The sequence below is a fragment of the Paraburkholderia sediminicola genome, assembly GCF_046027355.1.
Classification (GTDB): Bacteria; Pseudomonadota; Gammaproteobacteria; order Burkholderiales; family Burkholderiaceae; genus Paraburkholderia; species Paraburkholderia sediminicola_B.
This window is the reverse complement of the sequence record NZ_JAQQEK010000013.1, coordinates 105,703-220,453: the sequence shown is the minus strand read 5'-3', so window position 1 is coordinate 220,453 and position 114,751 is coordinate 105,703. Positions and strand designations below refer to the sequence as shown.

At 63.3% G+C, this 114,751-nt stretch carries 100 protein-coding genes, 1 tRNA gene, 1 other RNA gene and 2 pseudogenes (1 of these 104 cut by a window edge); 39 read left to right on the top strand and 65 right to left on the bottom strand.

Annotated features, from left to right (window positions below):
* The first annotated feature begins 7 nt into the window (after positions 1-7).
* From PQR42_RS23245 to PQR42_RS23230, 4 genes are all read left to right on the top strand, one after another.
* On the top strand, positions 8-622 hold the full coding sequence (locus tag PQR42_RS23245; RefSeq protein WP_408206391.1) for a TetR/AcrR family transcriptional regulator: 615 nt from the start codon (positions 8-10) through the stop codon (positions 620-622).
* 96 nt (positions 623-718) lie between these two features.
* Positions 719-1,405 carry an ureidoglycolate lyase gene (locus PQR42_RS23240; protein ID WP_408387442.1) on the top strand — a complete coding sequence of 229 codons (687 nt, stop codon included), beginning with the start codon at positions 719-721 and terminating at the stop codon, positions 1,403-1,405.
* 198 nt (positions 1,406-1,603) lie between these two features.
* A complete protein-coding gene (locus tag PQR42_RS23235) occupies positions 1,604-2,860 on the top strand; it encodes an aconitase X (protein WP_408387443.1) in 1,257 nt (418 codons plus the stop codon).
* A gap of 10 nt (positions 2,861-2,870) precedes the next feature.
* Entirely contained in the window at positions 2,871-3,341 is a 471-nt protein-coding gene (locus tag PQR42_RS23230) for an aconitase X swivel domain-containing protein (protein ID WP_408387444.1), read from the top strand.
* A 34-nt stretch (positions 3,342-3,375) separates the two neighbouring features.
* Here PQR42_RS23230 and PQR42_RS23225 read toward each other — a convergent pair whose 3' ends face one another.
* The 11 genes from PQR42_RS23225 to PQR42_RS23175 form a co-directional block, all read right to left on the bottom strand.
* Entirely contained in the window at positions 3,376-3,927 is a 552-nt protein-coding gene (locus PQR42_RS23225) for a cupin domain-containing protein (RefSeq protein ID WP_408387445.1), read from the bottom strand.
* Between the two features lie 48 nt (positions 3,928-3,975).
* Positions 3,976-4,653, bottom strand: a complete 678-nt coding sequence (locus tag PQR42_RS23220; protein ID WP_408387446.1) for a GntR family transcriptional regulator — start codon at positions 4,651-4,653, stop codon at positions 3,976-3,978.
* A gap of 133 nt (positions 4,654-4,786) precedes the next feature.
* Positions 4,787-6,022, bottom strand: a complete 1,236-nt coding sequence (locus tag PQR42_RS23215; protein WP_408387447.1) for a metal-dependent hydrolase family protein — start codon at positions 6,020-6,022, stop codon at positions 4,787-4,789.
* A 46-nt stretch (positions 6,023-6,068) separates the two neighbouring features.
* Entirely contained in the window at positions 6,069-7,067 is a 999-nt protein-coding gene (locus PQR42_RS23210) for a 4-hydroxyproline epimerase (RefSeq protein WP_408387448.1), read from the bottom strand.
* Between the two features lie 57 nt (positions 7,068-7,124).
* Positions 7,125-8,027: a dihydrodipicolinate synthase family protein gene (locus PQR42_RS23205; protein ID WP_408206375.1), complete on the bottom strand. Its 903-nt coding sequence runs from the start codon at positions 8,025-8,027 to the stop codon at positions 7,125-7,127.
* A 74-nt stretch (positions 8,028-8,101) separates the two neighbouring features.
* Positions 8,102-9,376, bottom strand: a complete 1,275-nt coding sequence (locus PQR42_RS23200) for an NAD(P)/FAD-dependent oxidoreductase (protein WP_408387449.1) — start codon at positions 9,374-9,376, stop codon at positions 8,102-8,104.
* Positions 9,377-9,445: 69 nt separating this feature from the next.
* The gene (locus PQR42_RS23195) at positions 9,446-10,594 is read right to left on the bottom strand and encodes a branched-chain amino acid ABC transporter substrate-binding protein (protein ID WP_408206371.1); all 1,149 of its coding nucleotides are present in this window, start codon (positions 10,592-10,594) and stop codon (positions 9,446-9,448) included.
* A gap of 165 nt (positions 10,595-10,759) precedes the next feature.
* On the bottom strand, positions 10,760-11,305 hold the full coding sequence (locus tag PQR42_RS23190) for a GAF domain-containing protein (protein WP_408387450.1): 546 nt from the start codon (positions 11,303-11,305) through the stop codon (positions 10,760-10,762).
* Positions 11,306-11,314: 9 nt separating this feature from the next.
* Entirely contained in the window at positions 11,315-12,724 is a 1,410-nt protein-coding gene (locus PQR42_RS23185) for an MFS transporter (protein ID WP_408387451.1), read from the bottom strand.
* Positions 12,725-12,883: 159 nt separating this feature from the next.
* A complete protein-coding gene (locus PQR42_RS23180; RefSeq protein ID WP_408206365.1) occupies positions 12,884-14,005 on the bottom strand; it encodes a porin in 1,122 nt (373 codons plus the stop codon).
* 692 nt (positions 14,006-14,697) lie between these two features.
* Positions 14,698-14,784: transfer RNA gene (locus PQR42_RS23175), tRNA-Leu, on the bottom strand.
* A gap of 410 nt (positions 14,785-15,194) precedes the next feature.
* On the opposite strand from PQR42_RS23175, the gene PQR42_RS23170 reads away from it, so the two are divergent.
* The gene (locus PQR42_RS23170) at positions 15,195-16,019 is read left to right on the top strand and encodes a squalene/phytoene synthase family protein (RefSeq protein WP_408206363.1); all 825 of its coding nucleotides are present in this window, start codon (positions 15,195-15,197) and stop codon (positions 16,017-16,019) included.
* 44 nt (positions 16,020-16,063) lie between these two features.
* On the opposite strand, the gene PQR42_RS23165 is transcribed toward PQR42_RS23170, so the two are convergent.
* The 3 genes from PQR42_RS23165 to PQR42_RS23155 all read right to left on the bottom strand — a co-directional run bounded on the left by PQR42_RS23165 (position 16,064) and on the right by PQR42_RS23155 (position 19,541).
* Positions 16,064-17,308: a DUF1501 domain-containing protein gene (locus PQR42_RS23165; RefSeq protein ID WP_408387452.1), complete on the bottom strand. Its 1,245-nt coding sequence runs from the start codon at positions 17,306-17,308 to the stop codon at positions 16,064-16,066.
* A gap of 92 nt (positions 17,309-17,400) precedes the next feature.
* Entirely contained in the window at positions 17,401-19,038 is a 1,638-nt protein-coding gene (locus PQR42_RS23160) for a DUF1800 domain-containing protein (protein ID WP_408493793.1), read from the bottom strand.
* Between the two features lie 182 nt (positions 19,039-19,220).
* A complete protein-coding gene (locus PQR42_RS23155; RefSeq protein WP_408387454.1) occupies positions 19,221-19,541 on the bottom strand; it encodes a hypothetical protein in 321 nt (106 codons plus the stop codon).
* A 229-nt stretch (positions 19,542-19,770) separates the two neighbouring features.
* Between PQR42_RS23155 and ompR the strand changes: the two genes are divergently transcribed.
* The 4 genes and pseudogenes from ompR to PQR42_RS23135 all read left to right on the top strand — a co-directional run.
* On the top strand, positions 19,771-20,505 hold the full coding sequence (ompR, locus tag PQR42_RS23150; RefSeq protein WP_006048917.1) for an osmolarity response regulator transcription factor OmpR: 735 nt from the start codon (positions 19,771-19,773) through the stop codon (positions 20,503-20,505).
* Between the two features lie 44 nt (positions 20,506-20,549).
* Positions 20,550-21,899, top strand: a complete 1,350-nt coding sequence (locus PQR42_RS23145) for an ATP-binding protein (RefSeq protein ID WP_054039512.1) — start codon at positions 20,550-20,552, stop codon at positions 21,897-21,899.
* 186 nt (positions 21,900-22,085) lie between these two features.
* Complete coding sequence (locus tag PQR42_RS23140) at positions 22,086-22,634, top strand: peroxiredoxin (RefSeq protein WP_408387455.1); 549 nt, start codon at positions 22,086-22,088, stop codon at positions 22,632-22,634.
* Between the two features lie 3 nt (positions 22,635-22,637).
* A pseudogene (locus tag PQR42_RS23135) lies at positions 22,638-22,760 on the top strand (carboxymuconolactone decarboxylase family protein); the annotation flags it as partial.
* A 58-nt stretch (positions 22,761-22,818) separates the two neighbouring features.
* Here PQR42_RS23135 and ispF read toward each other — a convergent pair.
* Positions 22,819-23,298, bottom strand: coding sequence for a 2-C-methyl-D-erythritol 2,4-cyclodiphosphate synthase (gene ispF / locus PQR42_RS23130; protein ID WP_408387456.1), 480 nt, complete (start codon positions 23,296-23,298; stop codon positions 22,819-22,821).
* A 38-nt stretch (positions 23,299-23,336) separates the two neighbouring features.
* Positions 23,337-24,050 (bottom strand): 2-C-methyl-D-erythritol 4-phosphate cytidylyltransferase, encoded by a 714-nt coding sequence (gene ispD / locus PQR42_RS23125; RefSeq protein ID WP_408387457.1) that lies wholly within the window; start codon positions 24,048-24,050, stop codon positions 23,337-23,339.
* Between the two features lie 121 nt (positions 24,051-24,171).
* Here ispD and mfd point away from each other — a divergent pair, with 121 nt between their 5' ends.
* The 4 genes from mfd (at position 24,172) to mscL (ending at position 30,749) form a co-directional block, all read left to right on the top strand.
* Positions 24,172-27,654, top strand: coding sequence for a transcription-repair coupling factor (gene mfd / locus PQR42_RS23120; RefSeq protein WP_408387458.1), 3,483 nt, complete (start codon positions 24,172-24,174; stop codon positions 27,652-27,654).
* Between the two features lie 152 nt (positions 27,655-27,806).
* On the top strand, positions 27,807-29,045 hold the full coding sequence (gene argE, locus PQR42_RS23115; RefSeq protein ID WP_408387459.1) for an acetylornithine deacetylase: 1,239 nt from the start codon (positions 27,807-27,809) through the stop codon (positions 29,043-29,045).
* A 54-nt stretch (positions 29,046-29,099) separates the two neighbouring features.
* Positions 29,100-30,122 (top strand): threonine/serine dehydratase family protein, encoded by a 1,023-nt coding sequence (locus PQR42_RS23110; RefSeq protein ID WP_408493792.1) that lies wholly within the window; start codon positions 29,100-29,102, stop codon positions 30,120-30,122.
* Between the two features lie 180 nt (positions 30,123-30,302).
* Positions 30,303-30,749 carry a large conductance mechanosensitive channel protein MscL gene (gene mscL / locus PQR42_RS23105; RefSeq protein WP_095419493.1) on the top strand — a complete coding sequence of 149 codons (447 nt, stop codon included), beginning with the start codon at positions 30,303-30,305 and terminating at the stop codon, positions 30,747-30,749.
* 107 nt (positions 30,750-30,856) lie between these two features.
* On the opposite strand, the gene PQR42_RS23100 is transcribed toward mscL, so the two are convergent.
* The 3 genes from PQR42_RS23100 to PQR42_RS23090 all read right to left on the bottom strand — a co-directional run bounded on the left by PQR42_RS23100 (position 30,857) and on the right by PQR42_RS23090 (position 35,120).
* The gene (locus PQR42_RS23100; protein WP_408387461.1) at positions 30,857-32,830 is read right to left on the bottom strand and encodes a hybrid sensor histidine kinase/response regulator; all 1,974 of its coding nucleotides are present in this window, start codon (positions 32,828-32,830) and stop codon (positions 30,857-30,859) included.
* An 81-nt stretch (positions 32,831-32,911) separates the two neighbouring features.
* The gene (locus PQR42_RS23095) at positions 32,912-33,421 is read right to left on the bottom strand and encodes a response regulator (RefSeq protein WP_408387462.1); all 510 of its coding nucleotides are present in this window, start codon (positions 33,419-33,421) and stop codon (positions 32,912-32,914) included.
* A gap of 79 nt (positions 33,422-33,500) precedes the next feature.
* Positions 33,501-35,120 carry a sensor histidine kinase gene (locus tag PQR42_RS23090; protein ID WP_408387463.1) on the bottom strand — a complete coding sequence of 540 codons (1,620 nt, stop codon included), beginning with the start codon at positions 35,118-35,120 and terminating at the stop codon, positions 33,501-33,503.
* 414 nt (positions 35,121-35,534) lie between these two features.
* Between PQR42_RS23090 and PQR42_RS23085 the strand changes: the two genes are divergently transcribed.
* The gene (locus tag PQR42_RS23085) at positions 35,535-36,029 is read left to right on the top strand and encodes a hypothetical protein (protein ID WP_091794435.1); all 495 of its coding nucleotides are present in this window, start codon (positions 35,535-35,537) and stop codon (positions 36,027-36,029) included.
* Positions 36,030-36,104: 75 nt separating this feature from the next.
* Here the strand turns inward: PQR42_RS23085 and PQR42_RS23080 are convergent, their stop codons facing one another.
* Positions 36,105-36,299 carry a hypothetical protein gene (locus PQR42_RS23080; RefSeq protein ID WP_408387464.1) on the bottom strand — a complete coding sequence of 65 codons (195 nt, stop codon included), beginning with the start codon at positions 36,297-36,299 and terminating at the stop codon, positions 36,105-36,107.
* 2 nt (positions 36,300-36,301) lie between these two features.
* Positions 36,302-38,803 (bottom strand): AsmA family protein, encoded by a 2,502-nt coding sequence (locus PQR42_RS23075; protein ID WP_408387465.1) that lies wholly within the window; start codon positions 38,801-38,803, stop codon positions 36,302-36,304.
* A gap of 168 nt (positions 38,804-38,971) precedes the next feature.
* Here PQR42_RS23075 and PQR42_RS23070 point away from each other — a divergent pair, with 168 nt between their 5' ends.
* Both PQR42_RS23070 and PQR42_RS23065 read left to right on the top strand, forming a co-directional pair.
* Entirely contained in the window at positions 38,972-39,700 is a 729-nt protein-coding gene (locus PQR42_RS23070; protein WP_408206334.1) for an ABC transporter ATP-binding protein, read from the top strand.
* Positions 39,697-40,503, top strand: a complete 807-nt coding sequence (locus tag PQR42_RS23065; protein ID WP_408387466.1) for an ABC transporter permease — start codon at positions 39,697-39,699, stop codon at positions 40,501-40,503. The genes PQR42_RS23070 and PQR42_RS23065 overlap by 4 nt, the downstream gene beginning before the upstream one ends.
* 43 nt (positions 40,504-40,546) lie before the next feature.
* On the opposite strand, the gene PQR42_RS23060 is transcribed toward PQR42_RS23065, so the two are convergent.
* Both PQR42_RS23060 and PQR42_RS23055 read right to left on the bottom strand, forming a co-directional pair.
* A complete protein-coding gene (locus PQR42_RS23060; protein ID WP_408387467.1) occupies positions 40,547-41,104 on the bottom strand; it encodes a DUF6013 family protein in 558 nt (185 codons plus the stop codon).
* A 362-nt stretch (positions 41,105-41,466) separates the two neighbouring features.
* Positions 41,467-42,489, bottom strand: a complete 1,023-nt coding sequence (locus PQR42_RS23055; protein ID WP_408387468.1) for a zinc-binding alcohol dehydrogenase family protein — start codon at positions 42,487-42,489, stop codon at positions 41,467-41,469.
* A gap of 162 nt (positions 42,490-42,651) precedes the next feature.
* Here PQR42_RS23055 and PQR42_RS23050 point away from each other — a divergent pair, with 162 nt between their 5' ends.
* The gene (locus PQR42_RS23050) at positions 42,652-43,605 is read left to right on the top strand and encodes a LysR family transcriptional regulator (RefSeq protein ID WP_408387469.1); all 954 of its coding nucleotides are present in this window, start codon (positions 42,652-42,654) and stop codon (positions 43,603-43,605) included.
* A gap of 37 nt (positions 43,606-43,642) precedes the next feature.
* On the opposite strand, the gene PQR42_RS23045 is transcribed toward PQR42_RS23050, so the two are convergent.
* The 4 genes from PQR42_RS23045 to PQR42_RS23030 all read right to left on the bottom strand — a co-directional run bounded on the left by PQR42_RS23045 (position 43,643) and on the right by PQR42_RS23030 (position 49,375).
* Entirely contained in the window at positions 43,643-43,945 is a 303-nt protein-coding gene (locus PQR42_RS23045) for a hypothetical protein (RefSeq protein WP_408387470.1), read from the bottom strand.
* Positions 43,946-43,984: 39 nt separating this feature from the next.
* On the bottom strand, positions 43,985-46,933 hold the full coding sequence (gene ligD, locus PQR42_RS23040) for a DNA ligase D (protein ID WP_408387471.1): 2,949 nt from the start codon (positions 46,931-46,933) through the stop codon (positions 43,985-43,987).
* 42 nt (positions 46,934-46,975) lie between these two features.
* Positions 46,976-47,989: a non-homologous end joining protein Ku gene (gene ku, locus PQR42_RS23035; protein ID WP_408387472.1), complete on the bottom strand. Its 1,014-nt coding sequence runs from the start codon at positions 47,987-47,989 to the stop codon at positions 46,976-46,978.
* Between the two features lie 132 nt (positions 47,990-48,121).
* Positions 48,122-49,375 carry a cytochrome P450 gene (locus PQR42_RS23030; RefSeq protein WP_408387473.1) on the bottom strand — a complete coding sequence of 418 codons (1,254 nt, stop codon included), beginning with the start codon at positions 49,373-49,375 and terminating at the stop codon, positions 48,122-48,124.
* A 297-nt stretch (positions 49,376-49,672) separates the two neighbouring features.
* Between PQR42_RS23030 and serB the strand changes: the two genes are divergently transcribed.
* Positions 49,673-50,512 carry a phosphoserine phosphatase SerB gene (gene serB, locus PQR42_RS23025; RefSeq protein ID WP_408206316.1) on the top strand — a complete coding sequence of 280 codons (840 nt, stop codon included), beginning with the start codon at positions 49,673-49,675 and terminating at the stop codon, positions 50,510-50,512.
* A 51-nt stretch (positions 50,513-50,563) separates the two neighbouring features.
* Here serB and PQR42_RS23020 read toward each other — a convergent pair whose 3' ends face one another.
* The 14 genes from PQR42_RS23020 to PQR42_RS22955 form a co-directional block, all read right to left on the bottom strand.
* Positions 50,564-50,695, bottom strand: a complete 132-nt coding sequence (locus PQR42_RS23020; protein WP_408288062.1) for a hypothetical protein — start codon at positions 50,693-50,695, stop codon at positions 50,564-50,566.
* 49 nt (positions 50,696-50,744) lie between these two features.
* On the bottom strand, positions 50,745-51,194 hold the full coding sequence (locus PQR42_RS23015; RefSeq protein WP_408387474.1) for a hypothetical protein: 450 nt from the start codon (positions 51,192-51,194) through the stop codon (positions 50,745-50,747).
* A 192-nt stretch (positions 51,195-51,386) separates the two neighbouring features.
* Positions 51,387-52,571, bottom strand: coding sequence for a cystathionine beta-lyase (locus PQR42_RS23010; protein ID WP_408206312.1), 1,185 nt, complete (start codon positions 52,569-52,571; stop codon positions 51,387-51,389).
* Between the two features lie 139 nt (positions 52,572-52,710).
* On the bottom strand, positions 52,711-53,382 hold the full coding sequence (locus PQR42_RS23005; RefSeq protein WP_408387475.1) for a hypothetical protein: 672 nt from the start codon (positions 53,380-53,382) through the stop codon (positions 52,711-52,713).
* A 49-nt stretch (positions 53,383-53,431) separates the two neighbouring features.
* Positions 53,432-54,616: a beta-ketothiolase BktB gene (bktB, locus tag PQR42_RS23000; protein ID WP_408206308.1), complete on the bottom strand. Its 1,185-nt coding sequence runs from the start codon at positions 54,614-54,616 to the stop codon at positions 53,432-53,434.
* Between the two features lie 68 nt (positions 54,617-54,684).
* A complete protein-coding gene (locus PQR42_RS22995; RefSeq protein ID WP_408387476.1) occupies positions 54,685-55,635 on the bottom strand; it encodes a sugar kinase in 951 nt (316 codons plus the stop codon).
* A 3-nt stretch (positions 55,636-55,638) separates the two neighbouring features.
* Positions 55,639-57,024: a 30S ribosomal protein S12 methylthiotransferase RimO gene (gene rimO / locus PQR42_RS22990; RefSeq protein WP_408387477.1), complete on the bottom strand. Its 1,386-nt coding sequence runs from the start codon at positions 57,022-57,024 to the stop codon at positions 55,639-55,641.
* Between the two features lie 81 nt (positions 57,025-57,105).
* Positions 57,106-58,128: a tRNA dihydrouridine synthase gene (locus tag PQR42_RS22985; RefSeq protein ID WP_408387478.1), complete on the bottom strand. Its 1,023-nt coding sequence runs from the start codon at positions 58,126-58,128 to the stop codon at positions 57,106-57,108.
* 289 nt (positions 58,129-58,417) lie between these two features.
* Complete coding sequence (phaR, locus tag PQR42_RS22980) at positions 58,418-59,047, bottom strand: polyhydroxyalkanoate synthesis repressor PhaR (RefSeq protein WP_408387479.1); 630 nt, start codon at positions 59,045-59,047, stop codon at positions 58,418-58,420.
* Between the two features lie 131 nt (positions 59,048-59,178).
* Positions 59,179-59,919: a 3-ketoacyl-ACP reductase gene (locus PQR42_RS22975; protein WP_408206298.1), complete on the bottom strand. Its 741-nt coding sequence runs from the start codon at positions 59,917-59,919 to the stop codon at positions 59,179-59,181.
* 183 nt (positions 59,920-60,102) lie between these two features.
* Positions 60,103-61,284, bottom strand: a complete 1,182-nt coding sequence (locus PQR42_RS22970) for an acetyl-CoA C-acetyltransferase (protein WP_408387480.1) — start codon at positions 61,282-61,284, stop codon at positions 60,103-60,105.
* A 136-nt stretch (positions 61,285-61,420) separates the two neighbouring features.
* Positions 61,421-63,250, bottom strand: a complete 1,830-nt coding sequence (phaC, locus tag PQR42_RS22965) for a class I poly(R)-hydroxyalkanoic acid synthase (protein ID WP_408206570.1) — start codon at positions 63,248-63,250, stop codon at positions 61,421-61,423.
* Positions 63,251-63,889: 639 nt separating this feature from the next.
* Positions 63,890-64,747, bottom strand: a complete 858-nt coding sequence (pgeF, locus tag PQR42_RS22960) for a peptidoglycan editing factor PgeF (protein WP_408387481.1) — start codon at positions 64,745-64,747, stop codon at positions 63,890-63,892.
* Positions 64,744-66,021: an RluA family pseudouridine synthase gene (locus PQR42_RS22955; protein WP_408206292.1), complete on the bottom strand. Its 1,278-nt coding sequence runs from the start codon at positions 66,019-66,021 to the stop codon at positions 64,744-64,746. Before PQR42_RS22955 ends, pgeF begins: the two co-directional genes overlap by 4 nt.
* Positions 66,022-66,059: 38 nt before the next feature.
* Between PQR42_RS22955 and PQR42_RS22950 the strand changes: the two genes are divergently transcribed.
* The gene (locus PQR42_RS22950; RefSeq protein WP_408206290.1) at positions 66,060-66,920 is read left to right on the top strand and encodes an outer membrane protein assembly factor BamD; all 861 of its coding nucleotides are present in this window, start codon (positions 66,060-66,062) and stop codon (positions 66,918-66,920) included.
* Between the two features lie 133 nt (positions 66,921-67,053).
* Here PQR42_RS22950 and rlmD read toward each other — a convergent pair whose 3' ends face one another.
* From rlmD to surE, 6 genes are all read right to left on the bottom strand, one after another.
* Positions 67,054-68,472, bottom strand: a complete 1,419-nt coding sequence (rlmD, locus tag PQR42_RS22945) for a 23S rRNA (uracil(1939)-C(5))-methyltransferase RlmD (RefSeq protein ID WP_408493791.1) — start codon at positions 68,470-68,472, stop codon at positions 67,054-67,056.
* 134 nt (positions 68,473-68,606) lie between these two features.
* A complete protein-coding gene (locus PQR42_RS22940; RefSeq protein ID WP_408206286.1) occupies positions 68,607-69,383 on the bottom strand; it encodes a 3'-5' exonuclease in 777 nt (258 codons plus the stop codon).
* 4 nt (positions 69,384-69,387) lie between these two features.
* Positions 69,388-70,470, bottom strand: a complete 1,083-nt coding sequence (gene rpoS, locus PQR42_RS22935) for an RNA polymerase sigma factor RpoS (protein ID WP_408206284.1) — start codon at positions 70,468-70,470, stop codon at positions 69,388-69,390.
* Between the two features lie 16 nt (positions 70,471-70,486).
* Complete coding sequence (locus PQR42_RS22930; RefSeq protein ID WP_408206282.1) at positions 70,487-71,422, bottom strand: peptidoglycan DD-metalloendopeptidase family protein; 936 nt, start codon at positions 71,420-71,422, stop codon at positions 70,487-70,489.
* Positions 71,423-71,427: 5 nt separating this feature from the next.
* Entirely contained in the window at positions 71,428-72,486 is a 1,059-nt protein-coding gene (locus tag PQR42_RS22925) for a protein-L-isoaspartate(D-aspartate) O-methyltransferase (RefSeq protein WP_408387482.1), read from the bottom strand.
* Positions 72,483-73,241, bottom strand: a complete 759-nt coding sequence (surE, locus tag PQR42_RS22920; RefSeq protein ID WP_310812063.1) for a 5'/3'-nucleotidase SurE — start codon at positions 73,239-73,241, stop codon at positions 72,483-72,485. The genes PQR42_RS22925 and surE overlap by 4 nt, the downstream gene beginning before the upstream one ends.
* Positions 73,242-73,465: 224 nt before the next feature.
* Here surE and PQR42_RS22915 point away from each other — a divergent pair, with 224 nt between their 5' ends.
* Positions 73,466-74,440: an NADPH:quinone oxidoreductase family protein gene (locus PQR42_RS22915; RefSeq protein WP_408387483.1), complete on the top strand. Its 975-nt coding sequence runs from the start codon at positions 73,466-73,468 to the stop codon at positions 74,438-74,440.
* Between the two features lie 117 nt (positions 74,441-74,557).
* On the opposite strand, the gene PQR42_RS22910 is transcribed toward PQR42_RS22915, so the two are convergent.
* From PQR42_RS22910 to ffs, 8 genes are all read right to left on the bottom strand, one after another.
* On the bottom strand, positions 74,558-75,382 hold the full coding sequence (locus tag PQR42_RS22910) for an ABC transporter permease (RefSeq protein WP_132374771.1): 825 nt from the start codon (positions 75,380-75,382) through the stop codon (positions 74,558-74,560).
* Between the two features lie 58 nt (positions 75,383-75,440).
* On the bottom strand, positions 75,441-76,253 hold the full coding sequence (locus PQR42_RS22905; RefSeq protein WP_408387484.1) for an ABC transporter ATP-binding protein: 813 nt from the start codon (positions 76,251-76,253) through the stop codon (positions 75,441-75,443).
* Positions 76,254-76,374: 121 nt separating this feature from the next.
* Positions 76,375-77,412 (bottom strand): ABC transporter substrate-binding protein, encoded by a 1,038-nt coding sequence (locus PQR42_RS22900; protein WP_408206272.1) that lies wholly within the window; start codon positions 77,410-77,412, stop codon positions 76,375-76,377.
* A gap of 75 nt (positions 77,413-77,487) precedes the next feature.
* Complete coding sequence (locus tag PQR42_RS22895; RefSeq protein WP_408206270.1) at positions 77,488-78,720, bottom strand: CaiB/BaiF CoA transferase family protein; 1,233 nt, start codon at positions 78,718-78,720, stop codon at positions 77,488-77,490.
* Between the two features lie 212 nt (positions 78,721-78,932).
* Positions 78,933-79,529 (bottom strand): recombination mediator RecR, encoded by a 597-nt coding sequence (recR, locus tag PQR42_RS22890; RefSeq protein ID WP_011488245.1) that lies wholly within the window; start codon positions 79,527-79,529, stop codon positions 78,933-78,935.
* 258 nt (positions 79,530-79,787) lie between these two features.
* A complete protein-coding gene (locus PQR42_RS22885; RefSeq protein ID WP_007182071.1) occupies positions 79,788-80,114 on the bottom strand; it encodes a YbaB/EbfC family nucleoid-associated protein in 327 nt (108 codons plus the stop codon).
* 67 nt (positions 80,115-80,181) lie between these two features.
* Positions 80,182-82,887, bottom strand: a complete 2,706-nt coding sequence (locus PQR42_RS22880; RefSeq protein WP_408387485.1) for a DNA polymerase III subunit gamma/tau — start codon at positions 82,885-82,887, stop codon at positions 80,182-80,184.
* 230 nt (positions 82,888-83,117) lie between these two features.
* Positions 83,118-83,216, bottom strand: an RNA gene (gene ffs, locus PQR42_RS22875) — signal recognition particle sRNA small type.
* A 442-nt stretch (positions 83,217-83,658) separates the two neighbouring features.
* On the opposite strand from ffs, the gene trxA reads away from it, so the two are divergent.
* From trxA to PQR42_RS22835, 8 genes are all read left to right on the top strand, one after another.
* The gene (trxA, locus tag PQR42_RS22870) at positions 83,659-83,985 is read left to right on the top strand and encodes a thioredoxin TrxA (protein ID WP_006048864.1); all 327 of its coding nucleotides are present in this window, start codon (positions 83,659-83,661) and stop codon (positions 83,983-83,985) included.
* A gap of 238 nt (positions 83,986-84,223) precedes the next feature.
* A complete protein-coding gene (gene rho / locus PQR42_RS22865) occupies positions 84,224-85,492 on the top strand; it encodes a transcription termination factor Rho (protein ID WP_006048863.1) in 1,269 nt (422 codons plus the stop codon).
* A 224-nt stretch (positions 85,493-85,716) separates the two neighbouring features.
* Positions 85,717-86,253 (top strand): MerR family transcriptional regulator, encoded by a 537-nt coding sequence (locus PQR42_RS22860; RefSeq protein WP_408387486.1) that lies wholly within the window; start codon positions 85,717-85,719, stop codon positions 86,251-86,253.
* Positions 86,250-87,806, top strand: a complete 1,557-nt coding sequence (locus PQR42_RS22855; RefSeq protein WP_408387487.1) for an MFS transporter — start codon at positions 86,250-86,252, stop codon at positions 87,804-87,806. Before PQR42_RS22860 ends, PQR42_RS22855 begins: the two co-directional genes overlap by 4 nt.
* A 15-nt stretch (positions 87,807-87,821) precedes the next feature.
* On the top strand, positions 87,822-88,655 hold the full coding sequence (locus PQR42_RS22850; protein WP_408387488.1) for a M90 family metallopeptidase: 834 nt from the start codon (positions 87,822-87,824) through the stop codon (positions 88,653-88,655).
* Between the two features lie 226 nt (positions 88,656-88,881).
* Positions 88,882-89,148 carry a type B 50S ribosomal protein L31 gene (locus PQR42_RS22845; RefSeq protein ID WP_064269917.1) on the top strand — a complete coding sequence of 89 codons (267 nt, stop codon included), beginning with the start codon at positions 88,882-88,884 and terminating at the stop codon, positions 89,146-89,148.
* Between the two features lie 295 nt (positions 89,149-89,443).
* Positions 89,444-91,201 (top strand): ArnT family glycosyltransferase, encoded by a 1,758-nt coding sequence (locus PQR42_RS22840; RefSeq protein ID WP_408206259.1) that lies wholly within the window; start codon positions 89,444-89,446, stop codon positions 91,199-91,201.
* A gap of 2 nt (positions 91,202-91,203) precedes the next feature.
* Complete coding sequence (locus PQR42_RS22835; RefSeq protein WP_408387489.1) at positions 91,204-92,583, top strand: MATE family efflux transporter; 1,380 nt, start codon at positions 91,204-91,206, stop codon at positions 92,581-92,583.
* Positions 92,584-92,771: 188 nt separating this feature from the next.
* On the opposite strand, the gene PQR42_RS22830 is transcribed toward PQR42_RS22835, so the two are convergent.
* Both PQR42_RS22830 and PQR42_RS22825 read right to left on the bottom strand, forming a co-directional pair.
* The gene (locus PQR42_RS22830) at positions 92,772-93,227 is read right to left on the bottom strand and encodes a carboxymuconolactone decarboxylase family protein (RefSeq protein ID WP_408387490.1); all 456 of its coding nucleotides are present in this window, start codon (positions 93,225-93,227) and stop codon (positions 92,772-92,774) included.
* Positions 93,179-93,673: a MerR family transcriptional regulator gene (locus tag PQR42_RS22825; protein ID WP_408387491.1), complete on the bottom strand. Its 495-nt coding sequence runs from the start codon at positions 93,671-93,673 to the stop codon at positions 93,179-93,181. Before PQR42_RS22825 ends, PQR42_RS22830 begins: the two co-directional genes overlap by 49 nt.
* Before the next feature lie 301 nt (positions 93,674-93,974).
* Between PQR42_RS22825 and PQR42_RS22820 the strand changes: the two genes are divergently transcribed.
* Together PQR42_RS22820 and PQR42_RS22815 are read left to right on the top strand one after the other, a co-directional pair.
* On the top strand, positions 93,975-94,565 hold the full coding sequence (locus PQR42_RS22820; RefSeq protein ID WP_408387492.1) for a ComEA family DNA-binding protein: 591 nt from the start codon (positions 93,975-93,977) through the stop codon (positions 94,563-94,565).
* A gap of 188 nt (positions 94,566-94,753) precedes the next feature.
* Positions 94,754-95,212: pseudogene (locus tag PQR42_RS22815) on the top strand (YidB family protein); the annotation flags it as partial.
* A 150-nt stretch (positions 95,213-95,362) separates the two neighbouring features.
* On the opposite strand, the gene clpB reads toward PQR42_RS22815, so the two are convergent.
* Both clpB and PQR42_RS22805 read right to left on the bottom strand, forming a co-directional pair.
* A complete protein-coding gene (clpB, locus tag PQR42_RS22810) occupies positions 95,363-97,960 on the bottom strand; it encodes an ATP-dependent chaperone ClpB (protein ID WP_408206250.1) in 2,598 nt (865 codons plus the stop codon).
* A 118-nt stretch (positions 97,961-98,078) separates the two neighbouring features.
* Positions 98,079-98,579 carry an Rrf2 family transcriptional regulator gene (locus PQR42_RS22805; protein WP_408206247.1) on the bottom strand — a complete coding sequence of 167 codons (501 nt, stop codon included), beginning with the start codon at positions 98,577-98,579 and terminating at the stop codon, positions 98,079-98,081.
* 304 nt (positions 98,580-98,883) lie between these two features.
* Here PQR42_RS22805 and PQR42_RS22800 point away from each other — a divergent pair, with 304 nt between their 5' ends.
* The gene (locus PQR42_RS22800; protein ID WP_408206245.1) at positions 98,884-99,429 is read left to right on the top strand and encodes a group III truncated hemoglobin; all 546 of its coding nucleotides are present in this window, start codon (positions 98,884-98,886) and stop codon (positions 99,427-99,429) included.
* Positions 99,430-99,590: 161 nt separating this feature from the next.
* On the opposite strand, the gene PQR42_RS22795 is transcribed toward PQR42_RS22800, so the two are convergent.
* The 6 genes from PQR42_RS22795 to PQR42_RS22770 form a co-directional block, all read right to left on the bottom strand.
* Positions 99,591-100,067 carry a molybdenum cofactor biosynthesis protein MoaE gene (locus PQR42_RS22795; RefSeq protein WP_408387493.1) on the bottom strand — a complete coding sequence of 159 codons (477 nt, stop codon included), beginning with the start codon at positions 100,065-100,067 and terminating at the stop codon, positions 99,591-99,593.
* A gap of 42 nt (positions 100,068-100,109) precedes the next feature.
* Positions 100,110-100,367 (bottom strand): molybdopterin converting factor subunit 1, encoded by a 258-nt coding sequence (gene moaD / locus PQR42_RS22790; protein ID WP_408387494.1) that lies wholly within the window; start codon positions 100,365-100,367, stop codon positions 100,110-100,112.
* Between the two features lie 26 nt (positions 100,368-100,393).
* Complete coding sequence (locus PQR42_RS22785) at positions 100,394-101,632, bottom strand: molybdopterin molybdotransferase MoeA (protein ID WP_408387525.1); 1,239 nt, start codon at positions 101,630-101,632, stop codon at positions 100,394-100,396.
* Positions 101,633-101,869: 237 nt separating this feature from the next.
* On the bottom strand, positions 101,870-103,321 hold the full coding sequence (gene thrC / locus PQR42_RS22780; RefSeq protein WP_408206239.1) for a threonine synthase: 1,452 nt from the start codon (positions 103,319-103,321) through the stop codon (positions 101,870-101,872).
* A gap of 8 nt (positions 103,322-103,329) precedes the next feature.
* Positions 103,330-104,661, bottom strand: a complete 1,332-nt coding sequence (locus PQR42_RS22775) for a homoserine dehydrogenase (RefSeq protein WP_408206237.1) — start codon at positions 104,659-104,661, stop codon at positions 103,330-103,332.
* 97 nt (positions 104,662-104,758) lie between these two features.
* Positions 104,759-106,009 carry a pyridoxal phosphate-dependent aminotransferase gene (locus PQR42_RS22770; RefSeq protein WP_408206235.1) on the bottom strand — a complete coding sequence of 417 codons (1,251 nt, stop codon included), beginning with the start codon at positions 106,007-106,009 and terminating at the stop codon, positions 104,759-104,761.
* A 599-nt stretch (positions 106,010-106,608) separates the two neighbouring features.
* Here PQR42_RS22770 and PQR42_RS22765 point away from each other — a divergent pair.
* The 8 genes from PQR42_RS22765 to PQR42_RS22730 form a co-directional block, all read left to right on the top strand.
* Positions 106,609-106,983, top strand: a complete 375-nt coding sequence (locus tag PQR42_RS22765) for an Mth938-like domain-containing protein (RefSeq protein ID WP_095419547.1) — start codon at positions 106,609-106,611, stop codon at positions 106,981-106,983.
* Positions 106,984-107,381: 398 nt separating this feature from the next.
* Entirely contained in the window at positions 107,382-109,124 is a 1,743-nt protein-coding gene (locus PQR42_RS22760) for a glycosyltransferase family 39 protein (RefSeq protein ID WP_408387495.1), read from the top strand.
* A 25-nt stretch (positions 109,125-109,149) separates the two neighbouring features.
* Positions 109,150-109,521, top strand: a complete 372-nt coding sequence (locus PQR42_RS22755) for an SMR family transporter (protein ID WP_091794552.1) — start codon at positions 109,150-109,152, stop codon at positions 109,519-109,521.
* Positions 109,522-109,778: 257 nt separating this feature from the next.
* Entirely contained in the window at positions 109,779-110,930 is a 1,152-nt protein-coding gene (locus tag PQR42_RS22750; protein WP_408206231.1) for a DegT/DnrJ/EryC1/StrS family aminotransferase, read from the top strand.
* 6 nt (positions 110,931-110,936) lie between these two features.
* Positions 110,937-111,980, top strand: a complete 1,044-nt coding sequence (locus PQR42_RS22745; protein ID WP_408206229.1) for a glycosyltransferase — start codon at positions 110,937-110,939, stop codon at positions 111,978-111,980.
* Positions 111,977-112,912 (top strand): formyltransferase, encoded by a 936-nt coding sequence (locus tag PQR42_RS22740; protein ID WP_408206227.1) that lies wholly within the window; start codon positions 111,977-111,979, stop codon positions 112,910-112,912. The genes PQR42_RS22745 and PQR42_RS22740 overlap by 4 nt, the downstream gene beginning before the upstream one ends.
* Positions 112,909-113,955 carry a bifunctional UDP-4-keto-pentose/UDP-xylose synthase gene (locus PQR42_RS22735; RefSeq protein WP_408206225.1) on the top strand — a complete coding sequence of 349 codons (1,047 nt, stop codon included), beginning with the start codon at positions 112,909-112,911 and terminating at the stop codon, positions 113,953-113,955. Before PQR42_RS22740 ends, PQR42_RS22735 begins: the two co-directional genes overlap by 4 nt.
* A gap of 10 nt (positions 113,956-113,965) precedes the next feature.
* Positions 113,966-114,751, top strand: the 5' portion of a protein-coding gene (locus PQR42_RS22730) for a polysaccharide deacetylase family protein (protein WP_408206223.1). 108 nt of this gene lie beyond the right edge of the window; only the first 786 of its 894 coding nucleotides appear in the window; its start codon is at positions 113,966-113,968; its stop codon lies beyond the right edge, outside the window.

Below are 114,751 nucleotides of genomic sequence, written 5' to 3'. Positions count from 1 at the left end.
TCCGTTCATGGATCCCAGTGCCACCCATCAACGCCTGACTGACCGCAAGCGGGTCGCCATCGTCGGCGCCGCGATCGAGGAATTCCTCGCGGCCGGCTACGACGCGACCAGCATGGACCGTATCGCCGCCCGCGCGAACGTCTCGAAACGTACGGTCTATAACCATTTCCCGAGCAAGGAAGTCCTTTTCGCGGCGATTCTCCATCAGTTGTGGGACGCGAGCCAGAGCGGCGATGCACCCGCCTATCGCGCCGACGAACCGTTGCGCGCGCAGTTGCTCGACCTTTTGGGCCGCAAGCTGCGGCTGCTGAACGACGAGTCCTTTCTGTCGCTTGCACGTGTGGCGATCGCGGCCGGCATCCATTCGCCGGAGCGGGCGCGCGACATGGTCGCTCGCCTGGGTGAACGCGAGGAAGACCTGACCGTGTGGATCCGGGCGGCCGTCGCCGACGGCCGTCTCAAGACCGACAATCCGCTCTTCGCGGCGCTGCAGTTGCAGGCGCTGGTGAAGGCCTTCGCCTTCTGGCCGCAGGTAACGATGGGCCAGGCGCCGCTCGGCGAACAGGAGCAGAAGCGGGTCGCGGAATCGGCCGCTGACATGTTCCTCGCACGCTATGCATGAGCGGACCGCCGGGCCGTTTTCATGGGTATGAGGGTCGGCCAAACGTCTTGTTCGAGCGTCTACAATCGTTATTTTCGATTCGTTTGAACTGCGCCCATGTCCCAAAAGATCGACTACCTCAACCCTGACCTTCCCCCTGGCCTGCGGCGCGTATCGATGCCCGTGGTCGACGCGACCCCAACGACGCTTGACGGATTTGGCAGGCTTGTCGCGGACCCGAGCGAGTGCCCGATCGAGATTGTGCAGTGGCCGGCAATGGGCACACGGCCCATAGACCCTGGAACCGGTGATGAGGCCGGCACAACCGAAGGCACGTTTGTGAGCGAATGGCGCGGGGACATTCTTTACGGTCGAAACGAGGCCGTGGGCGGTGACTACATTCTTGCGTACGCGACGGAACCCGAAGCTGCCCGCGACGACAACGCCCATGCACCGGAACGGATGTTGCTCTGGCACGCGAACTACCACCCGGATGGTGGACAACTGTTTTTTCCTCTCGACCATCGCCCGTTCTACGTTCCATTGGCATTGCCTGGGGATGACATCGCGCCAGAGAAGTTCGTGTGCTTTCGCTTCGATGGACAGCAGGGTCTCTATATCCATCCAAACATCTGGCATGAAGGGGTGTTCGCTCTTGGCGGGACGCAGCGGTTCTTTGATAAACAGGGCGCCGTCCACGCACGCGTCTCTGTCGACTTTGCCCGCGAGTTTGGTTGTCTTCTCGAGGCGCCGATCGGCCGTGACGCGCAACTGTCTGGTCGAGGCGGCGACCTGCAGTTGTAGAGCGCACGCCGCGACGACGGGCAGTAGAATCGCAAGGGTCGCGCGCGTTGACATCGCCAGGACGCAAGGCGCGGCGGTCAACCGTATCAAGGTTTTCCGCAGGAAAGCCCGGCACGCACCGGCAGGTCTCGGATGCGCCCTTTTGCCAAGGAGATCTCATGAAGGTGCTCGCCGTCCATCCACAACGAAGAGGCGCCAGTGCTTGAACTATCGGTTCGTGACAAAGCAATGCTGAGTGGTGAGTTTGGTGATGGTGCAGCGCTCGCGATGCGGATAGTTGCCGCCACGGCGCATGTGATGAACGCCCAGGAACTCGTCGACATTTCGTCCGCCCACATCGACGGGTGTCTGTATCACGGATCCGTCAGTCTCGATTTCGTCGAACGGTTTGTCGCGTCCGGAACGCGGATCGCCGTGCCGACCACACTCAATGTCGGATCGCTCGATCTCATTCATCCGGAGCTGTATCGCGGCAAAGCGGACATTGCGAATGCCGCCAAACGCCTGATGGAAGCGCATCTGGAACTCGGGTGCGAAGCGACCTTCACATGCGCGCCGTACCAGCTGAAGCACCGCCCACGCCTAGGCGATCAGATCGCATGGGCTGAATCGAACGCGATCGTTTTCGCCAACTCCGTGTTGGGCGCCCGTACAAGTCGCTACGGCGATTTTCTTGATCTTGCCGCGGCGATTACCGGCCGCGCGCCAAACGCCGGACTGCATGTCACCGAAAACAGGGCCGCCCGCATCGTGCTCGAAGCGCCCAGCTTCGGTGATTCCCCGCGGCGCGACGCCTGCTTCGCGGCGCTCGGTTTTCTGCTTGGCCTCAATGCCGGCGCAACGGTGGCGGCGATCACGGGACTGCCTCTCGACACAACCGAGGACGAGCTTAAGGCTCTGGGCGCGGCAGCCGCTTCCAGTGGCTCTGTGGCGCTCTTTCACGCGGTAGGCATCACGCCGGAAGCTCCGACACTTGACGCCGCGCTGCAGGGCGGCGAACCGGAGCGGACGATTGTTGTCACCGAGGCGGATCTCGTCGGCATCCATCGAAAGTGGAACGGTGCTCGTGCTTGCGAGCCACTCGCCGCGATCAGTCTGGGAACCCCGCATTTTTCGGTCGATGAGTTCCACAAGCTTGGCAAACTGTTCGAGGGACACAATGGGTCGCCACGATGTGACTTCTATGTCAATACGAGTCGTTTCGTGCTGTGGCAGATCGAAGCGGAAGGGCTCGCCGAGCAACTCGCCGCGCGGGGCGTCCAGATTGTGGTGGACACCTGCACCTACATCACTCCCGTGATGAAACAGATCAGTGGACTGGTGATGACTAACTCGGGGAAGTGGGCCCACTACGCACCTGCGAACATCGGTGTCACCGTTGCGTTTGGAAGCATGGCCGAGTGTGTTCGCTCGGCCTTCGAAGGGAGAGTTTGCATCGATGAACTGGCCGGCTAAAGCGACGACCATGATTTCGCCCACTACCGTGCTTGCCGGGCAAGTACTCGTTCCGGGCCGCGCAAGCGGCCTTGCAATCGCGCTACCTCCCCTGAGCTTCTGGGGCGGCTACGACGCCGAAAGCGGGATGATCATCGACAAGACACATTCCGGCTACGGACAAAGCCTGAAAGGCCGGCTGCTCGTGATGGCGCGAGCGCGCGGGTCGAGTTCCAGCAGCAGCGTACTGGCCGAAGCATTGCGCAACGGGACCGGCCCGAGCGGCATCATACTGGCGGAACGCGACCTGATTCTCGCCATCGGTGTGATTGCCGCCAATGAGCTGTACGCCCTCAACGTGCCAGTGGTGAGCGTCGGCGAGAACGTATTCGCGCAGATTGCATCTTTCACCACAACGCTGGAGATTGACGCGAGCGATGCCGCGCGGCCCGCGAGCATCGTCGCAGCAGACAGCAAACGCGAAGGAAGCCGCAACGCGTAGCGATTTTCCCCTGCGAACGGTCGACGCAAGGCCCCTATTCTGCGCGCTTCGCTTCCAACGGCGCAAACCCTGTGTTCGCTTCGATCTCGCCAACGTTCTCGGGTCTCGCAAACGGGCCGGGCGCCTCTTCGTCAGGATTGCGCCGACGTCCGATAGCCTTGAAAAATGTCTCGAGGCCTGACGGTAGAAAGAACCACATCCAATGCAGGTCTTCGGTCCCGTCGTTGATCAATGTATGCGATTGTCGTGGCCCGAGAAAAACGGTCACGCCAGGCTCGAGCCGATATTCGCGCCCCTCCACTATCGCCGTTCCCTTTCCCCGAATGAAGTGAAGCACCTCTTCAGACTCTGCGTGCGCGTGCAGGCGAACGTAGCCTCCGGCTGGAACTGTCTGCGTCCCAGCCGAAAAGGGCCGCTGCATTGACACAAGGTGGGGCGCAACGTGGACCGCGGCATAGCCATTGGCGGGCACGGGCTGCCAGTAACTCTCTTCCGCGCCCGGATACACGATCAGGAACTGGGATTTGCCGTCGCAGTCGTGAAGATCGACGCCCGAGGGCGGGCTATCGGATGGGTCATCCGTCATTTCACGCCTCACTTGTATGCGGGATGCACAGCGAGCCTACTTGCCGAATCAGCGCATCACCACCGCCTCGACAACCGACATGATCTGCTGCGCGGCGGTCTTGACGTGTTGCTCCAGCAGTTTGGCGCCAAGCTTTGCGTCGCGCTTCCTGCACGCCTCGACCAACGCCATGTGCTCGTCATGCGACTGTTCGCGAATCGGCACCTGCACGGCCTGAAAGCGGAAATACCGATCGCAGCGGTCATGCAGCACCCGCAACAACTGAAGCGTGATATCCCGCTGCGCAGGCAGATAGAGCGTTTCGTGCAAACGCCAGTTCAGTTGCCCCCACACGCCCGAGTCCGCCTTGTCCATTTCCTTGACAAGCCGCTCCGCCTTGCCCATCTCGGCCTCGGTGATGCGCGGGATAGCTTCCGAAAATATCCAGGGTTCAAGACGTAGCCGGATGTCGAACGTCTCCTTCACCTCGCCTATCGACAGTTCGGCGACATAGGCGCCCTTGTGCGGCACATTGATCAGCAGCCCCTCTGCCGTCAGACGGGTGATCGCCTCGCGGATAGGAACACGGCTAACGCCGAGTTCTTCGGCGAGCGCCTCCTGTCGCAATACCTCACCCGGCGCCAAATCACCGCTCAGGATTCGCTGCCGAACCGCCGTGGTGACGAGTTCGACTGTCGTCGGCCGGACGATTTTTCGCGTGCTTTCGTCCGCGAAAACTTCGCTCATCGCGGACGCCTCTTTGGTACGACGTTTGGCGGCTACCGGGGGCATGGTCAGGTTCAGTTAAGGATTCAGGATACAGTGGTCATGCTACCACGCTCCCGGCTTTCGGATACAAGATCCAATGACCGACGCTGCGTCACTGCAACGTGTGCCGGACCCATGCGCCGTTCTTCATCACCCCGGCTATGCGCTCACCTTGCCCGGCAAGGACACTGATGTCCGCTAGCGGATCACCATCCACAACGAGCAGATCAGCGAAGGCTCCCGCGGACACGACACCCAGACGGCCCTGCTGTCCGACGATCTCGGCACCCACGGCGGTGGCCTGACAGATCGTCTCGAAAGCACCGAGAATGGCTGAACGGATCGTCAGTTCATCGCTTTGATACTCGTGCATGTCGCCCAGCAAGTCGGTGCCAAGACCCATTTTCACCCCGTTGCGTTTGAGCAGCTCAAGCGCCTTCAGGCCCTGGACACGAACGTTCTCGTTTTTCGCGAGAGCGCTTTCCGCCACACCGGCTTTTGCACCGACCTTGTTCATCGCGTCATAGGTGACGAGCGTCGGTACAGCAAACGCTCCAAACTCCGCCATGACGGCCGCCGCCTCGTCGTCGATCAGGTTGCCGTGCTCGATCGTGCGCACGCCGAGCTTCACGACGCGAGAAATCGCCTTGCCGGTGTAGGCATGTGCCATGACATAGGTCTGGTGCGACGCGGCTTCCTCGACGATGGCCTTGACCTCGTCGACGGAAAACTGCAGGTTGCCAATCGGATCTGTCGGCGACGCCACGCCACCCGACGCCATGATCTTGATGTGGTGCGCGCCGGCGCGCATCTCTTCCCGCACGGCCTTGCGTACGTCGTCCACGCCGTCGACGATGCGTCCGATCGCCCCGAGATTGCGATGGCAGCCGCAAGGGTCAGGATCGGAGTTGTCGAAGCGCTCGCGAAAGTCGCCGTGACCTCCCGTCTGCGAGAGCGCCTTGCCGGCCACGAATAATCGCGGCCCGGCGATCACGCCTTCCTCGATGGCACGCGAGAGCGCGTAGTCGGCGCCGCCGGCATCCCGCACCGTGGTGAAGCCCCGGTTGAGCATACCGCTCAGGATAGGCACCGCCCGCAAGACGGCAAAGGTATTCGGCAAACGCCCGTTGTTACCCAGGTGCGCCACCGAGGCAATGACGTGCGCATGGCAGTCGATCATGCCGGGCATCACTGTCTTGCCCCCGACGTCAATGACCTGTGCGCCGTTTATCGACACCGGCTCGCGGGTCACTTCCTTGATGAACTCCCCGTCCACGACAATCGAATAGCGGGCCGTGTCGTTTTCGTGATTCACGTCCAGGACACGTGCGTTTTTCAGGATCAACATTTCGATTCCTCAACTGATTGTTGAACGGCCCGCGGGCCGCGGTAGATCACTTCAGCAAAAAGCCTTTAGCGAGCGGATCACGGTCATCGACAAAGATCGTGTTGTGTCCCGTCACCCGCGCCCACCCTTCGATGCTCGGAATAATCGCGTCGAGTTCACCGACCCTGGTCGCATCTTCCGGAACACCATTGAAGAGCGTGCCGATAATGCTTTCGTGAACAAAACGCTCACCGATCTTGAGTTTGCCCTTGCCGACCAGCTGTGCCATACGGGCGGAAGTCCCCGTGCCGCAAGGTGACCGGTCGATGGCCTTGTCACCGTAGAACACCGCATTGCGTGCGCTTGCACCTTCGACCGTCGGTTCGCCTGTCCACATCACGTGGCTTAGACCACGGATTTCCGCCTTTTCGGGGTGAACGAACTGATACTTCTCGTTCGCTTTCTGGCGCAGGATCGGACTCAGACGCTGGATATCCGAAGGCTTGAGTGTGTGGAGGCCACCGAAGTTTTTCTGCGGTTCGACGATCGCGTAGAAATTTCCGCCGTAAGCGACATCGAAGCGGATTTCGCCGAGCCCCTCGACGTCGACCGTCAGGTCCGTCGAGTGAAGGAATGACGGAACATTGATGAGCTGCACGGAGTCGACGTTGTCTCCGTCCATCTTGTAGCGCGCAACCACGAGACCGGCCGGCGTGTCCAGACGCAGCACACCCGGTTCACGCGGACGCACCAGACCATGCTCGATGGCCGTTGTCACCGTCCCGATGGTGCCGTGGCCACACATGGGCAAACAGCCGCTGACCTCGATAAACAGGATGGCGACGTCACAATCGGAACGGGTCGGCGGATAGAGGATACTGCCCGACATCACTTCATGGCCCCGAGGTTCGAACATGAGCGAGGTACGGATCCAGTCGAACTCGCGCTCAAAATGCGCGCGTCGCTCGATCATGTTCGCGCCTTCCAGCCGCGGTGCACCTCCTGCGACGACGCGGACCGGATTGCCGCACGTATGTCCGTCGATGCAAAAGAATGTCGATTTCATAGCCCTGCTCCATCCAGAATGACCTGCAAAAAGTAGCCCGGTCCAGGCCCATCCGCATTACTTCGACAGGGCGCGCACATCGGCGAGCGTCTTCTCCACGATTGCCACGACCCTCTGGCGTTCTTCGCCTTCGAGTTTCAGTCGCGGCGCCTTGACGGCTTCCGAGTAGCCCGCCGTGATGTTCTCCGCCAGCTTGATGTACTGAACGAGTTTCACATGCGTATCCAGGTGGAACAGGTCGATCAGTACACGGTACAGCTTGCGGGCCGATTCATAGTCGCCGGCAATCGCCAGATTCAGCAGTTCAACCGATTCCTTCGGAACCGCGTTCGCCATGCCCGAGACCCAGCACTTCGCGCCCAAGGCAGCCGACTCGAGCACCAGATCGTCGACACCGCACACGACTGCAAGGCGATCGCCGAACCGGCTGATCAGATCCGTGACGCGTGTCGTGTCATACGATTCTTCCTTGATCGCTTCGATCGTCGGCTCTTCCAGCAACTGTGCCACCAGGTCCGGCGTGAGGTCCACACCGTAGCCGCGCGGGTTGTTATAGAGCAGGATCGACAGTGTCGACGCTTGCGCGATCGTCTTGTAGAAGGCGACGGTTTCGCGCGCGTCGGACTTGTACGTCAGTCCCGGGAACACCATCAGGCCCTGAACGCCGAGCGCTTGCGCTTCCTTCGCGTACTGGACCGCGTTTGCCGTATTGGTTTCAGCGAGACCGGCGATCACCGGCACGCGGCCGTTCACGGTCTCAACCGCAAGCTTGATCACCGTGCGCTTCTCCTCCGGCGTGAGTTGAGCGTTCTCACCGACCATCCCCATCATGACGACGCCACCGACGCCGTTCTCGATGAGGCGATTCAGACCTGCCTTGATCGCGTCGTGATCAAGGGAACCGTCGTCCTTCAGCTTCGTGGTGACAGCAGGGAACACACCTTTCCAGTTAACTTGCATGGCTACACCTTTCCAAAAAAATGCTAATCAGAGGCGGGATGTCCCGCGGGTCGATCGAGGTCGCGGGGGCCCCGTTAATTCCGGAAGCGGCTGATCGAGTACGGCTCGAGGCCGATTCCGGGTGTTCGATTGGCAAGCAGGTCCGCAACCAGCGCACCTGTCGTTGCCGATTGCGTCAGCCCAAGATGACCGTGGCCGAACGCATAGATGACGGACGGCGTGCGTGGCGACCGGCCAATGACAGGCAACGAGTCCGGCGTGGCTGGACGGTGCCCCATCCATTTCACGGCACCCTGGTCGTTGATGCCGGGCAGGAAGCGCTTGCCGAGCGCGAGCAACGCGTCACTGCGCTGGTAGTTCGGCGGCGCCTTGAGGCCGGCGAACTCCGCCGCACCGCCAATGCGCACACCGATATCCAGTGGGGTGGCGACAAACTTGCGTTCGGCAAAAATCACTTCGCGTGACAGGCTGATGCCATGCGCGGGAAGCGTCGTGTTGTAACCGCGCTCGCTGTCCAGCAGGACGCGGTCGCCGATCGATCCGGCCAGCGCGGCGGACCATGCGCCCGTCGCCACGACGAGGCGGCGCCCCTTCACCCGTTCACCGGTCTCGGTGAGCGCTGCCGGCGCAAGCGCGTCAGCGAGATCAAGCGACTTCACGGTGCCGACGACAAACGTGGCGCCGAGTTGCTTCACGCGCTCACGCAGTTGGGTCACGAGACGCTTCGGGTCACCGATGTGCGACCAGTCGTCGAGAAATATGCCGTGGCGGAAAACCGGCGCGAGCGACGGCTCGCAAGCGCGAATTTCGTCGGCCGACATAGCATGCCAGCGCACGCCCAGATCGCGCTTGAATTCCCATTCATGCTGATCCGCGGCGAAGGCTTCGTCGCTCTCGTAGACCGTCAATGCGCCGCGGCGATAGAAACTGTCCATCGCGCCGATGTCCTCGAACATCGGGACGATGTCGTCGTAGACACGGTTGTTCAGCTTGGCCAGGGCGAGAGAGATTTCCCGGAAACGGTCCTTGTTGCCGGATCGCCGAAACTCCATGAACCAAGGCAAGGCGGTTGGCGCATGTTTCCAATCGAGCGCCAGCGGCCCCAGCGGATCAAACAGCCACTTCAGCGCCTTCATGTACAACCCGTTCACTGAAATGGGCGTGCTCTCCGTCACGGCGATACCGCCCGCGTTTCCGTGCGACGTACGGTCGCCTTCGAAGTCGCGGTCGATGACGGTGACGCTCGCGCCGTCGCGCAGTGCGGACCACGCGCAGGCGAGACCGACGATTCCGCTGCCGATAACCACGACGTCGGGGGTCGTCCGGGAGTGTTGAGCTTGCTGAGTCATGTCCGTGAGTCGAGGTATTGCATGGGTCGGCGGCAGACTCGCCGCCCGCCGTTGCTTCAGTTACTTCAGTTACTTGGAGCCGAGTACCGTTATCGGCTTCCACTGTCCGTTTTCACACTTGTAGACGGTGATGATTGCGTCGCGCAGATCACCGAACTTGTCGTATGCGAAGTGCTCACTCGTGACACCCTTCATATCAGTCTTCGCGAGCACCGGCAGATAGACGGCCGGGTCCGACGAATTGGCCTTCTGCATCGCCTGCATCATGGCCATCGCGCCGTCGTACGTGTACGGCGCATAGGTTGTCGGTTCGGTGCCGAACTTGCTCTTGTAGCGTTGCGTGAAGCCCGCGCCACCCGGCATCTTGTCCAGCGGCAGCCCCGCGAGCGAGACAATGGCACCGTCCGCAGCCGGCCCGGCGATCTTGATGAAGTCTTCCGTCTTCGACATTTCACCCGAGGCGAACGTTGCCTTCATTGCCAGCGAGCGCGCCTGCTTGACGAGCGGTGCGGACTGCGCATCGGCGCCTGCGTAGTAGATGAAGTCAGGATTCTTCGACTTGATGCCGGTCAGAATCGCCTTGAAGTCGACTGCCTTGTCGGACGTGAACTGATGATCGATGATGTTGCCGCCAGCCGCCTTCACTGCTGTCTCGAACTGCTCCGCCAGACCCTGGCCGTATGCCGTGCGGTCATCGATGATTGCAATGCGCTTCGCATGGAGCGTCTCGACGACGTACTTGCCCATCACACTGCCCTGCTGCGTATCCGATGTCATCATCCGGAAGGTAGTCTTGAAACCCTGACGCGTATAGGCGGGCGCGGTTGCCGTCGAAATCTGCGGAATGCCTGCGCGTGAATAGATCGCTGAAGCGGGGATCGTCACGCCGGAGTTGAAGTGACCGAGCATGCCCTTGATGCCGTCATCGACCAGCTTCTGGGCGACGACCGTGCCCGTCTTCGGATCCGCCTGGTCGTCGAGCGCCTCCAGCACGAACTTCGTTTCCTTGCCGTCGACCTTGGGCTTCGTGGCATTGAAGTCGTCAATGGCGAGCTGCACGCCCGATTCAAAATCCTTGCCGTACTGCGCCTGCGCGCCCGTCATCGGGGCAGCCAGACCCAGCTTCACCGTTTGTGTTTCGGCGGCCTGGGCGGCTCCGAGGGACAGGGCGAGCAATCCCGAAGCAGCGGCTGCAACAGCGGTCGTGCGAACTTTCATACCAGTCTCCTTACCTACCCGTAAAAGCCGCGTTGGGGTTCGCCGAAAAACATTATATTGGATCCAATATACAAGTGTTTTGCGTATGATGCGCCCCTTCAGCGGGTCTGTCAAATGCGTCCGAAGAATTGGCGGAGCGCGGTGACGGCCGCCCCGCCCCACGTCCTACACCTGTTCCATGAAGTCAGGATCCGCGAGCCCGCGCAGCCTTTGAACCTGATCTTCGAGCGGCGAAACCGCCAGTTGTGCGAACACCAGCGCCAGTCCGATATCAGCATGGTCATACAACCCAGCTTCGCCAAGCAGATTCATTGTGCCCAGCGTGACGCCGTTCTTGCGCACGGGGATGTTCAGCACGCTCTCACACCCGATCGACCACAACACCTCGTATTCCGAAAACACCGCCTTGATATCCTCGCGCGTTGAACCGACAAAGATCTCGCCGCGGCGCAGAACCTGGTCCGACCAGCGGCTTTGCGTCACCCGCTTGAGGCCACCTACCGGATTGATATCGAGGCGGTTGCTATGCAGACGTCCCAGACGGCTCGACGCCTCGTCGTACGCCAGCACGGTGAAAAGTCGCTGTCCGAATACCTCCGTGAGGGAGCGCTCGAACTCGGACCACACGATGTCGGCGTTGCCGCCTTTTTGCTGAATCGCGGCCAGACGCTCGATCGCCTGAAAATTGTTCGCGTGGTTTGTGTTCGTCATGAAAACTCCTTATTTCGCGGTTCGAAGTGCGGCGCCTTGCACGTCGGGACGCATTGAGCCGTACTCCTCCTCGGAAATTTGTTCGAGCGTCTTTCCGGTCGTCGAGACGCCCAGGAAAATCACGGCAAGCGCGCCGATCAGCAGGATCACCGTGGTCATGCCAAACACGCCGGCAAAACCCCACAACGGGTAGATGTACCCCACCAACATGGGTGAGCAGATCGCGCCGATACGGCCGAACGCCGAGGCCGTGCCCATCCCTGTCGCACGCAAATGCGTCGGGAACACTTCAGGCGTGTAGGCATATTCGCCCGCGTTGACGCCGTTCATCGCGAAGGACATGAAGATCGAAGCGAGGACGATCGATGTGTCGCTGCCCGCATTGGCCAACCAGATACCCGCGATGCAAGCCAGTCCCATGTACGTGACGATCGTTGCCTTGCGTCCGAGCTTTTCGCAGAAATATGCCGACGAGTAGTAACCCGGAATCTGCGCGAGGTAGATCAGGATCGAGACGGAGAAGCTCTTCGTAATGGTCATGCCATGCTGAACGAGCAGGCCGGGAATCCAGACGAAGAAGGCGTAAGAGCAGAACGTCACTGACAGCCATAGGCACCAGCTCATCAACGTCGTTTTGGCGAGAGGCGGCTTCCACAGCAGCTTCAGGTTTCCGAAGAACGAACCCGAGTGCTCATAGCTGGCGGTAGCGCCTGTCACAGGCACGACCGGAGGCAGCGTTACGCCTGTGCGTTCGATCTGCCGCTCGATATCGGACACCACGGCTTCGGCCTCGGCATGACGGCCACGAATTTCCAGCCATCGCGGCGACTCGTGCAGCGAACGCCGCCACCAGAGCAGCACGACGACAGGTAAGGAAACGATCACCAGCGCGATACGCCAGCCTTCCGGGTTCAGCGGGATCACGAAGTAGCCGATCAGCGCCGCCGCCACGAAACCGAACGAGAAGAAGCCGGCCAGTGCGCCGGTGAAGGCACCCCGATAGCGGTTACTGACGAACTCCACCAGGAACGGCGCAATGATCGCGCCCTCGGCGCCCATCCCGATGCCGGCTATGGCTCGCAGCAGGGCGAACGTGTGCCAGTCGTTCACGAACGCGTTGGCAAACGTCAGCACGCAGAAGAAGGTCAGCGCCCACATCATGACGACACGGCGGCCGAAACGGTCGCCCAGCAGGCCGGCGAATAGCGCGCCGACGAGAAAGCCAACATAGGTGCTGCTGCCGAGGAGCCCGGTTTCGAAACTCGTCAGATGCCATTTGGTACGAACAACGGGCAGGATAAACGCGATGATGGCTGCGTCAACCGCTTCGAACATGAAGCCCAAACCGCCCATGATGAGCAGCTTGAAGTGGAAACGGCTGAACGGAAGGCGTTCGAGCCGGGCTGCAATCGGTGACATGTAGTTGCTCCCGCAAAGAGGGATCGACCAGTCCGGAGCCCCGGACCGAAGTGCGATAACAATATCCTGTATCCAAAATCCAGAGTCAAGGCCGGGTAAACCTCCGCGTGCGCTTCGCGTCGCCCGGCACGCGACAGACCGAATCAGGTCCTCGAACCCTTAAAACGTATGCCGGATGCCCGCGCGGACGGCGACCTGGCTATTCGTGGATGACGGTGTCAGGAAGGACAATGCCGCAACAGCGGACTTGCCCGTCGAATCGACGCCTGTCGCCCGCTCCCAGGAGGTCGTCGCATAGAGCAACGTACGCCTCGACAGGCTGTACTGAGTTCCCACGTTGAGCTGCAAATATTTCGCCGACTCAGCCTTCGTATAGTCGTACGAGGCTCCCAGCAGGAGTGCCGGCGTGACGTTGTACGTTGCCAGCGCTTCGTAGTTATTGAAGGTCGCCGTGCCCGAAAACGGCGTCGACGACGTCCGCACCACGTCTTCAAAGCGGGTATTCGTATAGGTGAACCCCAGCAGTGCCGCGCCGATACGGTAGTTGATGCCGGCGCCCGCAACCTGCAGGGTCTGGGCCGACGTGTACCCGCTGTACGTCGGATTGGTGATTGGGTTCACAAACGTGCCGCCGGCCACGGGGTTTGCCGTCGCATCATAGATGGACGTCGCGGGGTTATTGATTCGCGAAAACACCGCGCTGGCGCTGAGCGCGTTGTTCGCGTAACTGAGGCTGATCGCCTCCTTTTTGCCGTTGGAGAAGTCTCCTGCCACACCGCCCAGGCTGAAAAGCCCCGACAGTTTGAAACCGCCGTATGTAGGCGAGATGTACTTGATCGAATTGCTCAGCGAGTAGTTGCCCCAGACGTTATCGACGTCCGCTGCGTGCGTAGCCAGAATTCCATTGAACCGGCCGGAAGCCGAAAGACCGATCAGCGAATCGAGCACCAGATCGTACTGGCGGCCCATCAGGACGGTACCGAAGGGCGAGCCGAGGCCGACGTAGGCCTGACGGCCAAATAGACGCCCACCGTTATTCATCTTTCCGGTATTGATATCGACGCCGCTTTCCAGACGGGCCACCGTGCTGTATCCGCCACCGAGATCCTCGTTGATGAGAAACCCCCATTTCGTGCTGCCTAATGCACCGTTGGAGGCCTGGACGTTGTAATGGCCACCCTGGTTGTTTGTATACGTGATCCCATCGTCCAGCGCGCCGTACAACGTGACGGAACTCTGCGCGTGACACACGACCGCGGTGGACATGATCGCCGCCGCCATACCTGCCTTCTTCATCTTGCCCCTCTTTAATAAGTGGTGCTACCGATAGCAAATGGAATGTCCTGCCAGATCTCTGTGTATTGCACCGCCCGCGCGGCTTAGGTGACAGCCGGAAGGGAGCCGATTGCACCGCCACGTTCATCAGACGACGTCTTGCGGTCTCCGCACAGCTCTTCAGAAGAGGCTCTCGCGATGAACTACAATATCCTGGATCCAATATAATCGGTCAAGCAGTTCCCGCAGCGTTTGAGTTGATGTTGTGAAGCTCGGGCGTGCGCCTATGGCAGGAACTGCCCAAATATGCTGGATGCGACCACAAACCCGCCGTTAGTCACGGATCAACGCCTTGACGTCGGCGTAGAGTCGGGCATTGACTTCGACGCCATTTGCTTCGCTTCGGACCTCGCACGAGGCCTGGGACGTAACCGACCGACTCGCTTCAAAGGAGCGCCCGACGATACGCCTTGAAATGCTGCTTAACTGGCCTTCTGCGGGAAGACTATTCTCATTCGCCAATCAGTATCTTCGACTGACCGGCAAGCGCTGTGCGCGTCCTCAAACGTGACCTTTCCACAAACGACTTGCATGCGGTGGTGGGGTCCGCGCTTGAACGCGCGACGGATGCGTTTAAGAAACCACACTGCGGACGTAGAAAAGGCCACGTACCTTTTGGGAACGTGGCCTTTTTTCTTTGGTGCGTGAGGCCGGACTCGAACCGGCACGAGATTGCTCCCGTCAGGACCTAAACCTGGTGCGTCTACCAATTTCGCCACTCACGCGAATTTTTATACCTGACAGGCAGGACCGTTGCGACATCGCGAGCGATACAGACCTCTGCGAGACATCGAACGTCTGCGATACCGGCAACAGCCCTTATTCTACGCGGGTTGCCGCGACTTCAGCCCTGCTGCCGTCTGGCGGAGCGCCGGGACCTAAGCCTGGTGCGTCCGCCAACTTCGCCACCCGCGCAGGCGGGCATGGCACGATGCGCCTGCCCGTTGTCCCGCATGCTGTCAGCCGCGTCAAAAACACGCGTCCGAAAGCGTAAGCGCGAGATTCTAACCGATTGATTCGCGCTTGTCTGCATTTGCCCGGCATCTGTCCTGGCGGCGCCGATGCTACAATTTTTGGCTTGATGCACGCACGGCGTGCCCCCTCTTCGCGTGCCCTTCCCCACATTCCCAATCCAGTGAATTTCGACGAATATTGCCAGCAGAAAGCGGTGCCGCCCGGATCGAGCACTTACTATGCGCTTCGGCAGGCGCCCGCAGCCAGCCAGCCGCTGTTGACCGCGCTGTTCGCGCTGCGCCGTGAGTTCGAGGAAACGGTCAAGGAGACCAGCGATCCGGCCATCGGCCGCACGAAGCTCGCGTGGTGGCAAAACGAGCTCGCCACGCTGGCTTCGGGCTCGCCGTCGCATCCGGTGTCCAAGGCGCTGGCCGCCTATCTGCCCGACGTGAAAGCCGAGTACCCGGTGCTGCAGGCGTTGCTCGCCGGCTTCGAAATGGACCTCGACCAGGCGCGTTACCTCGACTACCCGAATCTGCGGCGCTATGTGCAAGGCGTCGGTGGCACCTTCGCGTCGCTGGTCGCGCGCGCCACGGCGAAAGATGCCGCGCAGGCGTCGAACTGGTCCGCACCGCTCGGCGAGGCGCTGCTGCTCGCGCAGTTCGTGGTCGAAACGGGCAATGACGCGCGCCACGGCCGCATCTATATTCCCATCGACGAAATGCAGCGCTTCAATGTGACCGCCGCGGATCTGATCAATCGAAAATATAGCGACGCGTTCACCGAGTTGATGCGCTTCGAGACGAAGCGCGCCCGCGATGCGTTGCAGACCGCGCTCAGTGCCGTGCCCGCCAGCGAGCGCCGCTCGCAGCGCACGCTCGTCGCGCAGGCGGCATTGGCGTTGGCCTTGCTGGATGAAATCGAACGCGACGGCTATCACGTTTTGCATCAGCGCATCGCGTTGACGCCGATTCGCAAGCTTTGGATCGCGTGGCGCGCGAAGTGAACCACCGGCGTGCCTGCTTCACGCGAGGCGCGCTCAACACGTCGTCAGACGCGTAGCAACGGCAGCGGTTCGAACCGCTGCTGCAGGATCGTCGACGCGTCGAGTCCCCACCACGGCCCGAGCACGGTGGCGTAAAGCTGCCGGAAATCGACGCCGACCGGCAAGTTGCCATTGCCGTCGAGCCGCGCCAGCACCGGCGGCACGCCATATAAGCCGCCGCGCACGCGGCCGCCCATGACGAAATGCGGCGCCACGGTGCCGTGATCGGTGCCGTTGCTCTGATTCTCACGAGGACGCCGGCCGAACTCGGCATAGGTCATCACCAGCGTATCGTCCCAGCGGCCGAGTTCGACGAGCGCCGACTTCATCGACATCAATCCTTCCGCGAGCTGCTTGAGCAGCGCCGCTTGCTGACCTGGCTGGTTCTGGTGCGTGTCAAAACCGTTCAACGTGAGGCGGATCACCGCGACGCCCTGGCTACGCTTTGGCTGTTCTTGCGGCGCGTTACCCGAAGAACCTTCCTTCGGAGCTTCACCCGCCGCCAGCACCTGCATCGCCGTTTTGATCGAACTGCCGAACGCGCCGCCTGGAAACACGGTTTTCAACTGAGCCTGCCCTTGCGTGGGACGCAGCCGGTCGGCGGCTTTCACAATATCGTTTTCGACGTCGAGAATATGCGCCAGCTCGGGATTGCGCTCATGCAGCGACACCGGCGTTGCAAGCCGCGAAGCCTTGACGAATTGCGCCGGATTGACCAGCGCGATCGCACGCGCGCCGTTCGCGAGCGGCCCCATCTCGGCGCTGCCGATCACCACGGCGTCGGCGGCAAAACCGGCGGGCACCGGCGTCTGTGCAAACGCACGCGTCAGCCATCCCTCGCGCAGGTACTGGTCGGAACGTGACGCGGTGTCCCAGATTTCGATCGAGCGGAAATGTGACAGGTTCGGTTGCGCATAGCTCACGCCCTGCACGATTGCCAGTTGCTGGCCGCGCCACAGCGGCATCAGCGGCTGCAAGGACGGATGCAGCGCCGTGCGCTCGTCGAGTTGAATCGCCTGCTCGCGTTTGATGCCGATGTTCTTGCGCAACTGGTAGTAGGTGGGATCGGCAAAGGGAATCACCGTATTCAAACCGTCGTTGCCACCCTTCAGTTCGACGAGAATCAACAGGTTGTCGTAGCCGCGTGCCGAAGACGCGCCCGGCGCCGCCATCTGCGCGCCGAACGCGCGGGGCAGCCAGAGTGTTGCGCTCGCGGCCGCGCTCATCGAGAGAAAGCTGCGTCGTTTCATCCTGCACCTCGTTCGATTGTCGCGGCGCGAGCCGTGTCGCCGTCGACAGACAAGTTCTTAATAGCTGCCTGGCGCGTACTTATTTCAGCTGCTCACTTCAATTGATACGCCGGGTCCATCAGCAACGCCTCTAAATACGCACTCGCGGTCAAACCGGTTTCGATCGCATCCACCGGCGTGAGCGGCAGGACCGCATGCTGCAACTGCAACTCGGCCGACAACCCCGGCTTGGCCGTCGGCGCGGTGTTGTAGTGCGCGAGCCATGTCTCGATGTCGAAGCGTACGCCACCTTTACCACCTTGAGCCGCTCGCGCCATCGCGGGTTGCAGCGTTGGAGCCGTCTGCATGCCGGGCATCGTGCCGCTTGCCGCGATCTTTGCGTTCATCGGATTGGTCATACGCCGCGGATCGGCGGCCTCGGTCGCGCGAAACAGCTGCTCGACGAATTGCTTGCGGGCGAGCAGCGTGGAACTGTTGATCCATGTCGTGCCGCCCGGCCATCCTTTGACGTTCGGCGGATAGAACAGGTTCTCGCCGAGCGTGCGGATTTGCGAGGCGAACGGCGCGGTGTTGTCGTAGCCGATGTCGAACGCGCGCAGCGTGCCGACCACGAACTCCGCCGGCGACTTCACGAGGACGCCGCGATTGCCGTCGTCCCAGAACGCGTCGCTCAGGAAGACGCCGCGTAACGCGACCTTGATATCGTAGTGGCTCGCCCGAAACCGCGCCGCGATCGGTTCGATGCGCGACGGCTCCGGCGTATCGGAGACGAACTCGCGCCACAGTTTGGTGGTCACGAAGTTAGCCGTTTCCGGCCGCGCGAGCAGGATATCGAGCACCTGATCGCCGTCGAACGGCCCTGTCTCGCCGAGCACGGTCTTCTCGCCGTCGTCGTGCTGGTTGGCGCGCCACACGTAGGCCTGCGTGTCCGGATCGAGACTCCAGCCGGTGTACGCGCGCGCCGCCTCCGACACGTCACGCTGCGTGTAATGCCCTTCGCCGAACGTGAACAGCTCCATCACTTCACGGGCAAAATTTTCGTTGGGCTTGGCCTTGCGATTGCTCGCGCCGTCGAGGTATTGCAGCATCGCCGGATCTTTGGCGACGTCGTGCAACAGCTCGCCGAAGTTGCCGAGCGCGTCTCGCCGCAAGAGCATGTTCTGCAGCGCCATCTGCTGCGGATACGGCACCTTGTCCTGACCCGAGGTGAAGTGGTTATGCCAGAAGAGCGTCATGCGCTCGGTGAGCGGCGACGGCGTGGTCAGCATCTCACGCACCCACCATGTGCGTAATAATTCGTAACGCTGGCCGCGCAAGCGCTGCGCTTCGCGACGTTGATCATCGCTCCACGCCTTGCGCGTCTCGCGAGTCGGAATCGGCTCGAGGACCCAGTCGGGCAGCGGCGTGACCGCCTCGGTTCGCGCGCTCGCGAGTACTTTGTCGACAGCCTGCGCCCGCGTGAGTCCAACGTATTGCGCGAGTTCGGCGCTGTCCGGCGCGAAGCCGACGCGCGTCAGGAAGAAGCGCGCATCGTCGATATCGAGGATGCTCTGTTCACGCTCTGAAGCTGCATGCTCCTCGGCGGTCGGCGCAGGGTGCTTGACGTGTGGAACATGAGTCGCGCCCGGCTGAACCGCGGCAGCCGGCCCACCACATGTCACCACCGCCAGCGCAATCGCCGATGCAGCGAACCGGGGGCCATGACTACCACGCGTGAGCAATTTCATCATCGGTCATCAAGGTTGGCGCGACGTCATGGAAAAGGCGTTGGCGCGTGCAATGCATGCATGGCGCGCTTCGCTCTGACGACTCGACGGCAGACTGAACGGGGAAGTTGACGGGTGAAGTGCAACGATTTCTTTCACGCGGGGAAGAAGCGTGAGACGCGTGCCGAGGGCTGGCACGATAATAGCTACCGCTTATAGAGTTCGCGGACAGCGTCTTCGATATGCTGCCGTAACAGACGCCGTTCGTCGGGCGTCATATGACCGTCACGACGACGTTGATCAAGATCGGGGGGAACTGCGGTGCGCAACATGACGTCTGATGCGGGGTGGTCGGTGTTCGGGTTGTGGTGGCTGGCCTTGCCCTGCTTGGGCGCGCGCTCGCTCGCAGCTCTGTCGGCGGAAGGCTGGGCATGGGCGAGCGTTGGTCCTAGTGAGCCTGCAAGCGTACCGGCTACCGCCAGTGCAATCACGCTTAGGCGCACATTCGGCCAAACCCCTCCCTTCATGTTGTTCCCTTCGTGGCGCGGCAACCGGCTACCTCAAATGCGTATACGAACCCCGGTAACGAGCCGGGTGCGATAGTTTTAGTCGTGTGAAGTATCCACCGAACAGCCGCATTCAGTAAAGGAGTCTACCTGCCCCCGCTTTACGTCGTGCCACAGTGCGGGTAAATTTTGTAACTGACTGTAACCCGTTAAATGATGCAAACGCGCACCCCTTTCTAATCGCGCTAAGATGCCGACCATGGAAACCAAAAACCCTTCGAAAATCCTCGTCGTCGATGACGATCCGCGCCTGCGCGATCTGCTGCGCCGCTACCTCGGTGAACAGGGCTTCAATGTCTATGTCGCCGAGAACGCGCCTTCCATGAACAAGCTCTGGGTGCGTGAGCGCTTCGACCTGCTGGTGCTCGATCTGATGCTGCCAGGCGAAGACGGTCTGTCGATCTGCCGCCGCCTGCGCGGCAGCAACGACCGTACGCCGATCATCATGCTGACGGCCAAGGGCGAAGACGTCGACCGGATTGTCGGCCTCGAGATGGGCGCCGACGACTATCTGCCCAAGCCGTTCAACCCGCGCGAGCTGGTTGCGCGGATCCATGCGGTGCTGCGCCGCCAGTCGCCTTCGGAGTTGCCGGGCGCGCCGTCCGAAACCACCGAGGTCTTCGAGTTCGGCGAGTTCGCCTTGAATCTCGCCACCCGTACGCTCACCAAGGCCGGCCAGGAAATTCCGCTGACCACGGGCGAGTTCTCGGTGCTCAAGGTGTTCGCGCGTCACCCGCGCCAGCCGCTGTCGCGTGAAAAGCTCATGGAGCTCGCACGCGGCCGTGAGTACGAAGTGTTCGACCGCAGTCTCGACGTGCAGATCTCGCGTCTGCGCAAGCTGATCGAACCCGATCCGGGCAGCCCGCGTTTCATCCAGACCGTCTGGGGTCTGGGCTACGTGTTCATCCCCGACGGTGCAGCCTGAGTTTGTTCTCACCTCCTGTTTTTGATTTCAGATAAGAAGGGCCCATGCGGATCGACCGGCGCCTCCTGACGCTCGCGTTCGGCGGCCTTTTCTGGCGGACCTTTCTGCTGATCGCGCTATTGATCGCAGTCAGTCTCGCTGCGTGGTTCCAGAGCTTCCGGGTGATCGAACGCGAGCCGCGCGCGCAGCGCGTGGCGTTGCAACTCGTCGCCATCGTCAAGCTCACGCGCACCGCACTCCTCTATTCCGATCCCGACCTGCGGCGTGCCTTGCTGCAGGATCTGGAAAGCAATGAAGGGGTGCGCGTGTACCCGCGCGAAACCACCGATAAGTACAAGCTGCAGCCCGACGAATCGCTCAACCGGCTGATTGAACACGACATTCGCGGCCGCCTCGGCGACGACACCGTGATTGCCCAGAGCGTGAACGACATCCCCGGCGTGTGGATCAGCTTCAAGATCGACGACGACGACTACTGGGTCGCGCTCGACCGCGATCAGCTCGACAACGCCACCGGTTTGCAATGGGCCGGCTGGGGCGTGTTCGCGCTGGCGCTGTCGCTGTTCGGCGCGGCCTTCATCACCAGTCTCGTGAACCGTCCGTTCGCGCGCCTCGCCATGGCGGCGCGCAAGGTCGGCTCCGGCCAGTCGCCGGAGCCGCTGCCCGAGCGCGGCATGGGCGTGGCCGCGGAAACCAATCGCAGTTTCAACCAGATGGTGCAGGACCTCGAACAGCTCGAGGCCGACCGCGCGCTGATGCTCGCGGGCATCTCGCACGATCTGCGCACCCCGCTCGCGCGGCTGCGGCTCGAAACCGAAATGAGCCCGTCGGACCAGGCCACCAAAGACGCGATGGTCGACGACATCGAGCAGATGGACATGATCATCGGCCGGTTCCTCGATTACGCGCGCCCGGTGCAGCGCGTGCCGGAACCAGTGGACCTGTCCGTGATCGCGGGAGAACTGGCCGCGCGCATGCAGAGCGAAGACAGCATGCGCCTGATCACGCGACTCGCGCCGTCGGCGGTGATCGAGGCGGACGAAACCGACATGCGGCGGGTGGTCGGCAACCTGCTGGAAAACGCGCGCAAGTATGGTCTGAGCGACGGCGACGGCATTCCGCACGTGATTCTGGAAACGCGGGTGTCGCACTCGCGGGTCGAGCTGTCCGTGGTCGACGAAGGCCCCGGCATTCCGGAAGACCAGTTGGCGCTTGTCACACGGCCGTTCTATCGTGTGAATTCGGCGCGCACTCAGGCGAACGGCACGGGCCTTGGCATGGCAATCGTCCAGCGCCTCGTGGGCCGTTACCGCGGCGCGCTGCGCTTGCGCAATCGCACGCCTGGACCGGGTCTCGAGGTCACCATCGAGTTTCCGCTGGCCAAGGGCGCCTGAGCGGAACGGGCATCATGCGCTCTTCGTGAGGATTTGCCGCGTAAAGTGATAACTAACCGGGTAGCTAGCCAAAAACTATTGGACGAATGATTCAATAGAGATACAGTGGATCATGTATAACGCGCTCATTGCGACGAGCCGGCAGCCTGAACATGCTGTCTTTCCGACACACGAAGGAGCACTTGCATGAGAACTGTTGGCGATAAACTCGAAGCGTTCACCGTCACCGCCGCGAAGCCGGGCTTCAACCACTACGAAGAGAACGGCGCGTCGGCGTTCGAAGAGATCACGGAGCAGTCGTTCCCGGGCAAGTGGAAGATCATCTACTTCTACCCGAAGGATTTCTCGTTCGTGTGTCCGACGGAAATCGTCGAGTTCGGCAAATTGGCCAAGGATTTCGAAGAACGCGACGCGGTGCTGATGGGCGGCAGCGTCGACAATGAATTCGTGAAGCTGGCATGGCGCCGTGAGAACAAGGACCTGGACAGGCTGAACCACTACGCCTTTGGCGACGTGAAGGGCGAGCTGATCGACCAGCTCGGCGTGCGCGACAAGGAGGCCGGCGTCGCGTTGCGCGCCACCTTCATCGTTGATCCGGACAACACGATCCAGCACGTGTCGGTGAACAACCTGAACGTCGGCCGCAACCCGGAAGAAGTGCTGCGTATTCTGGACGGCCTGCAAACGGACGAGCTGTGTGCTTGCAACCGCGCAGTCGGCGGCGCAACGCTCTAGCCCGTGATATCGCACTTCGACACGCTGGTCGCCGAAGGCACGATTTCCACGCAATTACGCGACGTAGACCGCGTCGCGGCAGTGATCAACGCAACAGCACAGCGTAATGCCGCCGAAGGCAAGTAGTTGCCTTAAAACGCGCGGCGCGATGACGCCCTCGCCGCTGCGCGCGTTGTAAAGCCAATCAGTTCTTGATCAGCAGAACCGCAGCCTGAGCTTCGATGCCCTCGCCTCGGCCGAGATAGCCGAGCTTCTCGTTGGTCTTGGCCTTGACGTTGACCCGCTCGATCGGCAGATCAAGATCCGCGGCGATATTGGCGCGCATGCCCTCGATATGCGGCACCAGCTTCGGCGCCTGCGCCACCACGCTGCTATCCACATTGGCGATGGAAAAACCCGCCGCTTTCACACGCGCGAAACATTCACGCAGCAACACGCGGCTATCGGCGCCGGCGAATTTCGCGTCGGTATCGGAGAAATGCCGGCCGATATCGCCCATCGCGGCAGCGCCAAAAATGGCGTCGGTAATGGCGTGCAGCAGCACGTCCGCATCCGAATGGCCGAGCAGGCCGCGCTCATAAGGAATCGTCACGCCGCCGATGATCAACGGACGCCCCGGCACCAGCGCATGCACGTCATACCCTTGCCCAATTCTGAAATCCATATGCGTCAAGTCCGCTAATTAAAATTGAAATCGTCCAGTCAGGAAGCAGAAGGCCGGCTCAGAATCGCCTCGGCCAGATCGAAGTCTTCCGGATACGTCACCTTGAAATTGCGCAAGCTGCCCTGCACCAGCTTCGGCGCATGGCCCAGCCACTCGATCGCGCTCGCTTCGTCCGTCAAATCGTGACCGTCGGCCTGCGCGCGCAGGATCGCCTCACGCAGCATGCCGATGCGGAACATCTGCGGCGTCTGCGCCTGCCACAAGCCGTCGCGCGCCTCGGTGCGGGCGATCCGGCCATCGGACGAGCTCGCGTCGATCCGTTTCAGCGTGTCCGCCACGGGCAAGGCCATGATGCCGCCCACCGGGTCGTCCTTCAGCGCGTTGATCAGCGTGCGGATCAGCGCGGGCGTGATGCCGGGGCGGGCCGCGTCGTGCACCAGCACCCAGTCGTCGTCACGCGCGCCGAACTCGGCGAGCGCATGCAGCCCGTTGAGCACCGACGCCTGGCGCGAGGCCCCGCCGCTGCGGCGCACGGCGAAACGCAAGCCGCCGAAACGGCGGCCGTCGAAGTGCTGGTCGTCGGGAGCGATCACGACAAGGGTTTGCGCAAACTCGCTGCAGGCGTCAAATGCCGCCAGCGAGTAATGCAACATGTCGCGGCCGGCGACAGTGCGATATTGTTTGGGCATCGCGGCGCCGGAACGGCTGCCGGTGCCAGCGCACGGAATCAGGGCAAATAGACGGGAAGTCACGAGTGCGGATGCCGCGAAGTCAAAGTAAAGGACGGATTTTATAATAGGTCCTTCGCATCCACGCTCCGACACGCGTAAACTTGCCGGTCACGTGTGAGCCTGAGGCCGCTTTTTCTCTTCTATGCCAGACATCGCCGCAACATCGCAGTACTCCCCGCCCGTCGCGCTCGTCAAGGCCGGCCAGCGTTTCGCCTTCGACGGCACGCACGGCTCGTCCGACGCGCTGCTGATCGCCCGCTACCATCTCGCCTATCGCGAGAAGGTGCCGCTGCTGGCGGTCGTGTGCGAAAGCGCCGTCGATGCGCAGCGTCTGGCGCAGGAAATCGGCTTTTTCGCGCCCGAGGCGCGCGTGCGCCTGCTGCCGGACTGGGAAACGCTCCCTTACGATACCTTTTCACCGCACCAGGATCTGGTCTCCGAGCGTCTCGCCACGCTGCACGATCTCGGCGAAGGCCGTTGCGACATCCTGCTGGTGCCCGCCACCACGGCGCTGTACCGCATGCCGCCCGCCTCGTTCCTCGCGGCTTACACGTTCTCCTTCTCGCAAGGCGAGCGTCTCGATGAGGCCAAGCTCAAGGCGCAGTTGACGCTGGCCGGCTACGAACACGTGAGCCAGGTGGTGCGTCCGGGCGAATACTGCGTACGCGGCTCGCTGCTCGATCTCTATCCGATGGGTTCACCTTTGCCCTACCGGATCGACCTGTTCGACGACCAGGTCGACTCGATCCGCGCGTTCGACCCGGACACGCAGCGCAGCCTGTACCCGGTGAAAGACGTGCGCCTGCTGCCCGGCCGCGAATTCCCCTTCGATGAACCCGCCCGCACCGCTTTCCGCAGCCGCTGGCGCGAGACCTTCGAGGGCGACCCGAGCCGCGCGTCGATCTACAAGGACATCGGCAACAGCGTGCCGTCCGCGGGCATCGAATATTATCTGCCGCTCTTTTTCGACGACACGGCCACGCTGTTCCATTACCTGCCCGCAGGCGCCCAACTGGCGTTCGTCGGCGATCTCGAGGCGGCGATCCGGCGTTTCACCAACGACACGAAGCAGCGCTACAACTTCCTCTCGCACGACCGCGACCGGCCGATCCTGGAGCCGCAGCGACTGTTCCTGTCGGACGAGGATTTCTTCACGCTCGCCAAACCCTTCGCGCGGCTCTCGCTGCCTGCGAACGCCGGCGGCGGCTGGTCGACACCGTTGCCGAATCTCGCGATCGACCGTCATGCGGAAGATCCTGTCGCGGCCTTGCGCGCTTATCTCGACACCACGCCGAATCGCGTGCTGTTCGCCACCGAATCGGCGGGCCGGCGCGAAACGCTGTTGCAGTTGCTCGCCGACAATCATCTGCGACCCGCATCGAGCGACAGCTTCCAGGACTGGCTCGTCGGCGACGCGCGTTTTTCGCTCGGTGTCTCGCCGCTCGCCAACGGCTTTGCCGTGCCGGTCGACGGCATCGCGATCATCACCGAGACCGAGCTTTATGGTCCGCTCGCGCGTCGCGCGGGGCGCCGCCGTCAGGAACAGGCGAGCAACGTCGATTCGATGGTGCGCGATCTGTCCGAGCTCAAAGTGGGCGATCCGGTCGTGCATTCGCAGCACGGCATCGGCCGCTATATGGGACTCGTCACGATGGATCTCGGCGAAGGCGAGACCGAGTTCCTGCACCTCGAATACGCGGGCGACAGCAAGCTCTACGTGCCGGTCGCGCAGTTGCACGTGATCTCGCGCTATAGCGGCGCCGATCCGGAAAGCGCGCCGCTGCACTCGCTCGGCTCCGGCCAGTGGGAAAAAGCCAAACGCAAGGCCGCGCAGCAGATTCGCGACACCGCCGCCGAACTGCTGAATCTCTACGCGCGCCGCGCCGCGCGTTCAGGCCATGCGTTCGCGCTCGATCCGAAAGACTACGTGAAGTTCGCGGAGAGTTTCGGCTTCGAGGAAACGCCGGACCAGGCCGCCGCGATCGCGGCCGTGATCGGCGACATGACCAGCGGCAAACCGATGGATCGCCTCGTGTGCGGCGACGTCGGCTTCGGCAAGACCGAAGTGGCGCTGCGTGCGGCGTTCATCGCGGTGATGGGCGGCAAACAGGTTGCACTGCTCTCGCCCACCACGCTGCTCGCCGAACAGCACACGCAAACCTTCAGCGACCGCTTCTCCGACTGGCCGGTGCGGATCGCCGAACTGTCGCGTTTCAAGTCGACCAAGGAAGTCAACGCCGCGATCCAGCAGATCAACGAAGGCACCGTCGATATCGTGATCGGCACGCACAAGCTGCTCTCGTCCGACGTGCAATTCAAGCGGCTGGGACTCGTGATCATCGACGAGGAACACCGTTTCGGCGTGCGTCAGAAAGAGGCGTTGAAGGCCTTGCGCGCCGAAGTGGATGTGCTCACGCTCACCGCCACGCCGATTCCGCGTACGCTCGGCATGGCGCTCGAAGGTCTGCGCGATTTCTCCGTGATCGCCACCGCGCCGCAAAAGCGCCTCGCGATCAAGACCTTCGTTCGACGCGAGGAAGACAGCGTGATTCGCGAAGCCATGCTGCGCGAATTGAAACGCGGCGGCCAGGTCTACTTCCTGCACAACGAAGTCGAGACGATCGAGAATCGCCGGCAGATGCTCGAAGCGTTGGTGCCCGAAGCGCGCATCGCGGTCGCGCACGGACAGATGCACGAACGCGAACTCGAACGCGTGATGCGCGACTTCGTTGCGCAGCGCGCCAACGTGTTGCTGTGCACGACGATTATCGAAACCGGTATCGACGTGCCGAGCGCCAATACGATCCTGATTCATCGCTCCGACAAGTTCGGTCTCGCGCAATTGCATCAGTTGCGTGGCCGCGTGGGCCGTTCGCATCACCAGGCGTATTCGTATCTGCTGGTCCACGATCCGCAAGGGCTGACCAAACAGGCGCAACGCCGCCTCGAAGCCATCCAGCAGATGGAGGAACTCGGTTCGGGCTTCTATCTGGCCATGCACGACCTCGAGATTCGCGGCACGGGCGAAGTGCTCGGCGACAAGCAGTCCGGCGAGATTCACGAGATCGGCTTCCAGCTCTATACCGACATGCTGAACGACGCCGTGAAGGCACTCAAGGAAGGCAAGGAGCCGGACCTCACCGCGCCGCTCGCCGCGACCACCGAGATCAACCTGCACGCGCCGGCGATTCTCCCGGCAGACTATTGCGGCGATGTGCAGGAGCGTCTGTCGCTCTACAAGCGGCTGGCTAATTGCGAACACAACGATTCGATCGACGGCATTCAGGAAGAACTGATCGACCGCTTCGGCAAGTTGCCGCCGCAAGCGCATGCGCTGGTGGAGACGCATCGTCTGCGGCTGGCGGCGAAGCCGCTGGGTATTTCGAAGATCGATGCGGGCGAAGCGGTGATCGGCTTGCAGTTCATCCCCAATCCGCCGATCGACGCGATGCGGATCATCGAGATGGTGCAGAAGCACAAGCACATCAAGCTCGCCGGCCAGGACAAGCTGCGTATCGAAACGCGCAGCCCCGATCTCGCGGTGCGTGTCGCGACGGTCAAGGAAACTTTGCGCGCGCTCGGCACGCCTAGCCGCGGCACCGCGGCCAGCGCTGCGGCGCGATGAGTTCGCGGATCGCGCCGCGCTAATGCGGCGTTAAAAAACCGGGGTGCGTCTAGCGTTTTTTCGTTCATGCTGCGGTGCGCAAACGCGCGCCGCAGCATACGGGCGGCTTTTTTTTGGGTATGATCGAAAGACTTAAATGCCGGAGTCTTGTCATGTCTCATGTCGCTGAATCAGCGCAGTCTTCGCAATCGCCCGCCTCTGCTTCGAATTCCTCCTCGCCTGTCTCGCTCCCGTGGGTCACCCGTCTCGTGTCGATGGACACGGTCAGCCGCAATCCGAATCTCGGCCTGATCGAAACCGTGCGCGACGAACTACGCGCCGCCGGTGTCGAAGCCACGCTCACGCACGACAAAAGCGGCAAATGGGCCAATCTGTTCGCGACGATTCCCGCACACGACGGCGAAACGAACGGCGGCGTGGTGCTGTCGGGCCATACCGACGTCGTGCCCGTGGACGGCCAGCAATGGGACAGCGATCCGTTCAAGCCGGAAATTCGCGGCGACAAACTGTACGGCCGCGGCACCTGCGACATGAAAGGCTTCATCGGCGCGGCGCTGACACTCGTGCCGGAGATGCAGCGCACCAAACTCGCCAAACCGATTCACTTTGCCCTGTCGTTCGACGAGGAAGTGGGCTGCGCGGGCGCGCCGCTCCTGATTGCCGATCTGATGAAGCGCGGCGTGAAGCCGGACGGCTGCATCGTCGGCGAGCCGACCAGCATGCGGCCGATCGTGGCGCATAAAGGCATCAATGCCTACCAGTGCTGCGTGCGCGGCCAGGCGGCGCACTCGTCGCTCACGCCGAAGGGCTTGAACGCGATCGAATACGCCGCGCGTCTGATCTGCTATATCCGCGATATGGCCGATCAGTTCCGCGAGCAAGGTCCGTTCGACGAACTGTACGACGTGCCCTTCACCACCGCGCAAACCAGCACGATCGTCGGCGGCAACGCGATCAATACCGTGCCGGCCGAATGCAAGTTCCAGTTCGAATTCCGCAACCTGCCCACGCTCGATCCCGAACCGATCTTCGCGCGCATCGATCAATACGCACGCGAAACGCTGCTGCCGAAAATGTTGCGCGAGCATCCATCGGCGGCGATCGAGATTACGAAGATCGCCGCGGCGCCCGGGCTCGATTCGTCTGAACAAGCCGCCATTACGCAACTGGTGCGCGCGCTGACCGCCGATCAGGACAAGCGCAAGGTCGCCTACGGCACGGAAGCCGGCCTCTTCTCGCTGGCGGGCATTCCGAGCATCGTATGCGGTCCTGGCAACATCGAGCAGGCGCACAAGCCCAACGAATTCGTCGCGCTGGATCAGTTGGTGGCGTGCGAGCGGTTCCTGCACAAATTCATTCACAGCATGTCGGTCGACGCGCACGCGCACTGAAACTGACGCACGTAGAAAGAGTCTTACCCATACCGACCCAAGCACGCCCACGCCATGTCCACCGCCACGCCGCAACACACCGACCATACGATTGACGGCGAGCCGATCCCCTCGCTCGACGACATCGCCGCACAGCACTTTGCGTTGACGCCGTGGGTGACTCGAACGCCGGTGTTCGACAGGGCGGACTTTCCGTCGCTGGAAGGCACGGTGGTGAACTTCAAGTTCGAGCTACTGCAGGCGGGTGGCAGCTTCAAGGCGCGCGGCGCGTTCACCAATCTGCTCGCACTCGACGAAGCGCAACGCAGCGCGGGCGTCACCTGCGTGTCGGGCGGCAATCATGCGGTGGCGGTCGCGTACGCGGCCATGCGCCTGGGCATCAGCGCCAAGGTCGTGCTGTTTCACGCGGCCAATCCGGCGCGCGTGGCGCTGTGCCGGCAATACCGCGCCGAGATCGTGTTCGCGCAAGACATTGCCGAGGCATTCGAACTGGTGCGCCGTATCGAGGCCGAAGAAGGCCGCTATTTCGTGCATCCGTTCAACGGCTATCGGACGGTGCTGGGTTCGGCCACGCTCGGCTACGAATGGGCCACGCAAACGCCGGATCTCGAAGCGGTGATCGTGCCGATCGGCGGCGGCGGCCTCGCGGCGGGTGTCGCGACCGCCATGCGGCTCGCGAATCCGAACGTGCATGTATATGGCGTGGAACCCGAAGGCGCGGACGTCATGGGCAAGAGTTTCGCCGCCAATCACACGGTCAAGATGGGCCACATGCACGGTATTGCCGACTCGCTCATGTCGCCGCATACCGAGGAATACAGCTACGAATTGTGCCGCCGTCATATCGATCAGCTCGTCACGGTATCCGACGACCAGTTGCGAGCGGCCATGCTGACCTTGTTCGGACAACTGAAGCTCGCGGTCGAACCGGCCTGCGCGGCGGCTACCGCCGGCTTGCTCGGCCCGCTGCGCGAACAGTTGCAAGGCAAACGCGTGGGCGTTCTGCTGTGCGGCACCAATACCGACCCGGTCACATTTGCAGCGCATATTGAACGCGCGCGGCATGGCGAGTCATAGTTTCCTCTCAAGAAAACGCCGGGTCGCCGCAAGTTTTCTTGGCCCCCTCGGGGGCCTGGCGCGGAGCGCCAGGTTGGGGGCGCTCGTTATCAGAAACAATCCTCGCGTTCCTGGCCAAAAAGCTAGCCTATCCTTCTCAGGTTGGTATCATTCGAATATCGACTTCTGGGAGGAACCTCTATGAGCATGGTCAAGGAATTCAAGGAATTTGCCCTCAAGGGCAACGTGATGGATCTCGCGGTCGGTGTGATTATCGGCGGCGCGTTCTCCACCATCGTCAATTCAATTGTTAAAGACCTGATCATGCCGGTTGTCGGGCTTGCCACCGGCGGCCTCGATTTCTCCAATAAGTTCGTTCGCCTTGGTGCAATTCCGCCTAGCTTCAAGGGCAGCCCCGAGTCGTATAAAGACTTGCAAACGGCGGGCGTCGCCGTATTCGGTTATGGCTCGTTCATCACCGTGCTGATCAACTTCGTGATTCTCGCGTTCATCATTTTCCTGATGGTCAAGTTCATCAACAATCTGCGCAAGCCGGCTGAAGCCGCGCCGGCAGAACCGCCGCCGACACCGGAAGACGTTCTGCTGCTGCGTGAAATCCGCGATTCGTTGAAGAACTCACCGCGTTAAGCAGGCCGGCGTCTCAGCCGGAACCAGCCACAAGCAAAAGGCCTGTTGCGATTCCCTCGCAACAGGCCTTTTTCCTTACGGTGCATCGATGCCGGCGGCATACGCGCTCAAACGTCCTTCTGCTCCTTCTGACTGATGGCGCCTTCGATCATCGTCTCGAGCTGGCCGAAGTTGACCGGCTTGGTCAGATGCGAAGTGAAGCCGGCGCTCAGGCAGCGACGCACGTCTTCGTCGGTGCCGAAGCCGGTCAACGCGACCGCGGGCGCGTCCGAGTGCTCGCGGAACGCCTTGATGAAGTCGAGGCCGGTGCCGTCGGGCAAACCTACATCGCTGACGATCAGATCGAAGGTCTGCAATTGAGTCGCGGCCAACGCGTCGTCGACCCGGCCCACGGTCGTGACCTCATGGCCGAGGCTGCGAATCAGCTGCTCCATGACTTCGGCGGTGTCCACATGGTCTTCGATCAGCAGGATGTTCAGCAGGCCGGCCGAATGCACTTCGTCCGGCACCGCGACCGGCGAAGCCGCCTCCGGCGCCGCGGCCGTCGGCAAGGTGATCGTGAAGGTCGCGCCGCAGTGCGCGCCGGGGCTCTGCGCGGTCACCGTGCCGCCGTGCACGTCGGTCAATGCTTTCGTGATCGCGAGTCCAAGACCCAGCCCGCCGAACTGCCGCGTCATGTTCTGATTGCCCTGCTCGAACGCGTTGAACAGTTTGCCGATCTGGTCCGGCTCGATGCCGATCCCCGTATCTTCGACCGATATCTGCACGTGCATGCGTTCGTCGCGGGTGCGCACATAAATATGGCCGCCGTCCGGCGTGAACTTGGCGGCATTGCGAATCAGGTTCCACAGCATTTGCTGCAGCCGCGCGCGATCGGCCAGCACGTAATGGTGCTGAGCGTCCTTATGGACATGCACGTCCTGCTGCTTGACCTGAATCTCGCTGCGAAACAGTTCGAGCACGCTGTCTATCACGTCGTTCACGTCGACGGTTTCCAGCGACAGCCGCAGCTTGCCGTTCGCCACGCGCGTGAGATCGAGCAGATCGTCGATCAGCCGCGCTTCGAGTTCAACGTTACGGCGGATCATGTGCACGCTCGCGCGCGCCTGATCGGGCAGATCCGGGATCATCTCCAGCACGCTGGCGCCGGCCAGCACCGGCGTGAGCGGCGTGCGCAATTCGTGCGACAGCATGGCCAGAAAGCGGTCTTTGGCGCGATTGGCCTCTTCGGCGATCTGGCGGGCGGCCTGCTCCGACGCCAGCAGCCGTTCTCGCTCCTCGATCGCCTCGCGCTGCGCATGAATGTCCGTGCAACTGCCGAACCATTTGCTGACGTTGCCTTCGGCGTCGCGCATCGCCACCACGCGCAAGTCGAACCAGCGGTATTCGCCGTCGTGGCGACAGATCCGCAACTCGTGCCGGTAGTCGCCGGCATTGCCCGCCACCGCCTTCAGCCAGCTACGGCGAATCTCTTCGCGATCGTCCGGATGCACGGCGTCGAGCCAGGCAAGACCGTACGAACAGCTTTCAGCGAGGCCCGTGTAGTCGTACCACTGCTTCGACAGAAAATCGCAGTCACCCGCGGCATTGCAGGTCATGACGAGATGCGGCAACGCCTCCGACAAGGTGCGGTAATGCTGCTCGCGATCGCGCAGCAGCAAGGCTTCGTCCGACGCGCGCTGCAGGCGCACTTGCGAGAGCACCCGCTCGACGGCTTCGGGAAGGTAATCGAGGTAATCGCCGGATTTCGGCACCACGTCGGACACACCCGCGCGCAGCGCTTCAATGACACGCGATTCGTCGGTAAATCCGGTCACGAGGATGGCGGGAATCCGCACGCCTTCCATGCGCAAACGGCGAAAGAAGTCCAGGCCGGTCTCGGGCCCGCTCAGTTGATAGTCGAGCACCAGCAAGTCGGGACCGCCGCCCGCGAGCCGCTCACGGGCCGCTTCGACACCGGCGCAGATCGCGACCCGGCAGCCGGCGCGCTCGAGCGACTTGCGCGCGAGCCGCAGGATGCCTTCGTCGTCATCGACGACCAACACGTAGGCGGCGGGCTGCGTGGACACTTCTTCGGTCATGCGGAGTCTTCTCTGGCTAGGGTCTTCAAGTGGTCTATCTTGTCACGAGCGGCTTTCGGCCGGCTTCATGCGAACCTTCCATCACGGCGCCGCGAGACGATGCCCGGAGGGCAGCTTGACCACCTGCAGGAAAAACCCGAGGCGGCGCACGGCTTCGATGAACGCATCGTACTCGACCGGCTTGGTGATGTAGACGTTGCAGCCGAGTTCGTAGCAGCGCGCGATTTCACGCGGGTCGTCGGTCGTGGTCAGGACGATCACCGGCACGGCGGCGGTCTGCGGCGATTCTTTCAGACGGCGCAAGACTTCGAAGCCGTCCACCCGCGGCATTTTCAGATCGAGCAGCACGACGAAATTCATCAAATCTTCGCGCGCGGGTATGGCGCTGTCAGCGGGATCGGCCGTGGAACTCGCGGCGGCGTCGGCCGGTGACGGCGCTGGGCCGAAGAAATAATCGAGTGCCTGCTGGCCGTCGCGAAAGCGCACGAACCCGTTCGAAATGCCGGCACGGCGCAGATTGCGCTCGACGAGCGTGGCGTGGCCGTCGTCATCTTCGATCAGTACGATGCTGACCGTTTCCCCGTGACTCATATGCTCTCCGTGCTGAACGATTGGTTGATGCCTGCCGCTTGTGATGATCCGCGCCGCTGCCGCGTCTGCCCGCTCTCATTCAAAGCCGCGCGGGCTGTTCCGGCAACACCACGAAGAACGTCGAGCCCGCGCCTTCCGCCGACTCGACCCACACGCGGCCCCCATGCCGCTCCACCGTGCGACGCACCACCGCGAGGCCGATGCCGTCGCCATTCGCAACGTCGCCGTGCAGGCGCTGAAACGCCCGGAACACTTTCGACATATACGCGGCCGGAATGCCGAGGCCATTGTCGCGCACATAATAGGTGCGCATGCGCACCGCGCGCGGCTCGCCCGCCTCTCCTGCCTCGACCGGTTCGGGTTCCAGCGCGCCGACTTCAATACGCCCGTTGCGCGCCGGGTCGAGATAATTCAATGCATTGCCGATCAGATTGCTGAAAATCTGCTCGATCGCGCCAGGGTCGCCCCATGCCGGCGGCAAGTCGCGCACGGTCACCACGGCCGCATGCTGCCCGATCGCGCCCTGCAACGCGTCGACCACTCGTCCCACCACGCGACCGACGCTCACCCGCTGCCACTGGTACTCGAGCCGGCCGGCGCGCGAGATGCGCAGCAGCGCGTCGATGATCGCCGCGGCCCGCGTCACGGCGGTACGCAAATATTGCAAGGACTCGCGCACTTCGCCGCCGAGAATATGCGCCATGCGCCGATGCTCGGCCTCCGGCAACTTTGCCGCCTCGACGACGCTGTCCAACTCGTCGCACGAGACCTGCAATTCCTTGGAGAAACCTTGCAGATTCACCAACGGCGAGCGCAGATCGTGCGACACGCTGTAGATGAACATTTCATTATCTTGCGTCTCCTGACGCAGTTCCTCGTTGACGCCCGCCAATTCCCGCGCGCGCGCTTCGAGCCGCGTTTTCAGCATGGCCTGCTCGGCTTCCGCCTCACGCAGGCGCGCGCCCGTCTGGTGCAGCACGGTGTCGAGCGCGGCAATTTCGTCCTTACCCGACAGCGGCGGTGCGAGCGTGCGGCCGCTGCCCAAACGCTCGGCGTTGTCGGTCAACACTTCCAGACGCCGGCCGATGCTGCGCGCAAAGACCGCCGCGGTGGCCGCCCAGATCAACATCGAGCCCAGCACGGCGCCGATCAGCGCGTACTGCTGGCGGTCACGCCGCCGCGCGAGCGCGGCCGAGCGTTCGGCGTCGAGCCGCGACGCCTCGTCGCCGAATGCGGCGAGCTCGTCGCGAAACACTGCGATCTGCTGCGGCAACGCGCCGGTCTCCAGCGCGGCAAACGAATTCGGGCGGTGCCCTGCGTGCAGCGCCTGCGAGATCACGACAGTCTGCGCGCGATACGCGTCGATCGCCCGCTGCATCTTGTGCACACGCTCGACCTGCTGCGGCGTACCGGCGACCAGCACCTCGAGATTCGATAGTCGGTCGCCCAGATCGACCCACACCGTATGGCGGTCGATCAGCGACGCATCGCCGATGACCATACCCGTGCGAACCCGCGCCGCCTGACGCAGCAGCGGATCGACGATGGCCGACGACTGATAGAGGATCTGCTTGCTGTTGGTGACCCACTGCGCGGCCTGCGCTGTCTGCTCCTGGGTATCGAAGACGACGCCGAGAAGCGCCAGCTCGACCACGCTCGGCACTGCAATCAGCAGCAGACCCTTGGTGAATAGTTTCATGTTCGCCCGAAGGGTCGCAATGGGTCACTCAAGCGGTCACTCAAGCCGCGGCGGTTCGCGTGAGCGGCCACGTCGCGCCGCGCTGGCGGGACTTTGCGGTGCCGGATCGGCGAGCTCGGCGCAGTGCAGCCGGACGGGCCATTATCGACGTGAATTCGAGATATTTCAACGTAGCGGCAAGATGCGCTCGTCCACACAAAAATGACTTTTTTATTGGTATGAGATGATTTTTCAGCGCCTCGTGCGTCTATGATGGAGACAGATGTGCTGGGAAGCGAAAGCGCGCGGCGAGGCGGTTCGGCATGATTCGTGCGGGAGGCGGTGGGGCGGCGTAATCGTCGAATCACCGTGAATCCGGCCTTGTCGTATGCTATAAAAGATCGACGTGCGGCGCGCGAAGCCGGGAGTGGTCGCATGAGGACGCTGCGTTTCTTGCAATTCTTTTTCAGGCGAATTTTTATGTCCTTCCCGAAAAAGCGTAGACGCGCGAAGGTGGACGGCGATGAGTCGTTCCTCGCGGTACTACGGCATTTCAAGCCGTTCGGTCAGCTCGATACCAAGATTGCACGCGCTCGCGCGCAAGACGAGCCTGTCCTTTATGCCCATGTGCTGCCAGGGCTCGATGTGCTCCTGTGCAGTGTGCGTGGAGCACAGCCGCCCTATCCGGCACCCGCGGAGTTACGGCGCCGCTGCATCGAATCGATTACCAACGCGCTGGAGCAACCGCTCGACGGTCTCGAGAACGGCGGCTACTGGTACGAGGCGGACGGTTTCGGCTTTCTGGTGTTTGCCAGCCGCGCTCGCGGCAAGATCCTGACGGAATTCGGCGCGACGCGCATCGGCGGCGCCCGTCGCGGGGTGCGTCGGCAGGATGCTGCTGGAGACGCCGCGCCGCGTTCGCTCAGGTAGACCCTTGGCTTTACGGTAGGCCTTCACACTCGCAACACCGTCTGTTCGCAAAGTTCGTCAGGCGGCGTTGCGTCATCACCTTTCCTTGATTCGACTTGTCATCTCAGGTGATCTGCCTGCGCGCGTGCGCAGCGCTCGCCTGTCTCCTTTCATCGTGACTTGATCGATGTCTCCGCGCCCAGGCGGCACGCTGATGATCCACAAGAGAATCAAGGACAGGCCGCCGCCGAAGCTCCAGCTCAGCCAGTCCGCAGGCAGGATGAAAGGCATGATCAACTCCCCTTGTATTCAGCCGCGCTGGCAGGCGACGTCACCGCCGGCTTCTTTCTATCCGTCGTCGCCGGCGACGAAGCGCCGCCGGAAGACTTGTTGACCGGCGCGCCATCCAGAGAAATGGCGGACTTGGGCTGCTGCTTCGTGCCCGGCGGCGGTGCCGTCGGCGCCTGCCGGACCTGGGCCAGCAACTGCGTGCACGGCAACGGCTTGTTGTTGCTCGGCGCGAGCAACGGAATCAGCGCCGCGAACGGATTGATCAAACCGAGGCCGACCGCCGCGCCGCCGCGCAACGCCAGCGCGGCCGCGTTCACGCCCACGTGCGGATCCTTGAAGGTGCCTTTCACATAGAGCGGCGAGCGCAGCGAGAACACCCGGAAGCCCTTGGTATGCGGATGCACGCCGAGATCCATCGACTCGTCGCGCAAGTTCACGTTGCCGTCGATATCGATCACGGCGTCGTCCGTATCGAGCGCGAACACGCGCGATTCGAGCACGCCGTTGGTCGCGACGAAATCGGCGGCCGCGCAGTTGATCTTCACGTCGCGATTGCCGAACAGCTTTTCATACACGACGTTCGCCACGTTCAAGCCGGCCGCTTCCATCAGCAGACGGCTCACCGTGCCGTCCGTCACCAGCGCCTTCACCTCGCCGTTCGATGATGCCGCGAGCGCCGCCGGCGAATTGCCCGTCGCGGTCAGCGCGGCGTCGCCGTTAATTTCACCGAGCGCGTTCTGCATCGTCTTGAAGTTCGGGAACAACTGCTTGAGCTTCAGATGCCGTGCCGACGTCGCGAAGCGGCCCTTGAGCGGCGTCGCGCTGCCGTCCAGATGAATGTCCGAAGCGAGCGTGCCACCGGCCACGCCGAACTTCAGCGGCTCCAGTGAGAGCACGCCGTCGGTCATCACGACGTGCGTGTACACATCCGTGATCGGCAGATTCACGTCCTTGACGATGCGACGGCCGGTGAACTTCACGTCGGCGTCGATGGCCTTCCAGCGGTCGGTGCGGAATTCCTCGACCGGCAGCGCCTTGTTGGACGGCTGCGCCGTCGCATCACCGCGCTTGGCTTTGCTCGCGTTCGAATCCGCGCCGATCACCGGCGCCAGATCGGAGAACTGCAGCAGATGCGAAACCAGTTCGCCCTGCAACAGCGGACGCGGTTCACGCGCCGTGTACGTCAACGAGCCATTGATATCGCTGCCGCCGACCCGGCCTGTAAAATTTTCATACTTGAACACGTTGCCGGTGGACTTGAACTGGCCGACGAGCCGTCCTTCGGTCGCATACGGTGGCGTGTCGGGCAAGGTCACACCCGTCAGCGAATAGAGACGCGCCATGCTGTTGCCTTGCAGCCAGAGGCGCAGATCGACCGCCGCAAGATGCGCCGGATCGGTGATCGTGCCGACGAGGCCGACATGCAGATCGCCCGCCTTCACATCGGCCTGCACCGGGAACGGGCGGTTCGCGTCCTGCAACGCCAGCACGCCGCCGACCTTACCGCTGCCCGACACCGGCGTCTTGTTGTAAGTCCCTTTGACGGTCCAGCCGATGGCGTACGGCGGAATGTCCTGCTTCGCGCCGGCCTGCGCTTGCGCCCCGCTTGCGCCCGAAGCCGATGCCGGCGCGGACGTCACGACCGCGCCGCTAGCGCCCGCGGCGACGGCCTCGCTAGCGCCCTTCGAACCGCCCGCCACCAACCCGCCCGAGGCGCCCGTGGCGGCCGTCGTCCCCGACGCAGTGATATCCGTCGACGACGCACCGGACGCAGCCGCCGCGGACGCCGCCGCTGCCTCTGACGCCGCCTGCGCATTCGCCTGCTGCGTCAGCTTGTTCGCGCCTGACTTGCCGATTGTTTGCGCCGACGAACTGCGCGACGCCGCTTCCTGCTGCTTCATCGCTTCGCCGATCGGAATCGGTTGGCCGAGCGTGTCGATCGCCATCTGCAGATCGACCTTCTTCTGCTGATCGGACAGCGCAATGTTGCCCTTGGCAAAGGCGATATCGTGCAGATCGAGCTTCCATTCGGAAGGCCCGCTCGACGACGCCAGTTTGAAAGTCCAGTTGTTGCGCCCGTCGAGCACGCGCTCGAGGTCAACTGAAGGATTCACGAGGTTGATCGTGGGAATCACGATATCGTGCGCGAGCAGCGGCAGCACCTTGACCTGGAAGTCGATCTCGTCGAGCGTGGCGAACTGCGGCTGTTTCGTCCAGTCCGGATTGCCCACCGTGATATTGGCCGCCGAGAAACGCGGCCACGGCACCCAGCCTCGCCAGCCGGTCTCGCCGACCGGATGCCGCCAGCCGACCTTCAGATCGCCATTGATGGCGAATGGCCTGCCGATGGCTTGCGTGACCTTGTCGTTGATATAGGGTCTTGCCCGGTTCCAGTCGAAGGTCAGCATGAAAATGGTCAGCGCGACAATCAGAATGACGATGATCGCCAGCAGCCATGCGATGATTTTTCCGATCCGCCTTCCGATCGTGCTCGACACTGCCATTGAGACGCTCCGCTATTTTTTCTACGTTGAGCACCGTTCAGCACGTTGCGTGCCCGATCCTTAGTCGGCAAGCGCCATGCCGCTGTCGCTTTATCATGTTGCACGCATGTTGCACACACACGTCGCAGCGAGCTTCGACCTTACGCATCCCCCATTACAAATTCACTCATGACCGATGTTCCCTTCGTCCTCGCCGACGGCATCGCCCGGCGCGATGCCGTGCGCGGCCAGACGCTACTGCAGCCGACCAGCTTCGCGTTGCACGCGGGCGACCGCGTCGCGATCACCGGGCCGTCCGGCTCGGGCAAGAGCGTGTTCCTGCGCGCCCTTGCGCTGCTCGATCCGCTTGATGCGGGACGCATCATGTGGCATGGCGCGCCGGTGGAACGCGCCGCCATTCCGCGCTACCGGCGCAACGTCGCGTATATCCGGCAGCGGCCCGCGCTGCTCGATGGCAGCGTCGAAGACAATCTGCGCTACCCGTTCGAGTTGCACACGTACCGCGACGTGCGTTTCGATCGCGCGCGCGCGGCGAACCTCGCCGCTCAGGCCGGCCGCGGCGACGACTTTCTCGACAAGCGCGCAAGCGAACTGTCCGGCGGCGAGGCGCAGATCGCCGCGCTGATTCGCGTGCTGCAACTCGCGCCCGAGGTTCTGTTGCTCGACGAGCCCACCGCCTCGCTCGACCCGGAGTCGTCGCATGCGATCGAAGGTCTGGTGCACGCATGGTTCGACGCCGATCCCGGCCGTCATGCGTCGATCTGGGTATCCCACGATCCGGCGCAAGCCACGCGCATGAGCGCGCGGCATCTGACCATGCGCGCCGGCGTGCTCGACGAAACCGCGCAGCGCGCGACACCGCCCGCGCATCAGGATCATCAGGAGTTCGGCCAATGACACTGCAAAACCTGAGTCTATGGGATGTCGCGATTGCCGCGCTGCTGATCGTCGTGAACGGTGTCGTCTCGGTGGCGCTCAAGCTCGATCTCGAGCGCAAGCTCGCGTGGGCCGCCGTGCGCACCGTCGTGCAGTTGCTGGCGATCGGCTACGTGCTCGGCTGGGTGTTCCGTTACGACCGCTGGTACGTGGTGCTGCCGCTGATGATCGTGATGACGCTGATCGCCGGCTTCGCGGGCGCGCAGCGCGGCAACCGCACGTATCGCGGACAACGCGCGGACAGCGTGCTGTCGATCTGGGTCAGTTCGTGGCTGGTGGCGGCGGTCGGGCTGTTCGTCGTGATCCGCATTCACCCGTGGTACGAGCCGCAGTATGCGATTCCGATTCTCGGCATGATTCTCGGCAATACGCTGACCGGCGTGTCGCTCGGCATCGAACGGATGACCGAGGAATTGACCGCGCGGCGCGACCGCGTCGACATGGCGCTCGCGCTCGGCGCGACGCGCTGGGAAGCGGCGCAGGCGCCGGCGCGCCAGGCCGTGCGCGCGGGCATGATGCCGACGCTCAATCAGATGGCCGTGGTCGGCGTGGTGAGCCTGCCCGGCATGATGACCGGCCAGGTGCTGGCCGGGCAGTCGCCCTTGCAGGCCGTGCGCTATCAGATCGTGATCATGTTCCTGATCGCCGCGTCGTCGGCCTTGGGGACGGTGGGCGCGGTGCTGCTCACGTACCGGCGGCTCTTTTCGGCGGAGCATCGGTTTCTGTCGGCACGGCTGGTGGAGCGTGTCGCGGCGCGGCGCTGAGCCGCGCTCAGACCCGCCGCTGTGCCCCCATCACGCGCCGGACTCAACGCTTCGCGCTAATCGCGACTTCCGTGCCGTCGCTGAGCGTGAGCGTTTTCGTGCTGCCATTGACCGGCATCGTGAATCGCACAATCTGACTGACGCTCACGTCGTTCGGACACTTGAGCGTTTTGCCGCCGCTCGTCACGGTTTTCACGCCCTTCGGCGTCTGCGCCTGGAAGCTCAATTGCACGGTCGCCGTTCCGTCGCCGCCGACCACCGGCGCGAAGCGGATCTGCGTCTGCCGGATCATCGCACCGTTGGTGTCGGTCGGCAGCGACGCGTAGTTCGGGCACGCATCCGTCGCGGGAACCGGGCCGCCCGGCGGCACGGTCTTCCACGTGAAGTCGTCCGATTCGCCGGAGCGGATCGTGCGGGTTTCCTGCGAATTGCCGAACTGTTTCGACGTGACGCGCACCGTGTAGCGGATCGGGCCGTCGAGGGCGGACTGGGATGTGACCGTGATCGGCGTGGCGGCGTGAGCCACCGGCACGAGCATGCCATGCGCGAGCGCGCATGCGAGAGAAGCGACAACTGAAACGGCGGAGAGTCTGAAGCTCATACTGTCACCTCGTTGTTGTGCCGCTGCGCGCCCGCTTCAGCGCTACTGCTCACGCACCGCCTGACTGGATGACGCCGGGCCGCGAGACACGCAACTGTTTTAGCATGATGCCCTGCCAGTCTAACGCCAAGCGGCGCTGCGCGCGCTGCCTGCTAATCGGGTGTTAACCCGCTTGCGGCGACGCGTTTTCTGCGCGTGTGGCGGCTCAGGCGCACGAAGGCGCCCGTCGCGCCGTACTGCTACAAATCGACGCGCGAGGGCGCCCGATCGCGCAGTGTGATGCGCATCAAATGAACATGGCCGGCGCGCATTACTGCGACGCCGGCCATGTTCGTTCAGGCCCGGTTCAGGCGAAACGCGGCTTACGCCTCGAAGCCCGTCAGCACCAGCTTGCCGATCGCGCGCCCTTCTTCGAGCAGTTGATGCGCGCGGCGCAGATTCGCGGCGTTGATGGCGCCGAGGTTCTGGCCGACGGTCGTGCACAGCGTGCCCGCATCGACGAGACGCGCTACTTCGGTCAACAGCTTGTGCTGCTCGATCATGTCCGGCGTGCCGAACATTGAGCGCGTGAACATGAACTCCCAATGAAACGCGGCGCTCTTCGCCTTCAACAGTTCGACCGGCACCGGCTTGCTGTTTTCCACGATCGTGCAGATGCTGCCTTGCGGCTTGATCACCTCGGCCGCGGCCGGAAAGTTCTTGTCGGTGTCGTTGAACATCAGCACGTAATCGACCTGGTCGATACCGAGCTTTTTCAGTTGCGCGGGCAGGTCGCCGAAGTGATCGACGATGTGATCCGCGCCCAGTTCCGTGGCCCATTTGGCCGATTCGGGCCGCGACGCGGTGGCGATCACCTTCAGCTTCGCGAGTTGCTTCGCCAGTTGAATGCCGATCGAACCAACCCCGCCCGCGCCGCCGATGATCAGCACGGTGCGGCCTTCGTCCGCGCCTTGCGGCGACACGCCGAGACGGTCGAACAAGGCTTCCCAGGCGGTGATCGCGGTCAGCGGCAGCGCGGCCGCGTGGGTGAAATCGAGCGACACCGGCTTGCGCCCGGCGATCCGCTCATCGACCAGGTGGAACTCGCTGTTGGCGCCCGGCCGCGTGATGCTGCCCGCATAGAACACCGGATCGCCGACCTTGAACAGCGTCACGTCCGGTCCGACGGCGACCACCGTGCCGGCGGCGTCCCAGCCGAGGACGCGCGGCGTCTTTTCGACCGTGTCTTTCGGCGCGCGCACTTTGGTGTCGACCGGATTGACGGAAATCGCCTCGACCTTGACCAGCAGATCACGGCCGGTGGCTTCCGGCTTCGGGATTTCGACATCGACCAAGGCTTCGGCTTGATCGATCGGCAAATAGCGATAGAGACCGACGGCTTTCATACATGCTCCTGTTGGTTCAGATGAAGTTTGAGGATCGCGATTTCTGCGGGCGGCCTGTCGTGCCGTTTGCGCGTCGTCGATTCCATTGGCGTCATCCTAAGGCGGTTCTTATTCTCTTAAAACCGTCATAATGGCTGAAACATCTTTTTGAATTTCAGACGAATGGACCTTCCTGTTTCGCCCACACGGACTTCGCCCGGCGAGCGGGAGCGGCTCGATCTGCTCGACGTCGCCCTGTTCGTGCGCGCCGCGCTGCTGGCCAACGTGTCGGCGGCCGGGCGCGAATTCGGCTTGTCGGCGGCGGTGGCCAGTTCCCGCATCGCGCAACTGGAAAAGCTGCTCGGCGCGCGTCTGCTGCACCGAACCACCCGTCGCATCAGCCTCACGCAGGACGGCGAAGTCTTCATGACGCGCGCCGAAGCCCTGCTCGACGCGGCCGCCGCCGCCCGCGCCTCGGTTGGCCGGGCGCAGGCCGAGCCGCAGGGCCGCTTGCGGGTCTCGATGCCGTCGTCGTTCGGGCGGCAGCACGTGTCGCCGGTAATCAGCGAATTTCTGCGCCGTTATCCCGGCGTGAGCGTCGATTTGCGACTGACCGATCAGTTGGTCGATCTCGTCGATGCGGGTATCGACGTGGCGATCCGCGTCGGCGTGCTGAAGGATTCGTCGCTGGTGGCGCGGCGCCTCGCGGTGAATCGGCGGGTGCTGTGCGCGGCGCCCGCCTATCTTGCCGCGCGCGGTACGCCGCATCACCCTTCGGACCTCGCGGAGCACGAGTGCATGATTCTGTCGGACCAGCGCGACTGGGCCTTCGTGACGCCCGCCGGACCGCTCGAGGTGCGCGTGAGCGGACGCCTCGTCACCGACAACGGCGAAGTGATCCGCGACGCCCTGCTGGCCGGTTTCGGCATCGCGCTCAAATCGACCTGGGACGTCGCGCCCTATCTGCGCAGCGGCGAACTGGTCAGCGTGCTGGACAGCTATCCGCTCGCGGAGAGCGTGTCAATCTGGGCGGTATATCCGAGCCGCTCGTTCGTGCCGCCGAAGACGCTCGCCTTGATCGAATTCCTCGCGGCGCATTTCGGCGATCCGCCTTACTGGGATAGAGAACCGGCTTGAGATAGATGCGCCGGCGACGGACACGAATCGATAATAGTCAGTGCTTGCCGCGTGCGCCGACGGTTCCTTTGCCATCGGAATTGACGTCGGTGTGCGCGTCGTTCTGTGTCTTTTGTTGATACTCGTCAGCGCCGCGGCGGTCGGTATCTTTCAGCCCGCGTTCGAGGTCGCGATGCGCCTGCTTGCCGACAGGACGCGGACCGTCCTCGTGCTGCGATTCCGGATCCTGATCGGCTTCATGCGGCAGCGGCGCGGCGGCCTCCTGCATCGATTTGGGCTGCTTTTTTCCGTACGGGTCTGCTTGCTTGTCGCCGTCGGACGATTGCGGTGAGGTCTTCATGGTGTTGCTCCTTGTCGTTCTGAATCGGTCCGTTGAAGCTTACTGCGCGTCATCCAGACGTTTTTTCATGGCCGCGGTGATGCGCTGACGCGTCTTCGCATAATCCGCCCACGGGTCGCTTTTAAGGTCGGCGAGGCGCTCGTGCAAATTCTCGATGGTCCATTGATCGCCCCCCGTGGTGGTGGCGACTTCGTCCCAGGAAAGCGGCACCGATACGCCCAGGCCCGGACGCGCGCGCGCCGAGAAAGCGGCGACCGTGCTGGAACCGCGGTTGTTGCGCAGGTAGTCGACGAAGATTTTCTGCTTGCGGTTCTGCGCGCCCATCTTCGCGCTGAAGTACTTGGGCAGCGTCGCCGCCATGTGCTGCGCGACGGCTTGCGAGAAGTCCTTCACCTCGTCCCAGCCGGCCTGTTTCGCGAGCGGCACGACCACGTGAAAGCCCTTGCCGCCGCTCGTCTTGCAGAACGACTTGAGGCCGAGTTCCTCGAGCAGCGAACGCGTCAGTTGCGCCGCTTCGATCATGCGTTCCCAACCCAGTGACGCGTCGGGGTCGAGGTCGAACACCACGCGGTCCGGTTTTTCGATATTCGACACGACGGCATTCCACGTGTGAAATTCGACGGTGCCCATCTGCGCGGCGCCGACCAGCGCCTTGAGCGTATCGACGGTGATCAGCGCCGGATGGCCCGGATCGAGGCCCGGATGCTGCGTGACGTTCGGAATCGACAGCTTCTGGCTGTGCTTCTGGAAAAACAGCTCGCCGCCGATGTCCTCCGGCGCACGCACCAGCGACACCGGGCGGTCTGTCAGATGCGGCAGCATCCAGTCGGCAACCGACTCGTAGTACTGCACGAGATCGATCTTGCGCGCGCCGCTGCTTTTGTCGATGACGCGATCGGGATGGGAAATGCGCACGCCGGCGACTTCGGCCGGAGTCGACGCGGCGTTCGATTTTGCCGCCGTGCCTTTGGTTGCCTTGGCTTTGGTGGCCGCGGTTTTTTTCGCAGCCGTCTTGGTGCTAACGTCTTTTGCGTCCGCCGTTTTCGCCTCGGCCTTCGAACTTGCCGCGCGAGTTTTCCCCGCGCCGGATGCGGCCGCAGTGCTAGCGGAAGTTTTACGCGCCGCGCGTTTCTTCGGCGCGTCGTCAGACATGGAATCGGTTTGCTGTTGCACGTCGGCTCCCTGGCGAGGTGTTTCCTTGACGATCTGGCGCGCCGGCTTGTCGTTGCGCAGACTCACGAACGACGCCTGACGCACGATGCCATCGCCCGTCCATTCCGCGAAATTGCATTCGGCGACGAGCACCGGTTCGACCCAATGCACCGGCGTGCGGCTGCGCTCGCGCGGCGCGGCGGCGAACGGCATGCGCGAGATCTCGTGCGCATCGAGTTCCTTCTTCACCGAGCGCAGCAACGCCGCGTCGAAGCCGGTGCCGACGCGCCCCGCGTACTGCAATTTGCCTTTGCCGTCGTAGACGCCGAGCAACAGCGCGCCGAACGCCGCGCGGCTGCCGGACGGTTCCGAATAGCCGCCGATCACGAACTCCTGGCGTCGGCGGCATTTCAGTTTGATCCACGTCGACGAACGTCCCGACATATAGCCACTGTCGCGCCGCTTGCCGATGATGCCTTCCAGCGCCATGTCGCACGCGCTCCTCAGCAGGTCTTCCGCGCTGAAGTCGAAATTGTTCGAGAAGCGCAACACGCTGTCGTCGACCTCTTCCATCAAGGCGCGCAAAATCGCGCGGCGCTGTTCGAGCGGCACGCCACGCAAGTCGTAGCCGTTCAGGAACGGTATGTCGAACAGGTAGACGATGATGTCTTGCAGACGGTTCGCATCGAAGGCGTTTTGCAGCCCCTGAAAACTCGGCACGCCGTTCTGGTCCAGCACCACGGCTTCGCCGTCGAGCCATGCGCTTTCGATGCCGAGTCGTTCGAACGCCTTGACCTGTTTGCTGAACTTCGCGGTCCAGTCGTTGCCGGCGCGGGTGAACACTTTGACGGCGCTTCCCTTGGCATCCTGATCGATTCGGGCCAGCACACGGTAGCCGTCGAACTTGATTTCGTACGACCATTCATCGCCGGGAGGCGCGGCGTCGACGAGCGTCGCCAGTTGCGGTTTGAAGGTCGCGGGCAAGCGGGCTTTCACCGCGCCCTCGATCGAGGGCGACGCGGCAAGTTCGCGCAGCGACTGCGCGTTACGCGTCGCGACGATGTCGGGTCGCCTGGGATCGGTGTGAGTCGATGAAGCGGCTTTCGCGCCGTTCTTGCCGGTTCGTTTTGCAACGGGCGTCGTATCAGAGACCGCAGCACCGGCTTTCGTGGCTGCGGCGGCTTTGCCTGTGCCCCTGGTTGCCGCGGTCCTCGTCGTTTTGCCGCCTTTGCCCGCCGAGGCGCTGCCGCTGAGCACGCTGCCCGGACGCTTCTTCAGAATGTCGTAGTCGCTCTCATCGCGCGCTTCGTCGTCGCGTTCCTTGATCAGCAGCCACTGCTCCTTGTCGCCACTGCCGCGCATATGGCTGCGCACCAGCGTCCAGCCGCCTTGCAGCTTTTCGCCATGCAGCCGGAATTTGAGCTTGCCGGCTGCGTATGATCGTGCCGCTTCCGCCGCGCCGCCAATCGGTTCCCAGGTGCCGCGATCCCACACGATTACGCTGCCCGCCCCGTAGTTGCCCGGCGGGATTTCCCCTTCGAACGAACCGTATTCGACCGGATGGTCTTCGACATGCACCGCTAGCCGTTTCACCGACGGATCGAGGCTCGGCCCTTTCGGCACCGCCCATGACAGCAGTGTGCCGTTCAGTTCGAGCCGGAAGTCGTAGTGCAAGCGCCGCGCGTCGTGCTCCTGAATCACGTAGGAGAGCGCCTCCTCGGCTGCCTGCCTGGTCGTTTTCCGGCCGCCTTGCTTGCGACTCGCGCGCGTGCCCGACGGCTCGGGCGTTTCGTCGAAGCGGCGCTTGCGGTTGTAGAGGTCGAGTCTGTCGTTCATGGCGATGACGTCCTCTTAGGTGGCTCAGGCGCGATGCCGGCGTCAGGCCGCCGCACGACGTTTACGGGCGGCCGGCGCGGATGTGGTCTTGGTAGCCGCACGGCCACCCGTGCCGCTGCTGCGCGTTGTTGTCTTACTCGCCGTGCGCGTCGCGCGCGGTTTCTTGCGGGCCGGCGCCTCAGTATCGGCTTCGGCGTCGTCTTCATCGCCGTCGTCGTCGTCCGCGGCGCGCTTGCGGCCGCCCGCCGCCGGCTTGCTCTTGCCGCGACCCAGGCTGCGTTTGAGCAGATCGGACAGATCGAGAATGTCGGCGGATTGACGCGACTCGTGCGGCGCTTCGACTTCGGTGATTTCCTCGGTCTTGCCCGCGCGAATCTTGCGATCGACCAGCGCCATGATGTCGTCGTGGAAGGTGTCGTGATACTGCGACGGATCCCACTTGTCGCTCATGTCGTCGATCAGCTTCTTCGCCATGTCGAGCTCGCGCGCGGATACGCCCGCGGCTTTCACACCGTCGGCCGGCAGCTTGAAGTCGTCGAAATCGCGTACTTCCGCGGCCCAGCGCAGCGTGTTCAAGGCCAGCACCGGACCCACCGGAATCAGCGCCGCCAGATGCTGCTTGTTGTGCAGCACGACGCTCGCCACGCCGATCTTGCCCGACGCCTTCATGGCTTCGCGCAGCAGCGCGTAGACCTTTTCGCCTTTGCGGTCCGGCGTGAGGAAATAAGGCGTGTCGAGATAGAGAAACGAAATGTCGGGGGCGTCGACGAACGCGAGAATATCGACCGTCTGCGTCGACTCGGGGTTCGCCGAGCGGATCTCGTCGTCCGAGAGTACGACGTACTTGTCCTTCTCGTACTCGAAGCCGCGCACGATGTTATCGCGCGTCACCTCCTTGCCGGTGCGCTTGTTGATCTGCTTGTAGCCGATCGGATCGATCGTGCGCTTATCCAGCAGATTGAAGCCGACTTTCTCCGATTGCGTCGCCGGATACAACTGCACCGGCACGTGCACGAGGCCGAAGCTGATTGCGCCTTTCCAGATCATGTGTGCCATCGTGCGCTCCCCTAGGCCGAAGACCTGAAGTGAAGCAGCAAGCGTGCCACGGCTTGCCGGGCACAGCCGGCGCGCGCCGCCCTCTGGCGGCTGCATGGGCAGGCTGTAAGTCTTGCGTCAGGCCTGCAAAAGCTACGCCGTTCGACGCCCCGCCGGTTCGAGTTCGAGCGGCACCGCCGCGAAGCCGCGAAACCGCACGCGCCCGCCGCGCGTCGGCTCGCCATGCAGGCGATAGGCCGGAAAGCGCTGGACGAAGCGGCCAATCGCGATGCGCGCCTCGAGTCGCGCGAGCGACAACCCGGCGCACTGATGGATGCCGAAGCCGAACGCAAGGTGCCGGTTCGGATCGCGGCGAATGTCGAAGCGGTCCGCATCAGCGAACTGTTCCGGGTCGCGATTGGCCGCGCCGATGCACAGCGTGACCGGCGTGCCGCGCGCCACCGCGACGCCGCCGATCTCGGTGTCGACGATCGCCATGCGGTTGCCGAGTTGATTCGAACTCTCGAACCGCAGACATTCCTCCACCGCCGATTCGATCAGCGACGGCTCGTGCAGCAGCGCCGCGCGCTGCTCGGGCCATTGCGTCAGCGTGACGAGGCCGTTGCCGATCAGATTGGTGGTCGTCTCATGACCGGCGTTCAAAATGAAAATGCAGTTCTGCAGCAGCTCAGCTTCCGACAATTGCTCGCCGCCCTCTTCACCCTGAATCAGACGCGTCAGCACGTCATGCTGCGGGTCGCCCGGCTCGCGCCGGCGTCGTGTGACCAGATCGCGCAAATAGTCGACGAATTCGTTCACCGCGCGATTGCCCCGTTCGAACTGCGCCTCGGTAAGCGACGGCTCGAGCGCGCCGAGAATCGCGAGCGACCAGTCACGCAACGGCTCGCGTTCCGCATGCGGCACATCCAGCAGATTGCCGATGATCTCCACCGGAATCGCCGACGCGAACTCGCCGATCAGATCGATCCGACCGCGTTCGGCGGCGGAATCGAGCAAGCCGTCGACGAGGCGCACCAGTCCCGGCTCCATGGCCGCGATGGCGCGCGCCGTCAGCGCCCCGGCGATCAGCTTGCGTACGCGCGTATGGCGCGGCGGGTCGTTGAAGACGAGACTCGTGGTGTGATGCGCGTAGAGCGGCGAGTCGCCATATTTCGGCTTGAATTCGACAGTCTTGTCGGAGCTGAATGTTTTCGGGTCGCGATACACCGCCTGCACATCGCGAAACCGCGTCAGAAACAGTGAACCGTCCGGCATGCGCTTGACCGGCTCGTGAGCGCGCAACGCGTGATAGACCGGATATGGATCGGCATGGAAAGCGGGATTGAGGTGGCGCAGATCGAAGTCGCGCGCAAGAGTGGATGCGTCGCTGGCGGTCGCCTGGGGCATGCGTTGTCTCCGTAGTGGTGCGCCTCGTCATGGGTGCCGGTGCGTTCGCGTGCCAGATGTTGCGCGCCGCGAGGTGGCGGCTGCGACGGTCGGTGCGCGCAGTGGCTGCGGGGCGTCGTTCGATGCGCCAGTATGAACCGCGCGCCGCAGGATTGCACGGCGCAATGCGCGGCGCCACCCGGGGCAGCATTCGGCGCTGATCGCCAGACGCGATGCGGACCGGCGAACCGTTACAATAGCGGGATTTTCCGCGCGCGCCGCGCGTCCGTCCTTTTCCGCGTTACCGCGTCGTCGTCCATGAACCTCGTCATTCAAAGCTCCGCGCCCCTTTCCGCCGATCATCACAAAGCGCTCGTCGCGCTCGCGCGCGGTTCGCACGCCAGCGTCATCGACGCGAACGCGATTCGCATTGCCGACGCACATGTCGCCCAACGAGCCGACCTCGACGTCTATTGCGGCACCCATCAATTGGACTACGCGTTTGTCGAAGCCGGCCGCCAGTTGCGCGACTTCGGGCTGGTCGCAATGGACATGGATTCGACGTTGATTACGATCGAATGTATCGACGAGATCGCCGACTTCTGCGGACTGAAAGCTGAAGTGGCCGCGATCACCGAGGCCTCGATGCGCGGCGAAATCAAGGACTTCAACGAGAGCCTGACGCGCCGCGTGGCGCTGCTGGAAGGCCTCGACGCGAGCGCGCTCGAGCGTGTGTACGAAGAGCGACTGCAACTCTCGCCAGGCGCCGAGCGGATGCTGGCTGGCGCGAAGGCGGCTGGATTGAAAACGCTGTTGGTGTCGGGCGGATTCAACTTCTTCACTGAGAAGCTGAAGGCTCGTCTCGGCCTCGATTTCACTCGCGCGAACACGCTTGAGATCGTGGACGGCAAACTGACCGGCAAGGTAATCGGCGAGATCGTCAATGCCGATGTCAAAGCACGCACGTTGCGCGAAACATGCGCGCAATTGGGCATTGAACCGAGCCGCGCAATCGCCATGGGCGATGGCTCCAACGATCTGAAGATGATGGCCGAAGCCGGACTCTCCGTTGCGTTCCGTGCGAAGCCGGTGGTACGCGAAGCGGCGAGCGTGGCGTTCAACCATGTCGGACTGGACGGCTTGTTGCGCCTGTTCTGATGCATTCGGATGCGCTGGCCGACGCAATGGCGGCCGGCGCTGGCAGTGGCTCTATTTTTTCAGAATGTCCGTTGTGAGTACCACGATCATGCTGATCGCATCAAGGCTCACGATGATCGTGGTCCACATCAAAAAGCGTGGGTAGATTTCCTCTGAGACTAGCCACAACGAGAATTTTTTCATGATTGCCTCCTTGAGAGGACCAGTATAAATGCTGCACTATCTGAAAAATCTAAATCAGCAGTACATGTAGGAATGCAAAGAAAGCTGCGGCAACGAGCGTGAAGAAAATTGACAGGGCTATTTCCGTGGGCGAAAAGCTTCCATTTGCAAGTGATCTGTTCCGCTGCGCCGCCGTCGCCCTTGCCCGCCCGGAATGTGGATTGACCAGCCCTGACATCACGAGGCCGGAACAGGCAAATGCCATCACACACAGTCCAACCGCGCAGTACGCCAGCACCGACGCCTCGCCACGGCCCCGCTCTAGTGCCGTCACCACCTCATAAAGCGCCGACGCAAACAGCCCGATCGCACACCAGAACAATTGGCCGTCTTTCACCGAGCCGGCAATCAACGCCTTTGCGACGCGCCAACCGAGCGCGGGTGCGACAAGCACTAGGGTAAAGATCGGGCCGATGATCGGCACGCCGAGATTCAGCAACATCCAGAAGAAAAGATTCATCGAAGCTCACCATGGCGCGGCAACCGTTAGTCGGAATGCACACCATCGTAGCGTCGAGATTTCACGCTGAACATTCGGCCGAATGGTTAGGCTTACTGGCTATATTGACACTCGCCGTTGACATGAAAAAAGCCCACCGGGAACATGTCCCGATGGGCCTGCTTGTCCTACGGAAAAACGTCGCTCGGACGTTTAACCTAGTGTGGCCAGAGACTGCTCCATATCCGCACGCAAGTCCGCCTCGGCTTCGAGGCCGATATAGAACCGCACCAACGTCCCGCGATGCGGCCACTGCCCTGCCGTGCGCATCGACGCGACGTTGTACGGCATCACGAGGCTGTGCGCGCCGCCCCAGCTCCAGCCGAGCGAGAAGAGTTCGAGCGACTCGCAGAACGTGTCGATTTGCGCCGGGCTATAGCGGCCGTCGAACACGACCGAAAAGAGGCCGCCCGCGCCCGTGAAGTCGCGCTTATAAAACTCATGGCCCGGACAGTCGGACAGCGCCGGGTGCAACACCGCGGCAATTTCCGGCCGCGTCTTCAGCCATTTGGCCAGGCCGAGCGCCGCGCGGTCATGCTGCTCGAAGCGCAGTTGCATGGTCGGCAGGCTGCGCAGAATCAAAGAGCAGTCGTCCGACGAGACGCCGATACCCATGCGCATGCGCGCCGCCTTCAGCTTCAGATGCAGTTCGCGATCGACGGTGATGGTCGCGCCCATCAGCACGTCGCCGCCGCCCGATTGATATTTGGTGAGCGCTTGCACCGAAATGTCGACTCCGTGATCGAACGGCCGGAAACCGAGCCCCGCCGACCACGTGTTGTCGATCGCCGTGACGACGTTGCGCGCGCGCGCCACTGCGGTGATGGCGGGCACGTCGGCCACTTCCATGGTCACCGAGCCGGGCGCTTCGAGCCAGATCAGGCGCGTGTTCGGCTGGATCAGATCGGCGATGCCCGCGCCGATCATCGGATCGTAGTAACGCACGGTGATGCCGAAATCGCGCGCCAGCCAGTCGCCGTGGTCGCGGTTCGGCGAATAGACGTTATCGGGAATCAGCACGTCGTCGCCGGCCTTGACGAGGCCGAAATACACGTTCGAAATCGACGACAGCCCCGACGGCTGCAGCAACGCGTGATTGCCGCCCTCGATGGTGGCAAGGCGCTGCGCCAGCGCGAGCGAAGTCGGCGTGGCGTGCAGGCCGTAGCGCCATTGCGCGTCGTTTTTCCAGTCGAGCGCGCGCATGGTCGCGAGATCGGGGAACACGACCGTCGACGCCCGCGTGACCGGCAACGAGAACGACTCGAAGCCCGGCGTGAGCTGGTCCTCGGCACGCACGATACGGGTTTGCAGACCGCGTTGGAGTTTGGATTGGGTCATGGTGAGTTTCGGTGAAAAGCAGACGGAAACGGAGGGCGCGCGGTTTCAGGGCGCGCGCCGCACACGCAAGAGTAGACGAGCCGGCGGGATTTCGCTTGCGAGCAGCGCGCGAGCTGTCGCACGCCGCGCGGTTGTGGGTTCACTCGCCGGTTTGCAGGTTGCTGACGCCGCCCACGGCGTGGCCACCGGTAGTGGCGGCGCTCGCAGCCGGCGCCGTGGCAGCGCCCGCGGAAGACTGCGGCGCAGCCTTGTTCGCCGCGGTCGCCGGCGCGCCGGGCGGCGGCACCGCCTGCCCTGCCGCCAGCGGCTTCAGATCGAACGGCTGCGGGTCGGAATCGTCGACGTTCATGCGGTCGCCCGCCACCGAGCCGTCCGCCGCGAACTTGCCGACCCAGTTGCCGGTGATATGGGTGCCGTCGTTCGATTCCTCGACTTCGAGCGTGTCGCCGTCGCGGTCGCCCGCGATCAGGATCACCGCGCCGGTGTCCGTGAACTGATATTCGCCGTGCACGCCAGACGGGTCGTCGCTCTTCGGGCCGAGCTTCAGCACGATCTGGCGCGAGCCCAGCATGCCGGCGTAGCGCGGGAATTTCGCGAATTCGGAACTGGGCTTGAGCGGCAACTGGATTGGCGGGGGCGCCGCCAACTCCTTCACCGCGTCGCTTTCCGCCCATGCCTGCGCGGGCAGCATCGCCCCGACGCAGGCACACAGCAATGCGGCAGCGCCCACTACACCCCGAGGGAAGCCCCCTTGGAGGACTGCCCAACTGCGCCGACGCACCGCACCCTTCATCGCTTTCAACTCCCGCATCCCTTCCTTCCTCATTGCTCGATACTGCTTGCTACTGACATACCACGCTTCAGATCCGTTCGAAGATCGCCGCGATGCCTTGCCCGCCGCCGATACACATCGTGACCAGCGCATAGCGCCCGCCGATCCGCTGCAGTTCGTACAGCGCCTTGACGGTGATGAGCGCGCCGGTCGCGCCGATCGGGTGGCCGAGCGAAATGCCCGAGCCGTTCGGATTGACCTTGGCCGGATCGAAGCCCAGTTCCTTGCTGACCGCGCAGGCCTGAGCGGCGAACGCTTCGTTCGCCTCGATCACATCGAGGTCGGCAACCGTCAGGCCGGCGCGTTCGAGCGCCTTGCGGGTGGCCGGCACCGGACCGATGCCCATGTAGGCCGGATCGACGCCGGCATGCGCGTACGACACCAGCCGCGCCAGCGGCTTGATGCCGCGCTGTTCTGCAAGGCTGCGCTCCATCAGCACGACGGCCGCGGCGGCGTCGTTGATGCCCGACGCGTTGCCGGCCGTCACCGTGCCATTTTCTTTCGCGAACACCGGCTTCAACTTCGAGAAGTCTTCCGGCGATGCGTTCATGCGCGCGTGTTCGTCCGTGTCGAACACGACGTCGCCTTTCTTCGACGGGATCGTGATCGGCAGGATCTGTTGCTTGAAGTACCCGCTCGTGATCGCGTTGGCCGCGCGGCGATGCGATTCGAGGGCGAGCGCGTCCTGCGCTTCGCGCGAGATGTCGTACTTGCGCGCGACGTTCTCGGCGGTCACACCCATATGGATCGACTGGAACGGATCGTTCAGCGCGCCGACCATCATGTCGACGAGGCGCGCGTCGCCCATGCGCTGACCGAAGCGCGCGGCCGGCATGGAGTAAGGCGCGCGGCTCATGTTTTCCGCGCCGCCGCCGATCGCGATGTCGGCGTCGCCGAGCAGCACGCTTTGCGCGGCCGAGACGATGGCCTGCAGGCCGGAGCCGCACAGACGGTTCACCGTCAACGCCGGCGCATGTTGCGCCACGCCGCCGTTGATCGCGGCCACGCGCGCCAGGTACATGTCTTTCGGTTCGGTATGCACGACGTTGCCGAACACCACGTGGCCGACTTCGTCGCCCGATACGTTGGCGCGCGCCAGCACTTCACGCACCACGCGTGCGCCGAGATCGGTCGGCGAAAAGTCTTTCAGACTGCCGCCGAAACCGCCGATTGCCGTACGCACACCGCTTACCACCACTACGTCCCGTTGCATCGCTCGCTCCTCTTCTAGTCTCTCAAGATGATCTTGCCTCGGCGGGCCGCGCTCTATAGCGCGTGTGTTCAGCCCGCCAGAAGTTGTTCGACCGTCGCGCGCGACGGAATCGGCGCCACCGCGCCGTAACCTTGCGTGGACAGCGCCGCGGCGACGTTCGCATAACGCGCCGCTGCAAATGGATCGTCACCCGCGACAATGCGCGCAATGAACGCGCCGCCGAAGCAGTCGCCCGCGCCAGTGGCATCGACGGCATTGACGACGTGGCCCGGCACGACGCGCCGCTCGTTCGGCGTCGCGATATACGAGCCCTCTTTGCCGAGCTTCAACGCAACGACACTCGGACCGTGCGACAGCAGGAAATCGACAATCTCGTCACGGCCGGTCAGTCCCGTGAGGTCGGTGACGTCATCCCAGCTCGGCAGGCAGATGTCGGTCTGGCGGATGGCTTCGAGCATGACCGCGCGCGCCCGCGCGAGCGGCCACAGCTTCAGACGCAGATTGGTGTCGAAGCTCACGCGAACGCCGTTGGCGCGCGCATGCGCGATCGCTTCCAGCGCCGCGTCGCAGGCGCTCAGGCTGATCGCGAGGCTGATGCCGGACAGATGAATCACCTTGGCCGCGGCGATCGCGTCGAGCGGCAGATCGTGCGGCGCGTAGCGGCTCGCGGCCGAGCCGGCGCGCAGATAGTCGAACGCGTGGCCATTCGGACCGTGCGACACGAAATAGACGCCAGTGGGCGCCTGCGGATCGACGCGCATCAGCGACGTGTCCACCTGTTCACGTTCCCACAGATCGACCAGCAGACGCCCGAAATGATCCGCGCCGACTGCCGACACGAAACCGGTCTGCGCGCCTTGCCGTGCGGCCGCGATGCAGAAGTTCGACGTATCGCCGCCGAAGCCTTGCAGATAGTTCGGCTGGTCTTTGGCTGACTGGTTGAATTCGATCATCGCCTCACCGAGCGCGAGGATCTCGGGGCGCCGGGCTTGCGGCGCTGCAGTCGTGCTCACCGTCATCGATTAAACCTCGCCCCACAGGTCGTGACCGTCGGCGCCGGTGATCTTCACCGACACGAAATCGCCGACCTTGTAGCGCCTGGACGCCTTAACGGCAGGCGCGATATACACGACGCCGTCGATCTCCGGCGCGTCAGCCGCGGTGCGGCCGATGCCGCCATCCGCGTTGATCTCGTCGACCAGCACCTTCAGCGTCTTGCCGACCTTCTTCGCGATGCGCTTCGCCGACACTTCCTCGGCGACTTCCATGAAACGCGCGCGACGCTCTTCGCGCACTTCGTCGGGCAATGCGCCGTCGAGTTCGTTGGCCGTCGCGCCTTCGACCGGCGAATAGGCGAAGCAGCCGACGCGATCCAGTTCCGCCTCGCGGATGAAATCGAGCAGCGTCTGGAACTGCTCTTCGGTCTCGCCGGGGAAGCCGGCGATGAACGTGCTCCGGATAGTCAGGTCCGGGCACATCTCGCGCCATTTCTTCACGCGCTCCATCACCTTCTCGGCGTTGGCCGGGCGCTTCATGCGCTTCAACACTTCCGGATGCGCATGCTGGAACGGCACGTCGAGGTACGGCAGCACGTGGCCCTTGTACGGGCCTTCGGCCATCATCGGAATCACTTCGTCGACGCTCGGATACGGATAAACGTAATGCAGACGCACCCACGCGCCGTATTGCGCGGCGAGTTCGCCGAGCGCGCCGACCAGATCGGTCATGCGCGTCTTGATCGGCTTGCCGTTCCAGAAACCCGTGCGATATTTGACGTCGACGCCATAGGCGCTCGTGTCCTGCGAAATCACCAGCAGTTCCTTCACGCCCGACTTGAACAGATTCTCCGCTTCGAGCATCACGTCGGCGACGGGGCGCGACACGAGGTCGCCGCGCATGGACGGGATGATGCAGAACGTGCAGCGGTGATTGCAGCCTTCGGAAATCTTCAGGTACGCGTAATGGCGCGGCGTGAGCTTCACGCCCGCAGCCGGCACCAGGTCGACGAACGGATCATGCGGCTTCGGCAGATGGGTGTGCACGTGCTGCATCACTTCGCCGAGCGCGTGCGGGCCGGTCACGGCCAGCACCTTCGGATGCACTTCTTCGATCAGCCCCGAGCCGCTCGCGCTCTTCTTGGCGCCGAGACAGCCGGTCACGATCACCTTGCCATTTTCGTTGAGCGCTTCGCCGATTGCGTCGAGACTTTCCTGCACCGCTTCGTCGATGAAGCCGCAGGTGTTGACGACCACGAGGTCCGCGCCGTCGTACGTGCCGGAAATCTCGTAACCTTCGGCGCGCAGTTGGGTGATGATCTGCTCGGAATCGACCAGGGCTTTCGGGCAGCCGAGGGATACAAAGCCGACCTTCGGCGTGGCAATCGGGGCAATCGGGGGGGTGGCTGACATGGGGGACCGCTTGAAGACGTTAAACCCTGAATTGTAGCGGTTCGCCACGGCTGCCGCTCGTAAGTCTTTGAATATTCGCCCTCAAACGACCGCGACGTCTGCTGGATCGAATCGACCGAGACGCGCGGGTTGTTGTGTCGCCATTAACTGGCCGACGCCCAAAGCACGCTCGATCACTTCCAGAATTTCGTGCGAATCCTGCACCCGGCGGATCGCCGCATGCAACTCGGCCGCTTGCGGCCAGGTGCGCTGCAGGTAGCTGAGCCACTTCTTGACGCGTCCGTGCTCGTGCCGGGAGGCGACACGGGCCTGCAATTTCCGTAGATAACCGGCAATGTGAGCAAGCACGTCCTGCCATTCCCCGTCGGATGGGGAACGGTCCATCAGTCCGCGTATCCTCAGCGCCAGGAAAGGATCCGATACGGCGCCGCGCCCGATCATCACGTCCGCACAACCACTGACCGCGCGACAGCGCTCCCAGTCGGCCACCGTCCAGACTTCTCCGTTCGCGACGACGGGCACGTCCACCGCGGCATCGATACGCGCGATCCACTCCCAGTGGGCGGGCGGCCGGTAGCCGTGATCCCGCGTTCTGGCATGCACGACGAGCGAGGCCGCGCCACCTTCGGCCAGCGCCGTGGCGCAATCGATCGCCAGCGAGGTGTCGGACACGCCGAGGCGCATCTTTGCCGTCACGGCGATGCCGGCAGGCACCGCGGCGCGAACAGCCGACACGATCCGGTTCAGTTGTTCAGGGTCGGCCAGCAGCATGGCTCCGCCGCCGTGCTGATTGACGACCTTGGCGGGACATCCGAAGTTCAGGTCGATTCCATGCGGCGATAGAGTGGCTGCGTGGGCGGCATTCAGGGCCATCCATTCGGGATCGCTGCCGAGCAACTGGATCACCATCGGCGTGCCGTTCGGGGTGTGGCCTCCGTCGAGCACTTCGGGCGCTTCCCGCTCGTAGACGCGGCTGGGAAGCAGCGAGCCCGTCACGCGGACGAATTCGGACACGCACCCATCGAATCCGCCGATGCCGGTCAGCACGTCGCGCAATACGTAGTCCGCGAGGCCTTCCATCGGGGCGAGAAAGAGCCGGCTCATGCGGGAATGGGCGCCGAGAGGTGGCGCTTTCCCTGAGGATAGGTGGGGCATCCATGAAACATGCGGTCGGCCGTCGGAATGGGGTTGGAGTTGGCGGCCAGAGCCTCTCCGAGGAAAATGCCCCACACACGCAGGTCGCGATTGTACCGCGCCGGCACCGAACGGCCGCGGCCAAGCCGCCGGGCCCTAACGCAAAGGCTGCGCTACCGACGCGCCCAAGCTCCAGGGCCGCCCCCGGCGGCGCCCCAACGCCGGGAAACCCCGCTCGGTTGAACGTCCTTGTGTGCCCTTACTTCTTCTCCGCCTCCGGATTCACTTCCGGATCGCTTTGCGGATTAGCCTGCCCAGTGCCAGGGTTGGCCGCATTGACCGCGCCACCCGGCGTAAACGGGAACGTGGCGAACATCGACTTCGCCTGGTTCTGCATCTGCTCCTGCATCTGCACGAACATGTTCTTCGACTGCTCGATATAGCTGGTCATCATGCCCTGCATCATCGGCGCCTGCATGTTCATGAACTGCGACCAGACTTCCGGATTCATGGCCTTGCCTTCGTACAGATTCTTCGACTGGTCGGCAAGCTTCGCCTGGATGTCGATGAAGGCCTGGATGTTCTTTTCCAGGTACGTGCCCATCATGCCTTGCATCGCATGACCGTAGAAACGGATGATCTGCGAGAGCATGGACGACGAGAACATCGGCAAGCCGCCGCTCTCCTCCTCGAGAATGATCTGCAACAGGATGGCGCGCGTCAGATCCTCGTTGCTCTTCGCATCGATGACCTTGAAATCCTCCTGATCCAACACGAGCTGTTTGACGTCCGTCAGTGTGATGTACGTGCTTGTCTCGGTATCGTAGAGCCGACGATTCGGATATTTCTTGATCAGTCGTTCGGCTGTTTTCTTTGTAGTAGTGGTCATGTAACGCCTTTGAGCGCAAGTTGAGCGCGGAAACGGCGTCAGCGGCTGCGCAATCGGGCCATTGCGCAGTCGAGACGCCGCCGAACCATCTGAGCCGCAGCGCGCTGCCTTGTGAGCGGCGCGCCGGTGACTCAGCCCATATGCAAACCGCCGTTCAGCGAAAAATCAGCGCCCGTGGAGAAACCCGATTCATCCGATGCCAGCCATGCCACGATCGAGCCGATTTCGTCCGGCTGGCCGAGACGGCGCACCGGAATCGTCGCGACGATCTTTTCCAGCACGTCGGGGCGGATCGACTTGACCATATCGGTGCCGATGTAGCCCGGCGACACGGTGTTGACCGTCACGCCCTTGGTGGCCACTTCCTGCGCCAGCGACATCGTGAAGCCGTGAATGCCGGCCTTCGCGGTCGAGTAGTTGGTCTGGCCGAACTGGCCCTTCTGGCCGTTCACCGACGAAATGTTGATGATGCGGCCAAAGCCACGCTCGACCATGCCGTCGATCACCTGCTTGGTGACGTTGAAGAGGCTGGTCAGGTTGGTGTCGATCACCGCCGTCCAGTCTTCATGCGTCATCTTGCGGAACACGACGTCGCGCGTAATGCCGGCATTGTTCACCAGAATGTCGATCTCGCCGACTTCGGCCTTGACCTTGTCGAACGCGGTCTTGGTGGACTCCCAATCGCCGACATTGCCTTCGGACGCGATGAAATCGAAGCCCAAGGCCTTCTGCTCTTCGAGCCACTTCACGCGGCGCGGCGAGTTCGGGCCGCAGCCTGCCACGACCTTGTAGCCCTCTTTGTGCAGCCGCTGGCAAATGCTCGTGCCGATGCCACCCATCCCGCCCGTTACGTACGCAATTCGCTGTGTCATAAACTACACTCCGTTATCGTTTTTCGAGGCGCCGACCGGCTGCCTCTTTCCTCGCCTGTGCTTCATCTCCGCTGCCGCCGGGCGACCGGCTGACGAGGCCACCGCTGACCGCGCGCCACAGCGCACGGCAACGCTCCGTTCGACGCATGGCCGACGCCTGAGGCGCCCGCCACGCGCCCTTGCTCAGGCGCGTTCGAGCGCCAGCGCCACACCCATGCCGCCGCCGATACACAGCGACGCCAGACCTTTCTTCGCATCGCGCTTCTGCATTTCGTGCAGCAGCGTGACGAGAATCCGGCAACCGGACGCGCCGATCGGATGGCCGATCGCAATCGCGCCGCCGTTCACGTTGATCTTCGACGTGTCCCAGCCCATCTGCTGATTCACGGCGCACGCCTGCGCGGCAAACGCTTCGTTGATTTCCATCAGGTCCAGATCGGCCGGCGTCCAGCCCGCGCGTTCGAGACAGCGGCGCGAGGCCGGCACCGGGCCCATGCCCATCACCTTCGGATCCAGACCCGAGGTCGCGTAAGCCTTGATGCGCGCGAGCGGCGTCAGGCCGAGCGCCTCCGCCTTCTTCGCCGACATCACCAGCACTGCCGCCGCACCGTCGTTCAGACCCGACGCATTGGCCGCCGTGACCGAGCCTTCCTTCGAGAACGCCGGCTTCAGCACCCCCAGCGACTCAGCCGTCACGCCATGACGCACGAACTCGTCGGTGGCGAAACGCAGCGGTTCGCCCTTGCGTTGCGGAATGTCGACCGGCACGATTTCGTCGTCGAAACGGCCCGACTTCTGCGCCGCTTCCGCCTTGTTCTGCGACAACGCAGCGAACGCGTCCTGTTGCTCGCGCGTGATGCCGTATTCCTTGGCGACGTTTTCCGCCGTCACGCCCATGTGATACTGGTTGTAGACGTCCCACAAGCCGTCGACGATCATCGAGTCGATCAGCTTTGCGTCGCCCATGCGGAACCCGTCGCGCGAGCCCGGCAGCACGTGTGGCGCCGCGCTCATATTTTCCTGACCGCCGGCCACCACGATATCCGCGTCACCCGCGATGATGGCGTTGGCCGCGAGCATCACGGCCTTCAGACCCGAGCCGCACACCACGTTGATCGTCATGCCGGGCACAGCGGTGGGCAAGCCCGCCTTGATCAGCGACTGACGCGCCGGATTTTGGCCCGACCCTGCAGTCAGCACCTGACCCAGGATCACTTCGCTTACCTGCTCGGGTTTAAGACCAGCCCGCTCGAGGACGGCGCGAATCACCGTGGCGCCGAGTTCGGGCGCGGCGATCTTCGCCAGCGACCCACCGAATTTGCCTACTGCCGTACGGGCGGCCGATACGATCACAACATCAGTCATTTCCATATCCTCCGGGCGGTCGGCCGCATGTGCCGCTGCCCGTCAAGTTAAAAATCTCGTTGCTCTTAATCACGCCCTGACTCAATCAGACGCTCATTCACACCGCAAACAACAGCGCCATGAAGCGCGCTCGAACCTACTCCCGTTGCCGCACGTAACGCCCCGGCGCCGGTTCGATCACCGGGAAGTCAGCCGAGCCGGCCGTGGCGCGCGGCTTCACCTTCTTGCCACCGTACTGATCGAGCCAGGTGGTCCATTCGGGCCACCAGCTGCCAGGGACTTCGGTAGCCTGATCGAGCCATTCTTCCGGGTTCTCCGGCAGCGTCTTGACGTCGCCTTCCAGCATCCAGAAATTGCGCTTTTTCTTCGCGGGCGGATTGATCACACCCGCGATGTGACCCGACGCGCCGAGCACGAACTTCAACGGCCCGTTCAGGAGCGGCACCGACGCGTACGCCGTTTGCCACGGCACGATATGGTCTTCGCGTGAACCGTAGATGAAGGTGGGCACATCGATCTTCGACAGATCGATCGGCTCGCCGCAAGTGGTCAACGCACCCGGCTCGCGCAGACGATTCTCGAGATACGTATTGCGCAGATACCAGACATACATCGGGCCCGGCAGGCTGGTCGAGTCGCTGTTCCAGTACAGCAGGTCGAACGGCACCGGCGTGCGACCTTTGAGGTAATTGTCGACGACGTAGTTCCACACCAGATCGTTCGGGCGCAGGAACGAGAACGTGTTGGCGAACTCGATGCCGCGCATCAGCCCAGGCGGCGTACCGTTCTTGCCGCCAATGGTCTGCTCGCGCATCTGCACATGCGCCTCGTCGACGAACACGTCGAGCACGCCCGTGTCCGAAAAATCGAGCATGGCGGTGAGCAGCGTCATGGACGCGGCCGGATGTTCGCCGCGCGCGGCAGCCACCGCCAGCGCCGCGGCGAGCATCGTGCCGCCGACGCAGAAACCGAGCGTATTGATCTGCTCGCGTCCACTGATCTTGCTCACCGTATCGATGGCGGTGAGCACGCCCTCGCCGATGTAGTCGTCCCACGTTTTATGCGCGATGGATTGATCGGCATTGCGCCACGAAATCAGGAACACCTGATGCCCCGAATCGAGCCCGTGAGCGACCAGCGAGTTCTCCGGTTGCAGATCGAGAATGTAGAACTTGTTGATGCAAGGCGGCACGATGAGAAGCGGCCGCTCACGCACGGTTGCCGTGCGCGGCTTGTATTGGATCACCTGCATCAGGTCGTTTTCGAACACGACCGAACCTTCGGTGTTCGCGAGATTTTCACCGACCACGAAACCCGATTCGTCGGTCTGCGAGATCTTGCCGCGCTGCAAGTCGCCGAGCAGGTTCATCACGCCCTGGCGCAGACTTTCGCCCTTGCTGTCCAGCAAGGTCTTTTGCGCTTCCGGATTCAAGGCGAAGAAGTTGCTCGGCGATGCCGCCGCGGTCCACTGCTGAACGGCGAAACGGATGCGCTCGCGCACCTTGGGTTCGATGTCGAGCGCGTCGACCATTTCCTGCAGATAGCGCGCGTTCAACAGATACCACGCGGCAGTGAATGCATAGGCCGGCGCCGAACTCCATGCGTCGGAGCTGAAGCGGCGATCCTTGAGCGCAGGCGCCTGGGTCGCGGACGTGGCGGCTTGCTGGATCAGCTCCATGGCCTCGCGCGAATAGTCAGCCTGCAGCTTCTGTAGACGCTCGGAGGGAATGGCCGCGCTCGGTATATTCAGGCCGGCGAAGGACGGCATGGCGGGCATCGATCCCGCCGCGAGTTTGCTGAAGTCCGGCATGCCGGGAAACGACGGCATTTGAGGGAAACCCGGCGGCAGACCCATTTGAGGCATTTGCAGCGGCATCTGAGGCATCGCGAAAGGCATGCCGCTGCCGCCAGGCGATGTGCCGAGCGAACGCCATGCGTTCATCCAGGCGTCGAGAAACTGCTGCATGCCTGCGGCCGGTGTTGCACCGCTCGTACCGGCCTGCTGCGTGTGCTCCGTCGAGGAGTCCGTGCTGGGGGAAGCTGAGGAATGTGAAGCTGCCATACCTGCTTTTGACCGGTAAGTCCTTGCGGACGGGTTGAGAGGCAGGTTCGTGCGCACGTGAGCCATTGCTCGCGACCTCGTCACGCCCTGTCCCTTGTACGAGGAGCCGTGAGGAACATTCTTGCTCCCCATCGCAAGGCATGTCAATGCTTGTTCCCGATTTTGCCGCAGTGCGATAGTTTTTTAATTATCGTTTTCCCTGTGTAGAAGATCGCGCTTTTGGAACACGCATGGGTCGAGGCACACGAGAACGAATAAAGCTCCCAAATTGCATAGGCTTATGTGCATTTATCCGTTCGCGGGCGGACAGTTTTGGCGGCGGATTTACGCCAGCGTCCGGAATTCCGGCAGCGCAGCAAAAACGCCTGCGCTTCTCCGAACAAACCCTCATACGTGGCCTCGCGGGCAAGGGTCATGCGAGACATGGCAATGCTCAGACAAGCATGCCCGCATGCATGACGTCGCGTCATGCGGACGTCGTGATACGGGCATGTGTGCCTTGAATTTCGCAGAAAAATGGCCACGCGCGATGCGCGTCGCGAGCTAGTCCGCGATCGACTGCGCCTGATCGTCGAGCCAGATCAACGCGGCCATGCGGCCCGTCTCGCGATCGCGGCGATAGGAATAGAAACGCTCACGTTGCGTGACCGTGCAGAGATCGCCGCCGACAATGCGCGTCACGCCGAGCCGCTGCAGACGCAAACGCGCCAGCGCCGGGAGATCGGCGAGATATTTGGCTGGATTGTGCGGATGCTCGACGAAGGCGTTTGCGGTCGCATCGCGTTGTGCGGCGCCGACGCCATTCATGAAGGCGTCACGCACGTCTGCGCCAACTTCAAAGGCGTCAGGACCGATCGACGGACCGAGATAAGCGTGCAATGCGCCCGCCTCCACACCGGCGAGCTCGGCGACGCGCTGCGCCGTCTGTTCGACGATGCCCGCCGCCAGCCCGCGCCACCCCGCGTGCGCCGCGCCGACCGCGCGGCCGGCGTCGTCGCAGAACAGCACCGGCATGCAATCGGCCACCATCACGACGCACACGGTGCCGGGACGATCGGTGACGCTGGCATCGGCGCGCGTCGGCGTGCCATCCGCGCGCGCTTGCGCGAGCACGTCTTCCGCACGCACGATGCCCGCGCCGTGAATCTGCGCGAGCCACGCGGCCTCGCTCACGCCGGCGAGCTTCAGGAGACGCTCGCGGTTGGTTGCGACCGCGGCCGGATCGTCGCCGGATTTCATGCCCAGATTCAGACCACCGGGCAAATCCACACCGTTTTGCCAACGGCCGAATGGCGCTTCACTCACGCCGCCGTCACGCGTGGTGACGAGCGCACGCACGCGTGGCGAAACATTCCATGCGGGTTGCACGACATCGGCAAAGCTCAGCTCGGGCACATTCATGCGTGATCGTCCTCGTCGTGTTCGTCAGCGTCATCGCCGGCTTCGTCGTGATCGAGTGCGCCGTCTTCATCGGCGTCCTCGTCGAGCGACGCGTCGTAGTCGTCTTCCTCGTAGTACGTCTCGTCGAACTCGCCGGCGTCGTCGCGACCGAGGCCGAGCGCCGCCGACAGCGCCTCCATGTCGGCCGGCACATCGGCGCGCCATTGCATCGTGCGGCCGGTTTGCGGATGGATCAGGCCGAGGCGCCATGCATGCAGCGCCTGACGCGCGAAGCCGTCCGGCAGCGGCGTGACCGAGCGCTTGCCGCGGGCGCGCCCGTACACCGGATCGCCGAGCAGCGGATGACCGATGTGCGCGCAATGCACGCGAATCTGATGGGTGCGGCCGGTTTCCAGATCGCAATGAATCGCGGTGACCGGCTGACGCTGCCAGATCGCCGAATCGACACGTCGGAAATGCGTGCGCGCGGGCTTGCCGGAGGCGCTCGTGACCACCGCCATGCGCGTGCGTTCGCGCGGATCGCGGCCGATCGGCGCGTCGATCGTGCCTTCTTCGGGCATGTTGCCCCACACCAGCGCGAGATAACGGCGCTTCACCGTGCGCGCCTGCAACTGGCGCACGAGGTCGGTCTGCGCCTCGAGCGTGCGCGCCACCACCATCAGGCCGGAGGTTTCCTTGTCGAGCCGGTGCACGATGCCCGCGCGCGGCAGGCCCGCGGCGGCGTCGCCATAGCGGTACAGCAGACCGTTGAGCACGGTGCCGCTCCAGTTGCCGGCCGCCGGATGCACGACCATGCCGGCCGGCTTGTTGATGACCACCAGCGTGTCGTCTTCATAGACGATCTCGAGCGGCACCGGCTCCGGCGTGAACGCGAGCTGCTCCGGCAGCAGATCGGGGACAAGCTCGATCGTCGCGCCGAGCGGCACCGGCTGGCGGATTTTCGCGGCCTTGCCGTCGATCCGCACGCGCTCCGCCTCGATCCAGCTTTGCAGGCGATTGCGCGAGAACTCGGGAAACACCCGCGCGAGCACCTTGTCGAGGCGCTCGCCGGCCAACTCGTCGGGCACGACGACGCTGCGCGGCGTTTCGTCCGCCACGCGGCTCGCCACGGTCGGCACATGGCTGGGCACAGCGGCGGCGCCGAGCGCGTCGCTGCCGAGATCGTCGTCGAGGGAATCGACGCCCAACGCGTCGGAGGGGTCAGCGCTTACGCTATAATCTTTGTTGCTATTCCCGGCACCGGTTGCGGCGCCTGGAGTATTTGAGCGGGTCATTGAGTCTGGGTCACCTGGACGTAAAGCTAGACTGGAAAATGCGAGCCTTGAACACCATCACTAAAGCGGCGATCAATTTGGCGGCCATCAAGAAGGCGGCCCGGAAAGTGGCCGGATACATTGCGTGCGCCGCAGCCGTCGCCGTTGTCGCGGCTTGCCACGGCCTGCCGGAAAAGACCGACGAGACGGCAACATGGAACAACAACAAATTATATACGGAGGCGAACGACGCCCTGAGCGGTGGTGACTTCGGCAAGTGCGCCAAGTACTTCGAAATGCTCGAGGGGCGCGATCCGTTCGGTCACTTCGCCCAGCAGGCGCAGATCAACGTCGCTTACTGCAATTGGAAAGACAACGAGAACGCCGCCGCCGACCAGGCTATCGACCGCTTCATCCAGCTGCATCCGGATCATCCGGACATCGCTTACGCGTACTACCTGAAGGGCATGATCCACTTCAACGACGACCTCGGTCTGTTCGGCCGCTTCTCCGGCCAGGACATGAGCGAGCGCGATCCGAAGTCGCTGCGTGAGTCGTACGACGCGTTCAAGGTCGTGGTGGACAAGTATCCGAACAGCAAGTACGCGCCGGACGCCGCGCAGCGCATGCGCTATATCGTGAACGCGCTGGCGTCGCACGAAGTCCACGCGGCGGATTACTACTACCGCCGTGGCGCCTATGTCGCCGCGATCAACCGCGCGCAACTGGCGCTCACGCAATACAAGAACGCACCGGCTATCGAAGACGCATTGCACATCATGATGCTGTCGTATCAGAGGCTGAACCAGCCGCAACTGGCCGACGACACGAAGCGCGTGCTGGCCGGCACCTTCCCCGACAGCCCGTACATCACGGGTCATGCAAGGCCGGGTAAGGAAAAGTCGTGGTGGCAGTTCTAAGCCGCGCCGCGCGCTGAAAAATCAGCCGGAAATAAAAAACGCCACGACTTCGATCGTGGCGTTTTTGTTTGTAGCTTACCTTGCCTTGCCGTGACACCGCGTGCCAGCGCCGCTGGCACGCCGGCAGCGCCACTCAGTCCCGCTCGAACAACGCAATCGACTCTACATGCGACGTGTGCGGGAACATGTTGACCACGCCCGCACCCACCAGCCGGTAGCCGGCCTCGTGCACGAGCAGGCCGGCATCGCGGGCGAGCGTCGCCGGCGCGCACGACACGTAGACGATCCGCTTCGGCAGCGGTCCATTGCCGCTCTGAGCGATCTCCACCAGCGCCTTGGCAACAGCCAGCGCGCCTTCGCGCGGCGGGTCGATGAGGAACTTGTCGAAGTGGCCGAGCGCGCGCATGTCGTCGGCGGTAACTTCGAACAGGTTGCGGCACGCGAACGACGTATACCCCGCCACGCCGTTCAGCTCGGCATTGGCCAGCGCGCGCGAGGTCAGCACTTCGCTGCCCTCGATCCCCACCACTTCCCTCGAAATACGCGCGAGCGGCAGCGTAAAGTTACCGATGCCACAAAACAGATCGAGCACGCGATCCGTGCGCGCCGGCGCCAGCAGCCGCAACGCGCGACTCACCAGCACGCGGTTGATGGCGTGGTTCACCTGGGTGAAGTCGGTCGGCTTGAACGGCATGCGGATGTCGTATTCCGGCAGCGTGTAGTCGAGTTCCACGTCGAGCGGATAGAACGGCGTGACCGTGTCCGGGCCGCCCGGCTGCAGCCAGAACTGCACCTTGTGCTCGTCGGCGAAATCGCGCAGCACCTGCTCGTCCGCGGCCGTGATGGGCTCGAGATTGCGCACCACCAGCGCCGTGACCGACGAACCGACTGCCAGTTCGAGCTGCGGCATGCGATCGTAGATCGACAGCTTGCGAACCATGAAACGCAGCGGCATCAGCATGGCCGACACGTGCGGCGGCAGCACTTCGCAGGTCTTCATGTCGGCGATGTAGCTGCTCTTCTTCTCATGGAAGCCGATCCGCATGCCGCCCTTTTCCGGCAGGAAACGCACCGCCAGTCGCGCACGGTAGCGATAACCCCAGGACGGCCCGTGAATCGGCCGGAACACCGTTTCCGGGCGCAGCTTTGCCAGATGCTGCAGGTTGTCCTCGAGCACGCGCTGCTTGACCGCCACCTGCGCGCGGATGTCGAGATGCTGCATTGAACAGCCGCCGCAGATATCGAAGTAAGTGCATTTCGGCCTGGTGCGCATCACGCTTTCGCGGAACACCTGGACTACTTCGGCCTGCTCGAATTTCGGCTTGCTGCGATGCGTCGAATAGCTGACGCGCTCGCCGGGCAACGCGCCTTCGACAAAGATCACCTTGCCGGGCGTACCGTCTTCGGTCTCGGTGCGGCCGACGCCGCGCGCTTCCATATCGAGCGAAACGATTTCGATGACCGGCTCGTTGCCGGTGACGACGTGTGCCGGCGCGGGCGGGGGCGTCTTGTAGCGCTTTGGCGCTCGGCGATGGGGGGCAGTTCGGGACACCTGCAACTTCCTGACAAACTTGGGGAAAGGCGAGATTGTAGACGAAGCGCCGCGCCTGGCCATCATTCGGCACGGCGGCAACCGTCGCTGCGCGCGCTGGCCAGTCAGACAGCCGCGCACCCTCCCGTGCATCCTTACTGATCGAATGCCGCCAGATACTCGGCCCATTGTGGCGCCGTTTCCTGCGCCAGCGCGTTCTTGACCAGGTTGATCTCGTCAGCATACTCCGCGGGCGAAAACGCGCCGCGGATCAGTTGGAAGCGGCAATAGAGCAAGTACGTGTTGACGACGTCGGTCTCGCAGTAATTGCGGATTTCCTCGATACGCCCTTGCTGGTACGCGTGCCACACCTGGCTGCCGTCCATGCCCATTTTGCCGGGGAAGCCGCACATCTTGGCGAGCGCGTCGAGCGGCGCGTTGGCGCGCGCCTGGTACATGGCGAGCACGTCCATCAGATCCGTATGACGCGCGTGATAGCGGCTAATGTAGTTGTTCCACTTGAACTCGCGGTCGTCCTCGCCGAGATCCCAGAACTTGTAGGCGGGAATGCCGTTGACGAGCGCGCGGTAGTTCAGCACCGGCAGGTCGAAGCCGCCGCCGTTCCACGACACGAGCTGCGGCGTGTACTTCTCGATCACGCGATAAAACGACTGCACCAGCGCGGCCTCGCCGTCTTCCAGCGTGCCGAGCGAGCGCACGCGGAAGCCGTTGTTGTCGCGGAACACGCAGGAAATTGCCGCGATCCGTTGCAGATGGTGCGGCAGGAAATCGCTACCGGTCTTTTCGCGACGCGCGGCGAACGCATGCTCGGCGACTTCGGCGTCGCTCAGGGTGGCGGGCAAATCCTCGAGGCGGCGAATGCCGGCGACATCGGGAATCGTCTCGATGTCGAAAACAAGAATCGGTGTCATCAGGTTATAGAACGGCGTCCTTCCGAACACCGTTGGAAGCGAAGAAGCGCTTCAACCGCACGAGCGCTTCCTGTTGGATCTGGCGCACACGCTCGCGCGTGAGGCCCATTTCGTCGGCCAGCTCTTCGAGCGTGGCGGGTTCGATGTGATTCAGGCCGAAGCGGCGCTCGATCACATGACGATGCTTGTCCGACAGGCGCGCGAGCCACGCACGTGTCAGCGTTTCCAGTTCGCGGTGCTGCACTTCGGCATCCGGCGACTGGCTCTGGTCGTCTGACAGCAGATCGAGCAGGCTGCTCGCCGGATCAAGATCGAGCGGCGCGTCCAGCGACGCGGTGTGCTCGTTCAGCGCGAGGATGTCGGTAACTTCGTCAGTGGTCTTGCCGGTCAGATAGGCGATGTCGTCGATGCTGGCGTCGCGGCGCTCGGCGGCTTCACCGGAGTTCATCGAATTCTTTTCCAGATGCCGCTTGGCGCGCAGTACCTGGTTGAGCTCGCGAATCACGTGCACCGGCAAACGGACGGTGCGCGCCTGGTTCATGATGGCGCGCTCGATACTCTGGCGGATCCACCACGTGGCGTAAGTGGAAAACCGAAAGCCGCGCGTCGGATCGAATTTTTCGATGGCGTGCATCAGGCCGAGATTGCCCTCTTCGATCAGATCGAGCAGCGGCACGCCGCGGTTCAGGTAGCCCTTCGCGATGCTGACGACGAGCCGCAAATTACGCTCGATCATGACCTGCCGCGCTTCGAACTCGCCCGCCTTGGCAAGACGCGAATATTTCTGCTCTTCCTCGACGGTCAGGAGCGGCTTGACGCTGATACGGTTCAGGTAGTGCTGAATCGTGTCGGCCGTCAGCTCGGCTTGCAGCAGCGCGCGGAAATCGTCCGCGTCCGGCGCGGCTTCGCTCGCGCCTTCACGGGTCTCGCCGGGTTCATCCGCGCCGCCCTGGCGTTCGTCGAGATCGCGTTCCTCGGCGATCTCCTCTTCGACTTCCGAAGCGCCGCTTTCTTCCACCGAAGCGGACATAGCGTGGCTGATCGTCTCAGACTCGGCTTGCGGCGGGCGGCGCTTCGATTTCGGCATGGTCGTATCGTATCGCTTATTGCGGCGGCAAATACTTCAGTGGGTCGACAGGTTTACCCTGCCGGCGAACTTCGAAATGCAACATCACACGGTCGGAATCGCTATTGCCCATCTCAGCGATCTTCTGCCCCTTCGTCACCGCGTCCCCCTCTTTTACCATCAAAGAGCGGTTATGTGCATACGCCGTGAGATAAGTTGCATCATGCTTGATGATAATGAGATTGCCGTAACCACGCAGCCCATTTCCGGCATAAACCACGCGACCGTCCGCCGACGCCTTGACCGGATCGCCCGCGGCGCCGCCGATATTCACACCCTTGTTGGTCGAATCGTTGAACGTGCCGAGCAGTGGCCCGCGCACCGGCCACGCGAAGGCGACGTTGCCGGACGCGCCGGCGTTCGAGTCGCTGGCCGCGCCCGGGTTGGCCGGCGGCGTCAGCGACGCGTTGTTCGTGGTGGAGCCGTAGATCGGCGGCGCAGCGACGCCAGCAGCAGCGCCCGCCGACGGCGGCGTGCTCCCAAGCGGTGCGCTTTGCACCGCACCACCGCTGCCGATCGGCGCGGTCGACACACCCGGCGTCAGCGCCGCGGTATTCGCACCCGGCGGCACGACGCGCAGCAACTGGTCGACTTCGATCTGATTCGGGTTGGTCAGATTGTTCCACGCCGAAATGTCGCGGTAGTTCTGGCCGTTCTCCAACGCGATCCGGTACAACGTGTCGCCCGGCTTCACGCGATAGTAGCCCGGCGGCGGCGGTCCGAGCGGCACGGCCGGCTGCGCGCCTTGTGTGGTGAGCACACCGCCGCCGGAGCGGTCGACGACCGGCGCCTGATCGAGCCGGGATGCACAGGCCGTCATCAACAGGGACAAGGCGAGCACGCACACGCTACGCTGGGTTACGGTCATGGGGACATTCAGTCTGGTTCTTTGCATCGCGCGCAACATACTCATCGGTGTCAAATCACTCCGGATTTTAAGGGTACAAAGAAAACGCGATCAAGCCGCGACTCGCGCCACTGCGCGGGTCCGAGGCGCTCGACCAGAGTCAGCACCTGGTTCTGGCCGTCCTGCGAGCCGACCGGCGCGACCAGACGGCCGCCGATCGCGAGTTGTTCAAGTAATGCTTGCGGTACGTCGAGCCCCGCCGCGGCGATCACGATCGCGTCGAACGGCGCCGCCGACGGCAGTCCCAACCGGCCATCGCCGTAATGCAGGCGGATGTTCGGAATGCGCAGCGGACGCAAGTTCGTCTTCGCGCGCTCGGACAACGGCTTGATGCGCTCGATCGAGTAAACCTCGCGCGCGACCTGGCTCAGCACGGCCGCCTGATAACCGCAGCCGGTGCCGATTTCGAGCACGTTGTTCAGCGCGCGGCCGGCGGCGGCCAGCTCGATCATCCGCGCGACCACCGACGGCTTGGAGATCGTCTGGTGATGGCCGATCGGCAACGCCGCATCTTCGTAGGCCTGGACCGCGAGACCCGGGTCGACGAACATGTGGCGCGGCACCACCGACATCGCGTTCAACACGCGCTGATCGGTCACGCCGTTAGCACGCAGGCGTTCGACCATCCGTTCGCGAACCCGTTCCGAGGTCAGTGCCATCGCGCCGTTCAAAGCGACGTTCGGCGCGGCGCTGCGCTCGTTGGATCGGGCAACGGGCCTGGCCGGCGCCGACGACGCGGCACGTGTGGTCGAACTCTGCACGACGGGCTTGGGTGGTGCTTTAACCGGCGCTTTGGCGGAAGGCGCGGCCATCGGCTTCGGCGGCGTCACCGCCGAGGGCTTGGTTTGCGGCTTCATCTGCACCGCGGTCTGCGCCCTCGCCTGCTTGGATTGAGACTTACCCGTGGAACCGAGCGGCGCATTCTTCGCGGGTTGCTGACGCGCATTCAGCGCCGCGCTCGCGGCCAGTGCCGCCGCGCGGATTTCGCCCGGACGTCCTTCGGGCCGGCGCGGTTCGCGCACCAGATCCTCGAGGCCGAGCGGAAAGCGCTTGGCGCGCTCGCTGGTCATGAAGCGCCGCTGCCTGCGCGCGCCCAGTCGCGCGCCGCGGGCAGCATTTGCGTGTGGGTCAGGTCAAGCTGCAGCGGCGTGATCGACACGTGGCCGTTGGCGACGGCGTGAAAGTCGGTGCCTGCGCTCGCGTCGCGCGCGCTGCCCGCCGGACCGATCCAGTAGATCGGTTCGCCGCGCGGGTTGGTCTGGCGGATCACGGGCTGCGACGGATGCCGCTTGCCAAGACGCGTGATCTGCCAGTCGCCGAGTTGCTCGTAGGGCAGATTCGGAATGTTAATGTTCAGGAGCGGATGCCCGGGCAACGGCTGCTGGAGATAGTGCGCGACGATTTCAGCGGCGACACGCACGGCGTCGTCGAGATGCACCCAGTCCTTGTCGACCAGCGAGAAGGCGATGGCCGGCACCCCGAACATGATGCCCTCGGTGGCGGCCGCGACAGTTCCCGAATAGAGCGTGTCTTCGCCCATGTTCTGACCGTTGTTGATGCCCGAGACCACGAGGTCCGGCGTATGGTCGAGCATGCCCGTCAGCGCGATGTGCACCGAGTCGGTGGGCGTGCCGTTCACGTAATAGAAACCATTGGCCGAGCGCAGTACCGAGAGCGGCCGCGACAGCGTCAAGGAATTCGACGCGCCGCTGCAATTCTGTTCGGGTGCCATCACGGTGACGTCCGCGATCGGCTTGAGCGCTTCGTAAAGCGCAGCAAGGCCGGGCGCCAGATAACCGTCGTCGTTGCTGAGTAGGATTCGCATGCGGCGATTGTAACCGAGGAAAGAAGACGCGCGAACGACACGGCAGGCCGTGCGCACGACGTATGCAACGCGCACGCGTTGGCAGCGCGGATAACTGGTGCGAGTCGCGTGCCGGACAGGCGTGGGTTGCTCGCTGGTCGCGTGCAAGGGAATAAAAACGCACGGTCGTGCTGATTGTTTTACACTCAGAATACTTGCGAACCCCTGATCGATATGGAGACACGATGCGCGCGATTCGCTGTAAACAATATGGGCCGCCGGAGAGCCTGGTCGTCGAAAACCTGCCGGACCTCGAGCCGCCGCCAGGCCACGTCGTGATCGACGTCAAAGCCGCGGCCGTCAACTTTCCCGACGTGCTGATCATCGAGAACAAATACCAGTTCAAACCGCCGCTGCCCTTTACACCCGGTTCGGAAGTCGCAGGCGTGGTGCGCGCGGTCGGCGCCGACGTCACGCAGTTCAAGGTCGGCTCTCGCGTGGTCGCCTTTACCGGTCAGGGCGGCTTCGCGGAGCAGGCGCTCGCGCCGGCCGCGGCCTGCGTGCCGTTGGCGGACGATGTCGACTTCGAGCTGGCCGCGGCGTTCACGCTGGCGTACGGCACTTCGCATCACGCCGTGGTCGATCGCGGCGCGTTGCAAGCCGGCGAAACGATGCTGGTGCTCGGCGCGGCCGGTGGCGTCGGACTGGCGGCCGTCGAAATCGGCAAGGCGCTCGGCGCGCGCGTGATCGCGGCGGCGTCGAGCGACGAGAAACTCGCGACCTGTGTCAAGCACGGCGCGGACGCCACCATCAACTACAGCACCGAAGATCTGCGCGAGCGCATCAAGGCGCTTACCGATGGCCAAGGCCCGGACGTGATCTACGATCCGGTCGGCGGCGTATATGCGGAGCCGGCGTTTCGCAGCATCGGCTGGCGCGGGCGTTATCTGGTGGTCGGCTTTGCGAATGGCGAGATTCCGAAGCTGCCGCTCAACTTGACGCTGCTCAAAGGCGCAAGTCTGGTCGGCGTGTTCTGGGGCGACTTTGCGAAGCGCGAACCGCAACACAATCACGCGGCGTTTCAACAGATGACGCGGTGGATCGGTGAAGGCAAGCTCAAGCCGTATGTGTCGGCGCGTTATTCGCTCGAGGACACGGGACGCGCGTTGCGGGACATGGCGGAGCGTCGCGTGATCGGGAAGGTGGTGGTGACGCCTTAGTCCTTGCGTAACCGGTTCGTTCTTTCTAGTAGCAACCAAAAGAAACGACGCGCGGTTTTCCAACCGACGCGTCGTTATTATTGAGCTTCGCGCTTTACAACCCCGCGCCGTGCCGACCTACAGCTTTTCCGTGTCGCCCGTCTTGGGCTGCCACTTCATCAAGCGCCGCTCGCCGATACCGACGATCGCATCCAGAATCAGCGCGAACGCGGTCAGCACCAGAATCCCGGCAAACACGGTATTGATATCGAACGTGCCTTCAGCCTGCAGAATCAGATAGCCGACGCCTCGCGCCGAGCCGAGATATTCCCCCACCACCGAGCCGACGAACGCCAGCCCCACCGACGTATGCAAGCTGGAAAACACCCAGCTCATCGCACTCGGCAAATAGACGAAGCGCAGCAAATGCTTGCCGTTCGCGCCGAGCATGCGCGCGTTGGCGAGCACGACCGGACTGACTTCCTTCACGCCCTGATAGACGTTGAAGAACACGATAAAGAACACCAGCGTGACGCCGAGCGCCACTTTCGACCAGATACCCAGCCCGAACCACACGCCGAAGATCGGCGCGAGAATCACCCGCGGCATCGAGTTGGCGGCTTTGATATACGGGTCGAACAGCGCGCTCGCGAGCGGCGAGAGCGCGAGCCACAAGCCGACGCCGAGCCCGAGCGCCGTGCCGAGCGTGAACGCGAGCACGGTTTCGACCAGCGTGATCCACAGGTGCAGATAGATCTCGCCGCCCGTGAACCACTCCCAGATCCGCTGCAGCACTTTCTGCGGCTCGCCGAAGAAGAATGCGGCTTTGTTGGGGTCGTCGAAATAGAACGCCGGCAGCAGCGTCGGGCTGGTCAGCACGTACCAGAGCACGAAGCACAGCACCAGCAGCAGCCATTGCCAGATCACCAGATTCGCCCGGTTCGGGCGCAACGTCTTCCACATGACTCGGTTTGCCTTGGACGATTGAGTGGCCAATACGTGACGCCAATACGTGACGCGTTTAAACAGCGGTGAGTTGCTGCTGATAACCCTTGAGCACCTCGTCGCGCAAGACGCTCCAGATCTGCGCATGCAATTCGACGAAACGCGGATGCGAACGGATTTCAGCAACGTCGCGCGGACGCGGCAGATCGATCGTGAATTCGCCGATCGGATGTGTGCCCGGACCGGCCGAGAGCACCACCACGCGATCCGACATGGCGATCGCTTCGTCCAGATCGTGCGTGATGAACAACACCGCTTTGCGTTTCGCGGCCCACAAGTCAAGCAACTCGTTTTCCATCAACTGACGGGTCTGGATGTCGAGCGCGGAAAACGGCTCGTCCATCAAAATGATGTCCGGATCGAGAATCAGCGTCTGCGCCATCGCGACGCGCTTGCGCATGCCGCCCGATAACTGATGCGGATAACGATCGCCAAAGCCGCCGAGGCCGACGCGCTTTAACCACTCGTCGGCTTTGGCGCGGGCTTCGACGGGCGGCACGCCGTGGAACGCGAGGCCGGCCAGGACGTTGTCGATGGCCGAGCGCCACGGCATCAGCGCGTCGGCCTGGAACATGTAGCCGGCGCGCCGGTTGATGCCTTTGAGCGACTCGCCGAACACGCTGACCGTGCCCGACGACGGCCCCAGCAAACCCGCGCCGACATTGAGCAGCGTGGATTTACCGCAACCGGTCGGACCGACCACCGAGACGAACTCGCCCGGCGCGATGCGCAAGGTGGTGTCCTTCACCGCCGTGTAGCGCTGCGCGCGGTTGTCGCGCGCGGCGAACGTGCAGGTGATGTTTTCGAGCGCCAGTGCGGCAACGGTCATCGTTCAGCTCGCTTCGAATGTCAAATTCGGTTTTGTAATCACGTCATGGCTAGCGGCGCCGGGGCCGGGGCGAATGCGGCGCGCGTCGCGTCGCGTCGCAGCCCGAACGCCCAGGCTCGACTCAAGCCTTGACGGTAGTCAGCGCTTTCTTGACGAAGTCGTTGGTCCACGTCTTCGACAGATCGATCGGCTTGCCCTGCACGTTCGGGTCGAATGCCTGCAAGGTCTTCAGCGACGTCGCGGGGCCGTCCGCCGGCATCAGGCCATCGGGCGACATCGCTTCCTTCACGTGCTGCCACGCGTCCAGATATACCGCGCGGTCGCCGAGCAGGTAGCCTTCCGGCACCGTGTTGATCAGTTCGCTGCCGGTCGCCGTTTGCAGCCACTTGAGCGCGCGCACCATCGCGTTGGTCAGCGCCTGCGTGGTATTCGGATTCTTAGTGATGAAAGTTTGCGACGCATACAGGCAGCCCGCCGGCATGTCGCCGCCGAAAACGCTGCGCGTGTCGGCGAGCGTACGCGTGTCCGACACCACGCGAATCTCGCCGGTGCGCTCGAGCTTGGTCATGACCGGGTCAAGATTGGCGATGGCGTCGATCTGTCCCGACTGCAACGCGGCGATCGCGCCGGCGCCCGCGCCCACGCCGATGAACGCGACGTCTTTCGCGCTCAGCCCCGCTTTCGCCAACACGAAGCTCGCCATGATCGAGGTCGACGAACCCGGCGCGGTCACACCGATTTTCTTGCCCTTCAGATCAGCTATCGATTTGTAGTTCGGCATGGTCTTCTTCGAGATCGCCAGCACGATCTGCGGCGCGCGTCCCTGCAGGACGAATTCGCGGAACATCTGCTTTTGCGCCTGCAACAGCAAGGTGTGCTCGAACGCGCCGGACACCACGTCCGCGCTGCCGCCGACCGCCGCCTTCAACGCCTGCGAGCCGCCGGCGAAGTCGGAGATTTCGACGTCGAGCCCTTCGTCCTTGAAGTAGTTGCGGCGCTCCGCGATGGTGAGCGGCAAGTAGTAGAACAGGTTCTTGCCGCCGACTGCGATCGCCACCTTGCTGGTTTCAGGTTTGCCCTGCGCGAAAGCGAGCGGCGTGGCGGCAAGCGAGGCGCCCGCGAGTGCGGCAGTGCCGGCGAGAAAGCTTCTCCGTTGCATGGTCTCGAGTCTCCAAACTTTTGTTGTCCGGTTTTTGTCTTTAGCGCGGCGCTCGTGGGCGCCGCGTGTGCTTACTCAAACGATCTGTTGCGCGTGCAACCTTGCAATGTGGTCAGCATCATAACCTAGCGATTGCAGGACTTCATCGGTATGTTCACCCAGTTCCGGGCCCAGCCAGCGCGTCTCGCCCGGCGTGGCCGAGAGCTTCGGCGTGACCGACGGCAGCGTGATTTCCTGGCCGTCCTGCCACTTGAAACGCTGGATCATCTGGCGCGCCATGAACTGCGGATCGGTGAACATGTCCGCCACGCTGTAGATACGGCCCACCGGCACGTCGGCGGCATTCAGCACGGCGAGCGCTTCGTCGATGGTGCGCGTGGCGAGCCACGCGGCAATCGCGCCGTCGATTTCCTGAGTCCGCGGCACGCGACCGTCGTTGTGCGCGAGCGCCGGATCGTTCGCGAGATCCTCGCGCTCGATCGCGATCATCAGGCGCTTGAAAATCGGATCGCTATTGCCGCCGATCACGATGCTGCCGTCGCGGCACGGATACGTATTGGACGGCACGATACCCGGCAACGATGCGCCGGTGCGCTCGCGCACCATGCCGTATACGCCGTATTCGGGCACCACGCTTTCCATCATGTTGAAGACGGCCTCGTACAGCGCGACGTCGACGACCTGCCCCTTGCCGCCGTTCACCTGCTTGTGATGCAGCGCCATCAGCGCGCCGATCACGCCGTGCAGCGCGGCAATCGAATCGCCGATCGAAATGCCGATGCGCGGCGGCGGCAAATCCGGATAGCCGGTGATATGACGCAAGCCGCCCATCGACTCGGCAATCGCGCCGAAGCCGGGCCGGTCGCGATACGGACCGGTCTGGCCGTAGCCGGACAGGCGCACCATCACGAGGCCGGGATTTTCCGCCGACAGCACGTCATAGCCGAGCCCGAGTTTCTCCAGCAAACCCGGCCGGAAATTTTCGACGACGATATCCGCTTCTTTCGCGAGGCGCCGCACGATCTCCTTGCCCTCTTCGGCCTTCAGATTGATCGTGACGGATTTCTTGTTGCGCGCCTGCACGGCCCACCAGAGCGACGTGCCGCCGACTTCCGGATAGAGCTTGCGCCACTTGCGCAGCGGGTCGCCGCCCTTGGGATCTTCGATCTTGATGACGTCGGCGCCGAACTCGCCGAGAAAGCGCGCGGCGAACGGGCCGGCGATCAGCGTGCCGAGTTCCAGCACCTTGACGCCGGCGAGCGGGCCTTGGGGCGCGGGGCTCGCGCCTGATTCAGGGGTGGCGCTCATGTGTCTCCTTTTGTCGACCAGAGTTAGCGCTTTAGCGCTTACTCTGGTCCCATGCAAAGCTGTCGACCAGAGTTAGCGCTTTAGCGCTTACTCTGGTCCCATGCAAAGCTGTCGACCAGAGTTGGCGCTTTAGCGCTTACTCTGGTCCCATGCAAAGCTGTTCTGATCCTGACGCGCGTTGCGTTGCGTTCCGTTGTAGCAGGTGCCTTGCGCTACATCGACCGACGGTCGAGCATGGCGCGGGCGATCGTGCCGGCATCGACATACTCGAGTTCACCGCCCACCGGCACGCCGCGCGCGAGGCGCGTGACGGCAAGGCCGCGCGCCTTGAGCGTCTGCCCGAGGTAGTGCGCGGTCGCCTCGCCTTCGTTGGTGAAATTGGTGGCGAGCACGACCTCCTTGACGACGCCATCCGATGCGCGTCTGACCAGCCGGTCGAAATGAATCTCCTTCGGACCGATGCCGTCGAGCGGGCTGAGGCGCCCCATCAGCACGAAATAGAGGCCGCGATAGGTCATGGTCTGCTCGAGCATGATCTGGTCGGCGGGCGTTTCGACGACGCACAGCAAGGTCGGATCGCGCTCCTCGTCGAGGCAGACCTCGCAGATCTGCGCTTCGGTGAAGGTGTTGCACTTCTCGCAGTGCTGCAGATGCTCGGTGGCGAACAGCAGCGAGCGGCCGAGTTTTTCGGCACCGTCGCGGTCGTGCTGCATCAGGTGGTACGCCATGCGTTGCGCGGACTTCGGCCCGACACCGGGCAGCGCGCGCAGCGCTTCGACGAGCGCCGACAAGGCGGAAGGTTGTTTCATGCGGATCGGCGTCGAAGTGGGTAGTGCCCGGCTATCCGGGTGGCGATGCGGTTGATTCGATCGGCTTACATCGTTCCGGCGAAGGCCAGGCGAAGCGCGCACGATGCGCACTTCAGGCGAACCATAGCCAGTTGGGTCTGGCCGGAACACGCGTGTAGCGAGTGCCGCACTAACGGCACGTGCGCAATTCGCGCGTTCCGTTCACGCCGCGGCGACAGCAGCCGCGGCGCCTGACCCGCCGCCTTGCGGCGGCGTCGTTCAGAACGGCAGCTTGAAGCCCGGCGGCAGCGGCAGACCCGAGGTCATGCCGCCCATCTTTTCCTGGGCGGTGGCTTCGGCCTTGCGCACGGCGTCGTTGAACGCAGCGGCGACGAGGTCTTCCAGCATGTCCTTGTCGTCGGCGAGCAGGCTCGGGTCGATCGATACGCGGCGCACGTCGTTCTTGCAGGTCATCGTCACCTTCACGAGACCGGCGCCCGACTGCCCCTCGACTTCGATCAGCGCGAGTTGCTCCTGCATCTTCTTCATGTTTTCCTGCATCTGCTGGGCTTGCTTCATCAGCCCGGCGAGTTGGCCTTTCATCATGGACATGCTCCTTCTTGATAGCGTGAAATTCGGAAATCGGGCGCGCTAGGGTGTGTCGCGCGGCGAATCAGTGGACCGACGGCGCGCCGTTCGAGCCGGCGTCCGGACTAATCGGGCGAATCGAGCCGGGCACGATGCTCGCGCCGAACTCGCGGATCAGCGACTGCACGAACGGATCGGCGCCGATCTCGCGCTCCGCTTCCTGCTGACGCTGCGCGCGCATGGCGGCGTCGTGCGCGGCGGCCGTGCGGCGCGCCGGACCGACCTCGACGAGTACGTCGACGGTCTGGCCGAGCTTGTCGGCGAGCGCGGTTTTCAGTTTAGCGACCTGCGAGGCTTCCGCGTACTGCGGAACAGGGACGTTCAGTTTGAGCGTGTTGCCTTCGAGCGCCATCAACTCGCTGTTGAACGCGAGCTGATATGAAATGCCCTTGAGCGGCAAGTCGACGGCGAGCGCCGGCCAGTCGCCCCTGAAACCCAACGGATCGAGCGACACGGCGGGCGGCAGCGGACGTTGGTCGACCACAGGCGCCGGCGTGGACGCTGCGGCGGTATTCATGCGGACGTCGTCCGGCCCGCTGTCGAAGACGGGCATGTAGCTGTCGTCCGGCAGGCCGTAATAGCCTTCGTCCGCGGCGGTGAGCGGCATGTATTCGTCGGGCGGCATGTCGTCCCACGGCGGCGCCGACGCGCCGCTTTGCTCAGCGCCGTTGCGCTGTGCGGGCGATGACGGCGACGACCCTGCGGCGCGAGTGGCCGGCGCTGCCGGCGCGGCATCCTGCTGCGGCGCGCGGCGCGGTGCGCCGGGCGTCGGCACGGGAACGACGACGCGCGGTGCGGCCGGTTTCGGCGTAGCCGGCGCGGCGGGTTTCGCGGCCGCTGCCGCGCTCGCGCGGCCACGGTCCGAGGACACTTTCAAACCCGCGCTGCGCAAGACGTCGAGCGCGGCGCTCGCGCCGCCTGCGCGACGCGGTGCGCTATCGCCCGCGGGCGGCAGCTCTTGCGACGGTGCTGCTGCGGCGGCCTGCTCGGTACGTGCGAGCGCGGCGGCTGCGGGTGCGCTTAGCGAAGACGCGGGCGCTGAGTCGTCGAGGGATGCGACTGCGGGGACTTCGGTTGCGGCCGAACCATCGGGGCCTGCGGTTACGGAAGCTTCGTTCGCCGCCGAGTCGGTGGGCGCGTCATCCCACGGCGCCAAGGCGGCGGCCACAGGGGCGGCAGACGAGACTGGCGACGCGGATGCCGCGACGGCATCGTCCACCGACTGCAACGGCGCTGAATTCACGTTGTGAACAACCGGCACCGGCGCCGACTCGGCGGTGATTGCCGGCTCCGCGCCAGGTGATTGCTCTGCTGCCTCGCCTTGACCAGAATCGGGCGACGTAGCTTGAATGCTGTTATCAGCTGGCGGCACTTCAATTGGGCTATTGGCTTGCTGCGCAGGCTGAACCGCAGCGCCCTTCGCCAATGCCGCAGCATTGTCCGGCTGCGTTTCACGAGCCGGCGCAGTGGCGTTCGCGCTCGCACCACGCGAATTCCCCAGCACAGCGCTTGCAGCCGCGATCGCAGGCGCTCCCGACGCACCCTGCTGCGCGGCCACAGCCGGCGCACCGGCACGTTTCGCCCCACTCGCTCCCGCCTGGCCAGACGTACGCGCCGAACCCACGGCGCCACCACCACCGCCCGTGGGCGCCGGTTCGAACGCGAGCATGCGCAGCAGCGTCATGGTGAAGCCGGCGTATTCGTCCGGCGCGAGACCCAGTTCGCTCCGGCCGATCGTCGCGATCTGATAGAACAATTGCACCTGCTCGGCGCTCAGCGCTTCAGCGAAACGGCGCAGGTCGGCCGCCTCGGGCCACTCGTCCAGCACCGACGACGGCGCAAATTGCGCCCACGCGATCCGATGCAGCAAACTCGCCAGATCCTGCAGCGCCGTCGAAAACGACAGGCTGCGCAACGCCATCTCGTCGGCGACCGACAGCACCGCGGCGCCGTCGCCGTCCGCGAGCGCGTCGAGCAGACGAATCAGGTAGCTCTGATCGAGCGCGCCGAGCATGCCGCGCACGGCTTCTTCATTGACCTGATTGGCCGAATAGGCGATCGCCTGATCGGTCAAGGAAAGCGCGTCGCGCATCGAACCGTCGGCCGCGCGCGCGAGCAGGCGCAGCGCCTGGGCGTCGTACGGCACCTTCTCTTCGCCGAGAATGTGCTCGAGATGCGACACGATATGGCCGGCCGGCATCTGCTTCAGATTGAACTGCAGACAGCGCGACAGCACCGTGACCGGAATCTTTTGCGGATCCGTCGTGGCGAGAATGAACTTGACGTGCGAAGGCGGCTCTTCCAGCGTCTTCAACATGGCGTTGAAGGCGTGGTTGGTCAGCATGTGCACTTCGTCGATCATATAGACCTTGAAGCGTGCATCCACCGGCGCGTAGACGGCGCGCTCCAGCAGCGCGGCCATTTCGTCGACGCCGCGATTACTCGCCGCGTCCATCTCCACATAATCGACAAAGCGCCCTTCGTCGATCTCGCGGCACGCGCGGCAGACACCGCACGGCGTGGAGGTCACGCCGGTTTCGCAATTCAGCGCCTTGGCGAAGATGCGCGACAGCGTGGTTTTGCCGACGCCGCGTGTGCCGGTAAACAGATAGGCATGGTGCAGACGGCCGCCGTCGAGCGCGTGCGTGAGCGCGCGCACCACGTGCTCCTGTCCGACGAGCGAAGCGAAATCCTTCGGCCGCCATTTGCGTGCGAGAACTTGATAGGTCATCCGGAAATTGTATCAGTAACGATGCCGCGCAAAACCGATTCGCGACGGCGCGCGAACGCTCCGCTCCACTTCATTGAAACTGGCTAATGGACCGATAGAAAAAAATAGATGAGGCGCGCAAAAACACCATAAGGCATGGTTGCATGCGACTGCACTCAGGGTAAAACAGGAGATGGAAAGCGTTTGCGGAAGAACCCGCGGAGAACAACAAGAGAAAACAGAAAAAGGAAGGTGACGAGCCCGACCCTCGGCACTGGTGGAAAACGGCTGTGGCTGCTTCGTTCCCGACCTGACCAGGTTGACCATCCCTCCATGCGAGGAGGCCCGTCACGAAACATTCTATCACCGCTTGGCCTGTCGTGCGACTGTTAATACGAGCAAAGTGTCAACGGCGCGCCAAATCGCGCCCTTGACACAATATAGGCGAATGTCGCGACCCACCCGTGCGGACGCCACTTGAGTTTGGCCGCCGAGTCACCAGATAGGTTGCGTCATGGTTGATGAAACACGGCGGCACTTCATCGGCAGCCATTGGCCCCACTGCCCTGATGAGTACTATCGCCCCCGGCAACGCATAGCGAATTAAGCTAAACTGCCGTACGGATGACCCGCAAACGCGCGCCTCCACATATTCCGAAACGGGTTTTCACCTTTTCCGGCGTGTGTCGGCAAGGCTCCGATTGCGGCAAAGCGAACGGAAGTTTCCTTAGGTTTTGACGTATCGTGGCGAGCAATTCAGGCGGGCCTCGAACCGATAGAGGTATTCATACAATGAGCGAACAAATCAAGCATATTAGCGACGCATCGTTCGAACAGGACGTCGTGAAATCCGATAAACCCGTGCTGCTCGATTTCTGGGCTGAATGGTGCGGTCCGTGCAAGATGATCGCGCCGATCCTCGACGAAGTCGCGAAGGATTACGCCGATCGCCTGCAAATCGCCAAGATCAACGTCGACGAACATCAGTCGACGCCGGTCAAGTTCGGCGTGCGCGGCATCCCCACGCTGATCCTGTTCAAGAACGGCGCAGTCGCCGCGCAGAAAGTCGGCGCGTTGTCGAAGTCGCAACTCACCGCGTTCCTCGACGGCAACCTGTAAAAGCGGTCGCATCGGCGCGCTTCGAGCCTTCTGAGGCCCGCGGGTGCGTCGTGTTGAGCGTGTTGTCAGCCGGCAACACGCTCAACAAGAAAGATGCCATGCCGTCGCACTGACGGAAACTGGCGTGTGCTATGCTAGAATCCGCAAAACGTCGAAAAGACGTGTAAGTCCTTGAGCGGTTCCGCTCACTCTCCTCCCAGATTTCATTTCGTCGCACCTTCTCCTGCGGGTTCTCCGTATGCATTTATCCGAGCTTAAGACTCTGCACGTGTCCGAATTGATCGAGATGGCCAATGGCCTCGAGATCGAAAGTGCGAACCGCCTGCGCAAGCAGGAATTGATGTTCGCCATTCTAAAAAAACGAGCCAAGACGGGCGACACGATCTTCGGCGACGGCACGCTTGAAGTGCTGCCGGACGGCTTCGGCTTCCTGCGCTCGCCGGAAACCTCGTACCTCGCCAGCACGGATGATATTTACATCAGCCCGTCGCAAATCCGCCGCTTCAATCTGCATACGGGCGACACGATCGAAGGCGAAGTGCGCACGCCGAAAGACGGCGAACGCTATTTCGCGCTGGTGAAGGTGGACAAGGTCAACGGCCAGCCGCCGGAAGCCTCGAAGCACAAGATCATGTTCGAAAACCTGACGCCGCTGCACCCGAACAAGGTGCTGCTGCTCGAACGTGAAATGCGTGGCGAGGAAAACGTCACGGGTCGCATCATCGACATGATCGCGCCGATCGGCAAAGGCCAGCGCGGCCTGCTGGTGGCGTCGCCGAAGTCCGGCAAGACCGTGATGCTTCAGCATATCGCTCACGCGATCAAGCAGAACCATCCGGACGTCGTGCTGTTCGTGCTGCTGATCGACGAACGCCCGGAAGAAGTGACCGAAATGCAGCGTTCGGTGGCGGGCGAAGTGATCGCCTCCACGTTCGACGAACCGGCCGCGCGTCACGTGCAGGTCGCCGAAATGGTGATCGAAAAAGCCAAGCGCCTCGTCGAAATGAAGAACGACGTGGTGATTCTGCTCGACTCGATCACGCGTCTCGCGCGTGCGTACAACACCGTCGTGCCGGCCTCGGGCAAGGTGCTGACGGGTGGTGTCGACGCCAACGCGCTGCAACGTCCGAAGCGCTTCTTCGGCGCGGCGCGCAATATCGAGGAAGGCGGTTCGCTGACCATCATCGGCACGGCGCTGATCGAAACCGGCAGCCGCATGGACGACGTGATCTACGAAGAGTTCAAGGGCACCGGCAACATGGAAGTGCACCTGGAGCGCCGTCTTGCTGAAAAACGTGTGTACCCGTCGATCAACCTGAACAAGTCCGGCACGCGCCGCGAAGAACTGCTCATCAAGCCCGAAGTGCTGCAAAAGATCTGGGTGCTGCGCAAGTTCATTCATGACATGGATGAAGTCGAGTCGATGGAATTCCTGCTCGACAAGATCCGCCAGACGAAGAGCAACTCCGAGTTCTTCGACATGATGCGTCGTGGTGGTGGCAGCTAAGGCCTTGGGCTGATATTGCCGCACTAGCCGTTTCACCCGCATCGCATAGAAAAGCCGCTTGCCATAACGAGCGGCTTTTTTTCGTCCGTCTTTTTTTGGCGTCCCCACACGGCGCGCAGACCAGGCCAGCGTTCCAACGTCAACGCCATCTAGCGTGACAACCTGTACGTGAACGTACACGTTGAAGTACAATGCAACCAGTCCGTCATGTCTGTCACACGCCTATGCCCAAGGACTCACCCACTCTGCTGACGGTGCGCGACGCCGCCGAACGTCTCGGCGTCACAGCACGCACCCTGAAGTACTACGAGGAACGCGGACTCGTCTCGCCCACGCGCAGCGAAGGCCGCTACCGGCTTTACGACGAAGAGGATCTGAAGCGCTTCGGCCGCATTCTGCGTTTGCGCTCGCTCGGCTTCTCGCTGCACAGCGTCACCGAAATGCTCAAGCGTCCGCTGGAAGCCGTCGACGGCGGCCACCGTTACTCGACCGAGTCGCTGCAGCAGATTCATGACGCCATCGAGCAGCAGGTCGCAGCACTCGACGCACGCATCGAAAGCATGCGCCGTGAACTGAAGGAAGCGCAGAAGCTGCGCGCCGAACTGAGCCCCGACCTCGACTATCTCAAGCGTCGCCTCGCCGGCGAGAATGCGGACGCGCTGCTCGAGCAGCGCCGCAACGCGCGCGCCAAGGCGGGCAACGCGGCACCCTCAAAGCAGCCAAAAGAACCGGACGACCCTACGACGGGCGAATCCTCATGAGCACGACGTCGTCCCGCGTGCCGTTGTTCAGCGTCGAAAAACTGCGTGGCGAGTTCTTCCCCTGGGTGCTGGCCGTCGTCACCGGGCTCGATTATTTCGACAATTCGATCTTTTCGTTTTTCACCAGCTACATCGCCGGCGGCATCAACGCGTCGCCCGATGAACTGGTGTGGGCGTCGAGCGCCTATGCGGTCGCGGCGGTGCTGGGCATCCTGCAGCAGCAATGGTGGGTCGAACGCTTCGGCTACCGGCGCTACGTGGCCGGCTGCATGCTGCTCTATGCCGCCGGCGCGGTGGCCGCGGCGCTGTGCGAATCGTCGATCGAACTGGCGTTCGCGCGTGGCTTTCAAGGCTACTTCATCGGCCCGATGATGGGCACCTGCCGCATCCTGATCCAGATGAGCTTCAAACCGCAGCAGCGGCCCGCGGCCACTCGCGCGTTTCTCATACTGATCGTCCTGAGCAGTGCGCTGGCGCCGCTGATCGGTGGCCAGTTGGTCGGGCATTTCGACTGGCGCGCCCTCTTCGCATGCACGGCGCCCGTGGGCGTGCTGTTCGCCGTGCTGGCCTTGCTCGCGCTGCCCGACTCCGGCAACCGCCTGCCCGAGGAACGCGGCTCCGCGCATTTCTGGCCATACGTCATCTTCGCGTTCGCACAAGGCGCGCTGCAAATAGTAATGCAGCAGGTGCGCTTCCAGTTGTTCAGCGCGTCGCCCGGACTGATTCTGCTGACCGTCGCCGGGATCGTCGCCCTAGGCTGGTTCGCCTATCACCAGTGGCATCACCCTGCGCCGCTCATGCGCCTCCATGCGTTGCGCGAGAAGGTCTTTCAGGTCGGGCTCGTGCTCTACATGTTCTACTACTACATCTCGACGGTGTTCAGCTACCTGATCTCGCGCTTTCTCGAGAGCGGACTCGGCTATCCGGTCGAAAACACCGGGCAACTGGTCGGCGTGACGTCGCTGATTTCGGCGAGCGCCCTGTTCGTCTATTTGCGTTACGCGAAGCTGCTGCCGCGCAAGAAGTGGATCATCGTGCCCGGCTTCGCGGTGGCCGCGTTCGCCGCGGCGTGGATGACGTGCATGTCGCCCGGCGTCGGCGAAGCGGCGTTGATGCTGCCGCTGCTGTTGCGCGGGTTGTTGCTGCTGTTTATCGTGCTGCCGGTCGCCAATCTGACGTTCAGAATCTTCGCCATCGAAGAATTCACCCACGGCTACCGGCTGAAAAACATCGTGCGGCAACTGACGATGTCGTTCGCGACGGCCTCCGTGATCATCGTCGAGCAGCATCGGCAGGCGCTGCACGAAACTCGCCTCGCGGAGTTCGTGAATCCGTACAATCCTGTGTTCCAGAACTCGCTCGCCGCGCTGACGAATGGCTTTACCGCCGCCGGCCGCTCGCCGTCCGAGGCACACTCACTAGCGGTCGTGGAAATCAGCCGCACGGTCGCGCAACAGGCCAGTTTTCTGGCCTCGCTGGACGGCTTCTACTTCCTGATCGGCGTGGCGATATGCGGCGGCCTGTTTGCCGCGTGGCAAAAACAGATCGACTAAGGGTTGCTTCAGGCCATGCTCTCGAAACTGACTCAATGGTTCGGCACACGCCGGCGCGAGCGCGCGCTGCGCGACTACGCGATCGACGATTCGCTCTGGCAAGCCACGCTCGACGGCCTGCCGTTCCTCGCTCATCTCGATGCGCCGGACCTCGTGCGCTTGCGCGAACTGACGAGCCTGTTCCTCGCGCAAAAGGAATTTTCGACCGCGCACGAGCTGGAACTCACCGACGCGATGACGGTGGCGATCGCCGCCCAGGCGTGTCTGCCGGTGCTGAACCTGAGCCTCGATCTGTATCGCGGCTGGGTCGGCGTGATCGTCTATCCGGGCGAGTTCGTGATCCGCAAGACGGTCGAGGACGAGGACGGCGTGGTGCACGAAGTCGAACAGGACGCGAGCGGCGAAGCATGGGAAGGCGGTCCCGTGGTGCTGTCGTGGGAAGACGCGCAGATGACGGACGGCACGGACGCCTACAACGTCGTGATTCACGAATTCGCGCACAAGATCGACATGCTGAACGGCGAGGCGGACGGCCACCCGCCGCTCATGCGCCGCTGGCACGCACCGCTCGATTCGCAGGCTTGGGCCGACGTGTTCGACCACGCTTACGACCACTTCTGCGCGAAAGTCGACGCGGTGCCGGAGCGCCGCTGGGCGCGCTTCGAACGCGACTCGCTGATCGATCCGTACGCGGCGGACCATCCATCGGAATTTTTTGCCGTTTGCAGCGAGGCGCTGTTCGTCCAACCGCAGGCGTTCGAAGCCGAGTATCCGGAGCTTTACCGGTTGCTCGCGCGCTATTACCGGCAGGATCCGGCGCGGGTCGGCGTGACGTTCACTGCCACCTGAGGCGCAACGCCTGCCAGGCAAGGGCTGCCGGCCGGCCGCGATCCGGCAGGACAGCCGTGAAAACGGCACGCACTGCTAGCAAAAAGCCGCCGCAAAAGTCGTCAAGCGACTGATTTTCTGGCATAATCGCCGTTTTTCGACCATAGGCAAGTGGCTCGCGCCTAGATGCGGTTCGTTCAAATACGGCCGCACGCGGGTTGGCTACCGCCAGATTAAAGGAAAGACCATGAAAGAAGGCATTCACCCGGATTACCGCGAAGTTCTGTTCATCGACGTGTCGAACGACTTCAAGTTTGTGACGCGCTCGACCATCCAGACGCGTGAAACCGCCGAATTCAACGGCAAGACCTACCCGCTCGCCAAGATCGAAGTGTCGTCGGAATCGCATCCGTTCTACACCGGCCAGCAAAAGATCATGGACACGGCAGGCCGCGTCGAGAAGTTCCGCAACAAGTTCGGCTCGCGCGCTACCGGCAAGGCAGCAGCGAAGTAATACCTGGCTCGTCGCCGGCTCTGGCCGGCAGCGAAGCAGGAGCAAAAAGGGCAGCGTGAGCTGCCCTTTTTTGTCGCCTGGCCGATCCTTCGCCAATGGCGAGTTGACGAAAACGCTCGCGGGCGGCTCGTCGCCAAAACCGTGTTACAGCTTTCCCAACCACGTTGCGAGCCGTTACCGGCCGTGACGCGCATCGCACGGCACGACTACAATGCCGGATGCTCCAAATTGGCCATTCCAGCCGGACATGCCGTCCGGTCCCGGCTGCACCGCTTATCCGATATCCACACACCGCATGAGACCTGTCGTTCGCCTCACTGCCTCAGCGACCAGTGCGTTGCCGCGCTGGCTGCTGCTGACCATCTGTATCGTCTACGCATCGTTCGGACTATTCGGCCGCGATCCGTGGAAGAACGAGGACGCAGCCGGCTTCGGCGTCATGTGGACCATGGCGAACGGCGGCGCGCACGACTGGCTGCTGCCGAATCTGGTCGGCAAATACCTCACTGAAGACGGCCCGCTCGGCTACTGGTTCGGCGCCAGCGCGATCCGCCTGCTCGCGCCGTGGGTCGACGCCAGCAACGCCTCGCGCGTCTTTACCGGCCTGATGTTCTGCGCGGGCTGCGCGTTCGTCTGGTATGCCGCCTATCTGCTCGGCCGGCGCGCCGAAGTCCAGCCGTTCAAATACGCGTTCGGCGGCGAGCCGGAACCACGCGACTACGGCCGCACGCTCGCCGACGGCGCGCTGCTGATCCTGCTCGCCTGCTTCGGCCTCGCCGAGCGCGGCCACGAAACCACGCCGCAGCTCGCGCAGTTCTTCGGCATCGCGATGCTCGTGTACGGGCTCGTGCGCATGATCGACAAGCCGATTCAGGGCGCGCTGATCTGGGGGCTCGCCATCGCCCTCGTCACCCTGGCCAGCAGCCCGGTGCTGGTCGGCGCGCTGCTGCTAGGCACGCTGGCGATGACACTGATCGTGCGCGAGACGCGCTCGCGCTGGCTGCTGCTGGCGGGGCTGCCGGTGGCGCTCGTGCTGTCCGTGGCGTGGCCGATCGCCGCGCTCGCCGCCTTCCCCAACGACGCCGTCTGGTACCTCAATCAATGGGTGCATGTCAGCTTGAGTTCGTTCGCCGGGCCGCCCGGCTCGGTCGCCGGCTATGCGCTGAAAAACCTGCCGCTCTTCACCTGGCCGGCATGGCCGCTGGCACTCTGGGCGTGGTTCAGCTGGTCGGGCCTGCGACGCGCGCCGCACGTCGCCATTCCGCTTTCGGTGATCGGGCCGCTGTTCGTGCTGGTCGTGCTGCAAAGCCATCAGTCGAACCGGCTTTACATGCTGCTGCTGCCACCGCTCGCGGTGCTGGCCGCTTTCGCGCTGCCCACGCTCAAGCGCGGTGCGATCAACGCAATCGACTGGTTCGCGCTCCTGAGCTTCACGATTCTCGGCAGCTTCGTCTGGCTGGTCTATATCGCGGGGCTGACCGGCTTCCCGCATCCGCTCGCGCGCAATCTGGCGCGTCTCGCGCCGGGCTTCGCGCCGCAGTTCAAGATCCTGTCGTTCGTCTGCGCGGTCGCCGTGACGATCTGCTGGTTCGTGCTGGTGCAGTGGCGTCTCGCGCGTCATCCAAAAGTCTTGTGGCGCAGCGTGGTGCTCTCGAGCGCCGGCACGACCTTGATGTGGGTGCTGCTCATGACGTTATGGCTGCCGGTCGTCAACTACAGCCGGACCTATAAGGACGTCGCTGAACAGATATCCGCTCATCTGCCGGACGACTACACCTGCATTTCACCGGTGCGCCTCGGCAATGCGCAGATCGCGACCTTTGCCTATTTCGGCGACATGCACTTCTCCTTCGACCAGGACTGCGATGTGATCCTGCGTCAGGACGCGCAGGACTACGGCGAACCGAGCGCGATGTCCGACTTCGTGTGGAAGCTGGTGTGGGAAGGCCGCCGCGTGGCTGACCGTGACGAACGCTTCCGTCTGTACGTGCGCATCGACCGTCCGAAGCCGCCGGTCGTCAAACGCCGCAGCTGGCACAAGAAGGCCGACTGAGCATGTTCGCCGATGTACGGAAAATCGCCGGCCTCGCCTGGCCGGTGTTGATCGGCCAATTGGCGATCATCGCGTTCGGCGTGATCGACACGGCGATGGTCGGCCGCTACTCGGCTGTCGATCTCGCCGCGCTCGGCCTCGGCTCGTCGATCTATATCTCCGTGTATATCGGCCTGACCGGCATTCTGACCGCGCTGCAACCGATTACCGCGCAACTCTACGGCGCGCGCCGCTACATCGAGATCGGCGAGGAAGTTCGCCAGGCCTTATGGCTCGCGCTGGCGCTGACCGTGATCGGTTTCCTGATTCTGTTCTTCCCGGGCCCCGTGCTGCAGCTGGCGCGCGTGCCCGAGGCACTGCACGACCGCACGGTTGCGTATCTGCGGATTCTGGCCTTCGGTTTGCCGGCCGGCCTCGCTTTTCGCGTCTACAGTTCGATCACTAACGCCGTCGGCAAACCGCGGCTCGTGATGATCCTGCAGATCGGCGCGCTGCTGCTCAAGGTGCCGCTCAATACGTGGTTCATCTTCGGTGGCTTAGGCGTGCCGGCGCTCGGTGGGCCGGGCTGCGCGCTCGCCAGCACGACGATCAACTGGGCGCTGGCCGTGGTCGGCATGCTGCTGCTGACGCGCGTCGATGTATTCAGGCCGTTCGCGATCTTCGCGCAGTTCTGCTCGCCGGTCTGGCGGCGCCAGGCGGCGCTACTGCGGCTAGGCATTCCGATGGGCCTGTCCTATCTGATCGAAGTGACCTCCTACACGTTCATGGCGCTTTTCATTGCGCGCTTCGGCACGACGACGCTGGCCGGCCACCAGATCGCCGGCAACATCGGCGCGGTGCTCTACATGACGCCGCTGTCGATCGGCATCGCTTCGTCGACGCTGGTCGCGCAGGCGCTCGGCGCGCATCGCCCGGAAGCGGCGCGCACGCTGTCGCGTCACGGCATCATCATGGCCATGGCGATCGCCTGCTGTTACGGCGCGATCGTGCTGGCGCTGCGGCCATACATCGTCGAAGGCTATACGCCAAATGCGCAGGTCGTGGCGGCGGCGCTGCCGCTGGTGCTGATCGTCGTGTGCTATCACCTGTTCGATGCCTTGCAGATCACCACCGCGTTCGTGCTGCGCGCCTACAAGGTGGCGGTCGTGCCGACCGTGATCTATGCCGTGGCGCTATGGGGCGTGGGCCTCGGTGGTGGCTATGTGCTCGGCTTCAACGTGACCGGCGTCACGCCGGAATGGCTGACCGGCGCGCGCGGCTTCTGGGTGGCGAATACCGCGAGTCTGGCGATCGCGGGCATTGGCTTGCTGATGTATTGGCGGGTGGTGAGCAAGCGGTATTTGCATGCCGACGCGGCGCTTCGGGTGGATTCGGCGGCTTGACGGGGCTGTTGCAGGCTGCAAAATGGCCGGCTTTCCCGTTGGTAAGCCGCAGTTTGATCCTCGGCCACTGACCCTCTGTCGTGGCAGAGGTCAATAACAGACCGTTAGTTGCGTTAGAACCTCAACAAAAAGCGGCCGCCCAAAGCAACCGCCTGCCATACCCTTGCTGTCGCGGTGCCTCGCGGATATCAACCCGCGGCCACGTGGGCCTCTTCCTCCAACACCTGCGCCGAGCTCGCCGCTTGCGCGTCATGCACCGCCTGATCATGGCGCTCGAAAATCTCGCGCGCGGCGAACAGCGCATTCAGCGCCGCCGGAAAGCCCGCATAGAGCGCCATCTGCATGAACACCTCGACGATCTCATCGCGCGTGCAGCCGACGTTCAACGCCGCCTCGATATGCACCTTCAACTGCGGCTGCGCGCAGCCGAGCGTGGCCAGCGAGGCAATCGTGGCAATTTCACGCGCGCGCAGATCGAGCTGCGGCCGGCTGTAAATATCACCGAAGCCGAATTCGATCAGCAGACGACCAAAATCCGGCGCGATCGGCGCGAGCGCGGCGATCACCTGTTCGCCGGCCGAGCCGTCGATCTGCTTCAGTTTGTCCCAGCCTCGGGTGTAGCGGTCGTTGTGTGCGTGGTCCATGGTGAGTCCTCTTCCGAATGTGAATGCGCCTGGGTTTCGTCGATCTGTCGTGCCGAATGCTCCACGGCGGGTGCGCGCCCGGCCGCTTCGTAGTAAGCGATTTTGTCGACGATCGTGCCGAGGTTAACCTGCAACTCGGCGATCCGCGCCAAAACCGCATCCCGATGCGCCACCAGCATGTCGCGGCGCGCGCCCACCGTCGGCTGACCTTCTGCGCGCAACGCCGCGAACGCCTGCATGCCGGCGATCGGCATACCGGTCGCCTTGAGGCGCATCACGAACTGCAGCCAGTCGAGATCGGCCGGCGAATACAGCCGATGCCCCGCCTGCGTGCGGCCGACCGCGCGAATCAGCCCGGCCTGTTCGTAGTAGCGCAGCGTATGCGTCGAAACGCCGATCGTTTCTGCGACCTGCCCAATGGTGAGTGCTTTCGAGATATTCGACATGACGGAACTCAGGTTAGGACTTCGAGTGCACTCTAAGTCAAGCGCGTCATGCTGTCATTTGTCTGCGCTGTCTTTTTTTATGGCACGCGGATTTGATCGATAAACTCATAACAGCCTAATAACGAGGCAAAAGGTTTAAATCTTGTTCACACTGATTTACTTGTCATGAATCGATCGGTATAAATCGTCCGCGTTCGCAAATAAGGGCGCGCAATTTGTTCTATGCTTAAGCGCAGCGAATGCTGACAAGATGCGTCGTCCCGTTCCGGCTAACTTTTTTGCCCTCAATGGAGTGCTTGCCATGCTGAAGAAGCTTTTAATGCTTTGCGTTGCTTTGGCTTTGTCGCTGTCGGCCGGATTTGCGGCGGCCGTCGAAGTGAATTCCGCCGACCAGGCGGCGCTCGAATCGGTCAAAGGTATCGGCCCGGTGCATGCAAAAGCGATCATCGACGAACGCACCAAGAATGGCCCGTTCAAGGACGCCGATGATCTCGCCACGCGCGTCAAGGGCATCGGCGCCAAATCGGTGACCAACCTCGAAGCGGCCGGCCTGACGATCAACGGCTCGTCCACGCCGCCGAGCGGCGCCAAGCCCGCGGCGAAGCCGAGTAGCACGACCAGCACCAAGGCAGCGCCGGCGCCTACCGCGCCTACGGCGGCGCCAACCACGGCTGCGAACACGACGCCAGCCGCGCCAGCTGACGCTTCCGGCGCGAAGGCGTCGAAGTCGAAGAAGAAGAGCAAGGCTGCGGCGTCCGAAGCGGCAGCGGCTTCCGCGCCGGCCACCGCCGCCGCGGCGGCGCCGGCTGATGCCTCCGACACCAAAGCATCGAAGAAGAAAGCCAAGAAGAGCAAGGCCGCATCGGCTGCGGCGGCCTCGGGCGGTGCCTGACAGCACGAAACGAGGACCGGAGAGAATGAAACGGAGTACGAAACAGGATTGAGCGCCGGCAGCGTAACGGCCCAGGTGATAGGCGCGTGATCCCCACGCGATAAACTCATCGGCGCCATCTCGCCGCCGCCCGCCTTCCTTCCACGGCGCCGCGCAACCGCGCGGCGTTTTCACCCGCTGACCCGTCAAGCACGTGTCGGCATTCAAGAGAGACCGTCATGAGCCTACTCGACACACTCGGTTCCCTGGTTGGCAAATCCCCCGAGGGCGGTGGCCAGCAAGCCCTGGTTTCGGCCGCACTCGAATTCGTCAATAGCCAGCCGGGCGGCCTGAACGGCCTGATCGACCGTTTCAAGGAAAAAGGCCTCGGCGACGTCGTGACCTCGTGGGTCAGCAACGGCGAGAACCAGCCGATCGCGGCCGACGCGCTGCACAGCGTGCTCGGCTCGGAAACCGTCACCAACCTCGCGGCGAAGGCCGGCGTGCCGCCGGATCAGGTCACCGGACTGCTGTCGCAGATTCTGCCGCACGTCGTCAACGCAGCCACGCCGGAAGGCGAAGTGCCGGCTGAGGGCAAGCTGAACGCCACCACCGTGCTCGGCGCGCTCGGCGGTTTGTCGGCGCTGTTCGGCAAGGGCAACGCGTAACAACGCGGGCGGCCTTGGCTGTCCATGTGCCCGCTTGCGTAATCAGCGGGCAAGAAAAAGCGGCAACGAAGTCACCTTCGTTGCCGCTTTTTAACGTCGTCGGGAACGGCTCGACCATCGCCGTTCCCTTCTCCGTAGAACGCGTTTCGCTTAATGCACGACGCGTTCGAACACCAGCTTGCCTTCTTCCAGTTCGACCGGAATCACGTCTTTCGGACCGAACTTGCCAGCCAGAATCAGCTTGGCGACCGGGTTCTCGATCTCCTGCTGGATCGCGCGCTTCAACGGCCGCGCGCCGAACAGCGGATCGTAACCGACCTTGCCGACATGCTCGAGCGCCGAATCAGACACCACCAGTTGCATGTCGAGCTTGGCAAGCCGCTCGTGCAGACGTTGCAACTGAATCCGCGCGATCGACTGGATGTTCGAGCGGTCGAGCGCATGGAACACCACGACGTCGTCGATCCGGTTCAGGAACTCGGGCCTGAAGTGCAGCTTCACTTCTTCCCAGACCGCGTCCTTCACCGCTTCCTGCGGCTCGCCGACCATCGACTGGATCACTTGCGAACCGAGGTTCGACGTCATCACGATCACCGTGTTCTTGAAGTCCACGGTGCGGCCTTGGCCATCGGTCATGCGGCCGTCGTCGAGCACTTGCAGCAGCACGTTGAACACGTCCGGATGCGCCTTCTCGATTTCGTCGAGCAGGATCACGCTATACGGCTTGCGACGCACGGCTTCCGTCAGATAACCGCCTTCCTCGTAGCCGACGTATCCCGGCGGCGCGCCGATCAAGCGCGCGACGCTGTGCTTCTCCATGAATTCGCTCATGTCGATACGGATCAAATGATCTTCCGAATCGAACAGGAACGACGCCAACGCCTTGCACAACTCGGTCTTCCCTACACCGGTCGGACCGAGGAACAGGAACGAACCATACGGCCGGTTAGGATCCGACAGACCCGCACGCGAGCGGCGGATCGCATCGGCCACCGCGCTGATCGCTTCATCCTGGCCGACCACGCGCGCATGCAGCTTCTCTTCGATCTGCAGCAGCTTTTCGCGCTCGCCCTGCATCATGCGTGACACCGGAATGCCGGTGGACCGCGACACGACTTCAGCGATTTCTTCCGCGCCGACCTGCGTGCGCAAGAGGCGCGGACGCGTCGGATTGTTCTGCTCGCTCGCCTCGGCCTTGGTCACTTCCTTCAACTGCGCTTCGAGCCCCGGCAGCTTGCCGTACTGCAACTCGGCGACCTTCTCCAGCTTGCCTTCACGTTGCAGGCGCGTGATTTCCGCACGCGTTTTTTCGATCTCTTCCTTCAGTTGCGCGCTGCCCTGCACCGCGGCTTTTTCCGCGGTCCAGATTTCTTCGAGGTCCGAATATTCGCGATTCAGCCGTTCGATTTCTTCCTCGATCAGTTGCAGACGCTTTTGCGACGCTTCGTCTTTTTCCTTCTTGACGGCTTCGCGCTCGATCTTCAACTGGATCAAACGACGATCGAGCCGGTCCATCTCTTCCGGTTTCGAGTCGATTTCCATTTTGATCTTCGAGGCAGCTTCGTCGATCAGGTCGATGGCCTTGTCCGGCAGAAAACGGTCCGTGATGTAGCGATGCGACAATTCGGCCGCCGCCACGATCGCCGGGTCGGTGATATCGACGCCGTGATGCAGCTCATACTTTTCCTGCAGACCGCGCAGGATCGCGATGGTCGCTTCCACGGTCGGTTCGTCGACCAGCACCTTCTGGAAGCGGCGCTCGAGCGCGGCATCCTTTTCGATGTACTTGCGATATTCGTCGAGCGTGGTCGCGCCGACGCAATGCAGTTCGCCACGCGAGAGCGCAGGCTTCAGCATGTTGCCCGCATCCATCGCGCCTTCGGCCTTGCCCGCGCCGACCATGGTGTGAATTTCGTCGATGAAAACGATGGTCTGCCCTTCGTCTTTCGCGATGTCGCTCAGCACGGCCTTCAGGCGCTCTTCGAACTCGCCGCGATACTTGGCGCCGGCCAGCAAGGCGGCCATATCGAGCGACAGCACGCGCTTGCCCTTGAGCGTTTCCGGCACTTCGCCGTTGACGATACGCTGCGCCAGACCTTCGACGATCGCGGTCTTACCCACGCCCGGTTCGCCGATCAGCACCGGATTGTTCTTGGTGCGGCGTTGCAGGATCTGGATCGAGCGACGGATTTCGTCGTCGCGGCCGATCACCGGATCGAGCTTGCCGGCCCGCGCACGCTCGGTCAGATCCACGGTGTATTTCTTCAGCGCTTCACGCTGGCTTTCGGCGTCCTGGCTGTGCACTTGCGAGCCGCCGCGCACCGCGACGATCGCGCTTTCCAGCGACTTGCGCGACAAGCCGTGCTGACGCGCGAGACGGCCGGCCTCGCCTTTGTCGTCCGCGACCGCGAGCAGGAACATCTCGCTCGCGATGAACGTGTCGTTGAGCTTTTGCGCTTCCTTGTCGGCCTGGTTCAGCAGACCGGTCAACTCGCGGCCGATCTGCACATTGCCGTCCGTGCCCTGCACTTGCGGCAGACGCGTCATGGCGTCGCCGAGCGCGGTTTGCAGCGCCTGCACGTGCACGCCGGCACGCGAGAGCAGCGAGCGCGCCGAGCCATCGTGTTGGGCGACGAGCGCCGACAGGACGTGAACCGGTTCGATGTATTGATTGTCATGGCCGACGGCCAGACTCTGGGCATCCGCCAGTGCTTCCTGGAATTTAGTGGTGAGTTTGTCGATTCTCATCAAGCGACCTCCAATTTCGATTACCACCAAAATGAGGCGTTTTATCCAGGTTTCAAGCGATTTTTTGCCGCAAGCGACAACTATTTAACATTTGACGCGAGAGAAATGCCTGGCGCAATCAGGCCAGCGATGCGGAGTCGCCGCCGGCCGGCGCGACCGGCGTGATCGGGATCACGCTGCTCAAGCCGAGCAGTGCGGCCAGCGGGCCGTGCGGCTGCGCCACCTCGCCAATGGTATGGCGGTCGAGCTCGGCGAGGAAGGCATTGCGCGCCGCCTCGAGCGTGTTTCGCAGACGGCACTGCGCTGTAATCACGCAACTACGGCGCTCGCCATGCTGGTCCGGAAAACAACCGACCAGCGCAAAGTCGCTTTCCGTCGCGCGCACGATTTCGCCGACCGTCAGCGCATTCGTCTGTTCGGCGAGCCGCAGGCCGCCGTTGCGGCCGCGCACCGTCTCGACCCAGCCGAGTTCGCCGAGTTGCTGCACGACTTTCATCAAGTGGTTCTTGGAAATGCCGTAAGCGTCCGAAATGTCCTGGATCGTCGACAATCCTTCGCCACGAACGGCGAGGTAGAGCAGGACGCGTAGTGAGTAATCCGTATAGTCGGTCAGTCTCATGAGTGCAGGTATCGCAATGAGCGCAAGCCGCGATCCGGGAGATAACCGCGTCGATGCAAGGGTTGCCGTGGGCCGTCGCTTCGCCCTAAGATGCAGGCGCTACGCATATTTCCAGTTCTGCGCAGAGAGGCGGGGTGGGTCATTCGGCAGTAATGGTAACGTTTCCCGCTTGGGGCATTCTTACGAAAAGCGGGGTGTTCGCATCCTACTTCCTTCCGTTCGGCATCAATTTGAGGCCATTCCTGACGCTCCGTGGCGCCATGTGGCGATGCGCGATGAATAGCCGCATTTTTTTGGAATTCGCATGAACCCGTCCTTCCCTGCCGCGCCGGTGGTCGAGCGCGCCGCCGAACCCACCGAGGCGAATATCCGCGATCTCGTCTACGGCTTCTACGACCGCGTGCGTGCCGATACCCTGCTCGGCCCTGTCTTCGATGCGACGCTGGCGGGCCGCTGGGACGATCATCTGCCCAAGATGTGCACGTTCTGGGGCAGCCTCGTGCTGGGCGCGAAGCAATACCGCGGCAACGTGCAGCAGGCACATCAGCCGCTCGAGGGAATCGAGCCGCAGCACTTCAGCCGCTGGCTGTATCTGTTTCTGGATACGGTTGAATCGCGTTATCAGCCGGCTGCGGCGGTGCGCTTCATGGAACCGGCGCTGCGAATCGCGCAGAGTCTGCAGTTGAGCCGTTTCGGCTGGGACTACAAGATTCCGGAGGAACAGCAGGCGCTGCTGGACCGCGTTGCGCCGAAACGGCGTCCGCGTGACGGTGAGGATGCCGCTCACGCGGCGCGTCCGCCTGGCGAGCCGTTTCCGGCGCGAATCATTGGTCGGGCGCGGGACGAATGACTTGGGTTCAGGCTTCAGCGCAGTTTTAGACCGGTACGGCGGCCCGGAGGAAAGCACCACCTGAGAGCGGCGCCAAGTTTTGAGAGCGCTTCAGAACGGCGTGAGTGGCGTGAAGATGCTTGCCTGGCCCGCAGAATCCTGCAAACCCAAACCCACCGCGCCTACTCCCCCGTCCGATTGCCCGATTCAATGCCCCAACGGGCGAGCGCAGCGTCGTCGGTGACGCGGGCATCGACCCAATGCTCGCCGGCCTCGGTCTTCTCTTTCTTCCAGAACGGCGCCTGGGTCTTCAGATAATCCATCACAAATTCGCACGACGCGAACGCTTCCCCGCGATGCATGGCCGTGGTCGCCACCAGCACGATCTGATCGAGCGGATAGAGCTTGCCGACCCGGTGCACGATCGACACCTCGATGCCCGGCCAGCGCTCCCGCGCGCTCACGATGATCGCCTCCAGCGACTTCTCCGTCATGCCGGGATAGTGTTCGAGCTCCATCGTCTCGACCGTGCCGCCGTCGTTCAGATCGCGCACGGTGCCGACGAAGCACGCCACCGCGCCGATCTTCGGATTGCGCGCGCGCAATGCAGCGACCTCGGCGGTGAGGTCGAAGTCTTCCGTCTGGACGCGAACGGGCATCTAGGGCTCCTATGCGGTTAGGTGGACTGGCGGCGTCGTGGCTCAGCCGCCGGTGACGGGCGGAAAAAACGCGACTTCGCAGCCTTCGGTGACGCGAGTGCCGGCGCCGGTCATCACGTGATTGCAGGCCATGCGCAGCGCACGGCCTTCGGCCAGCGTGTCGGCCCAGATGCCGCCGCGCACGCGCAGCCACGCGCGCACGTCGCCGACGGTCGCAATGCCGGCGGGCAGATCGACGGTTTCGTCGGCCAGGTCGAGCGCTTCACGCACGCTCGCAAAATATCGGAGTTGAATCTTCATCGGGATGCCGCCGGTGCTTGCCGGCCTCAGTTCAGCAATTCGGAAAAAGGAATGAAGCGCACGGTCTCGCCGGCGCTGATCGCGTGATTCGGCGGATTGTCGATCAGTCCGTCGCCCCAGACCGTCGACGTCAGCACGGCCGAACTCTGATTCGGGAACAGATCGAGGCCACCGGCGGGGTTGATCCGCGCGCGCAGGAATTCGTTGCGGCGGTCGGCCTTGCTCTGCGTGAAGTCCGCCCGCAGCGACAGCGCGCGCGGCGCGACCGTCTGCACGCCGGCCAGACTTAGGACGAACGGGCGCACAAACAGAAGGAAAGTGGCGAAGCTGGACACCGGATTGCCCGGCAAACCGATAAAAAAGGTTTCAGCCGAGGGCTCCGTCGCGGTCTCGCCACGCTGCGCCGCACGGCGCACCGCGCCGAACGCGAGCGGCTTACCCGGCTTCATCGCGATCTGCCACATCGCAAGCCGCCCTTCCGCCTCCACAGCCGGTTTCACATGATCCTCCTCACCCACCGACACACCGCCGCAGGTCAAGATCAGGTCATGCGCCTCGGCGGCTTCGCGCAGCGTCGCGCGGGTCGCGTCGAGCTTGTCCGCGACGATGCCGTAGTCGGTGACTTCGCAGCCGAGCTTCTCCAGCAGGCCACGCAGTGTGAAACGGTTCGAGTTGTAGATCGCGCCCGGTTTCAGCGGCTCGCCGGGCATCGTCAGTTCGTCGCCCGTGAAAAACACGGCGACCTTGACGCGCCGCCGCACCACCAGTTCGGCGCAACCCACCGAGGCAGCGAGTCCCAGCGCCTGCGGCGTGAGCCGCGTGCCCGCTGGCAGAATGACCGAGCCGCTGCGGATATCCGCGCCCTGCGCCGTGATCCATTCGCCCGGTTGCGGACTGTACAGAATCGTGACTTCCGCGCCGGCGGCTTCGGTTTGCTCCTGCATCACGATCGCGTCGGCGCCGGGCGGCACCGTGGCGCCGGTGAAGATGCGCGCCGCCGTGCCGGGCTTCAGCGGCTCCGGCGCGTGACCGGCGGGAATACGCTGCGAAACCGGCAAGCGGCTGCTGCCCTGCGCCGTCAGATCCGCCGTGCGGATCGCGTAGCCGTCCATTGAACTGGTGTTCATCGGCGGGACGTCGAGCGGCGACGTGACGTCGGCCGCAAGCACGCGGTTCAGCGCTTCCAGCGTGGGGATCGACTCTGTGCCGGCAATCGGGCTCGCTGCGCTGAGCAGGGTCGCCAGGGCTTCGGCGGTGGCGAGCATCGGCGCACGGGGCGTGGGTGTGGACATCTCTGGTCTCGAAGCCGCAGGTTAAAAGAATATTGTAGCGGTCGCGGCAGACAGCCTGGGCTGCTTGGCGTTATGGGGGGATTTTTTGGAGTTTGAGCGCTTGCCGCGAGGTTTCGCGGCAAGCGTCGTTTTGCGTGGAGCGCGTGAAGCGCTTCGGACAGGCTGTGTAAGTTCTGGACGAGCCGCTCACGCTTCACGGCGACAGGCGACTTAAGCGCCCGCGTTCGCCACGATGAAGTCCTTCACGCGCTGCGCATCCGCCGGCAGCACTTCGAAACGCTGCGGCAACGACTCGAGGCCCGAGAACGCCGCCGGCCGCTCCGGTTCGCGCAGCAGCGCTTCGCGGATCGTCTCGCCGAACTTGATCGGTTGCGCCGTCTCCAGCACGATCATCGGAATGCCCGGCTGCAGATGTTCGCGCGCCACCTTCAGGCCGTCGGCCGTGTGCGTGTCGATCATCGTGTCGTAACGCTCGAACACGTCGCGGATCGTATCCACGCGGCTGTCATGGCTGCTGCTGCCCGACACGAAACCGAACTCCTGCACGCGCGCGAAATCGCCGCTCGCCGCGAGATCGAAGCCACCCTTCTCTTCGACGTCGCGGAACAGTTGCAGCACGCGCGCCGGATCGCGGCCGAGCAGATCGAACACGAAACGCTCGAAATTCGACGCCTTCGAAATGTCCATGCTCGGGCTGCTGGTGTGATACGTCTCGGCCGCCTTGCGCACGCGGTAAATGCCGGTGCGGAAGAATTCGTCGAGCACGTCGTTTTCGTTCGTCGCCACGACCAGCTTCTCGATCGGCAAACCCATCATGCGCGCGATGTGACCCGCGCACACGTTGCCGAAGTTGCCCGACGGCACCGTGAACGACACGCGCTCGTCGTTCGACCTGGTGGCCGCGAAGTAGCCCTTGAAGTAGTACACGACCTGCGCCACGACGCGCGCCCAGTTGATCGAGTTGACCGTGCCGATCTTGTACTTCGCCTTGAACGCGTGATCGTTCGAGACGGCTTTGACGATGTCCTGCGCGTCGTCGAACACGCCTTCCACGGCGATATTGAAGATGTTCGGGTCTTGCAGGCTGTACATCTGCGCGGTCTGGAACGCGCTCATCTTCTTGTGCGGCGACAGCATGAACACGCTGATGCCTTTCTTGCCACGCATCGCATATTCCGCGGCGCTGCCGGTGTCGCCCGAGGTCGCGCCGAGAATGTTCAGCGTTTCGCCGTTTTTGGCGAGCGCGTATTCGAACAGGTTGCCGATCAACTGCATCGCCATGTCCTTGAACGCGAGCGTCGGACCGTTCGACAGTTCCAGCAGCGACAGCGGCGCGCCGTTCTCGACGCCGAGCGTCTTCAACGGCGTGATCTGCGCGGCGCTTTCGTCGTCGCGCACGTTGCAGTATGTCGCCGCGGTGTACGTCTTGCGCGTGAGGGCGCGCAGGTCTTCGGCGGGAATGTCGTCGCTGAATTTGGACAGAATCTCGAAGGCGAGGTCCGCATACGGCAGCGTGCGCCAGCGCGTCAGTTCGTCAGCCGTGACGCGCGGATAGTCGGCGGGCAGGTAGAGGCCGCCGTCTTTGGCGAGACCGCCCAGCAGGATGTCGGAAAAGGTATGGCGCTCGCCGGCTCCGGCGCCGCGCGTGGAGAGGTAGTTCATAGTTCGGCCTAGTTCAGCGCTTCCATGCGCAGCTTCGTGACTTGCGAGACAACGGTCTTCAACGCTTCGATCGTCTTGATCGCGGCGTTGACGTTCTTTTCAACCGTTTCGTGCGTAATCAGGATGATGTCGGTTTCGCCCTTGCCGTTCGCGTCGACCTGCTCCGATTCCTTCTGCAGCAGCGCGTCGATCGAAATGCCGGTGTCGGCCAGAATGCGCGTGATGTCGGCCAGCACGCCGGTCACGTCCGCCACTCGCAGACGCAGATAGTAGCCGCTCGTGATTTCGTCAATCGGCAGGATCGGGGTGCTCGACAGACTGTCCGGCTGGAACGCCAGATGCGGCACGCGATGCTCCGGGTCGGCCGTGTGCAAACGCGTCACGTCGACCAGATCGGCCACCACGGCGGAGGCGGTGGGCTCGGCGCCCGCGCCCTTGCCGTAGTACAAGGTTGTGCCGACCGCGTCGCCGTGCACCACGACCGCGTTCATCGCGCCTTCCACGTTGGCGAGCAGGCGCTTTTCCGGAATCAGCGTGGGATGCACGCGCAACTCGATGCCCTTGTCGGTGCGGCGCGCGATGCCGAGCAGCTTGATACGGTAGCCGAGTTCCTCGGCATATTTGATGTCGATCGCGGCCAACTTGCTGATGCCTTCCACGTAGGCCTTGTCGAACTGCACCGGCACGCCGAACGCGATCGCGCTCATGATGGTCGCCTTGTGCGCGGCGTCCACGCCTTCGATATCGAAGGTCGGGTCGGCTTCGGCGTAACCCAGTTCCTGCGCGGCCTTCAGCGCGGTCGCGAAGTCGAGCCCGCGGTCGCGCATCTCCGAGAGGATGTAGTTCGTGGTGCCGTTGATGATGCCCGCAATGTACTGGATGCGATTGGCCGTCAGACCCTCGCGCAGCGCCTTGATGATCGGAATGCCGCCCGCCACCGCCGCCTCGAACGACACCATCACGCCGTTGGCGCGCGCCGCTTCGAAAATCTCCGTGCCATGCACCGCGAGCAGCGCCTTGTTGGCCGTGACCACGTGCTTGCGGTTCTTGATCGCGCGTAGAACGAGGTCGCGCGCCACGCCCGTGCCGCCGATCATTTCGGCCACGATATCGATCGACGGATCGTCGACCACCGCGTTGAAGTCATCGGTCAGCGCCACCGTGCCGGCTTGACTGCCGAGCGCCGCTGTCGCCTTGGCGGGATTGCGCACGGCGATGCGCGCAATCTCGATGCCGCGGCCCGCGCGGCGTTTGATTTCTTCCTGATTGCGGCGCAGTACCGTGAAGGTGCCGCTGCCTACCGTGCCGAAGCCCAGCAGTCCAACTTTGATCGGTTCCATGCAGCGTGTGTTTTCGAGTAGATGATTAAAAGGAAACGGGTGGCGCCTTGCGGACGGCGCGACGCGGTGGGAGCCGCGTCGTACGCTCTATTGTGCGCTAGGCTGTGTGACGCTTGCGGTAACCGTCGAGGAAGCGCGCGATGCGGTTGATCGAATCCGCGAGATCGTCCACGTTCGGCAGGAACACGACGCGGAAGTGATCCGGCGTCGGCCAGTTGAAGCCGGTGCCCTGCACAAGCAGCACGCGCTCTTCCAGCAGAAGGTCGAGGATGAACTGCTGATCGTCCTGGATCGGATAGATCTTCGGATCCAGACGCGGGAACATGTACAGCGCCGCTTCGGGCTTCACGCAACTCACGCCCGGGATGGCCGTCAGCATGTCATACGCGAGTTCGCGCTGTTTGTACAGACGCCCGGTCGGCACGATCAGGTCGTTAATGCTCTGATAGCCGCCGAGCGCGGTCTGGATCGCGTACTGGCCGGGCACGTTCGGGCACAGGCGCATGGACGCCAGAATGCCGAGCCCTTCGAAGTAGTCTTTGGCGTGACGGCGGTTCTCGCCGGCGGTCAGGCCGGAAATGAACATCCAGCCGGCGCGATAGCCGCACGAACGGTAGCTCTTCGACAGGCTGTTGAAGGTGACCGTGAGCACGTCTTCGGAGAGCGCCGCCATCGACGTGTGCTTCTTGCCGTCGTAGACGATCTTGTCGTAGACCTCGTCGGCGAAAATCACCAGGCCGTGCTGACGGGCAATCTCGATCAGGCCGAGCAGCAGTTCGTCCGAATACAGCGCGCCGGTCGGGTTGTTCGGGTTGATGACCACGAGCGCGCGCGTGTTCGGCGTGATCTTCGCGCGAATGTCGTCGAGGTCGGGCATCCAGCTATTCGATTCGTCGCAGATGTAGTGCACCGGCGTGCCGCCCGACAGGCTCACGCCGGCGGTCCACAGCGGGTAGTCCGGCGCGGGCAGCAGCACTTCGTCGCCATCGTTCAAAAGGCCCTGCAGCGCCATCACGATCAGCTCGGACGCGCCGTTGCCGATGTAGATGTCGTCCAGTTCGACGCCGTGCACGCCCTTTTGCTGCGTGTAATGCATGATCGCCTTGCGCGCGGCGAACACACCTTTGGAATCGGAGTAACCCGACGAACCCGGCAGGTTCAGGATCATGTCCTGAATGATTTCGTCCGGCGCGTCGAAGCCGAACGGCGCGAGATTGCCGATGTTCAGCTTGATGATGCGATGGCCCTCTTCTTCGAGCCGCTTCGCGTGTTCGAGGACGGGCCCGCGAATGTCGTAGCAGACATTCAACAACTTGTTGGATTTGAGGATCGGTTTCACGGCGGGCACTTCATCCTGGTTGATGGCTTGGGCGAACAAGCGCGGCGAATAACAAAAACGCAACGAAACGCAACAAAACGGGCCGGGCAAGTTCGCCGATACGGGGAATTCGGGCGCGGCACGCACCGGCGACAGCAAACGACGGCCGGCGGACGCGGATCGGATCCAATCACAGGGCCGATGCTTGCGGCCACTGCGCAGGCCACTTCGCGAGCATCTTCTCGTGCACTCGAAGGGTTCATCAGGCGCGCCAGCGGCGGATTGCACCGGTACGGCAGCGAGAAGAACACACACAGACAAAAGCAGACGAAAAGCGGCCGAAAGCGGGCAAAACCAAGGCGGGTAGCCGGTGGGCCGCACCCGTGGACTCAGCGCGGCTTGTGGCGGCACATGAGCGAGGGGCGCCGCAAGGCGGCTAAAAAGTTATAATTTAGCGGATTTTGGCCGACTTCCGCAATGCACCAACCGCAACGGCAAGCCTTTTCGGCCGCTTCTGCCTCGCTTGTGCCCCATGCGCGTGTCCCACTCGCGTCGAATCGCCGGCCGCGGCTCAACCCGGTCGGGCGGCCAACACGCATGATGTCTCACGACGACTTCGGAAAACCAATTTGAAATTACATCAGGATTCGAGCGGCGCCCTCAACACCGTCACCGGCTACGGCGCCGACTATGTCGAAATCAATCTGGTGCGCCATTCGGGCAGCCTTCTCGTGCTGCCGGACGCGCCGGTCATCCCTTGGCCCGTCTCCTCTTTCGAGCAGCTCAGTGCCGAGCACTTCGCCATGCTGGTCGACTCCGCGCCCGAAGTGGTCGTATTCGGCAGCGGCGAACGGCTGCGCTTTCCGCATCCGCGGCTGACCGCGGCGCTCACCGCGAAGCGCATCGGCGTCGAAACGATGGACTTCAAGGCCGCCTGCCGCACGTACAACATTCTGATGGCCGAGGGCCGCAAGGTCGCGGCCGCGCTGCTGATCGAAGCCTAGAACCGTGCCGCGATGCCGGCCTGGAGCGCGTCGGTTGCAATGCGCGCGCGGGCTGCCGTGCACCGTATCCGGGGCGTTCGCGCCACCGCGTTGAAGCGCGCGCCCTGGCCGCGTCACGGCCGATAACGTACACTGCGCGCCATTGATTGCCGGACCGCCAGCCTGAGCATGACCGCGCGCGCCGGTAGAGCGACCTGTCGGCGGAAGGTGACGCAACCGCCGCCGTCGAGGCTAGCGGCGCGTCGCAACGCAACCAGAACGCCGCGCGGACAGTCTCATGCACGCGCGCCCCGAGGAGGGCCGTCCCGCCTCGCGGGCGGCCGCCCGCCTGAGCGGTCGCCATTTCCGAACAACACCGCTTCGCCGCCTGCGCGGCGTCGCCACAAAGGTTGAAATCCATGAACGATACGCCGTCCAGGCTACCGCTCAACCGCACCACGATTCTGCTGCTGGTGCTGGCCCTTGCCGTGATCTGGTTCGTGCCGCTCGGCTGGCGCCACCTGCTGCCGAGCGACGAAGGCCGCTACGCCGAAATGGCGCGCGAGATGTTCACGACCGGCGACTGGATCACGCCGCGTTACAACGGCTACAAGTATTTCGAGAAGCCGCCGCTGCAAACCTGGGCGAACGCGCTCACGTTCGCATGGTTCGGCATCGGCGAATGGCAGGCGCGGCTCTACACAGCGCTGACAGGCTTTGCCGGCGTGCTGCTGGTCGGCTTCACGGGCGCGCGCGTGTTCAACGCGGCGACCGGCGTGTTCGCGGCGATCGTGCTGGCGACCTCGCCGTACTGGAACCTGATGGGCCACTTCAACACGCTCGACATGGGCCTGTCGTTCTGGATGGAGCTGACGCTGTGCGCGCTGCTGCTGGCGCAGCGCCCCAACCTGCCGACCGGCTGCGTGCGCGGCTGGATGTGGGTGTGCTGGGGCTCGATGGCGCTGGCGGTGCTGTCCAAGGGGCTCGTCGGCATGATCCTGCCGGGTGCGGTGCTCGTGCTGTACACGGTGATCGCGCGCGACTGGGCCGTGTGGAAGCGCCTGCATCTGATCGGCGGCCTGATCGTGTTCTTCGCGATCGTCACGCCGTGGTTCGTGCTGGTGCAGCAGCGCAACCCGGAATTCCTGAACTTCTTCTTCATCGTTCAGCAGTTCAAGCGCTATCTGACGCCTGAGCAGAACCGTCCGGGCCCGTTCTACTACTTCGTGCCGGTGCTGATCGTCGGCTTCCTGCCGTGGCTCTCGGTGACACTGCAAAGCGTGCGCCACGCGTGGCGCCTGCCGCGCCAGCCGAACGGCTTCGCACCGGTCACGCTGATGCTGACGTGGACCGTCTTCATCTTCCTGTTCTTCAGCGCGTCGCATTCGAAGCTGCTGTCCTACACGCTGCCGATCGCGCCGCCGATCGCGCTGCTGATCGGTATGTACCTGCCGCTCGTCACGCGCGAACAACTGCGCCGCCATCTCGCCGGCTATGCACTTTTTCTCGTAGTCGCCGCGTTTGCCGCGTTGTTCATGGCGCGCTTCGGCAGCGCCCGCAATCCGGCCGAACTGTATGCCGAGTACCGCACGTGGGTGCTGGCGGCGCTCGCCGTCGCCTTCGTGCTGACGCTGGCCGCGCTGTGGCTGAACCGCCGTAGCCGGGCCGGCAGCCTCGGCGCCGTCGCCACCTTCGGCGCGGCGTGGCTGCTGCTCGGCACCATCGCCGGCACGGGTCACGACGTGTTCGGCCGCCTGAGTTCCGGCGCGCCGCTCGCGCCGGCCATCAAGGCGGAGATCGCGAAGTTGCCGGCGGATACGCCGTTCTACTCGGTGGGCGTACTCGACCACACGATGCCGTTCTATGTCGACCACGCCATGATCATGGTCGAGCATCCCGACGAACTGGCGTTCGGCGTGTCCGTCGAGCCGCAGAAATGGATTCCCTCCGTGGATGCCTGGATCGAACGCTGGAAGGCCGACCGCTACGCGCTCGCGCTGATCCCGCCGCCGACCTACGACCGGCTCGTCAAGGAAGGCCTGCCGATGCAGGTGATCGCCCGCGACTCGCGCCGCGTGGTGGTGGAAAAGCCGCTGAGCGCGCCCGGCACGCCGGCAGCCGACGCACCTGCACCGGCGTCAGTAGAAAAAGCACAACAATGACCCCATATCAGGATCTGACCGTTCGATGAACCCGATTTCCCTCTTTTGCATTCTTGCAGGCGTCACGTTGAACGCCGGTGCGCAGTTGCTGCTCAAAGCCGGTACGAATGCCGTTGGACACTTCGAATTCACCCGTGCGAACATCCTGCCCATCGCCTTTCGCATCGCAACCCAGCCGCCGATCATCGGTGGGCTGGCCTGTTATGTGATCAGCGTGGCAGTGTGGATCGTCGGGCTGTCGCGGGTGGATGTGTCGATCGCCTATCCGATGCTGTCGCTCGGCTACGTCGTCAATGCGTTCGCGGCGTGGTACCTGTTCGGCGAAGTGCTGTCGGTACAGAAGCTGATCGGCATCGGCATCATCCTGATCGGCGTGCTGGTGCTGGCGCGCAGCTAGATGCCACGGTCCGGGGCAATGATCTGCCGGACACATTTATTACGGGTGATCGCCAGCGCCGACTGGGAAGATGCAGACGGCAAAAGATACCGTAAGCGGGCAACCCTGTCGGCTAAGGAATCCGTAAGGTTGACCACGGTATGCTGTGCGGTTGCGCCCTTTTTTGCCGCGGCCTGGGATTCGCGCGCAATTTGCGCACAATGTGTGGTTTACTTCGCGCCCTTCGGGTTGCGCCTTTTCAATCGAGCGAAGCATTCATGAGCCAGTCAACAGTCCCGTTCTTGCCTTTTGTCAAACCCGAGATCGATGAGGAAACGATTCAGGGCGTCGCCGACGTGTTGCGCTCCGGCTGGATCACCACCGGCCCGCAGAACCAGAAGTTCGAAGCCGCGCTCTCCGAGTTCTGCGGCGGCCGTCCGGTGCGCACGTTCAATTCCGGCACGGCGACGCTGGAGATCGGCCTGCGCATCGCCGGCGTGGGCGAAGGCGACGAAGTCATCACGACGCCGGCCTCGTGGGTTTCGACCAGCAACGTGATCTACGAAGTCGGCGCGACGCCGGTGTTCGTCGATATCGACCCGGCCACCCGCAATATCAACCTCGACCTGCTCGAAAAAGCCATCACGCCGCGCACCAAGGCGCTGATTCCGGTGTATCTGTCGGGCCTGCCGGTCGACATGGACCGTCTGTACGAGATCGCCCGCGCCCACAAGCTGCGCGTGATCGAAGACGCCGCGCAGGCGTTCGGCTCGACGTGGAAAGGCGAGCGCATCGGCAAGCTGGGCGACATGGTCTCGTTCAGCTTCCATGCGAACAAGAACCTGACCTCGATCGAAGGCGGCGCGCTGGTGCTGAACAACGAAGAAGAAGCGATCCTCGCGCAAAAATACCGTCTGCAAGGCATCACGCGCACCGGCTTCGACGGCATGGACTGCGACGTGCTCGGCGGCAAATACAACCTGACGGATGTCGCCGCGCGCGTCGGCCTCGGTCAGTTGCCGCATCTGGAGCGCTTCCTCGCGCAGCGCAGGAAACTCGTGCGCGCGTATTTCGCGGGTCTGGAAGGCGGCGCCGCGTTGAAACTGGGAGTCGGCCTGCCACTTGCTGACCTTGAAAACAGCAACTGGCACATGTTCCAGATCACGCTGCCGCTCGAGAAACTGTCGATCGACCGCGCCGGCTTCATGGGTCAGTTGAAGGAGCGTGGCATCGGGTCGGGCGTGCACTACCCGGCGATCCACCTGTTCTCGCTGTATCGCGCGCGCGGCTTCAAGGAAGGCATGTTCCCGCATGCGGAACGCTTCGGCGCGACCAACGTCACGCTGCCGCTCTTCACGTTGATGAACGACGGCGACGTGGAGCGCGTGTGCCGCGCGGTCAATGAAATTTGCGAACAATACGGAAAATAAGCGGAAATGATTTATTCGGAACATCGCGCTGCCGCACCGGAAGTGTCGGTCATCGTCCCGGTGTACAACGAGGAAGCCGGTCTGGCTGCGCTGTTCGCGCGCCTGTATCCGGCGCTCGACGCGCTCGGCACCGGTTATGAAGTGATCTTCATCAACGACGGCAGCCGCGACAAATCCGCCGCCCTGCTCGCCGAACAGTTCCGCGCGCGTCCCGACACGACGCGCGTGATTCTGCTGAACGGCAACTACGGCCAGCACATGGCGATTCTGGCGGGCTTCGAGCAATCGCGCGGCGAGATCGTCATCACGCTCGACGCCGATCTGCAGAATCCGCCGGAAGAAATCAGCAAGCTGGTCAACAAGATGCGCGAAGGCTACGACTACGTCGGCACGATTCGCCTGCAACGCCAGGACAGTCTGTGGCGCCGCAAGGCCTCGCGCGCGATGAACCGGCTGCGCGAGCGCATCACCCGCATCAAGATGACCGACCAGGGCTGCATGCTGCGCGCGTACAGCCGGCACATCATCGACACGATCAATCGCTGCGGCGAAATCAACACGTTCATTCCGGCGCTCGCCTACACCTTCGCGCAGAATCCGGTGGAAATCGAGGTCGCGCACGAAGAGCGTTTTGCCGGCGAATCGAAGTACTCGCTGTATTCGCTGATCCGCCTGAACTTCGACCTCGTCACCGGCTTCTCGGTCGTGCCGCTGCAATGGCTGTCGTTCATCGGCGTGATCCTGTCGCTCGGGTCCGCGGCGCTGTTCGTGCTGCTGCTGATTCGGCGCTTCATCATCGGCGCGGAAGTGCAAGGTGTGTTCACGCTGTTCGCTATCACCTTCTTCCTGCTCGGCGTGATCATCTTCGCGCTCGGCCTGCTCGGCGAATATATCGGCCGGATCTATCAGCAGGTGCGCGCGCGTCCGCGCTACCTCGTGCAGACCATTCTCGAACAGCGCGACGGCACGACCGTGACCGAAGCGCCGCGCCAGACCGTCGTGCAGGCCGTGCAGGCCGCGCCGCTACTCGACCAGGGCCCGAATCCATGAAGCCGCGCGCTGTCGTATTCGCCTATCACAACGTCGGCGTGCGCTGCCTGCAGGTACTGCTCGCGCGCGGCGTGGACGTGGCGCTCGTCGTCACGCACGAAGACAGTCCGACCGAAAACATCTGGTTCGGCAGCGTCGCCTCGGTCGCGGCCGAGCACGGCATCAAGGTCGTCACGCCCGCCGATCCGAAGAGCCCCGAACTGCGCGCCGCGGTGAGCGCCGCGCGTCCGGACTTCATCTTCTCGTTCTATTACCGCCACATGTTGCCGGTCGACGTGCTGGCGCTCGCCGCACGGGGCGCTTACAACATGCACGGCTCGCTGCTGCCGAAGTACCGCGGCCGCGTGCCGACGAATTGGGCGGTGATTCACGGCGAAACGGAAACCGGCGCGACGCTGCACGAAATGGCCGCCAAGCCGGACGCGGGCGCGATCCTCGCGCAAACGCCGGTGCCGATCCTGCCCGACGACACCGCCGCGCAAGTGTTCGACAAGGTCACCGTGGCCGCCGAGCAGACGCTGTGGCGCGTGCTGCCGTCCCTGCTGGCGGGCGAGGCGCCGCATCTGCCGAACGATATCGCGCACGGCAGCTACTACGGCGGACGCAAGCCGGAAGACGGCCGCATCGACTGGACGCAATCGGCGCAACAGGTCTACAACCTGATCCGCGCGGTCGCGCCACCCTATCCGGGCGCTTTCACGGATATCGGTGCGCAGCGTTTCGTCGTTACGCGCGCGCGCCTCGCCGCGCCCGGCGCGCTTCGCTCGGATTTGCCCCCGGGCCTGCACGTAAGCGATAATGCCGTTTTCGCGATATGCGGCGACGGCCGCGCGATCGCCATCCACGAATTGCGGCGCCAGCACGACGGCAGCGAGACTGTCGTCACTCCGGCCGAATTTGCCCAGCTCATCCAAACTCCCCGTTACTCATGAAAAAAGTCCTGATCCTGGGTGTGAACGGCTTCATCGGCCATCACCTGTCCAAACGCATTCTCGAAACGACCGATTGGGAAGTCTTCGGCATGGACATGCAGACCGAGCGTCTGGGCGATCTGATCAATCATGAACGGATGCACTTCTTCGAAGGCGACATCACGATCAACAAGGAGTGGGTCGAATATCACGTCAAGAAGTGCGATGTGATCCTGCCGCTGGTCGCGATCGCCACGCCCGCCACGTACGTGAAGCAGCCGCTGCGCGTGTTCGAACTGGACTTCGAGGCGAACCTGCCGATCGTGCGTTCGGCCGTCAAGTACGGCAAGCACCTCGTGTTTCCGTCCACCTCCGAGGTCTACGGCATGTGCACGGACGAACAGTTCGATCCGGAAGAATCGCAACTGTCGTACGGCCCGATCAACAAGCCGCGCTGGATCTACGCATGCTCCAAGCAGTTGATGGACCGCGTGATCTGGGGTTACGGCATGGAAGGCCTGAACTTCACGCTGTTCCGTCCGTTCAACTGGATCGGCCCGGGCCTCGACTCGATCTACACGCCGAAGGAAGGCAGCTCGCGCGTGGTCACGCAGTTCCTCGGCCATATCGTGCGCGGCGAGAACATCAGTCTCGTGGACGGCGGCGCGCAAAAGCGCGCGTTCACGGATATCGACGACGGCATCGGCGCGCTGATGAAGATCATCGAGAACAAGGACGGCATCGCCACGGGCAAGATCTACAACATCGGCAACCCGACCAACAATTTCTCGGTGCGCGAACTCGCGCACAAGATGCTGACGCTCGCCGCCGAATTCCCGGAATACGCGGAAACGGCCAAACAGGTGCAACTGGTCGAAACCTCGTCGGGCGCGTACTACGGCGCGGGCTACCAGGACGTGCAGAACCGCGTGCCGAAAATCGACAACACGATGCAGGAACTCGACTGGGCGCCGAAGTCGACCTTCGACGAAGCGCTGCGCAAGATTTTCGAAGCGTATCGCGGCCACGTCGGCGAAGCGCGCGCGCTTGTCGAACAGCAATAAGGGCTGATCCTTGGCTCGTATCGTCCTGAAGATCGACGTCGACACGCTGCGCGGCACTCGCGAAGGCGTGCCGAACCTCGCACGTATCTTCGACCGCTTCAAGGCGCGCGCCACCTTCCTGTTCAGCCTCGGGCCCGACCACACCGGTTGGGCAATGCGCCGCGTGTTGCGCCCGGGCTTTCTGAAGAAGGTGTCGCGTACCTCGGTGGTCGAACACTACGGCGTCAAGCAGCTGATGTACGGCGTGCTGCTGCCCGGTCCGGACATCGGCGCCAAGGCCTCGTCGGAGATGCGTGCGATCCACGAAGCCGGTTTCGAATGCGGCATTCATACGTGGGACCACGTGTATTGGCAGGACAACGTGCGCTCGAAAGATCGCGCATGGACCACGGCGCAGATGCAGCAGAGCCACGACCGTTTCGTCGAAGTGTTCGGCGCGCCGCCGTCCACGCACGGCGCGGCCGGCTGGCAGATGAACGGCCATGCGTTCGAGCAGATCGACGCGTGGGGCATGCACTACGCGTCCGACGGACGCGGCCACTCGCCGTATCTGCCGGTAGTCGACGGCCGCACGCTCACGCATGTGCAGATGCCCACCACGCTGCCCACGCTCGACGAAGTGCTCGGCGTGGACGGTGTCGAGCCGCACAACGTCGCCGCCTGGATGTTGAAGCACACCGAAAACAATCCACACGACCAGGTGTACACGCTGCATGCGGAACTCGAAGGGCAAAAGCTCGCACCGATCTTCGAGCAGCTTCTGGAAGGCTGGCGCGCGCAAGGCCACACCTTCGCG

What these genes read in the sequence shown, in the direction of transcription:
- phaC (WP_408206570.1), bottom strand. Translation starts at nt 63,250, where the DNA reads ATGCAGCAGTTTCTCGACGCCTGGATGAACGCATGGCGTTCGCTCGGC.
- PQR42_RS22950 (WP_408206290.1), top strand. Translation starts at nt 66,060, where the DNA reads ATGCGAGCCTTGAACACCATCACTAAAGCGGCGATCAATTTGGCGGCC.
- PQR42_RS22845 (WP_064269917.1), top strand. Translation starts at nt 88,882, where the DNA reads ATGAAAGAAGGCATTCACCCGGATTACCGCGAAGTTCTGTTCATCGAC.
- PQR42_RS22860 (WP_408387486.1), top strand. Translation starts at nt 85,717, where the DNA reads ATGCCCAAGGACTCACCCACTCTGCTGACGGTGCGCGACGCCGCCGAA.
- rho (WP_006048863.1), top strand. Translation starts at nt 84,224, where the DNA reads ATGCATTTATCCGAGCTTAAGACTCTGCACGTGTCCGAATTGATCGAG.
- ku (WP_408387472.1), bottom strand. Translation starts at nt 47,989, where the DNA reads ATGGCACACATGATCTGGAAAGGCGCAATCAGCTTCGGCCTCGTGCAC.
- PQR42_RS22735 (WP_408206225.1), top strand. Translation starts at nt 112,909, where the DNA reads ATGAAAAAAGTCCTGATCCTGGGTGTGAACGGCTTCATCGGCCATCAC.
- PQR42_RS22905 (WP_408387484.1), bottom strand. Translation starts at nt 76,253, where the DNA reads ATGACCGTTGCCGCACTGGCGCTCGAAAACATCACCTGCACGTTCGCC.
- PQR42_RS23225 (WP_408387445.1), bottom strand. Translation starts at nt 3,927, where the DNA reads ATGACGGATGACCCATCCGATAGCCCGCCCTCGGGCGTCGATCTTCAC.
- PQR42_RS23045 (WP_408387470.1), bottom strand. Translation starts at nt 43,945, where the DNA reads ATGAAGACCTCACCGCAATCGTCCGACGGCGACAAGCAAGCAGACCCG.
- PQR42_RS23180 (WP_408206365.1), bottom strand. Translation starts at nt 14,005, where the DNA reads ATGGCGGCGGCGATCATGTCCACCGCGGTCGTGTGTCACGCGCAGAGT.
- PQR42_RS23080 (WP_408387464.1), bottom strand. Translation starts at nt 36,299, where the DNA reads ATGCCTTTCATCCTGCCTGCGGACTGGCTGAGCTGGAGCTTCGGCGGC.
- PQR42_RS23010 (WP_408206312.1), bottom strand. Translation starts at nt 52,571, where the DNA reads ATGACCCAATCCAAACTCCAACGCGGTCTGCAAACCCGTATCGTGCGT.
- recR (WP_011488245.1), bottom strand. Translation starts at nt 79,529, where the DNA reads ATGAAACAACCTTCCGCCTTGTCGGCGCTCGTCGAAGCGCTGCGCGCG.
- PQR42_RS23185 (WP_408387451.1), bottom strand. Translation starts at nt 12,724, where the DNA reads ATGTCACCGATTGCAGCCCGGCTCGAACGCCTTCCGTTCAGCCGTTTC.
- PQR42_RS22855 (WP_408387487.1), top strand. Translation starts at nt 86,250, where the DNA reads ATGAGCACGACGTCGTCCCGCGTGCCGTTGTTCAGCGTCGAAAAACTG.
- PQR42_RS23020 (WP_408288062.1), bottom strand. Translation starts at nt 50,695, where the DNA reads ATGAAAAAATTCTCGTTGTGGCTAGTCTCAGAGGAAATCTACCCACGC.
- PQR42_RS22785 (WP_408387525.1), bottom strand. Translation starts at nt 101,632, where the DNA reads ATGCTCGCCACCGCCGAAGCCCTGGCGACCCTGCTCAGCGCAGCGAGC.
- PQR42_RS23005 (WP_408387475.1), bottom strand. Translation starts at nt 53,382, where the DNA reads ATGCGGGAGTTGAAAGCGATGAAGGGTGCGGTGCGTCGGCGCAGTTGG.
- PQR42_RS23200 (WP_408387449.1), bottom strand. Translation starts at nt 9,376, where the DNA reads ATGACTCAGCAAGCTCAACACTCCCGGACGACCCCCGACGTCGTGGTT.
- clpB (WP_408206250.1), bottom strand. Translation starts at nt 97,960, where the DNA reads ATGAGAATCGACAAACTCACCACTAAATTCCAGGAAGCACTGGCGGAT.
- PQR42_RS23190 (WP_408387450.1), bottom strand. Translation starts at nt 11,305, where the DNA reads ATGACGAACACAAACCACGCGAACAATTTTCAGGCGATCGAGCGTCTG.
- PQR42_RS22880 (WP_408387485.1), bottom strand. Translation starts at nt 82,887, where the DNA reads ATGACCTATCAAGTTCTCGCACGCAAATGGCGGCCGAAGGATTTCGCT.
- PQR42_RS22985 (WP_408387478.1), bottom strand. Translation starts at nt 58,128, where the DNA reads ATGAGCCGGCTCTTTCTCGCCCCGATGGAAGGCCTCGCGGACTACGTA.
- PQR42_RS23145 (WP_054039512.1), top strand. Translation starts at nt 20,550, where the DNA reads ATGCGGATCGACCGGCGCCTCCTGACGCTCGCGTTCGGCGGCCTTTTC.
- PQR42_RS23195 (WP_408206371.1), bottom strand. Translation starts at nt 10,594, where the DNA reads ATGAAAGTTCGCACGACCGCTGTTGCAGCCGCTGCTTCGGGATTGCTC.
- PQR42_RS23030 (WP_408387473.1), bottom strand. Translation starts at nt 49,375, where the DNA reads ATGCCCCAGGCGACCGCCAGCGACGCATCCACTCTTGCGCGCGACTTC.
- PQR42_RS22750 (WP_408206231.1), top strand. Translation starts at nt 109,779, where the DNA reads ATGAGCCAGTCAACAGTCCCGTTCTTGCCTTTTGTCAAACCCGAGATC.
- thrC (WP_408206239.1), bottom strand. Translation starts at nt 103,321, where the DNA reads ATGAACTACCTCTCCACGCGCGGCGCCGGAGCCGGCGAGCGCCATACC.
- PQR42_RS23155 (WP_408387454.1), bottom strand. Translation starts at nt 19,541, where the DNA reads ATGAAGGGAGGGGTTTGGCCGAATGTGCGCCTAAGCGTGATTGCACTG.
- PQR42_RS22825 (WP_408387491.1), bottom strand. Translation starts at nt 93,673, where the DNA reads ATGTCGAATATCTCGAAAGCACTCACCATTGGGCAGGTCGCAGAAACG.
- PQR42_RS22970 (WP_408387480.1), bottom strand. Translation starts at nt 61,284, where the DNA reads ATGACTGATGTTGTGATCGTATCGGCCGCCCGTACGGCAGTAGGCAAA.
- PQR42_RS23210 (WP_408387448.1), bottom strand. Translation starts at nt 7,067, where the DNA reads ATGAAATCGACATTCTTTTGCATCGACGGACATACGTGCGGCAATCCG.
- pgeF (WP_408387481.1), bottom strand. Translation starts at nt 64,747, where the DNA reads ATGAATGTGCCCGAGCTGAGCTTTGCCGATGTCGTGCAACCCGCATGG.
- PQR42_RS22910 (WP_132374771.1), bottom strand. Translation starts at nt 75,382, where the DNA reads ATGTGGAAGACGTTGCGCCCGAACCGGGCGAATCTGGTGATCTGGCAA.
- PQR42_RS23215 (WP_408387447.1), bottom strand. Translation starts at nt 6,022, where the DNA reads ATGTTGATCCTGAAAAACGCACGTGTCCTGGACGTGAATCACGAAAAC.
- PQR42_RS22755 (WP_091794552.1), top strand. Translation starts at nt 109,150, where the DNA reads ATGAACCCGATTTCCCTCTTTTGCATTCTTGCAGGCGTCACGTTGAAC.
- phaR (WP_408387479.1), bottom strand. Translation starts at nt 59,047, where the DNA reads ATGACCACTACTACAAAGAAAACAGCCGAACGACTGATCAAGAAATAT.
- PQR42_RS22835 (WP_408387489.1), top strand. Translation starts at nt 91,204, where the DNA reads ATGTTCGCCGATGTACGGAAAATCGCCGGCCTCGCCTGGCCGGTGTTG.
- PQR42_RS22940 (WP_408206286.1), bottom strand. Translation starts at nt 69,383, where the DNA reads ATGACACCGATTCTTGTTTTCGACATCGAGACGATTCCCGATGTCGCC.
- mfd (WP_408387458.1), top strand. Translation starts at nt 24,172, where the DNA reads ATGCCAGACATCGCCGCAACATCGCAGTACTCCCCGCCCGTCGCGCTC.
- PQR42_RS22900 (WP_408206272.1), bottom strand. Translation starts at nt 77,412, where the DNA reads ATGCAACGGAGAAGCTTTCTCGCCGGCACTGCCGCACTCGCGGGCGCC.
- PQR42_RS22930 (WP_408206282.1), bottom strand. Translation starts at nt 71,422, where the DNA reads ATGAGTATGTTGCGCGCGATGCAAAGAACCAGACTGAATGTCCCCATG.
- PQR42_RS23075 (WP_408387465.1), bottom strand. Translation starts at nt 38,803, where the DNA reads ATGGCAGTGTCGAGCACGATCGGAAGGCGGATCGGAAAAATCATCGCA.
- PQR42_RS22775 (WP_408206237.1), bottom strand. Translation starts at nt 104,661, where the DNA reads ATGGAACCGATCAAAGTTGGACTGCTGGGCTTCGGCACGGTAGGCAGC.
- argE (WP_408387459.1), top strand. Translation starts at nt 27,807, where the DNA reads ATGTCTCATGTCGCTGAATCAGCGCAGTCTTCGCAATCGCCCGCCTCT.
- PQR42_RS22955 (WP_408206292.1), bottom strand. Translation starts at nt 66,021, where the DNA reads ATGACCCGCTCAAATACTCCAGGCGCCGCAACCGGTGCCGGGAATAGC.
- PQR42_RS22850 (WP_408387488.1), top strand. Translation starts at nt 87,822, where the DNA reads ATGCTCTCGAAACTGACTCAATGGTTCGGCACACGCCGGCGCGAGCGC.
- rpoS (WP_408206284.1), bottom strand. Translation starts at nt 70,470, where the DNA reads ATGCCGAAATCGAAGCGCCGCCCGCCGCAAGCCGAGTCTGAGACGATC.
- PQR42_RS23095 (WP_408387462.1), bottom strand. Translation starts at nt 33,421, where the DNA reads ATGAGTCACGGGGAAACGGTCAGCATCGTACTGATCGAAGATGACGAC.
- PQR42_RS22805 (WP_408206247.1), bottom strand. Translation starts at nt 98,579, where the DNA reads ATGAGACTGACCGACTATACGGATTACTCACTACGCGTCCTGCTCTAC.
- PQR42_RS22840 (WP_408206259.1), top strand. Translation starts at nt 89,444, where the DNA reads ATGAGACCTGTCGTTCGCCTCACTGCCTCAGCGACCAGTGCGTTGCCG.
- surE (WP_310812063.1), bottom strand. Translation starts at nt 73,241, where the DNA reads ATGCGAATCCTACTCAGCAACGACGACGGTTATCTGGCGCCCGGCCTT.
- PQR42_RS23065 (WP_408387466.1), top strand. Translation starts at nt 39,697, where the DNA reads ATGACACTGCAAAACCTGAGTCTATGGGATGTCGCGATTGCCGCGCTG.
- PQR42_RS23085 (WP_091794435.1), top strand. Translation starts at nt 35,535, where the DNA reads ATGAGGACGCTGCGTTTCTTGCAATTCTTTTTCAGGCGAATTTTTATG.
- bktB (WP_408206308.1), bottom strand. Translation starts at nt 54,616, where the DNA reads ATGCAACGGGACGTAGTGGTGGTAAGCGGTGTGCGTACGGCAATCGGC.
- moaD (WP_408387494.1), bottom strand. Translation starts at nt 100,367, where the DNA reads ATGAAGATTCAACTCCGATATTTTGCGAGCGTGCGTGAAGCGCTCGAC.
- PQR42_RS23070 (WP_408206334.1), top strand. Translation starts at nt 38,972, where the DNA reads ATGACCGATGTTCCCTTCGTCCTCGCCGACGGCATCGCCCGGCGCGAT.
- serB (WP_408206316.1), top strand. Translation starts at nt 49,673, where the DNA reads ATGAACCTCGTCATTCAAAGCTCCGCGCCCCTTTCCGCCGATCATCAC.
- PQR42_RS23230 (WP_408387444.1), top strand. Translation starts at nt 2,871, where the DNA reads ATGATTTCGCCCACTACCGTGCTTGCCGGGCAAGTACTCGTTCCGGGC.
- PQR42_RS22830 (WP_408387490.1), bottom strand. Translation starts at nt 93,227, where the DNA reads ATGGACCACGCACACAACGACCGCTACACCCGAGGCTGGGACAAACTG.
- PQR42_RS23140 (WP_408387455.1), top strand. Translation starts at nt 22,086, where the DNA reads ATGAGAACTGTTGGCGATAAACTCGAAGCGTTCACCGTCACCGCCGCG.
- PQR42_RS23110 (WP_408493792.1), top strand. Translation starts at nt 29,100, where the DNA reads ATGTCCACCGCCACGCCGCAACACACCGACCATACGATTGACGGCGAG.
- PQR42_RS23160 (WP_408493793.1), bottom strand. Translation starts at nt 19,038, where the DNA reads ATGATGAAATTGCTCACGCGTGGTAGTCATGGCCCCCGGTTCGCTGCA.
- PQR42_RS23100 (WP_408387461.1), bottom strand. Translation starts at nt 32,830, where the DNA reads ATGACCGAAGAAGTGTCCACGCAGCCCGCCGCCTACGTGTTGGTCGTC.
- PQR42_RS22820 (WP_408387492.1), top strand. Translation starts at nt 93,975, where the DNA reads ATGCTGAAGAAGCTTTTAATGCTTTGCGTTGCTTTGGCTTTGTCGCTG.
- PQR42_RS22760 (WP_408387495.1), top strand. Translation starts at nt 107,382, where the DNA reads ATGAACGATACGCCGTCCAGGCTACCGCTCAACCGCACCACGATTCTG.
- PQR42_RS23015 (WP_408387474.1), bottom strand. Translation starts at nt 51,194, where the DNA reads ATGAATCTTTTCTTCTGGATGTTGCTGAATCTCGGCGTGCCGATCATC.
- ligD (WP_408387471.1), bottom strand. Translation starts at nt 46,933, where the DNA reads ATGAACGACAGACTCGACCTCTACAACCGCAAGCGCCGCTTCGACGAA.
- PQR42_RS22885 (WP_007182071.1), bottom strand. Translation starts at nt 80,114, where the DNA reads ATGATGAAAGGCCAACTCGCCGGGCTGATGAAGCAAGCCCAGCAGATG.
- PQR42_RS23240 (WP_408387442.1), top strand. Translation starts at nt 719, where the DNA reads ATGTCCCAAAAGATCGACTACCTCAACCCTGACCTTCCCCCTGGCCTG.
- PQR42_RS22745 (WP_408206229.1), top strand. Translation starts at nt 110,937, where the DNA reads ATGATTTATTCGGAACATCGCGCTGCCGCACCGGAAGTGTCGGTCATC.
- ispF (WP_408387456.1), bottom strand. Translation starts at nt 23,298, where the DNA reads ATGGATTTCAGAATTGGGCAAGGGTATGACGTGCATGCGCTGGTGCCG.
- PQR42_RS22800 (WP_408206245.1), top strand. Translation starts at nt 98,884, where the DNA reads ATGAACCCGTCCTTCCCTGCCGCGCCGGTGGTCGAGCGCGCCGCCGAA.
- PQR42_RS23165 (WP_408387452.1), bottom strand. Translation starts at nt 17,308, where the DNA reads ATGAAACGACGCAGCTTTCTCTCGATGAGCGCGGCCGCGAGCGCAACA.
- rimO (WP_408387477.1), bottom strand. Translation starts at nt 57,024, where the DNA reads ATGTCAGCCACCCCCCCGATTGCCCCGATTGCCACGCCGAAGGTCGGC.
- mscL (WP_095419493.1), top strand. Translation starts at nt 30,303, where the DNA reads ATGAGCATGGTCAAGGAATTCAAGGAATTTGCCCTCAAGGGCAACGTG.
- PQR42_RS22740 (WP_408206227.1), top strand. Translation starts at nt 111,977, where the DNA reads ATGAAGCCGCGCGCTGTCGTATTCGCCTATCACAACGTCGGCGTGCGC.
- PQR42_RS22995 (WP_408387476.1), bottom strand. Translation starts at nt 55,635, where the DNA reads ATGACGGTGAGCACGACTGCAGCGCCGCAAGCCCGGCGCCCCGAGATC.
- PQR42_RS23205 (WP_408206375.1), bottom strand. Translation starts at nt 8,027, where the DNA reads ATGCAAGTTAACTGGAAAGGTGTGTTCCCTGCTGTCACCACGAAGCTG.
- ompR (WP_006048917.1), top strand. Translation starts at nt 19,771, where the DNA reads ATGCCGACCATGGAAACCAAAAACCCTTCGAAAATCCTCGTCGTCGAT.
- PQR42_RS22975 (WP_408206298.1), bottom strand. Translation starts at nt 59,919, where the DNA reads ATGACACAGCGAATTGCGTACGTAACGGGCGGGATGGGTGGCATCGGC.
- PQR42_RS23055 (WP_408387468.1), bottom strand. Translation starts at nt 42,489, where the DNA reads ATGAAAGCCGTCGGTCTCTATCGCTATTTGCCGATCGATCAAGCCGAA.
- PQR42_RS22795 (WP_408387493.1), bottom strand. Translation starts at nt 100,067, where the DNA reads ATGCCCGTTCGCGTCCAGACGGAAGACTTCGACCTCACCGCCGAGGTC.
- PQR42_RS23060 (WP_408387467.1), bottom strand. Translation starts at nt 41,104, where the DNA reads ATGAGCTTCAGACTCTCCGCCGTTTCAGTTGTCGCTTCTCTCGCATGC.
- PQR42_RS23050 (WP_408387469.1), top strand. Translation starts at nt 42,652, where the DNA reads ATGGACCTTCCTGTTTCGCCCACACGGACTTCGCCCGGCGAGCGGGAG.
- trxA (WP_006048864.1), top strand. Translation starts at nt 83,659, where the DNA reads ATGAGCGAACAAATCAAGCATATTAGCGACGCATCGTTCGAACAGGAC.
- PQR42_RS23245 (WP_408206391.1), top strand. Translation starts at nt 8, where the DNA reads ATGGATCCCAGTGCCACCCATCAACGCCTGACTGACCGCAAGCGGGTC.
- PQR42_RS23220 (WP_408387446.1), bottom strand. Translation starts at nt 4,653, where the DNA reads ATGAGCGAAGTTTTCGCGGACGAAAGCACGCGAAAAATCGTCCGGCCG.
- PQR42_RS22915 (WP_408387483.1), top strand. Translation starts at nt 73,466, where the DNA reads ATGCGCGCGATTCGCTGTAAACAATATGGGCCGCCGGAGAGCCTGGTC.
- PQR42_RS23090 (WP_408387463.1), bottom strand. Translation starts at nt 35,120, where the DNA reads ATGAAACTATTCACCAAGGGTCTGCTGCTGATTGCAGTGCCGAGCGTG.
- PQR42_RS22895 (WP_408206270.1), bottom strand. Translation starts at nt 78,720, where the DNA reads ATGAGCGCCACCCCTGAATCAGGCGCGAGCCCCGCGCCCCAAGGCCCG.
- PQR42_RS22925 (WP_408387482.1), bottom strand. Translation starts at nt 72,486, where the DNA reads ATGACCAGCGAGCGCGCCAAGCGCTTTCCGCTCGGCCTCGAGGATCTG.